Genomic DNA, 114,036 nt, shown 5'->3' on the forward strand with positions numbered 1-114,036 from the left:
GCAGGCAGCAATCAGCGGCACCAGCATATGTGTGTTGCCGGTCAGTTCGACGGCGAAGAACGTGGCGGTCAGCGGCGCACGCATCGTGCCGCCCATCGTGGCGGCCATCGCCAGCAGCGCCCAGAAACCGGGATCCGCGGCAGGCAGAACGCCGGCGAGCACAGCGCCCATAGCCCCACCCACGATCAACAGCGGCGCCAGCACACCTCCCGACGTTCCCGAGCCGAGCGCTACCGACCAGATGATCGCCTTGACCACCAGCAGCAGAAGGGCCGCTGTCGCGACGGTGCGGCCATCCAGCATGTCGGTGATGTTGTCATAGCCGACGCCGAGCGCGTGCGGCTCGATCAGCCCACCGATGCCGACCACCAGGCCGCCAAGCATCGGCCACCACATCCAGTGGATCGGCAGTTTCTGAAAACCGTCCTCGCAGGCATAGACCATCTGCGTCAGCAGCCCCGACAAAAGTCCTGCACAAACGCCGATCGCCACCCAGCCGGCAAGGCCGGCAAAGGACACCTCCATGCCGCCCTGAAACGGAAAGATCGGTCCAGGCAGATGCAGCATGGTGCGCTCGACCTCGGCGATAACAGCCGCGACCGCCACCGGGATGAAGCTGCGCGGGGTCCATTCGAAAAGCAGCAGTTCGACCGCAAGCATGATGGCGGCGATCGGTGTTCCGAACACCGTGGTCATGCCTGCTGCCGCACCAGCCACCAACAGCGTCTTGCGCTCGTTGTCGCTGACCGGCAGCATCTGCGCGATCAGCGAGCCGATCGCGCCGCCTGTCATGATGATCGGGCCTTCGGCGCCGAACGGTCCGCCGGAGCCGATCGAGATCGCCGACGACAGCGGCTTCAGGATCGCCACCTTGGCGTCGAGTTTTGAGCGCCCGAGCAGGATCGCCTCGATGGCCTCGGGAATGCCATGGCCGCGGATCTTCTCGCTGCCGAAGCGCGCCATCAGGCCGATGATCAGCGCACCGATCACCGGGACGATGACGGCGGTAAGCCCAAGCGGTGTGTCCTCAAGCTTCAGGTCGGCAAGCGAGAACTGGCCGAAATAGGCGATGTTGGTGGCCAGCCGGATCAGCTTCAAAAGCGCGATGCCGGCAACCAGTCCGGCTGTCGCCACCACCACGGCAATGGCCGCGACGAGCAGCACCCTGGCGTCCGTGGTGAAATCACGCAGATGCTCCGGGTTCGAGTGAGGGGTCTTCATGGCGGGCTTTGCTTCCTGGCGGCGGGCCGAATGTGGATATGCGGCACGGTCGAAGCGGCCAGCCGGACTTGTCGGTGGCTATCTATCGTAACACGATATAAATATTCAAGTCGGTTTCGCCCGAAATCCGTTTGAGCTTTCGCCGGAAAACGAACACATGTCTGATATGTCGCAGCCACAAAAACCACGCCCCGCCATCAGCCAGGCCGATTACCAGCGGCTGTCGGAGTTTCGCTATCTGATCCGCCGCTTCCTCGAATTCAGCCAGGTCCAGGCGGAAGACGCCGGCCTGACCCCGCGCCAGCATCAGGCGCTGCTGGCGATCAAGGGTTTCCCCGGCGGTGGCCCGGTGACGGTTGGCGATCTCGCGGAACGCCTGCGCATCCGCCACCACAGCGCCGTCGAACTGGTCAACCGCCTCGGCGAAGGGGGGCTGGTCACAAGGGATCAGGACAAGGACGACCACCGCCGCGTGCTGCTGCAACTGACCGAGCGCGCCGACGATTGCCTGGCCGAACTGTCGGCGGTGCATCTCGACGAACTGTCGCGTATCGAACCGATGCTGCGGCGTCTGCTCGATCGCGAGTGAGGCGCTCCGGCGTCTTGGGGGCAACACGAATTATTTTTCGGCGCCCGAATCCTTTCGCCCAACGACAACGTCTCAAGGATGAGCACTCCCACAGGCGCAGGGCAACCAAGAGGAACAACTGCGATGAAACGCCACCTGATACGCTACAAGACGAAACCGGAACGGGCCGATGAGAATGAGCGGCTGGTTAAGGCCGTGTTCCAGGAGCTGCGGGAAAAATCGCCGGACGGCGTTCGCTACATGACATGGCGGTCCGACGACGGGACCTTTGTCCATCTGGTCGAGACGGAAACCGAAGCCCATGCCGACATCATCACCGGGCTGGCGGCATTCGAGGCCTTTCAGAACGGCATCAGGGATCGCTTGATCGAGCGTCCGCAGCGCGAGGAAATGACCGTGGTGGGCCACTACCGGATGCTGGACCAATAACGGCGAACAGAGGAGCATGACTATCCCCGGCGAGATCCGCGAACCTTTTGCCCGCCTGTTCGGAGAAATGCGTCCAAAACTGCATCGCTATTGCGCCCGCATGACCGGCTCGGCCATCGACGGCGAGGACGTGCTGCAGGAAGCCCTGGCCAAGGCGTTCGAGGCGCTGCCGGATGCCGGCCCGATCGCCAATCCGGAGGGCTGGCTGTTCCGCATAGCCCACAATGCGGCGCTCGATTTTCTGCGCCGGCGAGCCCGCGAAAGGGCTTTTTCCGATGAGGACCCGGACATGATCGTCGACCCAGCCAATCCCACCGCCGATCGTCAAGCCGCGGCGGCCAGCCTGCACACCTTCATGCGCCTTCCCGTCGCGCAGCGAAGCAGCGTGATCATGATGGACGTTCTAGGCTATTCGCTGCAGGAGATCAGCGACATGCTCGACACCAGCATCCCTGCCATCAAGGCGGCGCTGCATCGCGGTCGCGGCCGGCTCCGCCATCTTGCTGACGAACCGGACGACCGTCCTGTTCCGAAACTGAGTGCCGCGGAGCGCCTGCTGCTCAACGCTTATATCGACCGCTTCAACGCACGCGATTTCGATGCGGTGCGCGACATGCTGGCCGAAGAAGTACGACTGGAACTGGTTGCCCGGACACAGCTGAACGGCCGCAAGGAAGTGGGTACCTATTTCGGCAACTATTCCCGGGTGCAGGACTGGCGCTTCGTGCCCGGCTTCGCCGAAGACAGGCCGGCAATCCTCGTTCGCGATCCCAATGATCCGAAGGCGCCCCCTGCCTATTTCATCCTGCTGGCGTGGCAGGATGGCAAACTCTTGACCATCCGGGATTTCCGCCATGCCCGCTATGCGGCAGAGAGCGCGCAACTGCTCGTCCTCTGAATCTGCGGATCGCCGATCAGGAAGGCGTTTGGCCTACTGCAGTGACTTCAGCAGATTGTCGATCGTGAACGGATTGGACTTCGGCTTGGCCGGCGGCGGATTGTCGTTGGCTTCCGGCAGCGGCGCACGCTCCACTTTCGGAGGCTGCTGCGCGGCCTTGCGTTCGGCCTCAAGCCTTGCCTTTTCCTGCGCCGCGATGCGCACCGCCTCTTCCGCCTTCTGCCGCTCCTGCTTGTCGACCTGCGCCTTGGCCGCCTCGTCGGCGGCTTGCTGTTCGGCAGCGGCCTTGGCGTCGGCGTCCGCCTTGGCTTTGGCATCGGCGTCCGCCTTTGCTTTCGCCTCCGCGTCGGCCTGAGCCTTGGCATCGGCATCGGCTTTCGCCTGGGCATCCGCTTCGGCCTTGGCCTTGGCGTCAGCCTCGGCTTTCAGCCGTGCTGCTTCCTCCTGCTTGCGCAATTCCTCGGCGGCCTTATCCCGTTCGGTCTTCAACGCCGCGTAGTAGCGCACCTCGCGCCGAAGCCGCTGCTTTTCGAGCAGCGCGGCCTGCATCGCCTCGACGCGCTGCTGCTCTTTCTCCAGCGCGCGCTGGGTCAGGAACTGCGCCAGCGGCTCACTGTCGAATGCTCGTTTGACCGCGCCGAACGGCCCCTCGGCGGTGAAATTCACGACCGGCTCGGAGCCGACCAGTGCCTCGTCGCCAGGCCGATAGGTGATCGCACCCTTGGCCGACACCGTGGCCGCGTTGAGATCCGCCGTGACGTCGGCGGACAAGGTCGCCGCCGGATTTTCCAGGCTGACCGGTGGCGCCCGCAGCGTGCCGCCGGCAACCGTGAAAGCTATGTCGGCATCGCCAGCGGCAAAGCTGCCGTCAGCGGCGATGTCGGGCGCAAAGCCGGCGGTCTTGGCCGTATCGATATCGCGCCCGATCGCATCCGCCTTGGCGAGGAATGCACTGAACGCATCTGGATTGACGCCAGCAACTTTCACGCCCTTCAACGCCGCCGTGCCGGAGCCGGACAAGGCGGCCACCATCCCTTCGACCGATTTGCCGCTGCTTGACAGCGCCGTCGAGAAATCGCCGATGCCGCTGATGCCGGCATCCGGCAGCACGGTCGCCAGATCGGCGCCCGCCAGTTTCATCTGGCCAGAGAACAGGCCGGTGCCGTCATTGTTCTTCAGTTCGAACAGGCCGGTGAGCGCCCCGCCCAGCAATTTCGCCTTCAAATCCGAAACTCGGATGCCTTCCTGGTCGAGCCTGAGCGAAAAGGCGGCATCATAGGCGGTGGCGAACCGACCGGCGGCGAGCGCTGCCGTCGTCAGGTCTAGGTCGGCGGTGAACGGCAGGTTGGATTTCTGGCTGAACGGTGTCGCCGGCCACACGCCACCCTTGTTGGTTTCTTCCTTGTCGGCAAGAAAGGCGGAATCGCCGAACAGCGCCACCGCCATCGGATCGAGGTCGAGTTCGTCGAGCATCAGCGCCCCGGCCAGATGCGGCACGCCGGCCTTGCCGTCGACCCCCTCCTTTACATCGATATTGACGTCACCGGACACCGCCGCTTCGTTGATGGCGCCGTTGAGTTCGTCCAGCACCAGCAGGCCATTGCCATAGTCGCCCTGTGCCGAAAACGACGTCGACATGCCCGCCCCCATGCCCGGCAGGCCGATACCTGTCGTCATCAGCCATGGCTCGATGTCGGCGGCATCGAGGCTGAGCTTGCCCTTGGCGGCGAAGCCTTGCGGCGTATCGGCGATCGTCCCCTCGAAACCCGCCTTGAAGTCGTTGCCGGCAAGGCTGAAATTCGTCGTCAGGCCGCCACCAAGCGTTCCCTTGGCCTGAATGTCGGTGCTTGCCTCGCCCAGCATGCCGAGCGGCAGTGCCGGCAGGCCGTAGAGGGCCAGCAGCGTGGTGGCATCAGGGTTTTTGGCATTGAAGGTAAGCGCCACCGGCGCTTCGAGAAGCTTGTCCACCGCCCCCTTTCCCGACAGCGATGCGGAAAAGGCCGAGCCGCCGGCCTTGCCTTGTCCGCTCACCGCCAGGCCCGTGGTGCCGTCGCCATTGTCGGCCGCACTCGCCACGAGGTCGACACGCGCATCCTGGAACAGCTCGGGATAGGCTGCGGCACGGCTCGCCAGTCCCTTGAGCACGGCGCTGTCGGGATAATGCCGGGCGGCGACGTCGATCAGCGGCTTCAGATCGACGGCAACCACCGATGCATCGAGCTTGCCGGTCGGGCTCGCCGGGAAATCCTTGATCCTGCCGGTGGCGCTGATCGAGGCGCCGGCCAGCCCGCCCACCGACAGCCGGTCGATTTCGAGCAGTCCGTCGCGCAGCCTGAGCGCCGTGTCGACGGTATCCGCGGTCAACCCGCCAGCGTTGACCGGCCCTGCCTTGATCTGGAAATCGAGGTCGCGGTCGGCAAAGCGATTGGCGCCCTTGTCGCTGACGAAGATCGAGGCGAAGGCCGCCAGCCCGTCGACATCGAGGTCGCCCCCTTCGAGACGCATCAGCACTGAGGGCTTGGCATCGTCGGGCTGGCTGGAATCGATGCGGCCGGAAAACTTCGCCTTGCCCAGGATCAATTCGAGATCGCTGAAGGCCTGGCGCTTCTGCGAGAGGTCGACCTTGGCCTTGAAGCCGGCGGCAGGGAGACGGCGGATCGCCTCGTCGACATCCTTCGACAGCCAGGCGGCAAAGCCGGAGGGTTGCGCCACGGCCAGCAGCAGCGAACCGTTGAAGCCGAAATGACCCTCCAAATTGAGCACGAGCATGCCATCGGCTTCCAGCTTGGTGCGGCCGGGCAAGGTCGCGGCAAGCGATTTCACCGACCAGCCGCCATCGACCGGCTCGGCGGAAAGATGCACGTCGCGCACCGTGGTGTCGCCGACCACCACCGCCGGCAGCTTGACCTCGACAGTGCCGGGAATGGTCGGCCTCGGCATGTCGAGCAGCGCCTGCTCAAACGCCGCGATGCGCTGATCCAGCGTCAGACCGGCGCCGGCTTCGGCGCCCACCGCCTCGTCGAACTGCACCTGCGCGCCATTGGCCTCGATGGCGAAACTCGGCTTCAGCCCGAGATCGACAGAAGCCTTGCCGTCGGCGGTGTAGGGGTTGTCGAGCGGCCCGGTCTCGAAGCGGAATTCGTCGACGCCGAGTTTCTGGTGGTCGAGCGAAAATTTGCCGTTCAGCCGAAAGCCCGGATCGGGCTTGCCGGCGGAAACCCTCACCGTCTCGCCATCGGTGCCGCGCAGCTCGGCGCTGTTCTTGTCGGCACCGGAGATCTTGAACTGGCCGGAATAGGCGGCAGCGCCATTGACGATGCCGGCATTGCCGTCGGTTTCGATGACCAGCGGATAGGCGTCCGGATCGGCCTTCAGCCGAAGCCGCATCTGCCCGTTGCCTTCGGCCTTGCCGGTGGAGGCAGTGACCGTGGTGCGAAGACCGTCGAGCCGCAGCGTGCCGTCCATGCGCCATGGCCCGGCCAGAGACTTGGCCGAGATGGTCGAATTGATCTCGGAAAACAGGTGGCTGCGCCCGCCGGCGGCATGGCGCAGTTCGATCTGCCCTTCCGTCACCGTCAGCTTCTCGATCGAGATCTGATTGAGGTCGAAGGGAGAGGACGGCCGCATCGCCCAGTCGACGGTGCCGTCATTGGCGATATCGATGGTCGCTTTCGGCCGCACCAGCCGCATATCGAAGATCAGCACTTCGCCGCGCAGGAAGGGCGCCAGTTCCGCATCCATCGAAAACGTCTCGACGGTCATGGCCGGCTGGCCATTGGGGCCGCCGGCGACCGCGACGTTCGAGAAGGTCACCGAGGGAAACGGCAACAGCCTTGCCGTGGCGTCGCCCTGCACGGTCACCTTGCGGCCGAGGATGGCGCTGGCCTCGCGCTCGAATTGGGCGCGGTAGCCGGTCCAGTCGATAAAATACGGCACCACCAGCGCCGCACACAGCACCAGCACAAAAAGGCCACCGAAGATCACGAACAGGCGAGCGAGCATCAGCTCCGAATGGGTTGATTGAAATTCTGCCGCACTCTACCCGCATCCGCGTGTCGATAAAGAGGCAATTCATCCAGTGTTGCGCGATGTCTCATCCGCAGTTGCGTGATATCGGGCGATCTGAAACAAATCCCGGCGAAGCGGAGAATTCGGATGTCTGGAAAGAACTGGGATCGCGTGCCGATCGATGCGCAAAGTGTCGACGCCCCGCTGTCGCTTTCGGCGGTCTTTCTTGTCGTCACCGTCGCCAGCGGTCAGACCGCGCTCGCCAAGATAGCCTCCGTGCTCGGCGGCCTCGATGATCTCGTCAAAACCGTCGGGTTCCGCGATCTTTCCGGGCGGCTTTCGTGCATTGCCGGCATCGGCCGCGATCTCTGGGATCGTCTTTCCCCAGATCGGCGACCGCTGGAACTGAAACCGTTTGCGCCGATCAAGGGTGCCGTTCATTCGGCGCCTTCGACCGCCGGCGATCTTCTCTTCCACATCCGCTCCGAGCGGCCCGATATGTGCTTCGAGTTCGAGCGCATTCTGCTCGACAATCTCGGTGATGCCGTGAACGTCGTCGACGAGGTTTCCGGCTTTCGGTACTTCGATGCGCGTGACCTGCTCGGCTTCGTCGACGGCACGGCCAACCCGACCGGGCTGGACCTTCCGGCCTCGGCACTCGTCGGTGATGAGGACGCCGACTTCGCCGGCGGCAGCTATGTCGTCGTCCAGAAATACCTGCACGATCTCCAGGCCTGGGCGCGCATTCCGACGCCCGAGCAGGAAGCGATCATCGGCCGCACCAAGATCGACAACATCGAAATCGATGATGACGACGCACCGCGCAAATCGCACAAGTCGCTGGCCACCATCGAGGATGCCGATGGCAACGAGTACGACATTTTGCGCGACAACATGCCGTTCGGCAGGCCGGGGCAAAAGGAGTTCGGCACCTATTTTATCGGCTACAGCAGGTATCTCTGGGTGATCGAGAAGATGCTGCAGCGAATGTACATCGGTGAGCCGCCGGGCGCTTACGACCGGCTGCTCGATTTCTCGACGCCGCACACCGGCACGACGTTCTTCGCCCCAACCCGCCCCATGCTGCAAACCCTTGTTGAGGGCGCATAGAAGACGCCTGCGACCGCACGTCAGGCCGGCGTCCCAACGATTTCACCCGGCGATTGTCAGAACCCTCAGCGTGCGTCGCGCTTTGCTTGCGCCACTTTGGCCGCCTTGCGCTGCCGGCCAAGCTCCATCGGTCGGACGAGGTCTTGCGCCCTCTGGTTTGCCACCGACCGCATCCCCTTGCGCGCGGTGCGCGAATTGAAAGCAGGGCCTTCCGGCGTCGCCCCTTGCTTCATGACAAATACCTTGCGCGCGTTTTCGATCAGCGAAACGCTGGCCGCCAGCTGCCGGCGCCGCTCGGCCTCGCCATTCAGCCGCCGCATGGTCATGGCCAGCACCGCAAGCTTTGTCTGCGAACCGCCATCGGACTTTGAGGGCGCGGCGCCTTTCGGCGCTCCCTTGCCGCGTATCTCACGCCGGCGGCGGTGTGCTTGGGTCTGCGCCTTGTCGCGCCGCTCCCGCAACAGCTTGACCAGGCCGGCAAGATCGGCGTCGGAAAGCTCCTGCACCGCCGGGTGGTGCGACTTCTCCACCAGTTCCTGTTCGTCAGCGCTCAGCGCACGCGCCGCTTCCTTGCGTGAAATCGCCATGAAGTCGTTCCTCCGTTGGTGGAGCTTGCCTCTTCCGCTCGTCCCAGGCCGAAGTCTGCGTCCAAACGACGGTTCGATCAAGGTACAGGGAAATCCCGGTGATCAACCACGCCCCAAAAGCCGTGAGAAAAATCCCGTTGGCTTGACACGGCGCGTGGGAACAGCATGACAGACACTTTCCATCAGCGCCGGCAGTACCGCCCCCTGATGAAGGCTGGCCGAAAAGTTCTCGGTGATGAATTCCAGCGTCGAATCGTGGAACGTGAGTACAAAGTGCTGATAACCGGAAAACAGCTCCGGTGTATGGGACGTATGAACCCGATTTACCTTTTCGAAGGAGGAGATCCAGGTAGAATTGAGAACTTCGAACGCGGAATAAGGCTGCAGCCCAAGTCCATAGAGACGGTGCCCGCTGATGGCTTCGTCGTTCGACGGGCCGAATTGCAACGCCAGATAGGGTTCTGCCGTTAGGATTACGATCGATTGATCGCCGGTCACAGACGAGATCGAGCGTGGATTCGTGCCGTCGAATTTTGGATCCGGTCTGTGGGCGACGTAAGCAACGAGCAGCCTGCGCTCATCGGCGAAGACATGAGGCAAAGGCGCGCCGGCGGACGATGGCGGCACGTCGATCGGCAGCAGTGTCTCGCTTGAGGCCACTCCTCTATTTCCCCGCCGTCGGCAAGATCTTGCCAGGGTTCATGATATCAAGCGGATCCAGCGCGTGCTTGATGGTGCGCATGATGTCGACGCCGTGGCCTAGCTCATGGCGCAGGAAACCGATCTTGCCCTGGCCGATGCCGTGCTCGCCGGTGCAGGTGCCGTCCATGGCGATCGCCCGCATGTTGAGCCGCGCGACGAACTTTTCCGACAACGCGATCTCCCTGGGATCGTTGACATCCATCAGCACCAGCACGTGAAAATTGCCGTCGCCGGCGTGGCCGACGATCGGCGCGATCAGACCCATCTCTTCTATGTCGGCTTCGGTTTCCATGACGCATTCGGCAAAGCGCGAGATCGGCACGCAGACATCGGTCGACAGCCCCTTGGCGCCCGGCCGCAGTGTCAGCGACGACCAGTAGGCGTCATGCCTGGCCTTCCACAGTTTGGTGCGCTCCTCGGCGACGCTGGTCCACAGGAACGGCCCGCCGCCATTCTCTTCCGCGATCATGCCAAAGGTCTCGGCCTGTTCGGCAACACCGGCATCGCTACCATGAAACTCGACGAACAGGCACGGGCTCTCGGGATAGTCGAGCTTGGAATAATTCTTCATCGCCCGCATCTGCAGCGCGTTGACCAGTTCGATGCGCGCCACCGGGATGCCCATCTGGATCGTCGCGATGACAGCGTTGCAGGCCGCCTCGACGCTCGGAAACGGGCAGACGCCGCCGGAGATCGCCTGCGGGATGCCTTGCAGCTTCAAGGTCAGCGAGGTGATGATGCCGAGCGTGCCTTCCGAGCCGACCAGCAGCCGCGTCAGATCATAGCCGGCCGAGCTCTTTTTCGCCCGCTTGCCGGTCGTCACCGTCTCGCCGTCGGCCATGACGGCGGTCAGCGCCAGCACGTTCTCGCGCATCGTGCCGTAGCGCACCGCATTGGTGCCGGAGGCCCGCGTCGCGGCCATGCCGCCCAGCGAGGCATTGGCGCCGGGGTCGATCGGAAAGAACAGTCCGGTGTCGCGCAGATGCCGGTTCAAATCCTCGCGGGTGACGCCGGGTTCGACCGTGCAGTCGAGATCCTGCGGATTGACCGCCAGGATACGGTTCATGCGCGACGTGTCGACCGATATGCCGCCGCCCGGCGCGTTGGTATGGCCTTCCAGCGAAGAGCCGACGCCGAAGGCGATCACCGGCACGCGGTGCGCGGCGCAGGCGCGCACGATCTCCTGCACCTCGGCCGTCGTCTCGGGAAAGGCGACGCCGTCAGGCGCCTGCGTCGGAATATAGGTGGTGGTGTGCGCATGCTGCGAGCGGATCGCCTGGCCGGTCTGGAATCGCTCGCCAAGCTGTTGCTTGAGGATGCCGAGCACCGCTGCGATGCCTTCCTCGTTGCGTTCGACCGGGTTGAGGTCGCTCAGAGCCATGAATTCCTCCGCGAATGGACCAGCGTCCACGCTTGTTATGCGATTATGGATGCGTAGTCTTACCCGCCACGCTCTGTCCAGCGCCAGAACAAGGAAGTTTCGATGCCCATCCCCACTCCCTTCGTCTCGAAACCCATGGACATCGAGAAGGACTGGATTGACTATAACGGCCATCTCAACATGGCCTATTACAACGTGCTGTTCGACCGCTGCTCGGACGATGCCTTCGAGGCAATGGGCATGGGACCGAACTATGCCAGGGATCGTCGCCTCACCATCTACACGGCCGAAGTCCATGTCTGCTACGTGCAGGAACTGCACCTCGAGCACAAGGTCACGGTCTCCTTCCAGCTCATCGACCACGACGACAAGCGGCTAAGGGCCTATCAGGAAATCCGCCATGTCGACGGCTGGCTGGCCGCGACGTCCGAATCGCTGTCGCTGCATGTCGACATGTCCGGGCCGAAGGTGGCGCCCTTCCCCGCCGATGTGCTGGCCAGGGTCGAAGCCATGCGCGCCGCCCATTCGGCACTGCCGATGCCGGAACGGGCCGGCCGTTCGATCGGCATCAAACGCAAATAGGGCAAAGCCCACACCTTCTCGTTCCCGGCTTCAAAGCCACACCCGCAATCTAAAATCGCGGAACCCTCCCATTGGCCGGCGGCGGCGCTTGAAGCGGCACGGCGCCCTCGTTAACCTTACCAAGGTTTTAACGGGAACAAGCCATCTGAGCCGTTGCGCGACTCAGCGGGTCGGTCGAAAACGATCCGCATCGAGGTAGCGACACGGGCGGCGCGGCGCCGGTTCGAGGAAAGTGCATGAAAACCGACATCAAGGTCGAGGTGGACAGGCTGGCTGCCGATCCGCGCATCACCGACTACGATTTCTGGCGCTCACTCAAGAACGTCAACAACGAGATCTTCCACATCGCCAACAACAACGAGCCGATCCCTTTCGACATGATCCGGTGGCGTGCCATCCTGAAGCAGGCGCGCATGAAGCGCGGCCACGCATAGGTTCCTCTCCCGTAGGTCAAGCCTGGCGCCTCAACGCTCCCAGCGCCGAGCGCGCCACCACCGGCGACGACTGGATGATCGCCGTATTGGTCATCGCATAAGGAATGATGCGGTCGATCACCCGCTCGAGTTCGGCCACCGAGCCGACATGCGCCAGCGCGACGAAACAATCCTCTCCGGTCACCCGGTCGCATTGCACGATCTCCGGCAGTTCGCGGATGATCTCGGCCACGAGGGCCAGTTGCCCCGGCACCGGCCGGATGCGCAGCCACGCCGACAGCGGCAGGCCGAGTGTCGCCGGGTTGATCCTGACCGAATAGGCCTCGATGACGCCGCTTTCCTGCAGCCGCTTGATGCGCTCGGCCACGCTCGGCGCCGACAGGCCGACCGAGCGTGCCAGTTCCGCCGTGCTGGTGCGCGCGTCCTTTTCCAGCAGACGCAGGATCTTCATATCCGCGGCATCCAGGTCGACACTTTCAGTTCGAAGGCGCTTCATGGGAAATTCCTTGCTTCCGAGAGAAATCTCGCCAGACGAGCCCATCATCACTCATATAAACCGGCAAATATGCCTGCGATACTGATCCGGTGGATGATCAAACGCAAGCTCTTACGGCAGATCCTGCCCCCGGCAACCCCACCCTGGCCAGGCTGACGGAAAAACTGCCGCCGCATGTCTGGTTCGGCATCAGCGCGGTCTTCCACTATCTCGGGCCGGCTTTCGCCGTGCTGCTTTTCCCGCATGTCGGCGTGCTCGGCATGGCATGGCTGCGCATCGCCACGGCAGCACTCATCTTCGCGCCGCTGACCCGCCCATGGCGAAGCTTCGCCCGCGCCGATCGCTCGACGCGGCTGCTGTTGCTGGCCTTCGGCGCCTGCCTGGCGGTGATGAACTGTTCGTTCTACCTGGCGCTCGACCGCCTGCCGATCTCGCTGGTGGCGATCGAATTCGTCGGCACCATCGGCGTCGCGGCGATCGGCCTCAGAAGCCCGCGCAATCTTGCCGCACTTGCCGTCGCCGTCGCCGGCACCTTGCTGCTCATCGATGTCAGATGGTCCGATGACCCCATCGGGCTGTTCTGGGCCTTCCTCAACGGCGCGCTGTTTGTCGGCTACATCGTGCTCGGCCACCGCGTCGCCGCTTCGGGCGCCGGCGGCGGCATTGCCGGCCTGGGTGCCGCCATGGCGATCGCCTTCATCGTCGTGCTGCCGATCGGCCTCACCGATGCGCTGCCGGCCTTTTTCTCACTGCCGCTGCTGTTCGCCGCCATCGGCGTCGGCATCTGCTCCTCTGTCATTCCCTACATCTGCGACCAGCTCGCCATGTCGCGGCTGCCACGCGCCAGCTTCGCGCTGATGCTGTCGCTGCTGCCCGTCACCGCGACGCTGATCGGCGTCGTCGTGCTGCGCCAGATGCCAAGTTTTACCGATTGCCTCGGCATTGCGCTGGTGGTCGCCGGCGTCGCCTTCCACAAGCCGGCGAACACGGATTAGACGAACGCCCCTATGCCAGTTTCTGCTTGAGGAAGGCGATCGTTCTGCCCCAGGCGAGGTCCGCCGCCTTCTTGTCGTAGCGCGCTGCCGACGTGTCATTGTTGAAGGCGTGGTTGGCGCCTTCATAGACATAGACCGTGTATTCGACATGCGCCGCGTCGAGTTCCTTCTTGAAGGCGTCGATGCCGGCATTGATGCGCTCGTCCAGTCCGCCATAGTGCAGCAGCAAGGCCGCCTTGATCCTGGATACATCGGCGGCCTTCGGCTGCATGCCGTAATAGGCAACGCCGGCACTGAGGTCGGGCGCGTTGATGGCCAGCATGTTGACCGTGCCGCCACCCCAGCAGAAGCCGATGGCGCCGACCTTGCCGTTGCCGTCCTTGTCGCTCTTGAGGAAAGCGACGGTCGCGACACCGTTGGCGATGGTCTGCGCCGGATCGAGCTTGGCGAACATGTCGCGCGCCTTGTCTTCATCGGTTGGCGTTCCGCCGAGCGGCGACAGGAAATCCGGCGCCAGCGCCACGAACCCCTCCAGCGCCACGCGTCGCGTCACATCGCGGATATGCGGGTTGAGCCCCCTGTTCTCATGCACGACGATCACCGTCCCAAGCTTGCCCGCCTTGTCCGCCGGCTTGACCAGGTAGCCCTTCATCTCGCCGCTGCTGCCGGGATAGCTGATGTCCTCGCCCTTCACCCGCGGATCGTTGTCGGCGACAACAGCCGCTTGCGCCGAATTTGCCGCCAGAAGCGGCGCGATCGCGGCGGCCGCCGCACCCGATCCGGCAAGCCGGGTCAACTGCTCCATGAACCGGCGGCGATCGAGCGTCAGATGCGTATATTCGTCATAGGCGTCGATCATCGCCTGGGTGATGGCGGGCTTGGCGTCGGGTTTCGTCATGGATGGGGTCCTCTGCTTCGGGCTTTAGTTCCCAGCTACATAGGGACCAAGCCGGCATGATCCAGTCGAGCACTCATGGCGGCCGCCAATTGCCTCAGGGCGCAGGGCGCCGGCCGCGCCCGAGCAGTAAAGCCGGCGCCATGCGCGGCCATGTCATCACTTTTTGGTCATTGGCGATAAATCCTGCTGGCGCTGCCACAATCGTGAGGGAAGGTGGCTACCGACCAGTATCTTGGCCGTGTGCCCACACGTCAGACCCAGAAGGAAGCGATGACCATGACCATGCCTTCCCCGATCCTCGCCAGCGCGCTCGTCCTTGCGGCGACCGCCGCTTTGGCCCTGTGCTCGATGGTTCTGAACGTGGGCAGACGATCGTTGATCAGGGTCCGCACTGAGCGGAACCGCAACACGAAAACCCAGGGCTGAGTGACGCCATGAACGTCCAGGACATCGTCAACACCGTTTCGCAGAAGGCGGGCCTCGACCAGGCGACGACGGAGAAAGTCGTCGGCACCATCTTCTCGGTGCTCGAACACGAGGCGGAAGGCACCAGCGCCTCGGCGTTCTTCGCCAGGATCCCCGGCGCCGACGACCTCGCCCATCAATATGACGTCATGGCTGCCGCTCCGGCCGGCGGTGGCGGTTTTCTGTCGTCGTTGCAGGGCGCGCTTGGCGGCGTTCTCGGCGAGAAGGCCGGCGCGCTGATCAACGGCGTCGCCGCGCTCAAGGCATCCGGGCTCGACATGGCGCAGATCCAGAAGGCCGGCGCGACGCTGATCCAGCAGGCCGAAGCCGCCGCCGGCCCCGACCTGACCAACAAGGTGCTCGGCTCGGTGCCCAGCCTGAAGGGCCATCTGGGGATTGGCTGATCGACAATCGGGCCGATCGGAAGATTTGCCGCCCCTCATCGCCCAGTCGGGCACTTTTCCCCGTCACTATGCGGGGAAAAGATACCGGCACAGATGATGGGCGGCGCGACCTCTGAGAGATCGCGCCCCCCTGCGCCCCTACTTCGGCAGCGCGTAGGCGATCACATAGTCCCCGGGCTTGGTGCCGACCGAACCGTGGCCGCCGGCGACGATGACCACGAACTGGCGGCCGTCGGCCACCGTATAGGTCATCGGCGTCGATTGCCCGCCGGCCGGCAGCCGCGCCTGCCACAGCTGCTTGCCCGATGTCAGGTCGTAGGCGCGCAGATAGTCGTCGACCGCCGCCCCCAGGAAGGCGACGCCGCCAGCGGTGATCATCGGCCCGCCAATGCCCGGCACCCCGACCTTCAGCGGCAGCGGCAGCGGCGTCATATCGTAGACGGTGCCGTTGCGGTGCATGTAGGCGATCTTGCCGGTCCTGAGATCGGCGCCGGCGACATAGCCCCAGGGCGGCGCCTGGCAAGGAATGCCGAGCGGCGACAGGAACGGTCCCATCACCACCGCATAGGGCGCGCCCTCGTTGCGGTTCAGCCCCTGCTCGCTGCCGCGCCCCTCGTCCGGTGGCGGCACCTGATCGCGCGGAATGAGCTCCGACTTGAACGCCAGATAGGTCGGCATGCCGAACAGCACCTGCCGGACCGGGTCAACGGCGACGCCACCCCAGTTGAAGGTGCCGAAATTGCCGGGATAGATCAGCGAGCCCTGGACGGAAGGCGGCGTATAGCGACCCTCATAGCGCAGGCCCTGGAATTCGATCCGGCAGGCCAACTGGTCGAACATGGTTAGGCCCCACATGTCGGCGCCGGTGAGCGGCTTCGGCATGAAGGTAAGGTCGGAGACCGGCTGCGTTGGCGATGTGTGGTCACCTTCGATCGCGCCGCCGGGCGCCGGCACTTCGTTGACCACAATGACCGGCTCGCCGGTGCGGCGGTCGAGCACATAGAGGTCGCCCTGCTTGGTCGGCCCGACCAGCGCCGGCACCACCGTGCCGTCGGGTTTGGTGATGTCGATCAGGCTCGGCTGCGCCGGCACGTCCATGTCCCAGAGATCGTGGTGCACGGTCTGCCGCACCCATCGCACCTGCCCGGTGTTGAGGTCGAGCGCGGTGATCGACGACGAGAACTTCTCGACATTGGCGCTGCGCCCGGCGCCGAGCTGGTCCGGCGTCTGGTTGCCGAGCGGCACGTAGAGCAGGCCGAGTTTCTCGTCGGCGCTCGGCGTCGACCACATGTTGGGCGAGTTGGCGGTATAGGTCTGGCCGGCCGGCAGCGGCGTTGTCTGGTCCGGATTGCCGGAATCCCAGTTCCACACCAGCGCGCCGGTGGCAGCGTCGTAGGCGCGGATGACGCCGGATGGCTCCTGCGTCGAATAATTGTCGTTGACCGCGCCGCCGACGATGATCTTGCCGCCTGAGATCAGCGGGGCCGAGGTCGAGTAATAATAGCCCGACTTCGGATAGGGCATGTTGGTCAGAAGGTTCAGCGTGCCGCCCTCGGCGAAAGCCGGGCAGATCTGCCCGTTGGCGGCATCGAGCGCGATCAGCCGCGCATCCGAGGTCGGCAGATAGACGCGGGTCGCACAGGGCTGCCCGGCGGCGCCGGCGGCATCGGCGTAATAGGCCACGCCGCGGCAGGTCTGGTGCTGGCGGTCCTTGTCGAGCTTGACCTTGGGATCGAAGCGCCATTTCTCCTTTCCGCTCGCGGCATCGATGGCGATGGCGAAATTATGCGGCGTGCAGATGTAGAGTGTGTCGCCGATCTTCAGCGGCGTCACCTGATAGGTGGTCTCGCCGACATCGTCGGGACCCTTCACATCGCCGGTCTGGTAGGTCCAGGCAGGCTGCAGCTTGGCGACATTGTCCGGTGTGATCTGGTCGAGCGGCGAATAGCGCTGGCCGAACTGCGTGCGGCCGTAATAGTGCCATTCGCCGGCCGGCACATCATTGCCGAGATTGGCGTTGGCGACCACCTTGTCGGTGCCGAGTTCGCCGGCAATATCCTTCGGATCCGAAGTCATCGAATAACCGGCGACGGCCAATGATGCCAGCACGGCAAGGATCAGCGGCGCGCGCCCGTCAGGGCCGACGAGACCCCGCCTCGCCCACGGCGTCAGCAGCCAAAAAGCGAGAAGCACGATGATGCCGCCGCGAGGCCCGAGTTCCCACCAGTCGAAGCCGGTTTCCCAGACCGCCCAGGCCAACGTGCCGAGCACGATCACCGCGTAGAGCCACAAAGCAGTCGACCTGCGCCGGTAAAGCAGCCAGGCGGCGATCAGGAAGGCAAGGCCGGCAACGACATAGTACCAGCTGCCGCCCAGCATCGCCAGGCGGATGCCGCCGCCGCCGAGTGCCAGGCCGATGAGGAAAAGAATGAGGGAGGTGATGGTGACAGCCAAGATGATACTCCTTCGACTGTTGCGCTTCGCGGCGCTGCCATGGCAACCCGGCATTGCGTCGCTGCCCGAAGCACAACTTTCTCCCGACGGTCCCGCCTGTCAAGCATGGGCCTCAAGCGCAGGCGGTAATGGTCCATCGCAATTGGGATAACATCGACCGCACTGGGAGCGTGGGCAGCAATCGGGCACTTTAGCGGAACAAAACGTAGACAGTTCTGGTCTTTCCCCACCGAATCACTACATTCGGGGCGATGTCCGGCTTTTCCGAAGACATGCCCTTTTTCGACGAACCCAACGCGCGGCCCCCGGCCCCGTCGGGCATCGCCGCGCGCGCCATGGCTGCCCGCAGCGGACACAACAACGCACCCGACTACCTGAAGGGCCTCAACCCGGAGCAGCGGCTAGCGGTGGAAACCACCGAAGGCCCGGTTCTGGTGCTGGCCGGAGCCGGCACCGGCAAGACCCGCGTGCTCACCACCCGCATCGCTCACATCCTCGCCACCGGCAAGGCGTTCCCGTCGCAGATCCTCGCGGTGACCTTCACCAACAAAGCCGCGCGCGAGATGAAGATCCGCATTGGCGTGCTGATCGGCGAAGGCAATGTCGAGGGCATGCCATGGCTCGGCACCTTCCACTCGATTGGCGTGAAGCTGCTTCGCAGACATGCCGAACTCGCCGGTTTGCGCTCCGACTTCACCATCCTCGACACCGACGACGTCGTGCGGCTGATCAAGCAGCTGATCCAGGCCGAAGGTCTGGACGACAAGCGCTGGCCGGCCAAGCAGTTCGCCCAGATGATCGACGGCTGGAAGAACAAGGGGCAAGGCCCGTCCGACATCGCCGAGGGCGACGCCCGCGCCTTCGCCAACGGCAAGGGCCGCGAACTCTACAAGGCCTATCAGGAGCGGCTGAAGACGCTGAACGCCTGCGATTTCGGCGACCTGCTGTGCCACCCGATCCGCATCTTCCGCGCCAATCCGGACGTGCTCAAGGAATACCACAAGCGCTTCAAATACATCCTCGTCGACGAGTACCAGGACACCAACACCGCCCAGTACATGTGGCTGCGCCTCCTGGCGCAGCGGCCTCAAGGCAAGCCGATCTCCCCCCTTGAGGGGGAGATGTCCGGCAGGACAGAGGGGGGCGCCTCGCGCCGACAGGCTGGAGGGACAGCGCCCCCCTCTGTCGCCTCCGGCGACATCTCCCCCTCTAGGGGGGAGATCGGGCGCTCTTCGACTGACACCCGCGCCACCGTAAACATCTGCTGCGTCGGCGACGACGATCAGTCGATCTATGGCTGGCGCGGCGCCGAAATCGACAACATCCTGCGCTTCGACAAGGATTTTCCCGGCGCCACCATCATCCGGCTGGAGCGCAACTACCGCTCGACCGCGCACATCCTTGGCGCCGCCTCCCACCTCATCGCCCACAATGAGGGCCGCTTCGGCAAGACGCTGTTCACGGACCGCAACGATCCCGAGGACGGCAAGGTGCATGTCCATGCCGCCTGGGATTCCGAGGAGGAAGCCCGCGCCGTCGGCGAGACCATCGAGACCTACCAGCGGCAAAAGCACAATCTCAACGACATGGCGATCCTGGTCCGCGCCTCCTTCCAGATGCGGGAGTTCGAGGATCGCTTCGTCACGCTCGGCCTCAACTACCGCGTCATCGGCGGCCCGCGCTTCTACGAGCGCATGGAAATCCGCGATGCGCTGGCCTTCTTCCGCGTCGTCGCCCAAGGCGCCGACGACCTCGCTTTCGAGCGCATCGTCAATGTGCCCAAGCGCGGCCTGGGCGAAGCCACCATCCGCCAGATCCACGACACCGCGCGTGCGCTGCGCATCCCGATGCTGGAGGCCGCCGCCAAGCTGGCCGAAAGCGACGAGTTGAAGCCGAAGCCGCGCGCCGCACTTCGTGAAGTGGCGGCCAATTTCGAGCGCTGGCAAAAGGCGCTGGAAACCACGCCGCACACCGAACTCGCCGAGTCCATTCTCGAAGAGAGCGGTTACACCGACATGTGGAAAAACGACCGCTCGGTCGAAGCGCCCGGCCGGTTGGAAAACCTGAAAGAGCTGATCCGCTCGATGGAAGAGTACGAATCGCTGCGCTCCTTCCTCGAACATGTCGCACTGGTCATGGATGCCGAGCAGAATGCCGGGCTCGACGCCGTCTCGATCATGACGCTGCATTCGGCCAAGGGCCTCGAATTCGAGACCGTCTTCCTGCCCGGCTGGGAGGAAGGCCTGTTCCCGCACCAGCGTGCGCTGGATGAAGGCGGCCGCTCCGGGCTGGAGGAAGAGCGCCGCCTTGCCTATGTCGGCCTGACTCGTGCCAAGAAGAACCTGCATCTTTGGTTCGTCTCCAACCGCCGCATCCACGGCCTGTGGCAGTCGACCATCCCGTCACGCTTCCTCGACGAACTGCCGGAAGCCCATGTCGAAGTCGCCGAAAGCGGCAACAGCTATGGCGGTTATGGCAATTCCTACGGTGGCGGTTCTTTTGCCTCCGGCCGTGGCGGCCAGGGCGCAGGACGGCAGAACCCCTATGGCGCCTCGCGCTTCGACACTGTCGGCGCCGACGCCGAAAAATCCGGCGCCTTCTCCAACACCTATGCGACACCGGGCTGGCAGCGCGCGCAGGCCAACCGCACCGAGGCGACCGACCGCAACTGGGGCTCGCGCTCCGGCCACCAGGTCGAGCGCATCGGCTATGGCGAGACGGACAGCGGCTACGGCGCCGGCCGCACCTCGGTCAAGGGCCGCACCATCGACGGCGAACTGGTCGCCAAATCCGTCGCCGACAAGCCCTCCCCCTTCAGCGTCGGCGACCGCGTCTTCCACCAGAAATTCGGCAACGGCAACATTTCGGCCATCGAGGGCAACAAGCTGACCATCGACTTCGACAAGGCCGGCCAGAAACGCGTGCTGGACGGGTTTGTGGCGGCGGTGTGAAGATGGCGTTTTCCCGCGGACAGCTCCCACCTTCGTCATCCACGGGCGGAGCAGGAGCGAAGCGACGTCGCGGAGACCCGAGGATCCATGCCGTGACCTTGGCCGTGGAGTGCAGCTGAGCAGAATTCTCCACCGTAGTGACGCGTTGAAGTCGCGGCATGGATCCTCGGGTCTGCGCTGCGTCGCTACGCTCCTTGCTTCGCCCGTGGATGACGAAAACGATGAGCGTCTCCGCCAATCGTCAAGGCATGCGATCCGCCAACGAAACCCTCACCTGTACCTTGCCTGGTTCCATTTATGCCCCAGCAGCGACAGGATGATGATCAGGCCGTTGAAGAACTGCACGTAGAAGCCGCTCAATCCCGCCGCCACGACGCCGGTCTGGATGAAGGACACGGTGACCGCACCGATGGCGCCGCCGACGACCGTGCCGATGCCGCCCCAGGTCGGCGTGCCGCCGACGAACACCGAGGCCAGCACCGGCAGGAGGTAGCCGTCGCCGGCGGTCGGCCACCAGGTGAAGTTGATCATCACCGAGAAGGTGCCGGCGAGCGCAGCCCCGATGCCGACGAAGACGAACACTTTCACCCGCACGCGCTTGACGTCGATGCCCATCTGCTGGGCGCTGTCGGGATTGTCACCGACCACCCTCACCTGCGCGCCGAAGCGGTGGCGGTTGTAGAGCATCGCCGACAGCACGACGAAGCCGATGGCCCAGAAGATCTGCACCGGAATGCCCAGGAGCTGGCTGGAGAAGATCGTATAGGCCCAGCTGTCGCTGAGGCTGGTCAGCGCCATCGACTTGCCTTCGTTGATGATCTGGATCAGGCCGCGCAGCAGGAAATTCATGCCGAGCGTGGCGATCAGCGACGACAGCCCGCCATAGACCACCAGCGACCCGACCAGGAAGCCGAGCAGCATGCCGGTGACGAGTGCGGCGGCGATGCCGAGGAACGGATCGTAGCCGGCCTGCACGACCAGCGCGAAAACCCATGAGGCAAAACCCATCGTCGCCGGAAACGACAGGTCGATCTCACCGCAGGTGACGACGAAGACCAGCGGCACCACCACGAACAGCGCAACGGGGAGCGTCGTCAGCACCGAGCGGTAGAGATACCAGGTGGTGAAGACGGTCGGGTTGGCGATCATGAACACCGTCATCATGACGATGAACACGGCGAGCGTGCCGAGCGCGGCACGGTTGTCGAGGATGAAGCCGCGCATCCAGTGATCGGAAGGGTGTTTCCACTCTTTCTGGGCACTGGGGCGGGCAATGCCGGAGGACGGCTCGTGCAGATCTGGCTCCATGGTCTTGCTCATCGTGCTCTCTGCTCCGCGTCGCCGGCATCGTGCAGTCCGGCCAATCCGCCGGGATGCGCGACCTCTTCCATGAAGTTGATGAGATCTTCGGCCGACTTGACCTCGCTGCGGTCGGTCGTCAGTGCGACCTTGCCGCGATCCAGCACGACGAAGCGATCGGCGATGTCGAAGACATGATGGATGTTGTGGCCGATGAACAGGATCGAGCGGCCGCTCGCCCGCACCTGGCGCACGAAATGGAACACCTTGGCGGTTTCGGTCAGCGACAGCGCCGTCGTCGGCTCGTCGAGGACGATCAGCTCGGCCTGCTTGTAGATGGCGCGGGCGATCGCCACGCCCTGGCGTTCGCCGCCCGAAAGCTGGCCGACGATCGACTGCGGCGTGAACACTTTCGAGGTGAAGCCGATCTCGCGCATCAGCCGGCTCGCTTCCTCGATCTCCTTGTTGACCCTGAGAAAGCCCATGAAGCCGGTCAGCTCGCGGCCCATGAAGATGTTGCGAACGATGGTCTGCTGCACGGCCAGCGCCCGGTCCTGGAACACCGTCTCGATGCCGGCCTCGCGCGAACGCGCCGCACTCCACCCGGTCACCGGCTTGCCGCGCACGAGGATTTCGCCGCTGGTCGGCTTGACCACGCCGGACAGGATCTTGATCAGCGTCGACTTGCCGGCGCCATTGTCGCCGAGCAGGCCGACGACCTCGCCGCGGTCGACGCTGAGATTGACCCCGCCCAGCGCATAGACCTGGCCATAGGACTTGCTGATGTCGCGCAGTTCGATGAGGCGTTCTGCCATCGGATCCTCGCTTGATTGTCTGTTGCCGGCTTTGTCGCCAGCGGTCCCGCCGGCCGGGGCCTGAGATCCCGGCCGGCGGCTTGGGAGGTCAGCGCAGCGCCTGCTTGGCGAGCTCAGCGACGATCTCGTAATTTTCGGGCGTGACGAAACCGGCGCCGGTGTCGACATTCATCGGCGCCAGCCCCAGAACAACCTGCTGGCAGAGGCTGAGGATCGGCAGATAGCCCTGCAGGAACGGCTGCTGGTCGGCGGTCAATTGCACCCAGCCGCCCTTGAAGCCCTCGACGATCTGCGGGCTGGTGTCGAAGCCGAAATTGAATATCTCGCCCGCCTTGCGTCCGGCCGCCTGCATGTAGGTCGATACATTGCCGAGCATCTGCCCGCCGGGATAGCCGACCGCCTTGACGTCGGGATTGTTGAGCAGCGCCGCGGTAATCACCGGAATGGCCAGATTGGGATCGGACGCCCATTCGCCGCTCGGCGGAGAGGACAACTGGATGACCTCGACGCCAGCGTCCTTGAGCGCGGCCACCGTCCCGCGCTCGCGCGCGCCGCGGCTTTCGTTTTCGAACGGACCGATCATGATCGCCTTGTCGCCGGCCTTCAGCTTGCCCAGCTTGAACGCCTCGGCGCCGAGCGCGCGGCCCTGCTGCTCCTGCTGGGCGCCGACATAGCCGCCGCCGAACGCTTCCACCACCTTCGGCACCGGCACGTTCTGGTACATCATCTTGATGCCGTCCTTGTGTGCCTGTTCGGCCAGCGGCATGATCGACGCGTCGCCCGGGTGGCCCATCATGGCGATGCCGTTGGGCTTGACCGCGACGGCCTCACGCAGTTGCTGCACCATCTTTTCGATGTCCCACTGGGAGAAGATGTAGTCGACCTTCGGCCCGAGATCGGCCTCTGCCTGCTTGGCACCATTGTAGACGATGGTGCCGAAAGCGTCGCCCTCGGCGCCACCGACGAAGAAGCGGATGTGGACGTCCTTGCACCATTTGGCGTCGAGCGCCCGCGCGGGCAAGGTGGAGATCGCAGCGGCAAGCATCGTGGCGGCGGCCACGACGGTCGAGCGCAGAACTGTCCTTCTCATCGTCATGCTCATGCACTTATCCTCCCTTTTTGTCCTCGCAAGCGAGGGGTTCGACATTCGCTTCGGCAATGTGCGTTGCAGACATCCCGGCCGGCTCCTCCCGCCGGCCGATCCTCACATCGGGTTCGGCAGGTAGCTGGCCCCTCCCCGGCATTGCTTGAGATATTCAAGCGCCCGCACCTGGCCGGTGATCTCGAGGTCGCCGCGATAGACCGGGTCGTGCCAGCCTTCGATATCGATGGCCCCCTTGTAGCCGGCCAGCCGCAATTCGCTGATCACCCGCGTCCAGTCGCTGTCGCCGAAACCGGGCGTGCGCATCTGCACGAAGGGCAGCCGGCCGAACACGCCATGCTCGCGGATGACATCCCAGCGCACCGTCGCGTCCTTGCCGTGGACATGGAAGATACGGGGCGCCCATTTGCGGATCTGGGGTATCGGATCGATCAGGTAGACGAGTTGATGGCAGGGCTCCCATTCCAGCCCGAGATTGTCATCGGGCACTTCGTTGAACATCAGCTCCCAGGCGTCCGGATTGTGGGCGATGTTCCAGTCACCGGCGGCCCAGTTGCCGTCCATGGCGCAGTTTTCGAAGGCGATGCGCACCCCCCTGTCGGCGGCACGCCTGGCTAACGCCCCCCAGACCTCCCTGAAGCGCGGCAGGCTGTCGGTCAGCTTCTTGCCGCGCAGGCGGCCGGTGAAGCCGCTGACCATCGAGGTGCCGAACAGATGCGCATTGTCGATGACCGTTTCCCAGGCCGCGAGCACGCCGCGATCGACCTCGCCGTCTTCCAGCGGATTGCCGAAAACGCCGAGCGAGGACACGGTGACGTCGGCATCGCCGATCGCCTCGCGGATCTGGCCGGCGAGAAGCGGCAGGTCCTTGCCGCCAAGCGTTTGCCAGAAGAAGGGCTGGATGCTCTCGAAGCCGTGCGGCAGGATCTGTTTGACGTAAGCCGCCGGGTCGTCGAGATTGGCCCGCACCATGGTGCCGATCCGGATGTCGAGAAGCGGGTTCGGCGTCATTGTGTGTCCTCTGCGATTGTCACGCGGCGGCCGGTCTCGGCGCTTTCGATGGCGCCGAAAACCATGGCCAGGCTCTTGATGTTGTCGGCGCCGCGCGTTTCCGGCTCGGTGCCGGTCTCGATGGCGTGCACGAAATCCTGGAGAATGCCGAGATGGCCGCCGACGCGATCGGACGCATCGAGCGGCGGCACCGCGATCGGCTGGGTTTTGTCGAACATTCCGTCGCGGCCCGGCATCACTGCTTCTGCCCTCAGCTCGTCATTGCCGTCCCAGAGCAGGCTGCCGCGCTCGGCGACGATGCGCCATGTACTTTCCCAACTGGTGCGGAAGCCGGCGGCGCACCAGCTCCCGGCATAGGTGAAGACCTTGCCGCGGCCGAGATCGAAGACGGCGCTGGCCGACGATCCCTGCCGGTACCAGGAATTGGCCGGCTCCCATTCCTGGCAATAGACGCCGGCCGGCTCGCCGGCGACCATATAGCGGGCGGCGTCGAATGTGTGGATCGCCATGTCGAGCAACAGCACATGCGCCATCTCCTCGCGAAAGCCGCCGAAATGCGGCGCGACGAAGAAGTCGGCGTGGATGCTGGTCGGCGTACCAATGGCGCCGGAATCCAGGAACCTGCGGATGCGCCTGACATTGGCGACATAGCGGCGGTTCTGCACGACGGCGTGAATGCGCCCGGCGCGGCGAGCGGCCTCGACGATGGCGCGCGCATTTTCCGGACTGTCGGCGAGCGGCTTTTCCGTCAGCAGATGGCAATTGTGGGCAAAAGCGGAAAAAGCGACTTCGCGCCGGGCGGCTGGAACCACCACGTCGAACACCGCTTGCGGTTTGGTCTGGTCGAGCACGGCGTCGAGATTGCTGCCGATGACGGCATTGGTGAGGTCGTATTCGCGCGCCCTCGCCCGTGCCCTGTCGGCATCGAGATCCACGAGGCCGATAAGGGTGAGCCCGTGGATCTGCCTGATGGCATCGAGCCAGGCCTTGCTCATCGCTCCGCAGCCGACCAGGACGACATCGATCATCCAGCGCTCCTCCTCCGCTCGGTCCCTCCAGACCGATCGTCACGGCATCCACGGCAGGACCGTAAACGTTTTTCCGTAAACGTTTACGAGAACACACCCGAAGGCGTAGAATGTCAATCGGCCCTTGGCGAAATTCGTCTTACCGCCTTGGCCTGAGCGGCTACCGGTGCTAGCCAAGCAAGGGGGAGAACAGTCTCTTGGCGTCCAGCATTCACGACCTTGCCCGTCACTTGAACATATCGATCGGCACGGTGTCGCGGGCGCTGAACGGCCGCGCCGACGTCAATGCCGACACGCGCCAGCGCGTGCTCGAGGCGGCCAGGACGCTGAACTATTCGCCGAACCAGTCCGGCCGCAGCCTGAGGCAAGGCGCCACCCGTTCGATCGCCTTCATGCTGCAGCCGCATCCCGGCGACCAGCAATATGGCGAGCCGTTCTTCATTCCGTTTCTGATCGGGCTGCAGGCCAGGCTTGCCGAAAGCGGGCTCGACCTGACCGTGGTCATGGGCGCGCCGGGCGACTACCAGCAGGAGCGCCTGCGCCGTGTCGTCGAGACGCGCCGCGCCGATGCCGTGCTGCTGGCCTGGACGCGGCGCGAGGACGAGCGCATCGACTATCTCACGCAAGCCGGCTTTCCGTTCGCCACGCTCGGCCGCAGTCGCTCCGGGGCCAAGTCCTATCCTTCCCTCGACCTCGATTTCGAGAAGGCCGGCGCCGACGCCGTCGACCGCCTTGTGGCGCGCGGTCACCGCCGTATCGCCGCTATCCGCCCGTCGCTCGACCTCAATTTCGGCTATCTGTTCCTCGCCGGCTACCGCAAGGCCTTGCGGCGGCACGGCATCGAGGTCGACCCGGAGCTGATCGCGTCCGGCTTCATCAACGAGGCCGGCGGCTACAAGGTGACGCCCCAGGTCATGCGCTCCAAGGCCCCGCCGACCGCCATCATCTTCAACAATGATGCAATGGCGCTGGGCGGCTGCAAGTCGCTGGCCGAGATGGGCATCAGGCCGGGCCAGGACATGGCGGTAACCGTCATCGTCGACACGCCGCTCTGCCGCTATTTTTCCCCGGCGTTGACCGCCTTCCGCCCGGCGCTGGAGCCAATGGGACAACGGCTTGCTGAAATGCTGCTGGCGTCGCTTCCCGCCTTCGCCGGCCCGGAGGGGCCGCGGATCATCCGCGAAGTCTGGCCGCTGGAACTGGTGGCGCGCGACAGCGATTGATGGTGGCAGCAGGGCCGCCGATGTCGTCTCCCCTCAAACAGCACACCGGTGCCGCAGTGCACCGGCCGCAACCTTGAATGCGCGGGAGGCGCTGCAGGTTCCGGATCGCGCCACAACCAGGGCGATCAGCGAGAGCCGGCCTTAAGACACTGGCGCCGCTCCGCCCTCTGCCGTGCGCCGTGCGATAAACTCATCCAGCACGCCTGATGTGGCGGCAGCCGTTGCCGGCGGCGCGAAATCGGCAAGCACCCGCCTCCAGACACCGGTGGCGCGCTCGCTCGCTGTCTTCGAGCCGCTTTGCGTCCAGTTGCCGAAATTCGACCAGTCGGCCACCAGCGGTTCGTAGAAGGCGGTGCGGTAGCGCGCCATGGTGTGACCGGCCGAGAAGAAGTGGCCGCCCGGCTGCACCTCGGCGATCGCCTCGAAGCCGATCGTATCGGTGTCGCCGGGCGTCGCGGCACAAAGTTCAGCCACCGTCTGCAGCGCCTCGATGTCGGTGATCAGCTTCTCGAAGGAGACACTGAGGCCGCCCTCCAGCCAGCCGGCGGCATGGATGCACATCGTCGCTCCGGCCAGCACCGAGCCCCACAGCGCGAACTGCGTCTCGTGCGCGGCCTGCGCGTCTGAGATGTTGGCCGCACTGCCGCCGCCGGAACGCCACGGCAGTCCGGTGAAGCGCGCCAGCTGACCGGCGCCCAGCGTCGCCTTGACATGCTCGGGCGTACCGAAGGCTGGCGCGCCGGATTTCATGTCGACATTGGAAGAGAACGAGCCGTAGACGACCGGTGCGCCGGGCCGCACGATCTGCGCCAGCGTCAGCCCGGCCAGCGCTTCGGCATGCTGCAGCGTCAGCGCGCCGGCGACCGTGATCGGCGCCATGGCGCCCGCCAGGCAGAACGGCGTGATCACGGAGATTTGGCCCGCGCGGGCGAAATCGATGATGCCTTGCGCCATCGGGATGTCGAGCTGGCGCGGCGAGTTGGTGTTGATGACGGTGTAGCAATATGCATTTGCCAGAAACTCGTCCTGCGACAGGCCGCGCGCCAGACGAATCATCTCGAACCCGTCCTCGACTTGCGGGGTGCCGCGCGCGAAGACGAACGGGAGCTTGTCCGACAGCGTCAGCTGCGCGCGGTTGACGGCATAGTGGCGAAAGCGGTTGTCGACATCCTGCGGTTCGATGCAGGGTCCGAGCATATGCAGCACGTCGAAATGCTGCACCAGCCGCATGAGATCCTCGAAATCCGCCAGTGTTCCCGGCCGCCGGCCGCGCTCGAGATCCGTGACGTTCGGCGCCCCGCATCCGGCGAGGAAGGTCATCGAGCCGAGCTCCAGCGTCAGATCGCGGGCGCGCGAACCGGCGTGAGCGTGGATCGATCTCGGCGCCGAGGCGAGTGCCGCCGTCACCATGTCGCGGCCGATGCGCACCATGTCGGTGTCCGGATCGACCAGCGCGCCGGCGCTGGCGAAGTGCTCACGCGCCTGCGGCAGCAGCACCTTGATGCCGAGCTCTTCCAGCACCCGCAGCGCCGTGTCGTGAATCGCGGCCACTTGATCGTCCGAAAAGATCGGCTGCGGCAGGAACGGGTTCTTCAGCGAATGGTAGTTGGGACGGCGGCTGCTTTCGCTGCCGGCCTCGCCCGTGCGTCCACGCCGGCGTTCGCGCCTGCCGTCCCGTGCCGCGTCATCGACCATCGGAAATCCTCCTCATTGCCGCATTGCCTTGCCCTCGGGATCGTAGGGCGAGGCCGCGACGACACGCGCCGGCCGTTCCTCACCCACGACATGCACGGAGAGCGCGGTGCCCTCGCCTGCGAAATCGCGGTCGACCAGCGCCAGCGCCAGGCTCTTGCCGACCGTATAACCGTAACCGCCCGAGGTGACGAAGCCGACGCGCCGGCCCTGATGCCAGACCGGCTCGAAGCCACCGGCATCGGCGTCGAGCGCATCGATTTCCAGCGTCACCAGGCATTGGCCGCTGCCGGCCTCCCGCTGCTTCAACGCTGCTTCGCGGCCGATGAAGCCGCTCTTGCCGAAAGCGATGAAGCGGTCGAGACCGGTCTGGCCCGGCGTGTAGCCTTGCGTGAATTCGCGCGACCAGATGCCAAAGCTCTTCTCCAGCCGCAGTGCATTGAGCGCGTAATAGCCGATTTCGGCAAGGCCGAGATCCTCGCCCGCCGCCAGCAGCGTTTCGCGCAGAGTGGCATGCATGGTCACGGGGCAACTGATTTCGAAGCCGAGCTCGCCTGATATAGACAGCCGCGCTACACGGGCCTGCACCATGCCGATGTCGAATGTGCCGCAGGCCATGAACGGCAGCGCTGCGCCGGACACATCCTGATGCGTCGTTCGCTCCAGTATTTTGCGCGCATTCGGCCCCGTCAGCAGGAAGCCGCTCATCGTGTCGGAGAGGTCGTCGACGGTGACGCCTTCAGCCGCATGGCTCTCGAACCAGCGCATGTGGAATTCCCGGAGATAGTAGGAGCCCATCAGCCAATAGCTGCCGCCGCCCCAGTTGAAGACGGTGAGGTCGCCCTTCAGCCGTCCGTCACGACCGAGCATCGGCGCCAGGCCGGCCCGCCCCGGCTTCGGCAGCCTGCAGGCGAGCAGCCGGTCGAGCCAGGCTTCCGCACCTGGCCCCGCCACCGCATAGCGCGAATAGGCCGAGATATCGACGAGACCGGCGGCGCGCCGCACCTGCAGCGCCTCGTCGCCGACGATGTCGAAGGCGTTGGAGCGCCGCAGCGTCGTGTTCTCGGCAAATTCCATCGGCGCGAAATAGGCCGGGATTTCCAGTCCCCAGGAAGCCGTCCATTCGCATCCCGCGGCCGTCATGCCGTCATAGGCGCCGGGGCGTTTCAGCGGCCGGCCGGCGGGCAGCCGTTCATTGGGAAAGGTCATGACGAAGCGGCGCGAATAGAACTGGCGCGTCGTCTGCCTGAGATATTCCCGGTTGGCGGCGAAGGCGCCGTAGCGAGCGATGTCCATGCCGAAGATGTCGGCCTGCGGTTCGCCGAAAATCATCCACTCGGCCAGCGACTTGCCGACGCCGCCGCCCTGGCTGAAGCCGGCCATGACGCCGCAGGCAACCCAGTAGTTCCTCAGCCCGCGCACCGGCCCGACAATCGGATTGCCGTCCGGCGTGAAGGTGAAGGCGCCGTTGATCCATTTGCGGATGCCGGCCGTCGCCAGGCAAGGAAAGCGCTCATGCGCCTTGGCGAGTTCGGGGCTGATGCGACCGATGTCTTCCGGGATCAGCTCGATGCCGTAGTCCCACGGCGCGCCATCCATGTTCCAGTGCTTCGGGTTCTGCTCATAGACGCCAAGCAGCACGCCCTTGCGCTCCTGCCGCAGGTAGGAGAAGCCGTCGAGATCGACCGCGATGCCGATTTCCCGGTCAAGTGCTGCGATCTCGGGAATGTCTTCGGTGATGAAATAATGGTGCTCCATCGGCGTCACCGGCAGGTCGATGCCGGCCATGCGGCCGAGCTGCTTTGCCCACAGCCCGCCGGCATTGACGACATGCTCGGCGATGATGGTGCCCTGCTCCGTGACGACATCCCAGCGACCGTCGGCGCGCGGCTTCAACTCGACCACCCGGTTGCGCAGGATGATGTCGGCGCCGCGCTTTTTTGCAGCGCCGGCATAGGCGTGCGTCGTGCCGTACGGGTCGAGATGGCCTTCGTTGGAATCATGCAGGCCGCCAAGCACGCCGGTGACGTCGACGATCGGGCAGATCGCCTTGATCTCGTCGGGCGTGACAAGGCGCGCGGTCTCGATGCCAACCGACTGGAACACCGCCCAGGCCGATTTCAGCCACTCCCAGCGCGCGGGATCGCTGGCGATGTTGACGCCGCCGGTCATGTGCAGGCCGATATCCCAGCCGGATTCGGCCTCGATCTCGCGGTAGAGATTGATGGTGTAGTCCTGCAGCGCCGCCACGTTGGGGTCGGCGTTGAGCGCATGGAAGCCTGCCGCCGCGTGCCAGGTCGAACCGGCCGTCAGTTCGGCGCGCTCGATCAGCGCCACATCGCTCCAGCCAAATCGCGTCAGATGATAAAGGACGGAGGCCCCGACCACGCCACCCCCGATGACGACTGCGCGGTAGTGCGACTTCAAGGCTTCCCCTCCACGGTTAGTCCGAAGGCTGGAGCATATATGCACTGGACATAAGTGTCTAGTGCCGCCCGCGCGCATCGTTTTTCGTCGACCGCCGGCATGCACTGCGCGCTGTCACGCAAGCATCATGTTCGCGCCGTAGACCGCGTTTCGGGGAGGCTTGCGCGGCATCATCGATGTCGCACCTCTTTCAGTTTTTCGTCCCGCGGCCGCTCCGGCACATCCGTCACAAAGAGGATTATCCATGAAACACCTATATCGAACCGCGTCGCTCGGCGTCGCGCTGGCCTTGTTCACCGCCTTGACGCCGGCGCTCGCCGACAGCACCGCGACCGTCGGCGGCACGAGCTTTGTCAACAAAGGGCTGGTCGGCGTCGGCCGCATCCCGGCCGCTCAGCGCGACAAGTTCGGCGAGACGTTTGGTTCGGGCTCGGGCATGTCGATCGACACATCAGGCTGGACGCATGAGGCCGCCGGCTACAAAGGTTCGCTCTGGCTGCTGCCGGATCGCGGCTACAATGTCGTCGGCACCACCGACTACCGGCCGCGCCTCAACACCGTCGCCATCGAGTTTACCCCGGTGGCACCAGGTGCGGCACCTGCTGCCGGCCAGCAGCAGACCGGCGTCAAGGCAACGCTCGCCGACACCATGCTTCTCACCGACGACAAGGGGGCTGATGCCACAGGCCTCGATCCGCTCAACGGCGTGCGCGCGGCAAGCGGCGACATGCCGATCCTGCCGCAAGCCGACAATGGCAAGCTGGCGCTCGACAACGAGGCGATCGTGCGGCTGCCCGATGGTTCGATGTTCATCTCCGACGAATACGGCCCGAACATCTATCGGTTTTCCGCCGACGGGCATCTGCTGTCGGCAACCCAGCCACCGGCTGCGCTGGTGCCGATGCGCCACGGCACGCCGAACTTCGCCTCGGACAATCCGGGACCCGGTGCCGCCGAGCCCGATCCGAAGGATCCCGACACCGGCCGCCAGAACAATCAAGGCCTCGAAGGCATGGCGATGACGCCCGACGGCAAGTTCCTGATCGCCGTGCTGCAGTCGGCGGCCAGGCAGGACGGCGGCGATTCCGGCTCGACCCGCCAGAACACCAGGGCGCTGGTCTATGACGCGTCCGACCTCGCCCACCTCAAATTGGCGCACGAATATGTCGTGCCGCTGCCGGTGTTTAGGGATGCCAAGGGCAAGACCAAGGTCGCCGCGCAGAGTGAGATCGTGGCGCTCTCCGACAAGACCTTCCTGATGCTGGCGCGCGACAGCGGCAACGGCCAGGGCCTGAAGGGCGATGCCTCGCTCTATCGCCAGGTCAACGTCGTCGACCTATCCACCGCGACCGACATCGCCGGCGGCGCCTTCGACGCCGCTGACAAGCCGGTCGCCCCCAAGGGCATCGTCGACCCATCGGTGACACCGGCCAAGCTGACGCCATTCATCGACATCAACGACAGTGCCGAGCTCGGCCGCTTCGGCCTGCACAATGGCGCGCCCAACGACCAGGACAACCTTTCCGAGAAGTGGGAGGCGATGTCGGTGGTCAGCGTGCTCGATGCGAAGCTGCCCGACGACTACTTCCTGTTCGTCGCCAACGACAACGACTTCCTCGCCCAGGACGGTTTTCAGGTCGGCGCGCCCTACAAGGCCGAAGACGGCGCCAATGTCGACACCATGTTCCTGGTCTATCAGGTCACGCTGCCGGGTCTAGCCAAGAAGTAACGACCACTGCACGGACGGGCGCGCTTGGCGCGTCCGCCCGGAGCACTATTGCTGGTGTTTTTCCAGGCAGATTGATTGAGAAGGCTTACTTCAAGAACTCCGCGTCCTTCGGGACGCCCGCATCTATCGGCTCGGCGGTTCTGCTCGACACGGCCATGATCTTGCCGGCGGCCAACAGGTTGGGACGCACGAAGACCTGAGCGGGGCCGTTGACGCGGCTGTAGAGGTCGATGATGTCCTGGTTCATGAAGCGCACGCAGCCCGACGAAGCGTTCTTACCGATGGAATCCCACTCCGGCGTGCCGTGCAGCCGGTACATCGTGTCCTTGCCGTCGCGGAACAGATACAGCGCGCGGGCGCCCAACGGGCTCTGCGGGCCGGGCGGCATGCCGTCCTTGTATTTCGCCAGTTCCGGCCGGCGCTGGATCATCTCCGGCGGCGGCGTCCAGACCGGCCACTTCTTCCTCGCCTGGACCACGGCGCTGCCGGTCCATCCGAAACCGGCTTTGCCAAGGCTGACGCCATAGCGAATAGCTGTGCCGCCGTCGCGCACCAGATAAAGGAAGTGCTCAGACGCATCGAGGATCAATATCCCATTCCGGAAGCTTTGAGAACATGATTAGATCACGGCATGACCTGTCCCGTTGAATCGGCAATCATCGCGCACGCGACTTGAAACAAACCTTCGCCGAGCTGCCCGCCATGGACGAAAAAAATCCCCCGCGCCGGCGCACCGGCGACCTGACCAGCGGCCCGATCCCGCGCACGCTTCTGCTGTTTGCCCTGCCGGTGCTCGGCTCCAACGTGCTGCAGTCGCTCAACGGTTCGATCAACGCCGTCTGGGTCGGCCGTTTCCTCGGCGAATCCGCACTGACCGCCACCTCCAACGCCAACCTCGTCCTGTTCCTGATCCTCGGCACTGTGTTCGGCATCGGCATGGCGGCCACCATCCTGGTGGCCCAGTCGGTCGGCGCCCGCGACCTGCCCGAGGCGCGCCGCATCGTCGGCACCAGCGCGACGTTCTTCTTCCTCGTCTCGGTTATCTTCGCGGTCTGCGGCTGGATCTGGGTCGACGCCATTCTCAACACGCTCGGCACACCGGCCGATGCCTTGCCGCTCGCGCGCTCCTATCTGCGCATCATCTTCGTCGCCGTGCCGATGATGAACCTTCTGTCCTTCGTCATGACCGTGCTGCGCGGTGCCGGCGATTCACGCACGCCCTTCTTCTTCATGGCTCTGGCCGTCGTCCTCGACATCGTGCTCAACCCATTGCTCATCCGCGGCATCGGACCGTTTCCCGAACTCGGCATCGCGGGCTCCGCCACGTCCACGCTGATCGGCCAGACGGTAAGCGTGATCGCCATCCTGATCGTGCTCTATGTGCGCAAGCATCCGCTGCGGCTGGCCGGCGCCAACCTCGCCCTGCTGCGGCCCGATCCCACCTTGCTTCGCATCGTCGTCGTCAAGGGCGTGCCGATGGGTCTGCAGATGATCGTCATTTCGGCGGCGGCACTGACGGTGATGGGCATCGTCAATTCCTACGGCTCACAGGTCGCCGCCGCCTACGGCATCGCTGCCCAGCTGTGGACCTATATCCAGATGCCGGCGCTCGCCATCGGCGCCGCGGTGTCCTCGATGGCGGCGCAAAATGTCGGCGCCGGGCGCTGGGACCGGATCGGCCGCATCGCCGCCTCCGGTGTCGGCTTCAACCTGGTCCTGACCGGCGCACTGGTTGCAGTGCTGTCGGTTTTCGACCGTTCGGTGCTGAGCCTGTTCCTGAGCAGCGACAGCGCGGCGATCGACATCGCCGTCCACATTAACAATGTCGCCTCGTGGTCGTTCATTCTGTTCGGCATAACCATCGTGCTGTTTGCCACCGTACGAGCCACGGGTGCCGTGATGCCGCCGTTGATCATCCTGGTCATTTCGGTGCTGGTCGTGCGCACCGGCTTCGCCTATTTCATGCGTGGCGTGATCGGCGAGGAAGCGCTGTGGTGGAGTTTCCCGGTGGGTTCGATCAGCTCGCTTGTACTGGCGGCGGCCTACTACCGTTTCGGCCGCTGGCGCACCACGCACATGATCGAGAACAGACCGGCAGCCGGCGAGCCGCCGGACACCGGTCTTGGCGTGCCACGCGGACGCGCGCATCTTTCGCCTGAAACACCGAACGGCTGAAGTACCCGTCAGGCCATGGACATGGCGGCAGGGCCGCAATTGATTGCCGCCCTGCCCGTCACGCCAGACCCGGCGCAAATGAACCTATTTGCAGGAGAAGCCGGGCGCGATCTTGCACTTGCCGGGACGTGGCCTGTGCGGCCGATGGTGCGGAGGACGGTGCGGCTTGTGCCAGTGTGGCGGCCGATGCGGCGGACGCACGATGATGATTGGAGGGCGAACGATTTGGGAGCGTTCGAGATAACCGGAGCTGGCCCAGCCACTCACGCCGCCGCCATGAATTCTGCACCAGCCCGGCTGGCAGCCGGTGACATTGACCCTGAAGCCGCCGGGCAGCGTTCCGACCCTGGCATATCCCGCTCCCGGCCCGCTACGGACATTGAGATTGGTCGTGGTGTGGGCGCTGTAAGCGAAGGCTGCGGCGGACGTCCCGAAGACCGCAGCCATTATGGTTGCGAACACAAGCAGAAAACGAAATCTCATCAGTCCCCTCCATTCGAATCCTGGCCGTTCATCTGCTTCGGCCAAGACTGCCCTGCAAGAGGAGCGGCCAAGCCAAGAAAAGTCAACAGGTGAGCGGCCGTGCCCGTCCTGGCCAGCGGGACTGATGCCGGATTTTTCTTGGACATGGTTGAGGAATTTCCCGGTTGCCGCTTATTGGCTCTTCAACACCGCTGACATTTACTGTCTTTCGACAATTCACCGCGGGCAAAGGTGGATCCATGGGCAAAGGCAGGGTCGAGGCATTCACCGACGGCGCATCGCTTTCAGTTTTTCCGCCACCGATGCGGCAAGGTCGGCATAGCGCTCCTCCAGCCGTTCCGCGGCCTTGATGATCGAGAAATCATGGCCGAACTTTTCCAGCGCCATACGCAGCTTCTCGACGAACTCGGCTTGTTTCTCCAGGGCGGAAAAGAGCGTCTTCACCTGCGTTTCGCTGATGTCGGGGTTGGCCAGCATCTGCGGCACCTCGCGGCCCATCTGGTCGCCAATGGCGGTCTGTTCTTTCAGGATTGCAACCCAGTCCGTCAATCAGGAAATCTCCGTTTGTCCCCAGGCTGAAGTTTGTTTTGTCCCCAGGGCAAAATCTCTTTTGCGGAGGCAAAGGGCAACATGCGCAGCCTCGACCGAACTGGTCAACCCGACAAGGCGGGCAGAGGCTTGCGCCGGCCGGTTCCGGCGCTAAGTTCGGCGCCATCGAACAAGGAACCCATCGCCCATGATCACCGACGCCGAGATCCAGACCGCCCTGCCCGCGCTTGCCCCAGGCAATGCCGCCGTTATCACCGGCGCCGCCAGCGGCATCGGTCTGGCGGCCGCCAAGCGGCTTGCACTGATGGGCATGAAGATCGTGCTGGCCGATATTGGCGGCGCGCGGCTGGACGACGCCTCGCGCGCCGTTTCCGCGATTGCCGGCGACGATGCCGTGCTTGCCGTCGCCGCCGACGTTTCGAAGGCGGATGAGGTACACCGCCTCGCCGAAAGGGCGTTCGGCGCCTTCGGCGGCGTGTCGCTGCTGATGAACAATGCCGGTATCGGCGACAATCCCGGAAAGCCATGGGAAAACGGCGATGCCTGGAAGCGGCTGCTGGACATCAATTTCTGGGGCGTCGTGCATGGCGTCGAGGCCTTCGCGCCGCGCATGCTGGCCTCGGCCAGCCCGGGTTTGATCGTCAACACCGGCTCCAAGCAAGGCATCACCACGCCGCCCGGCAATCTTGCCTACAATGTCTCCAAGGCTGGGGTGAAAACCTTCACCGAGGGCCTGTCGCATGCGTTGCGCAACGAACCCGGCGCCCATGTCGCTGCCCATCTTCTGATCCCCGGCTTCACCTTTACCGGCCTGACCGAGGGCGCGACGGAAAAACCGGCCGCCGCCTGGACCGGCGAACAGGTTGTGGATTTCATGCTGGAATCCCTGACCAGAGGCGATTTCTACATCCTGTGCCCGGACAATGAGGCGGCCCGCCCGCTGGATGAAAAGCGCATGGCCTGGGCGATCGGCGATATCATCGAGAACCGCCCAGCCCTGTCGCGCTGGCACCCGGACCACAAGGACAGTTTCGCGGCGTTCATGAAAGGCTGATTTTCAGGCCGCCTGCTTTTTCGACCCGCGCTTCCTCGCCACAGCCTTCTTCGCCGCCGTGTCGGCGATCTGTTCGTCATGCCGCTTTGCCGCACGCTCGCATTTGGCGCGGATTTCCTCGACTTCGGATTCGGTCAGATGTTCGATGCCGATGAAGTGGTTGTGGCCCTTGCCGACCCGGATCAGTTCGTCGAGCTTGGCCTGGATTGCCGCGCCATCGCGGTTCTGAGTGTTCTGGATCAGGAAGACCATCAGGAAGGTGATGATGGTCGTGCCCGTGTTGATGACGAGTTGCCAGGTGTCCGAAAAACCGAAGAACGGACCGCTCACCGCCCAGACGGTTACGATCAGGCAACAGACGGCGAATGTCGGCGGCAGGCCGGCTATGCGGGCGACCCAGTTGGCAACCTTGGTGAAATGCTTTTCCATCTATCGAATCCCTCGACGCTGCGGCGCGATGAGAAACAACCAGCGACCGTTTCAGGTTCCCGATGCAAACAAATACCTCGCGCGCAATTGAATACACTCATAAAGTGCATAGGGCGAAAAACACACTTTATGGGTTGAATGTCACAGTAACCGTGCAGGCAAGAGTGCCTGTTCCTTCCGCTTCACAGCGGTTTGCCTCCAGCCCCTTCCGCCGCGCCACCCCCGCATGGCGGAAGGGGTTTCAATCCGACATGTTTGCGCAAGCTCAGACGGCGTCGTTTTCCCAGCGATCGAGGAACGTTTCGATCGGCATGGCCTGCATGTCGGGAACCGCTCTGGCCAGCTTTTCGACCGGCCAGTCCCACCAGGCGAGAGCTTCGATCCGCGCCGCGATATCCGGAGTGAAGCGTGGCCGGAGAGCCTTCGCCGGCACGCCGGCGACGATCGCATAGGACGGCACGTCACGCGTCACCACGGCGTTGGCGCCGATGACGGCACCGTTGCCGATGGCGATCCCAGGCATGATCACCGCGCCGTGGCCGATCCAGACATCATGGCCGATGGTCACGGCTTTCGCCTGCCGCCGCTCGCGGAAGGCGGCATCGACGCCCAGCCAGCGAAAATACTCGTTCGGCCGGTAGCTGAGCTTGTGCTGGGTCAGCCGCTCTATGGGATGCTCCAGCGCATTGATACGGCTGTTGGCGGCGATCGAGCAGAATTTCCCGATCGTCGTGTAGATCGCTTCACAGTGGCGCTCAAAATAAGAGAAGTCGCCGACATTCACCTCGCGCAGCACCACCCGCTCGCCGATCGAGGCATAGCGGCCGAGCTTGCACGCCTTCAGCTCCGCGGTCGGATGGATACGCGGCTCGGGGTCTTTCGGGACGAGGTTTTCGGAACGCTCCATGCCGGCGGCTTTACGCCTAGGCGATTGGTCCCGCAAGCGGGACCAATCGTCCCTCAGATCGTCTCCCAGCAAGGATTCGCCGAGCGAATGGTCCCGCAGCGGGACCATTCGTCCGTCCGGCTCCCGAAGAAACTAAGCAGCTTATTGCGGCTTGCCTTTGCTCCACACCACGCTCTGGCCGTAGAGCGGCACGGTGGTGACCGACATTTTGGCCGAGCCGTTCTGCACCTGGCGCGAATGCGAGAGATAGATCAGCGTCTCATTGGGCTTGTCGTAGATGCGGTTCACCACCTGCTTCTTCCAGATCAGGCTGATGCCTTGCTTGAACACCTCCTCGCCGCCCTCGCTCATGTCGATGTCGCCGATCGTGATCGGGCCGGTCTGGCGGCAGGAGATGGAGGAATCGGACGGATCCTCGAACCAGTTGCCCTTGTGCAGGCGATCGATGATGCCGCGGTCGAAATAGGAGACGTGGCAGGTCACGCCTTCCACTTTCGGATCCTTGATCGCTTCGACGATGATGTCGTTGCCGAGCCAGTCGACGCCGACCTTGCCGACTTCCTCGGCGACCGCGGCACCGGCGCCAACGACAACACACGCGGCCAACGCGCCGCCGATCAGTTTTCGCCCAATCAGTCCGTGCCCAATCAGTCGTGGCAAGGGAGCCTCCTGCGGTTCGAGTTGCCGGTCACAGGTGGGGCGAGCAGCCCGGCTTTGCAAGCAGATAGGTCGACACCACTGCGGTTGCGGCAACGCGGCACTTTGCCTGTGCGAGGCCGAACCGCTAAGACTGTCGCACAGGCGCGGCATTGAGCCGGCGCGGCGATTTCTGCAGACGGACTTTTCTGATGATGCGTTCTATCCTGGTCGGCATTCTCGTCCTGATGGCCGCCGGTATCGGCTGGCTGACCTTCGACTGGTACCGCGGCCATTATGGCGGCGAGCCCTTCGGCGCTGCCTTCACCCTGGTCGACCAGAAAGGCGCGCCGATCACCGAGGCTGCCTTCAGGGGTCAGCCCAGCGTCGTCTTCTTCGGCTTCACCCATTGCCCCGAGGTCTGCCCGACCACGCTGTTCGAACTGGCCGGCTGGCTGAAGACGCTCGGCGACGACGGCAAGAACCTGCACGCCTATTTCGTATCGGTCGATCCCGAGCGCGACACGCCGGAAGTGATGAACGCCTATGTCAGCAATTTCTCCGACCGCATCGTCGGCATCACGGGCGCTCCCGACAAGGTCCATGCCATGGCCAAGTCGTTCGGCATCTACTGGAAGAAGGTCGACACCGGCGACGGCGACTACACGATGGACCACACCGCCTCGGTGCTGCTGCTCAACGCCAATGGCGACTTTGCCGGCACCATCGCCTACGGTGAAAGCGCCGATACGGCCATCGCCAAGCTGAAGCGGCTGGCGGCGAAAGGCTAGAGCTTGATCCCGAAAAGTGGGAACCGGTTTTCGGGCAAGATCATGCTCAAAAAGAAACAGATTTCATGACCCAGACGCGCCTTTACTTCACCACCGGAAAGACCGAGTCCGTCAGCATTTTCGCGGCGCTTGAGGCAGCCTTCGAGGAAGAAGGGCTGCCGATCGCCGTCCTGGAGGTCGACGAGGACAAGGACATCCACGAAGTGTCGCTCTATGCCGATGGCGACGTCGATGCGGTCGAGACCCGCTTGAACGACATCCTTGCCGGCCTTTCCCTGTCGAAGCCGATCGAGCGCGAGGCCCTGCCCGACATCGACTGGGTGGCGCATTCGCTGGAAGAGCTGAAGCCGGTGCGTGCCGGACGTTTCTTCGTCCACGGCGCGCATGACCGCCGCAAGCGCCACAGCGGCGAGATCGCCATCGAGATCGAGGCCGGCCTCGCCTTCGGCACCGGCCACCACGGCACGACCGCCGGCTGCCTGGAAATGCTTGAAAGAGTGGTCCGGCGCGAGCATCCGCGCAATGCGCTCGACCTCGGCACCGGCAGCGCGGTGCTGGCGATCGCCGTCGCCAAGCTGGCGCATATTCCTGTGCTGGCCACCGACATCGATCCGGTGGCGGTGCGGGTGGCTGCCGCCAATGCGCGGCTCAACCACGTCAAGGCACTGGTGGAAACGGTGACCGCGCCGGGCTTTCACCACCCGGTCTTCGGCAAGCGCGCGCCCTTCGATCTCATCGTCGCCAACATATTGGCACGGCCGCTGATGCGGCTGGCGCCGCAAATGGCCGGTCACATCGCGCTCGGCGGCTCGATCGTGCTGTCAGGCATCCTCGACCGCCAGCGCGACGCCGTCATCTCGGCCTATGTCGGCCAGAATTTTCGCCACGTCAGAACCTTGCACCGCGAGGGCTGGGTGACGATCCACCTCAAGCATTGAGCCCGGGACCGACCGAGCTTGGACCAAGTTCCCCCGGTTGTCAGTCCAGCGATGCTGTAGCAGGTTGCGCGCAGCCGGAAATCGATTCCGATTTCCCGGTCCATAGGCTACGGTCCCGCCGATATCAGGATGCCCACAATGTTCCAGACCTTCGATTCCGCCGGCGACCCGGCCGTCGGCAAACCGCGCGTGGCGCTCCTGCGCCAATGGCTTGAAGCCAACGGGCTGGACGGCTTCATCGTGCCGCGTGCCGACGAGCATCAGGGCGAGTATGTCGCCGACCGCTCGGCGCGGCTGAAATGGCTGACCGGCTTCAGCGGCTCGGCCGGCGCCGCCATCGTCCTGCGCGACCGCGCCTTCGTCTTTGTCGACGGGCGCTACACGCTGCAGGTGCGCAGCGAGGTCGACCTGGACGTCTTTTCGATCGAAAGCCTGGTCGACAATCCGCCGGCTGTCTGGCTGAAAGACAATCTTGGCAAGGGCGCACGGCTCGGCTTCGATCCATGGCTGCACACGATCAGCGAGGTCAAGGCGCTGCAGGCCTCGGCCGACAAATCAGGCGCCGTGCTGGTGCCGCTCGACAAGAACCCGATCGACATCATCTGGAAGGATCAGCCCGACGCGCCGGTGGCCCCGGTCGAACTTCACCCGATCGGCTTTGCCGGCGAGCTCGCCAAGGACAAGCTCGCGCGGTTGGCGGCGGCGATCGCAAAGGACGGCGCCAGCCATGCGGTGCTGACCGACCCCTCCTCCATCGCCTGGGCCTTCAACATCCGCGGCGGCGACGTGCCGCACACGCCGCTGGCGCTCGGCTTCGCCATTCTTGCCGCCGATGGGTCGCACCAGCTTTTCATGGATAAGCGCAAATTCTCGCGCCAGGTCGCGGCCTATCTCACCCAACTCGCCGAGCCGCATGGGCCCGGCGAATTCCAAGCCGCGATCGTCGCCCTTGCCAAGAGTGGCGCGAAAATCGCGCTCGACCCGGTGCTGGCGGCCGACCGGCTGCGCATGCTGGTCGAGGCCAATGGCGGCACGGTGATTGCGGCAGCCGACCCCGCCCGCATCCCGCGCGCCACCAAGAACCAGGCCGAGATCAACGGCTCGCGCGCCGCGCATCGGCGTGACGGTGCGGCCGTGGCGAAGCTTCTGTGCTGGCTGGAGCGGCAAAAACCCGGATCGCTCGATGAGATATCGGTGGTCACCCGGCTGGAGGAGACGCGGCGGCAGACCGGCGAGGAAACGCAGATGCCGCTGCGCGATGTCTCCTTCGACACCATTTCGGGCGCCGGTCCGAACGGTGCCATCATGCATTACCGCGTGTCGCGCGCCACCAGCCGCAAGCTGCAGGCCGGCGAGTTGTTCCTGCTCGACTCCGGTGCGCAGTATCAGGACGGCACCACCGACATCACGCGCACCGTGCCGATCGGCCAGCCGACGCAGGAGATGCGCGAACGCTTCACGCTGGTGCTGAAAGGCATGATCGGCATTTCCACGCTGCGCTTTCCCGCCGGCACGCGCGGTTCGGAAATCGATGCCGTCGCGCGCATGGCGCTGTGGAAGCACGGCTGCGACTTCGCCCACGGCACCGGCCATGGCGTCGGCTCGTATCTGGCCGTGCATGAAGGCCCGCAGCGCATCGCCCGCACCGGCACCGAAAAGCTGCTCGAAGGCATGATGCTGTCCAACGAGCCGGGCTACTACAAGGAAGGCGCCTACGGCATCCGCATCGAGAACCTGATCCTGGTGACCCCGGCGCAAGAGATCGAGGGCGGCGACATCGCCATGCACGGCTTCGAGACGCTGACGCTGGCGCCGATCGATACCAGGCTGGTGCAGTCGGACCTCCTGACGCGCGACGAGTTGCACTGGCTGGACTCGTACCATACGCGCGTGCTGGCCGAGATCGGCCCGATGCTCGACGGCGAAACGCTTGCCTGGCTGGAAAAAGCCACCGCGCCATTGCCGCACGACGCGAAGATTTGAGGTGAGCTTTCTTTCTCCCCGTTCACGGGGAGAAATGCCCGGCAGGGCAATGAGGGGCAGCGCCTCCGTTCGAGGTAATTGCTGCGGCAGAGCCTTATCCGACGAACTGCCGCGCCAAAATCAGAACCGCAGCCCCCGCCAGAAACATCGACATCAGTCCGCCGCGCAGCGAAACCACAGCCGTAACCACCAGAGCCGCCCATTCCGCCGGCCCGGCATTCAACAGTTCCGGCGCCACCAGCGTCGTCAGCACCGCCGCCGGCACGGCGTTGAGACCGGCCTCAACGCGCGGATGGATGGTTTCGAAGCGGGAGATGACCAGATGCCCGCCGATGCGCGTCAGATAGGTCGCGATTGCGCCGGCGATGATGATCCAGAAGGTCGTGCTCATGGCCGCGCCTTTACGCCGCTGTGATGGGGAGGCAGGATGACCGCCAGCAGCACACCGGCAACAGCGCCGATCGAGACATGCCAGGGCGAGCCCACGGTCTTATAGGCGATGATCGAGGCGGCGGCGCTGGCGATGACCACCGGCAGCCACAGCGGCCGCTTGCGGAAGCCCAGCACGAGACCGAGGAAATAGATCGGCAGCAGGAAATCGATGCCGAGCGCATGCGTGTCGGGGATCAGCTTGCCGAACATCGCGCCAAGCGCGCTTTCGACGATCCAGAACAGATAGACCGGCAGGCCAAGTCCCAGATACCAGGCAAAGCCGACCGTCCGGCCCGATTGCGCCCGCGCTTCGGCTACCGCGAATTGCGGATCGGTGAGGATGAAATAACCAAGTGCCTGCTGGATGACAGGCCAGTGCGCGATGCGCCGGCCGATGCCTGCGGAATAGAGCACGTGGCGGAAATTGACGGCGAAGATCGACAGCACGATCAGCCACGGCGCCCCATGCTGGCCGAACAGCTGGATGCCGACCATCTGGCTGGCGCCGCCATAGACCAGCGCGCTCATCAGGAAGGCTTCCAGGACCGAGAAACCATTGTCGACGGCGAGCGCACCGAACAGCACCGCAAACGGCGCCGACGCCACCACGACAGGCATCGACAGCCGCACGCCCTGCCAGAAATCGCTTCTATCGCCGCTCTCGGAAATTGCTTGCGCCGACATGGCCTCTCCTTGATCAGGGCCTGATGTAGGAAGCGCTGCCTGCCTTGTCACACGAATTCGCTTGAGCCAAACGATCAGCGGAAATGATCGTCGGGTTGCCGGAGCCGGAGACTAGTCAAGCGAACCCTTGCCCTCGATCGCCCTGCCCCAGTCGAGCAGCGGCTTGGCGCGCAAGGTGAAATCGACGAGTTCATCGACCAGATCAGCCGTATGGATTCCGGCCGGATCGATGACATGCTGGACATAGAAATGCCGGTGGCGGATGGCGGCGACCAGATCGGGATCGCTGATTTCCTCGAAGCCGCGTGGCGTACGCTTCATACGGCCTTCGGTCTCGAATTCAAGCCGGTTCTTCTTCAACGCCGCCACCAGGCCGCGAAAATTGTCCGGCTTGGTCGCGATGGCTTTGCGCATCGCCAGCAGCAGCGCCGGTTCCGGCTGCCACCAGGCAATGTCGGCAAAACAGCGCTCAAGCCCGATATGCACGTAGAACACACCCTGCTCCATCTTGGTGCCGTCGGGCGACAGGATGGCCGATAAATGCCTGTTGTAGGGTCGCTTGTCTTTGGCGAAGCGCACGTCGCGATTGATGCGGAACAGCGACTTCTTGCGGTCGCCGCGCAGGCCGAGGCCTGCCTTTGCGAAGCGCTCGGTCAGCGTGTCGACGAGATCACTGAGCGGATCGCGCAGCTCCTTTTCGAACAGGTCGCGGTTTTCTAAAAACCACTCCCGGCTCTGGTGGAAATCCAGCGCCTTCAGGAACGGAATGGCTTTCGGGCCGAAACCCTTGAATGCGCCTTCCATCACGCCTTGCCGATCCGTACCAGCCAGCCATCCTCGTCGATCACCTCGATGCCGAGTTCGCTGGCAAGCTTGAGCTTGGAGCCGGCACCCGGCCCGGCGACCACCAGATCCGTCTTTGCCGAAACCGAGCCCGCGACCTTGGCGCCCAGGCGCTCCGCCATCGCCTTGGCTTCGGAGCGTGTCATCTTCTCCAGCGAGCCCGTGAACACGACCGTCTTGCCGGCGACCTCGCTGTCGGCCGAGACGTTGACGATATACGGCTTCGGCTTGACTTGGCGGAGCAACGCGTCAAGCACGTCGTCATTGCGCTCATTGCCGAAGAAGTCGCGCAACGCATCGATCACGGTATCGCCGATGCCGTTGACCGAGGGGAAAACCGTGTGTGGATCCTCCGCTGCCGCTGTCTCCTTGCCGACCCGGATCATCTCCTCGATGGTCGAGAAGGTGCGGGCAAGCACGGCGGCCGTCGTTTCGCCGATATGGCGGATGCCGAGCGCGAAGATGAAACGGTCGAGCTCCGGCTCGCGGCGCGAGTCGATGGCGGCGAACAGCTTGTCGAGGCCCTCATAGTTGCGATCCTCGACGCTGCGCACATTCTTGCGCGTCTTGCCCGATGCGGCCTCGCGCTGCCTTGCCTGCTCCTCGCGGCGTTCGGCCAGCGCCCTGGTGACGGCCGGACGGCGATTCCTGAGCGTGAAGATATCGGCGGCGGTCTTGATCAATCCCGCATTGAAGAACGTGTCTATGTTCTCCGCGCCGAGGCCTTCGATGTCCAGGGCGCCGCGTGACACGAAGTGGCGCAATCCTTCCACCGCCTGCGCCGGGCAGATCAGTTCGCCGGTGCAGCGCCGGCGGGAATCTTCCTTGCCGGTCTTTTCGTTGATCTCGCGCGTCGCCGGCGAGCCGCAGATCGGGCAAGTGTGAGGGAACTCGTAAGGCACCGCATCAGCAGGCCGCTTGTCGATGACGACGCTGACGATCTGCGGAATGACATCGCCTGCCCGCTGGATCACGACCGTATCGCCGATGCGCACGTCGATGCCATCTCGGATCGGCTCGCCGGTCGAGTCCAGGCCCTTGATGTAGTCCTCATTGTGCAGCGTGACGTTCTCGACCACGACGCCGCCGACAGTGACCGGCGCCAGCCGCGCAACCGGCGCCAGCGTACCGGTACGGCCGACCTGGATGTCGATCTTCTGCACGGTCGTCATCGCCTGTTCGGCCGGAAATTTATGCGCGACCGCCCAGCGCGGTTCGCCGGTTACAAAACCCCAGCGGCGCTGCAACTCCAGCTGGTCGACCTTGTAGACGACGCCGTCGATATCGTAGCCGAGCGCCGAGCGCTGCTCCTCGATCCGATGATAATGCGCGATCAGCTCCTCGGCCGATTTCGCCCGCACCATCAGCGGACTGATCTTGAACCCCCACTCGGCGAATTTCTGCACCGAATCATATTGGGTCGGAGCGGGATCCGCCGTCGTGTAACCCCAGGCATAGGCGAAGAATTTGAGGTTGCGGCTGGCGGTGACGGATGGATCCTTCTGTCGCAGCGATCCGGCCGCCGTATTGCGCGGATTGACGTAGTCCTGGCCGCCGGCCGCAGCCGATCGCTGCTTCAGCGCCTCGAATTCCGCATAGGTCATGTAGACCTCACCGCGGATCTCGATGATTTCAGGCCAGCCCGAGCCTTTCAGCTTCGCTGGAATATCGGCAATCGTCTTCAAATTGGCGGTGATGTCTTCGCCGACGGCGCCGTTGCCACGCGTCGCGCCCTGCACGAACACACCGTTTTCGTAACGCAGCGAAGCCGACAGCCCGTCGATCTTCGGTTCGGCTGTGAAGGCGATGTCGAGCTCCTTGTCGCGATCGAAGAACCGCCGCCCGCGTTCGATGAAATCCGTGACGTCATCGTCGGTATAGGCCTTGGCAAGGCTGAGCATCGGCACGGCATGGCGCACCTTGGTAAAGCCTTCCGCCGGAGCGGCTCCGACCCTGAGCGATGGCGAATCCTCGCGCACCAGCGCCGGAAAGCGCTCCTCGATGGCAAGGTTGCGCCGTGCCAGCGCATCATACTCCGCATCGGTGATAACAGGCGCATCTTCGGTATGGTAGCGCCGGTCGTGCTCGGCGATCTCTTCCGCCAGCCGCTTCAGCTCGGCTTCGGCCTCGCTTTCGGTCAGGGCATCAACGGGTTTTTCGGACATGCTTTCTTCCCCGAACGGTGGCGCTACACAATAGATCAGGATTTTAGGAAAATCATTCCTGAACAGCAGGATGGAGCCATATCCTGACTCGATCCCTGACATCAGCCGTTCTTATGCAGCTGTGGTGTTCTCGCGCAGCAACCGTTCGGCGGCCGCGCGCGCTTCATCGGTGATGGTGGCGCCGGCCAGCATGCGAGCGATCTCTTCCTGCCGCGCCGGCCGGTCCATCTCGGCGATGCCTGTGGCGACACGGTCGGTGGTGCCTGATTTGGAGATCAGGAAATGCGTCGCCGCGCGTGCCGCCACCTGCGGTGCGTGCGTCACCGACAGCACCTGGACGCGCTTCGACAGTCGCGCCAGCCGCTGGCCGATGGCGTCGGCGACAGCGCCGCCCACACCGGTGTCGATTTCATCGAACACCAGCGTCGGCGCCGAACCGCGGTCGGCCAGCGCCACCTTCAGCGCCAGAAGGAAGCGCGAAAGCTCGCCGCCGGAGGCCACTTTCATCATCGGCCCGGGCCGCGTGCCTGGATTGGTGCGCACCCAGAATTCGATCTGGTCGATCCCCTCTTCCATACGGCTCTCGGCCTCGCTCTTCATTTCCACGATAAAGGCGGCGCGTTCGAGCTTCAGGGCCGGCAGTTCGGCCATCACGGCCTTGGTCAGGCCTACCGCCGCCGCATGACGCAGCGAGGACAGCTGCGCGGCGGCAATGTCGTAGGTCTCGCGCGCGGCGGTGGCTTGCTTTTCCAGCCCGTGCAGGCGCTCCTCGCCGGCATCGAGATCGGCGAGATCGGCCGACATCGTGTCGCGCAGCTGCGCCAGATCGTCTACCGCGACGCTGTGCTTGCGCGAGGCCGCGCGCAGCGAAAACAGCCGCTCCTCCGCTTTCTCCAGTCGCTGCGGATCATATTCGGTGGCGCGCAATGCTGCCTCGACGCCCGATTGCGCCGCGTCGAGCGACAGCATCGCCTCATCGAGCGATTTGACGACATCGTCGAGCAGTCCGGGCGCCTCCGTCACCTTGCGCTGCAGCCGCCGCAACAGGCTGGCCAGTTGCGGCAGGGGCGAAGATGGGCCCGACAGCACATCCTGCGCGTCATGGATTTCGGAAGCGATCTTTTCGGCCCGCATCATAGACGCGCGCAATTCGGCAAGGTCGGTCTCCTCGCCCGGCTGCGGATCGAGCTTGGTCAATTCCGCCACCGCCGCGCGCAGATAGTCGGCCTCGCGCGCGGCCGCCGCCACCTTGGCGCGGTGGCGCGACAGCTCCTGCTCGCAGGCGCGCCAGTGCCGCCATGCCCCGCCGGTCGAGCGGACGGCGCCGAGATGGCCACCGAAAGCGTCGAGCACCTCGCGGTGCGCGCCGGGATCGACCAGCGCACGCTCGTCATGCTGGCCGTGGATCTCGACCAGCGCGCGCCCGACATCGCGCATCAGGGTGACGCTTGAAGGTTGATCGTTGACGAAAACACGGGTGCGGCCGTCCGCCGTCTGCAGGCGGCGCAGGATGATGTCGCCATCATCCTCGATCGCATTGTCGGCAAGCAGCGTACGGGCCGGATGATTGCGCGGCACGTCGAAGACGGCGATGACCTGGCCCTGTGCCGCGCCATGGCGCACCAGCGACGCGTCGCCGCGCGCTCCGAGCGCCAGCGACAGGGCATCGAGCAGGATGGATTTGCCGGCACCGGTTTCGCCGGTCAGCACCGAAAGACCCGGCTGGAAGTCGATATCCAGCTTCTCGATCAGGACGATATCGCGGATCGACAGTCTGGAAAGCATCAGAACCCGAATCTAGAACGGCACGCGACCATTTGCAGTCGCAGCGCCGCACTATCTTTTTGTTTGAGCACCGGATCAATCCGAAAAGCGCTGTGGCGCTTCAGTCGATGCTCATACGTCAGGCGCCGGTGATCATCTTCCCGGCTTTGGATATCCACGACCCGGCATTCTCGCGCGGTGCAAGCCCATTGCTCTGCAAGAGCTTGTAGGAATCCTTGTACCATGGGCTGTCGGGGTAGTTGGTGCCGAGCACGGCGGCGGCGGTTTGTGCCTCCGAGGTCAGACCCATCGCGTAATAGCTTTCGGTCAAGCGGGCGAGCGCCTCCTCGACATGGCGGGTGTTGGAATAGTTCTCGACCACGGTGCGGAAGCGCTTCACGGCAGCGATGTATTCACGCCGCTCAAGATAGTAGCGGCCGATCTGCATTTCCTTGCCGGCCAACTGGTCGTTGGCGAAGCGGATCTTTTCCTTGGCGTCTTCGACATATTCCGATGTTGGCCAGCGCGTGACCAGATCCTGCATCGTCTGGACGGTCTGGCGCGCTTCCTTCTGGTCCTGCGTCACGTCCTTGATCTGACGGTAGTAGCTCAAGCCGATGATGTACTGCGCATAGGCGGCGTCATCGGTCGACGGGTAAAGCGTGAGATAGCGCTTGGCCGAGCCGATCGCCTCATCGTAATTGCCCTGGCGATAGTCGGCGAAAGCGCCCATCACCATCGATTTGCGGGCCCATTCCGAATAGGGATGCTGACGGTCGACGGCGTCGAACTTGCGGCTCGCCTCCTGCAGGCGCCCGGCATTGAGATTGGCAAGGCCCTGATTGTAGAGAACATCGGCCGGCTCGGTCTGCTCGACATAGGTCGACAGGTCGATATCTTTCTCCGACGACATGCAGGCCGACAGAAAGAGCGATGGAACAACTACTGAAAGCGCCAGGAAAACAGCCCTCTGCGGTGCTTTCAATTGACCAACTCGCTTGAAGAACATGATTGGATCTCGCCCTTTCGGCGCTATTTCAATGCCAGTTGCATGCCATTGTTTCAAAACTGGTCCCCACTTTTGAACGACATGCATTAATCGACGGCAGCAGCCATAAACCATAACCGCCTTGCCCGGCAACGCTATCTCCGGCCAATCGCGCATTTTTGTGGCGGCCGGACGCCACTTGGACATCAATGCAATTTCACTGGCGGGTGGTGCATTCCTGCAACATTCGCTATCACCCATGGAACCCGAAAAAACTCTGGGAAATCAGATCATCCAGGGTGCGTAGAGTGGCGCATTGACGGCGTTCATCTCGGCGCTGCGGCCACGCTCACGGCGCGTCGTCTCGACGATCTCGAACGCCGTGCGGTCCGACAGCAGGCGGCGCAGGGCCGCGGCATTCATCCTGTGGCCGCCGCGATAGGAGCGGAAGCAGCCGATGAAGCGGGCGCCGGCCAGCGCCAGGTCGCCCATGGCGTCCAGCGTCTTATGTCGCACGAATTCGTTGGGGTAGCGCAGGCCGCCCATATTGATGACGCGGTTGTCGTCGCCGATGACCAGCGAGTTCTCCAGCGAGGAACCGAGCGCGTAGCCTGCGGCCCACAGCCGCTCGACATCCTTCATGAAGCCAAAGGTGCGGGCGCGCGCGATGTCACGACGGAAAATATCGGCATTGAGGTCGGAGGCAAACAGCTGACGACCGATCGCCGGGCTTTCGAAGTCGATCTCAATCTCGAAACGGGTCCCGTCATAGGGCCGAAACTCCGCCCACGAGGCGCCGTTCTCGATGCGGACCGGCTTGATGACCCTGATATAGCGCCGCTTGACCGAGAGCGTCTCGATACCCGCCTGATCGATGGCTTCGACGAACGCCATGGCGCTGCCATCGAAGATCGGAACCTCGGAACCATCGATCTCGACAGCGACATTATCGATGCCGAGCCCAAACAGCGCCGCCATGATGTGCTCGACCGTGGCGATATGCTCGCCGGCGGGATCACCAAGCATGGTGCACAGGTCGGTAGCGCCGACTTCCGAAACCAGGGCACGAAACTCGCGGCCCTGCTCCGCACCGTTGAAAAGCTGGAAAACGATGCCGGTGTCGGCATCCGCGGGCACGAAGCTGATGGACACTTCCTTGCCGCTGTGGACGCCGGTGCCGGTAAGCGACGCGCGCGTCTTCAATGTCGTCTGATAGTCGTGCAAGACAATCCCCATAAGCCCGTAATGCCTAGGTCCGCTTCTCCAGCCCGAGGGCGCGGCTCTTGTGTGAATCGGCTGGCAGGGTGACTTCCCCCGAAATCCCGGCAAACCGATGATGGTAGGCAGCGAAGATAATGTCCCGTCAGGGAGACTCCAAATCACGGTTTCTTACTCTGTGTAACCGCAAAATGGAATGAGTGCGACTTGGTAAGTCGTTGAAATCACATCATTTAAAACATTAACAGGCAAGCGATTCCTCGCTTGCCTGTTAACAAATGTTACAGTCCGTTTACCAATCAGTTGGCCTGGCGGCGCAGGAACGCCGGAATCTCCAGCTGATCGTCTTCCTGAGTCGTCCTCACCTGCGGCGTCAGGCGGCCCTGATCATCGAGCTGGCCGCGGCGCGGCGCATAGAGCTGCGCATCCTGGCTGGCGAGACGGCGCACTTCGGGCGCGGCCTGGCGCAGCTTGGGCTCGCGCGGCTGCGCCGGCTGCAGCCGTGCGGGTTCTTCCTCGCGGCGGGTCAGGCCATTGGTCAGGCGCTTCAGCAGGCCCATCGGTCCGCTGTTGTTCTCGTGGTCGACCGGGCGGCTCTTGGCATCCACCTCGGCCTTGACGACCGGCGGAAAGTCCTCGACGCGCGGCATGCGCTGCGGCGCCATGGCAACCGGCTGCGGCGCCTCGCGCTGCAGCATCTCGCGCGGCTGCGGGGCCGGCTGCATCTGCTGGACCACCGGCTGCGGCATCGGCTGGGCGGGCGGCGCCTGGAAGATCTTGCTCTGCGGGCGGAAATCTTCAGCGTGGGCGACCGGGGCCGGGCGCGCCTGCGCCATGGCCGCGGCATTGGCTTCGGCCAGATGGATGGCTTCCGCGACCGGGTCGATAGCGCGTGGCTCGTATGCCGCCTGCTGGACAGGCGCCGGACGAACCTCCGCGATCTGAGCCGCCGGGCGGCTGGCCGGCTTCGGAGGCGCCGTGCGGATCGAGATCGGTGCGGCGGCGATTTCAGCCGCCGACTTGTCGATGCCGGTGGCAACCACCGAGACGCGGATGACGCCTTCGAGTTCCTCGTCGAAAGTGGCGCCCAGGATGATGTTGGCGTCCTGGTCGACTTCCTCGCGGATACGGGTCGCGGCTTCGTCGACTTCGAACAGCGTCAGGTCGCGGCCGCCGGTGATCGAGATCAGCAGGCCCTTGGCGCCCTTCATCGAGGTCTCGTCGAGCAGCGGGTTGGCGATCGCCGCTTCGGCGGCGGCCATCGCGCGGCCCTCGCCGGAAGCCTCGCCGGTGCCCATCATCGCCTTGCCCATCTCGCGCATGACGGAACGGACGTCGGCGAAGTCGAGATTGATCAGGCCTTCCTTGACCATCAGGTCGGTGATGCAGGCGACACCGGAATAGAGCACCTGGTCGGCCATGGCGAAGGCGTCGGCGAAGGTGGTCTTGTCATTGGCCAGCCGGAACAGGTTCTGGTTGGGGATGACGATCAGCGTATCGACGCATTTCTGCAATTCCTCGATGCCGAAATCCGCGGTCTTCATGCGGCGCTGGCCTTCGAAGTGGAACGGCTTGGTGACGACGCCGACGGTGAGGATGCCCTTTTCGCGCGCTGCGCGGGCAACGACGGGAGCAGCACCCGTACCGGTGCCGCCGCCCATGCCGGCGGTGACGAAGCACATATGGGTGTTGGTCAGGTGATCGAGGATTTCATCGATGCACTCTTCCGCCGCCGCACGGCCGACTTCCGGCTGCGAGCCGGCGCCAAGGCCCTCGGTGACATGCGCGCCGAGCTGGATCAGGCGGCCGGCCTTCGACATGGTCAGCGCCTGCGCGTCGGTATTGGCCACCACGAACTCGACACCGCGCAGACCGGCGGTGATCATGTTGTTGACGGCATTGCCGCCGCCGCCGCCGACACCGAACACGGTGATGCGCGGCTTAAGCTCGGTGATGTCCGGCTTCTGCAGATTGATGGTCATTGTCTCCGTCCTTTGCCTTTCACGCCGCTTCGCCGCCGCGGCCGCCTATGGGGCTGTCCCCGTCAATTTTAGAAACTGTCTCTCAACCACTGACTCATGCGATGCAGTTTTCCGCCCGTTCCGGTCATTTTGAGACCGGAAATTCCTTTCGCCGGATGGCTCTCGAAGCTCGCCATCTGCGGATAGATCAGAAGCCCCACCGCAGCCGAGAAGGCCGGCCCCTTCGCCGCTTCCGGCAGACCGGCCACGCCGAGCGGGCGGCCGATGCGCACATTGCGTCCCAGGATGCGGCGCGCCGCCTCCGGCAGGCCGGCAAGCTGGCTGGCGCCACCGGTAAGAACCACACGCTTGCCCACTGCATTGCCATAGCCGGACTTGTTCAGCCGGTCGCGCAGCAGTTCGAGCGTCTCGTCGATGCGGGCGCGCACGATGCGCGTCATCACCGAGCGCGGGATCTGCAAGGGCACGTCGCCATCGTCGCCGATCGGCTGGATCGAGACCAGGTCGCGGTCGTCCGCGCTGCCCGGCAGCGCCGAACCATGCATCACCTTCAGCCGTTCGGCGGCATCGAGCGAGGTCGACAGCCCCTTGGCCATGTCCAGCGTGACATGGTTGCCGCCAATGGCGATGGCGTCGCCATGGACGAACCTGCCTTCCGAAAACACCGAGATCGTCGTCGTGCCGCCGCCCATGTCGATGCAGGCCGCGCCCATTTCCAGCTCGTCGTCGACCAGGGCCGCCAGGCCGCTGGCATAGGGCGTCGCCACCATGCGCTCGACCGACAGATGCGAACGGTTGATGGAAAGCTCCAGATTGCGCATCGGCGCGGCGTCGCCGGTCAGCACATGCATGTCGACGCCGAGGGCGTCGCCGACCATGCCGCGCGGATCGCGCACGCCGCGTTCGGCATCCAGCGAGAAACCGACGGGAAGCGAATGGATCACCTCGCGCTCGGCCTTCAGCGCCTGCTTGGCGCCGGCGCCGAGAACGCGCTTGATGTCGGCCTCGTCGGCCTCGTGGCCGCCTAGATTGATGGTGGCGGAGAAGGCTTCGCTCTTCAGCCGGCCGGCCGTCATGTTGACGATCAGCGAATCGACCGTCAGCCCGGCCATGCGCTCGGCCGCGTCGACGGAAAGGCGGATGGCATGTTCCGCCCTATCGAGGTCAACCACGACACCCGACTTCACGCCTTGCGATTTCTGATGGCCGATGCCGATCACCTGGATCCGGTGCGAGCGGCCGCGCAGCAGCTTGCCGTCATCGCATGGCTTCAGCTTGGCCACCATGCAGCAGACCTTGCTCGAACCGACATCCAGCACCGTCAGGGTGCCGGACCGGCGCGACGCGGCATCGCCAGGACCGCCAAGCCAGCTCATATCTTCGTCTCCGGCTTGCGCTTCAGGCTCTTGGGTTTCTCGTTGAGGGCGGCTTCGCGCTGCGTCGCCGCTTCCGCCGTCAACTGCACGACCAGCCGGTCCGTCAGGCGCATGTCGACGGCGGCGATGTCGCGCGACAGCAAGCCGTTGTCATGATCCATCTTGACGAGTTCGGCGAGCGCCTGTTCCTCGCCATCCTCGGGAAGCTTGATGGTGATGCCATTGTCCAGCTTCAGGTCCCAGCGCCGTTCGCCGACGCGGATATAACCTTTGATCCGGCTCGCGAGTTCGGGATATTTTTCGACCTTGGCCAGGAAATCGGGCGCGCTCGCCGGCGCGCCGGTGCCGATCAGCAGCGGCAGGAGCACCTGCTTGCCGCCCGAGAACGGCGCGATCATGGCGCCATTCCTCTCGATGACCGAAAGCGCGTCACCCTGCTGCCAGAGCGCGAAAGCCTCACGCTCCTCGACGCGCACTTCCAGAGTATGCGGGTAGACCTTGCGGACGGCCGCAACCTCGATCCACGGCAATGTCGCAATTCGTTCCCGCGCGGCCTCGGCATTAAAGCCGATCAGCGACGTCCAACCGTCGAGTTCAAGCCTGTCGAGTATGTCGATTTCCGAGGTCTGGCGATTGCCGACCACCTTGACCTGATCGACGGCAAAGCCGGTACGGGCGGTGATGCTCTGCACGATACCCTCGACATGACCGCCGAGATAGGCGCCATAGGCACTGCTCGAGAAAATCAGCACGGCCGACATCATGGCCGCAGAAAAGCGCGGCGCCTGGAATTCCCCGACGCCCAGGCGCGCCAGAATGCGCACCGGGCGGCGCAGCATCCGCGGCAGCACGAAATGGCCCGACGACAATGGCAGGCCGAACAGCGCCGGCCCCGCCGCGCCCCTCTCCCAACCCTGTCTCCATTTCAACGCAGGCACGAAGCGTCCTCCACCATCCAACTCAACAAATCGCCAAACGAGTGCCCGGCCTGGGCGGCGATTTCAGGCACCAAGGACGTCGGCGTCATACCCGGCTGGGTGTTGACCTCGAGCCAGACAATCTCGCCGTTTTCGGAATGACGATCGTCATAACGGAAGTCCGAACGGGAAACGCCGCGACAGCCGATCGCTTGGTGAGCCTTGAGCGCCAGTGTTTGTATTTTTTGGTAAATATTCGGTGAAACTTTTGCGGGGCATTCGTGCTTTGATCCCCCGGCGACATATTTTGAATCATAGTCATAGAAGGAATGGCCGGTCGGGATGATCTCGCAGACCCCCAGCGCCACATCGCCCATCACCGCGCAGGTCAGCTCCCTGCCGTGGATGTAGCGCTCAACCATGATGGTATCGCCATATTTCCACTCGGACGAGCCGATCACCTGCGGCGGATGCGACTGGCCTTCATGTACGATGACGACACCGAAGCTCGAACCCTCATTGACCGGCTTGACCACATAGGGCGGCTTCATCGGATGCTTGCTCTGGATGGCGAAGCGGCTGGCGACCTTCGATTCGGCGACCACGATGCCGACCGACTTGGCAACCCGCTTGGCCTGCTCCTTGTTCATGGCCAGAGCCGAGGCGAGCACGCCGGAATGGGTGTAGGGAATGCCGAGATATTCAAGGATGCCCTGAATGGTGCCGTCCTCGCCAAAAGGGCCGTGCAGCGCATTGAAGGCAACATCGGGCTTGAGCTCGGCAAGCACGGAGCCGACATCGCGCCCGACATCGACACGGGTGACCTGGTAGCCTTCCTTCTCGAGTTCATCGGCACAAGCCTTTCCCGACGATAGAGACACGGGCCGCTCGGACGAAAAACCACCCAGCAGGACGGCCACATGCTTGTTTTTCATTCCCCGGCATCCCCTCTCTCACGGCGGACCAAAACCAGATTTTCCGCAACATTGAGTCAGAGTCTCCCGGCAGGTTGCCCCCCAGACGGAAAACGCTGAAAACGCGTCGAACGACTCAAATCAGGAAACGCTTTCGAGCAGAGAATCAGAGAGTTGATTCACTGGCAAGTGCTTACGATTCCGAGAGATTCACTTTCTGAGAAAATGGATGCGAAAAGCGTGTCGTTGAGTCTTTGCGGCAACGGTCGCGGACCGTGTCGGCCGTGTTAAAGTTCATGCATCACATGAACTTCAACACGCGCCACGCTGCGCTTTAAAGAAGCTGTCCCAAAAACTCCTGAACCGCATGTCCCGGCCGGAAATTGCCGATGCGCTTGATTTCCCATTGCAGCCGGATACCGGAATTCTCCAGCACCCGCGTGCGCACCGTCTCGCCGAGATATTCTAGGTCGTAGCCGGTCGCGGTTCCCGTGTTGATCATGAAGTTGCAATGCATCGGCGACATCTGGGCGCCGCCGATCATCAGGCCGCGGCAGCCCGCTCTGTCGATCTCCTTCCAGGCCGACGTGCCTTCCGGATTCTTGAAGGTCGAGCCGCCGGTCTTCTCGCGGATCGGCTGCACGGTCTCGCGATGGTTCTGCACGGCCTCCATCGCCGCCTTGATCGCCGCTCTGTCCTCGGCAAAGCCCTCGAACACGGCCGAGGTGAAGATCAGCCCGGCAGGCGCCGCCGAATGGCGATAGGCGTAACCCATATCGGCATTGCTCAGCGTCTGCACATTGCCCTTGCGGTCGAGCGCTCGCACTTCGACGACCCGCTCGCGCGTCTCGACGCCGTTGGCGCCTGCGTTCATCCGCAGCGCACCGCCGATTGCACCCGGAATGCCGTGGTAGAAATGAAAGCCGCCAATGCCGGCCTCGAGCGCCACCGCTGCGACGCGCTTGTCGGGGGTCGCGGCTCCCGCCTTGATCCTGATCGGCGAAATCACCTCGGCCTCGCCGAAGCCCTTGGCCGAAAGGCGGATGACAAAGCCCTCGATGCCGCCATCGCGGACCAGAAGGTTCGAGCCGACGCCGACGACGGTCAGTGGTATCTCTTCGGGAACGGCTTTCAGGAATGCTGCAAGATCTTCCTCGTCGGCCGGCTGGAACAGCACCTCAGCCAGACCCCCTGCACGGAACCAGGTGATCTTGTCCATCTCGGCGTTCGGCGTCAGGCGGCCGCGCAGGCCGGCAAGCCGGTCGCCCAGTCTGTCGATCAGGGCCTGGCCGTGCATCATGAGACGGTCCCGCCAAGCTCCTTGGGCAATGCATAGGCCCATTGGGTGATGTTGCCGGCGCCCAGGAAGACGACGAAGTCACCCGGCTTTGCCAGATCACGGATGACGGGCGCGATCGCCGCCGGACCCTCGATGTAGCGTGCGTCGCGATGGCCGCCGGCGCGGATGCGCGACACCAGCGCGTCCGAGCTGACGCCGTCGATCGGCTCTTCGCCGGCCGCGTAGACCGGCGCCACCATCACTGTGTCGGCGTCGTTGAAGCAGGTGGAAAACTCGTTGAACAGATCATGCAGCCGGGTGAAGCGGTGCGGCTGGGCAATGGCGATGACGCGACCTTGGGTGGCGCTGCGCGCCGCCTTCAGCACCGCCGAGATCTCGACTGGATGGTGGCCGTAATCGTCGAATATTTCGACGCCGTCCCACGAACCGGTATGGGTGAAGCGGCGCTTGACGCCGGCGAAGGACGACAGGCCCTTCTTGATCGCCTCGGCCGACAGGCCGAGCTCATGCGCGACCGCGATTGCTGCCGTCGCGTTGGAGACGTTGTGGCGGCCGGGCATCGGCAGGCGCAGGCCTGCTATGACAGTCTGGCCGCCTGTCTTGCGGTCGCGGATCACCACGTCGAATTCCGAAATGGCACCTGCCATGCGGTGATTGGTAAAGCGCACGTCGGCCTGCGCATTCTCGCCATAGGTGATGACCCGGCGGTCCTCGATGCGGCTGACCAGTGCCTGCACCTCGGGGTGATCGGTGCACATCACGCCAAAACCATAGAACGGCACGTTCTCGACGAACTGGCGGAACGCCTCGCGCACCTTGTCGAAGCTGCCATAGTGATCGAGATGCTCGGGATCGATGTTGGTGACGACCGCGATCTCCGCCGGTAGTTTCAGGAAAGTGCCGTCGCTCTCGTCGGCCTCGACCACCATCCATTCGCCGTCGCCCATGCGCGCATTGGTGCCATAGGCATTGATGATGCCGCCATTGATGACGGTCGGATCGAGCCCGCCGGCATCGAGCAAGGTCGCCACCATCGAGGTCGTCGTCGTCTTGCCATGCGTGCCGCCGATCGCCACCGCCTGGCGAAAGCGCATCAGTTCGGCCAGCATTTCGGCCCGGCGCACGATCGGCAGCAGCTTTTCGCGCGCGGCCTTCAGCTCTGGATTGGATTTCTTGATCGCCGTCGAGACGACCACCACCTCGGCATCACCGAGATTTTCGGCCCTATGGCCGACGAAGCATTCGATGCCCTTGTCGCGCAGCCGCTGCACATTGGCGCTTTCGGCCTGGTCGGACCCTTGCACCTTGTAGCCGAGATTGTGCAGCACTTCGGCAATGCCGCTCATGCCGATGCCGCCAATGCCGATGAAATGCACAAGGCCGATGGTCTGCGGCATCTTCATGCTTGCGTCCCCTTCCTGAAATCCGAAACGGTTTTTTTGGACGCAATAGCCTCTGTAAGATCAGCGAGCAACCGTGCCGCGTCCGGCCTCCCGGCCGATTTCGCACCCGCCGCCATCACCGTCAGCCGATCGGGGTCTTCCATCAGCTCGCCGATGAGCGCTGCGATGCGTTCGGACGAGAGCGAGGATTGCGGATGCACTTCGCCGCCGCCGGCAGCGGCAAGGGCCGCCGCGTTCGCCGCCTGATCGTGGTCGAGCGCATAGGGGTAAGGCACCAGCAGCGCCGGCCGGCCGATGACGGCGATCTCCGAGACGGTCGAGGCGCCGGAGCGCGAGATCACCAGGTGCGCAGCCGCCATGCGCTGCGCCATGTCGGTGAAGAAGGGCGAGACCTCGACGGCGACGCCAAGCGCGGCATAGGCTGCCTTGACCCGCGCCACGTCATCCGCGCGCGCTTGTTGGGTGATCACCAGCCGCTTGCGCTGTGCGTCGGAAAGCAGCGCGATGGCTCCCGGCACGGCATCGGAAAAGAACTGGGCGCCCTGGCTGCCGCCGAACACCAGCAGGCGGAACGGCTGTTCCCCGGTCGATGCCGCATAATTCATCCTGGCCGCTTCCAGCACGGCCGGCCTGACCGGATTGCCTGTCGTCACCGTCTTCACACCGGCAGCACTGGTGTCCTGCGGCAGGAAGCCGCCGGCGATGGCGTCGACACGGCCGGCCAGCGCCCGGTTGGCGCGCCCCATCACCGCGTTCTGCTCATGGATCAGCGTCGGCACCTTGCGCCGTGTCGCCGCGTAGAGCGGCGGCAAGGTTGGATAGCCGCCGAAGCCGACGACGGCATCCGGCTTGATCCTGCCGATGACGGCGGAAGCCTGGCGCACGCCGCGCCAGATTTTCCAGAAGGCACCAAGCAGGGCAAAAGGGTTTTTCGAGCCCATCGTCGCCGACTGGATCGGGTGGACGGCGGCGGCCGGAAAATGGCCGGCGAAACGCTCCGCACGGTCGTCGGTTGCCAGATGCACCGACCAGCCGCGCTCGTTCAACTCATGCGCCAGCGCCTCGGCCGGGAAAAGATGCCCACCGGTGCCGCCTGCCGCGAGAAGGATGACGCCTCTGGCCATATCACTCCGCCGGCACGGCGCGTTGCGACAGGCCAAAGCCCACCTGCTTGCGCTTTTCCGGCCGCTTGCGTGTCAGCGCCAGCACCATGCCCATCGAGATGGCGATGGCGATCTGCGAGGAGCCGCCATAGGAGATGAACGGCAGCGTCATGCCCTTGGCCGGCACAAGCTGGAGGTTGACGCACATGTTGATGACAGCCTGCAGGCCGAACACGGTGACGAGGCCGCCGACCGCATAGCGGGTGAAATCGTCATGCTCCTTCAGCGCCGTGTTGAGGCCGCGCAGCACGATGAAGGCGAAGATCGACATGATGAAGAAGCACATGATCAGCCCGAACTCTTCGCCCGCGACCGAGAAGACGAAGTCGGCATGGCTGTCGGGGATGACGCGCTTGACGGTGCCCTCGCCCGGTCCGACTCCGAACCAACCGCCATTGATCAGCGCTTCGCGCCCCATGTCGACCTGGAACGTGTCGCCCTCGCCGGTGAGGAATTTGTCGATGCGCAGGGCAACGTGCGGGAACACCGTATAGGCGGCAAAGACGCCGCCGACGCCGGCCGCACCCAGCGCGACGATCCACAGCCAGGGCAGCCCGGCCATAAAGAACATGATGCCCCAGGTGCCGGTCGTCAGCATGGTCTGGCCGAGGTCCGGTTGCGCCACCAGCAGCGACACGACCAGCACCAGCAGCAGCATGGCGAACAGATTGCCCGGAATATCGGGCTGGCGCTTGTGCTCGGCGAAAAGCCACGCGCACATGATGACGAAGGCCGGCTTCAGGAATTCCGACGGCTGGATCGACAGGCCGGCAAGCGACACCCAGCGGCGCGCACCCTTCACCTCGACGCCGATGTAGAGCACCGCCACCATCAGCACCAGCATCAGGCACAGGATGACCAGCGCCATGCGCCGGATCTGCCTGGAATCGAGGAAGGAAACTGCCAGCATCACACCGAGCGCCGGCACGGTGAAGATGATCTGCCTGGTGGCAAAGTGGAAACTGTCGAGGCCGATGCGTTCGGCCACCGCCGGACTGGCGGCGAAGGACAAGACGATGCCGAGCCCCATCAGCGACAGGAACGCCGCCAGGAACCAGCGATCGATCGTCCACCACCAGGTTGCCACCGGGCTTTTGTCGAGACGGCTTTGCATTATCGTGCCCCTCCGATGGGTTTCACACCCTCGATAGCATTCGCAGCTTGCCTGAAGGCTTCGCCGCGGACTTCGAAATTCTTGAACTGGTCGAAACTGGCGCAGGCCGGCGACAGCAGCACCACCGCCTCGCCGCTGTCGTCCTTAGCGGCATCATGCGCGGCGTGCTCGACCGCGGCGGCCAGCGTGCCTGAGATCTCGTAGGGAACTGCCTCGCCCAGCGTCGCCGAAAAGGCCGGCGCCGCCTCGCCAATCAGATAGGCCTTGGCGATGCGCGGAAAGAAGCCGCGCAACGGCTCAATGCCGCCTTCCTTGGGCAGGCCGCCGGCGATCCAGTAGATGCGCGTAAAGCTGGATAGCGCGGGTGCTGCCGCATCGGCATTGGTCGCCTTGGAATCGTTGATGAACAGCACATGGTCCTTGCGACCGACTTGCTCCATGCGATGCGCGAGGCCGGGAAAGCTTTCCAGCCCGGACTGGATTTCGCCAAGCTCAAGCCCGACCTTGAGGCAAGCGGCGACCGCCGCCAGAGCGTTCTGGGCATTGTGCTGGCCGCGCAGCGAGCCGATGCCTTCGAGGAAGGCGACGCGGCTGTAACGGCCGTGCACGGCTGCCATCAGATTGCCGCCATCGGCGAAATAGCCATCGGTCAGCGGCAGGCGCTTGGAAATGCGGATGACAGGCCGGCCCGCCCGCTCCAGCCGCTCGGCGATCTGCGCGCACCAGGAATCGTCGATGCCGACGATCGCCGTCTCGCTGCCGGCTACCAGCCGCTCCTTGATCGCGGCGTAGTGCTGCATGGTGCCGTGGCGGTCGAGATGATCGGGCGTCAGGTTAAGCAGGATGCCCGCCGTCGGATTGATCGAAGGCGCGAGATCGATCTGGTAAGACGAGCATTCGACCACATAGTGCCGATCGGGCTCGGGCGGATCGAGCGTCATCACCGCGCGGCCGATATTGCCGCCCATCTGGGTGTCGCGTCCCGCGGCCTTGAGGATATGCGCGGTCAGCGCGGTCGTCGTCGACTTGCCGTTGGTGCCGGTGATGGCGATGAAGGGCGACGTCGGCGCGCTCAGCATCCGCTCGCGGCAGAAAAGCTCGACGTCGCCGATGATCTCGACGCCTGAACCGCGCGCCAGCTCCACCGTCCAATGCGGCTTGGGATGCGTCAGCGGGACGCCCGGCGACAGCACGAAAGCCGAGAATTTCGCCCAGTCGGCGCCGCGCAAATCAGCAGTCGCGATACCGGCACCGGCGGCCTTGGCCACGCTGTCGGGATTGTCGTCCCAGGCCAGCACGTCCGCGCCGCCCTCTATCAGCGCGCGCGCCGTCGCGATCCCCGAGCCACCGAGCCCGAAGAGCGAAACGCGCTTGCCTGAAAAGGATGCGGCGGGGATCAAAGGGCTTCCTATCTCAGCTTGAGGGTCGACAGGCCGACCAGCGCCAGGATGACGGCGATGATCCAGAAGCGGATCACCACCTGGCTTTCGGTCCAGCCGAGCTTTTCGAAATGATGGTGGATCGGCGCCATCAGGAACACCCGCTTGCCGGTCATCTTGAAGTAGCCGACCTGGATGATGACTGACAGGATTTCCACGACGAACAATCCGCCGACGATGACCAGCACGATCTCGTGCTTGGTGGCGACCGCGACGGTGCCGATCAGGCCACCCATGGCCAGCGAGCCGGTATCGCCCATGAAGATCGCCGCAGGCGGCGCGTTGAACCAGAGGAAGCCGAGGCCGGCGCCGATGACAGCGCCGAGCACGACCGCCAGTTCACCGGTGCCGGGCACGAAATGGATCTGTAGATATTCAGCGAATACCGCATTGCCCGAGAGATAGGCGATGACGCCGAAGGAGGCCGCCGCGATCATGATCGGCACGATCGCCAGCCCGTCCAGACCGTCGGTGAGGTTCACAGCATTGCCTGCTCCGACGATGACGAAGCAGGAGAACGGAATGAAGAACCAGCCGAGATTGACGATGAATTCCTTGGCGAAGGGAAACGTCAGCGACGAAGAGAACGGCGCCTGGCCATTGTGCATGATCACCCAGGCGGCGATGCCGGCGATGACGAATTCAAGCGCCAGCCTTGCCTTGCCGGAAAAGCCGAGATGCGACTGCTTGGTCACCTTCAGATAGTCGTCGTAGAAGCCGATCGAGCCGAAGCCCAGCGTCACCAGCAGCACCACCCAGACATAGATGCTCGACAGGTTGGCCCACAAAAGCGACGAGCCGATAATGCCCGACAGGATCATCAGTCCGCCCATGGTCGGCGTGCCGGCCTTCTTGAAATGCGTCTGCGGTCCGTCGGCGCGGATCGGCTGGCCCTTGCCTTGCCGCAGCCGCAGCGAATTGATGATGGTCGGCCCGAAGATGAAGACGATCAGCGCCGACGTGATCAGCGCCCCGCCGGTGCGGAAGGTGATGTAGCGGAAGACATTGAAGACCGAGACCTTGTCCGCAAAATCGACGAGCAGTGTAAACATGCGCTTTTCGTCCCCCGACCTAGGTCTGTTTTCTGGCTGTCGATTCAGCCGGGAATTTGCCCAGCAGCGCATCGACCAGTTTTGCAAAGCCGATGCCCTTCGACGATTTGATCATCACCACATCGCCCGGCCTCAGCGCGGCAAGCAGCACCGGCTTCAGCTCCTCGACACCGGCGCGGTATTCCGTCTTGATCTCAGCCGGCAGCGCTTCGGCCAGCGCCCGCATTTCCGGGCCGCCGAGAAAGACGGTCCGCGTGCCCGTGCCGACGATGAGATCGGCAAGGGCTGCATGCAGCTTGGCCGAATGGTCGCCGAGTTCGAGCATGTCGCCGAGCACGGCGATGCGGCGGCCCTCGCCCGTCACAGGCGTCGCGTTGAGCAATGCCATGGCAGCAGCCATCGATGCCGGATTGGCGTTGTAGCTTTCGTCGATCAGCGTGATCAGTCCACCTGGGTAGCTCGAAGTCGAGCCACCTGGGTGGCTCGAAGTCGAGCCACCGGGATGGCGCAGCACATGGCGCTTGCCGCGCCCGCGTTCGGCAGAGAGATCGGCCAGTGCTGAAGCCACCTTGTCGAGATCGGCGCCGACCAGATGCGCAGCACCCAGCACCGCCAGCACGTTCTGCACCATATGGCGGCCGGGCGCGCCGATCCGCGCCGCCACTTCGTGGCCGCCGATCCTGGCGATGATGTCGGAATGATCCGCATGCAGTTCGCATTTGGTGAGCTTGAAGGTAGAGCGCGCATTCTCGCCGAAGCCGTAGACGTGCTCGACACCGGCGGCATGGGCCATCTTGTCGAGCAGCTTGAAGCGCGCATCGTCGCGGTTGAGGATGGCGGCCCCCTCGGGCTCCAGCCCTTCGAAAATCTCGGCCTTGGCCTTGGCAATCTCGTCGAGATTGCGGAAAAAGCCGAGATGCGCCGCCGCGATCATGGTGACGATGGCGACATGCGGCCTCACCATTTTTACCAGCGGCCGGATTTCGTCGGGATGGTTCATGCCGATCTCGAATACGGCATAGTCGCAATCATCAGGCATGCGCGCCAAGGTCAGCGGCACGCCCCAGTGATTGTTGAAGGACTGCGCCGAGGCGTGCACCTTGCCGACGGCTTGCAGCGCATGGCGCAGCGCTTCCTTGGTGGTGGTCTTGCCGGCCGAACCGGTCACAGCGATGATTTTCGCGCTCGAGCGGGCGCGCGACGCAACTCCAAGCTTTTCCAGTGCGACCAGCACGTCCTCGACGACGATAATCGGCGCCGTCAGCCGCCCGAGCGACGGCAGCTTGCCTTCGGCCACCACCAGCACGCCGGCGCCGGCCTTGATGGCGGCGGTGGCGAAGTCATGGCCGTCCATCGCCTCGCCCTTGATGGCGAAGAAGGCGTCGCCCGGCTGCAGGCTGCGGCTGTCGATCGAAATGCCGGAAATGCCTTCCGGCATCGGCCCCAACGGCCGCCCGTCCATGGCGGCAACCAGCGCCTCGCAGGTCCACAGCAAGCTCATGCGGCACGCTCCGTAAGCGCCGCGCGAACTTCCTCATGATCGGAGAAATGCAAGGTTTCGGAGCCGATCGTCTGGCCTTCCTCGTGGCCCTTGCCGGCCACGATCAGCGTGTCGCCGGCATGCAGCATGGCGACCGCCTCGTGGATCGCCTGGCGCCGGTCGCCGATCTCGATGGCGCCGGGGGCGGCGGCCAAAATAGCGGCGCGGATCGTTTCCGGCACTTCGGAGCGCGGATTGTCGTCGGTGACGATGACAACATCTGCAAGCCGCGTCGCAATCTCGCCCATGATCGGTCTTTTTCCCCGGTCCCGGTCGCCGCCGCAGCCGAACACGACGATGACGCGGCCGGTCGTGAATGGGCGCACCGAGGCCAGCACGTTTTCGAGCGCGTCGGGCTTGTGGGCATAATCGACATAGACCGGCGCGCCATTGCCGGTGGTGCCGACGAGGTCGAGCCGGCCCGGGGCGCCCTTCAATTTCTCCAACGCCAACAATGCCTTGGCTACAGGTGTTCCCGTGGAAATGGCAAGACCCGCCGAAACCAGCGCATTCGAAATCTGGAAATCACCGGCCAGCGGCAGGTCGATCTCGTAGAGCACGCCATCGGCCTCGACCTCGGCCCGCTGGCGATGGCGTTCATGCTCGACCCGCTTCAGCCTGAGGAAATCGCCATGGCGGCCAACCGTCAGCACTTCGAGCCCCGCGGCCCGCGCCGCCTGAATCGTCGGTGCCGACCATGGATCGTCGGCGAAGATGACGGCCGGTGCGCCTTTCGGCAGCAGCGCGTCGAACAGACGCAGTTTGGCGCGGTGATAGTCCTCGATGGTCGGATGATAGTCCATATGGTCGCGGCCGAGATTGGTGAAGCCGCCGGCCGCCAGTTTCACACCGTCCAGACGGCGCTGGTCGAGCCCATGGCTGGAGGCCTCCATCGAAGCGTGGGTAACGCCGGCATCCGCCAATTCCCGCAGCAATTGATGCAGGGCGACCGGATCGGGCGTCGTCAGCGAGCCATAATCGTTGCGCCCAGGCGCCACCACGCCGGTGGTGCCGATCGAAGCGGTGGCATAACCGGACTGCTCCCAGATCTGCCTGGTGAAAGCCGCGACCGAAGTCTTGCCGCTGGTGCCGGTCACCGCGACCATGATCTCAGGCTGCTTGCCGAAATAGCGTGCCGCACTCAGCGCCAGCGCCAGGCGCGGATCGTCGACCGCCAGCACCGGTACAGGGATCCCGGCAAAGGTGCTGCCCTTGCCCGCCACGATCGCGGCCGCACCGCGCGCGGCGGCGTCGGCGGCATAAACGGCACCGTCGGCCTTGGTTCCCGCGAGCGCAAAGAAGACAACACCCGCTTTTACCTGGCGGGAATCCGAAGAAATCCCTGTAACCTCCAGATCGACGGAAGCTATTCCCTCGACGGGCAGGATACCGGCTAGATCTCTGAGCTTCATCGAGTCCCGTTCACCGCAACAAAATAGCGCGCTGTTGCCGGCGCGCCCTAAGAATCACTGATAGGAAACCAGCGTTGCACCATTTTCATGGCTGAAATCTGGCTTCACGCCAAGCATGGCAGCTGAACGCCTGATGATATTGCCGGCCATGACCCCCGCATTTGCGGCCGCGACATCCGTCATGCCGGGCTTTTCAGGGTGCGGAGCATCGGCAATGGTAAACACCAGATACTGCGGATCGTCCATCGGGAAGGCGGCGACGAAAGTGTTGAAATTCAAGTCCTTGGAGTAGCGGCCATTGACGACCTTCTCGGCCGTTCCGGTCTTGCCACCAACGCGGTAGCCGGGGACTCTGGCGTTTCGGGCAGAGCCCTTCTCGGCATTGAGCGAATAGAGGTAGCGCATGCCTTCGACGGTCTTTTCGCTCACCACTTTCTTGGCGGTGGCCATCGCTTCCGCCTGCGTGCGCACCAAAAAGGTAGGGTTCATCAGGAAGCCGCCATTCATCAACGCCGCGCAGCCCACAGCCGCTTGCAGCGGCGTCGTCGACACGCCATGGCCGAAGGCGATGGTGAATGAATTGACCTGTTTCCAGACCTTCGGTTCAGTCGGACGGGCAGTCTCCGGCAATTCGGTCTGCATCCTGTCCAGAAGGCCAAGGCGATGCAGGAATTCGCGATGGCCCTCGATGCCGACCATCTCGGCTTCCCTGGCCGACCCGATGTTGGACGAATAGAGGAACACCTCCGGCAACGACAGCACACGGTTCTTGCCGTGGAAATCGTGAATGGCCTGATGGCCGACCCGGATTGGATGCGAAGCATCGAAGCGGCTCGCCATCGTCGCCTTGCCGGAATCGAGCGCCATGGCTGAGGTGAAGCTCTTGAAGGTCGAGCCCATCTCGTAGAGGCCCGCCGACATGCGATTCAGCCGGTCCTTGTCCTGTGCATTGTAGGGATTGTTAGGATCGAAATCCGGCACCGAGGCCATGGCCACCACTTCGCCGGTCTTGACGTTGAGCACGACAGCGCCGGCGCCCATGGCACGATAGCGCTCCAGGCCGGCGGCGATCTCGTCGCGCACCACATGCTGCACGCGCAGATCGATCGAAAGCTTTACCGGCTTGAGATCCTTGGCGATGGCAAGGCCCGATGCCTGCAGATCGCTCAAGCCTTGCTCGTCGACATATTTCTCCATTCCGGAGATGCCCTGGTTGTCGATGTTGGTGAGGCCGACAATGTAGGACGAGGTCTCGCCGCTCGGATAGAAGCGGCGCTTTTCGGTACGGAAGCCGAAACCGGGAATGCCGAGCTGCATGATGTCGGACTGTTGCTTGGGCGTCAGCTGCCGCTGCAGCCAGACGAAACCGGCGCCGCTCTTCAGCTTGTGGTAGGTCTGCTCATAGTCGATGTCCGGAAGCACCGTCGACAGCTTCTCGATCGCCTCATCGGCGTCGACAATGCGGCGCGGTTCTGCAAACAGCGACGCCGTCTTGATATCCGTGGCCAGCACTTCGCCGTTGCGGTCGACGATGTCGGGCCGCGATGCCGTCACCCGGCTCTGCGGACCGCCCGACATGTCGGGGGTCTGGAAGCCGAGATAGACCAGCCGCCCTGATATGGTCGAGAAGATACCGAAGAACACCGCCATGGTCATGACGATGCGCGTCCTGCCCTTGCCGCCGGTCGCCTTGCGGGCGCCCTCGACCACGATCGATCCATCTTCACTCGTCCTGGCGCGACGCTTCAGCAGTTTGCCGATCATTGGGCGATGCCTCCGGTCACGACGGGATCCTTACTGTCCGAAGGCGCTTGGTCGGAATTGTCGGCCATGCCGCCCTGGCGTCCCGACAGGATGTCCTGGATGTCAAGGGATTTGGCCGGCAGGTCGCCGATGCCGCCGATCTGGCGAGCGCTGACCGGCTCGAGTTCGAGCTGCGACTTGTAGAGTTCGGCGAGCTTCTGCAGCCGCGACGGCTGGGTAAGCAGGCTCCAGTCGGCCTTGAGCAGGTCGATCGTGTCCTCCTCATAGCGTATCTGCGCATGGATCTTCTGCACCGCGGCCAATTGTTCCTCGGCCTCGCGCTTGGCCTTGTAGGTAAGGGCCGCGACCGCAACCATGACGGCGATCAGGACAATGTCGCTGGTACGAAACACTTAGCTACCTCTCCCCCGGCCGGCCTGTGCCAGGAAGTGTTGGGCCGGGAAGCTTTGGAAGGCCGAAAATCGAAAAATCGCTGCTGCGCGCTGGCGCATCCGTGCGGATTGCCGCGCGCAGCCTGGCCGAACGGGCGCGCGGATTGGCCGCCACCTCGGCGTCGCCGGCAGTCACGCCGCCACCCGCCTTGCGGAACGTCGCGGTGCGGGCATGCGCCTCGGGCAAATGCCGCGAGCCGGTCGCGACGTCGGCCCGGTCGGCGATGAAACGCTTGACGATGCGGTCTTCCAGCGAATGGAAGGTGACCACGGCGAGCCGTCCGCCCGGCTTCAGCGCGCGTTCGGCCGCGAACAGGGCCTTGGCCAGTTCACCAAGCTCGTCATTGACGAAGATGCGCAGCGCCTGGAAGACGCGCGTCGCCGGATGGATCTTGTCCTTCGGCGCACGGCCGATATGCGTCTCGATGGCGTCGGCCAGTTCCAGCGTGCGCTCGAACGGGCGCTTTTCGCGGCGAGCCTCGATCATGCGGGCGATGCGCCCGGCATGACGCTCCTCGCCGAGGAAGCCGAAGATGCGGGCAAGATCGCCCGGCTTGAAGGAATTGACGACGTCGGCGGCGCTGAGGCCCGATTGCGCCATGCGCATGTCGAGTGGCCCGTCGGCGCGGAACGAAAACCCGCGCTCCGCCTGGTCGAGCTGCATCGAGGACACACCGATGTCGAGCACGATCCCGTCGGCGCTCTCGACATGTTCGTCCAGCGTCGAGAACGGCGCCTGCACCAGCCGCAGCCGGCCGCCCGACTGCACTTCCAGATCGCGCCCGGCCGCAATGGCATCCGGATCGCGGTCGATCGCCACCACGGAAGCGCCCGTCGCCAGAATGGCCCTGGTGTAGCCGCCGGCGCCGAACGTGCCGTCGATGATGAGGTCGCCCTGCGCCGGCGCCAGTGCTTCAAGCACTTCGGCAAGGAGGACCGGAATGTGGCGGGCCGATCCGCCAACGGCGTGCCCATCGACGGCGTGAGGAAGGTCATCGCCGTGGCCTGCCGTCATTCCGGCCGCTCCCCAGGCTTCGTCCCCTGCCGAAGCTGCAAAAGCCGTGCCCGCGCCTGCGCCCCATAGGCGGCAAGCCGTCCCGGCTCCCAAATCTGAAAGAAATTGCCGCGCCCGACAAAGGCCACTTCCGCCGAAATGCCGGTGTGTTCGCGAAGGAAATCGCTCATCGTGATGCGGCCGTCCTGGTCGAGTTTCAAGAAGGTTCCGTCGCCATGGCAGAAGAACGACATATCGTCCGCCGTCTGCAGGAAAGGATCCTCGAGCGCGATGCGCTGCTCGTAGCGGTCGAGCAGATCGAGCCCGCCGACATCCATCGCCGGCAGATCCAGGCAGCGCAGCGCATAAAGTTCCGAATAGCCGCGCTTCTGCACGACCGCACGGAAATGCGCGGGAACGGACACCCGTCCCTTCGCATCGATCCTGCTCACCGTGTTTGACAGAAACCGGTCCATTAAACGCTACAGCCGCTTGCGCCGCCGCACCCCTCTCCATCTTGTGGCCCGCGCCGCCGCGGCGCGTTCCCTGCCCCGTATCAGCCTCGTCCGCACGGGCAAAAACCGGCAAACGCGCAGCCGCCGCGGCTGCCCGATTGGCGTACGCTTTACCCTGACACGGAACGAAGGCTTTGATGTCTAGATGGGATATCATGGGGCACTATGGGCGTCAACGGGATTAGGCTTCACAAACACGCGCGCCGCGACCAATGAGAGCAGCCTCGCCGACACGTCTCGTCTTTATGGTCTATTAAGCCTAACGAACCGTTTAGAGCCGCCTGGCCCAACCGGACGCGCCTTGCCGAGCGCCGTTGCCGGGCATAGCGTCTCGCCACATCTCGTCGGTCGCAAACAGGGTTGGAAATTCGATGTCCGAAACTGCAAAGTCACGCGCTGCAGCGCTTCCTCACCTGCGTCGCAGCGGGCTTGCCATGGGCGATTCCATTCCCCTGCCACTGACCATGGCCGCCATCTTTCATGCGCCCGGCGACGCCACCGGTTTCAACCAGTACGGGCGATTCAGCAACCCGACCTGGGACGCGGTCGAACATATGCTGGCCCATCTGGAGGACGCGCCTTGCGTCGCCTTCCCTTCAGGAATGGCGGCAATCTCGGCGGCGTTTTTTGCCGTGCTCACGACTGGCGACCGTATCCTGCTGCCATCGGACGGCTACCACACGACAAGAGCGCTGGCCGATCGCTTCCTCAAGCCGCTCGGCATCACCTACGACGTCAGGCCGACCTCGACCTTCCTCGATGGCGGCTTCGATGGCTATCGCCTCGCCTTTGTCGAAACCCCTGCCAATCCGGGGCTGGATATCTGCGATATCGCCGCCGTTGCCGATGCTGTTCACAAAGCCGGCGCGATCCTTGTCGTCGACAACACGACCATGACACCCTTCGGCCAGCGGCCGCTCGACCATGGCGCCGATATCGTCGTTGCCGCCGACACCAAGGCACCCAACGGCCATTCAGATGTGCTGTTCGGCCATGTCGCCAGCCGCAATGCCGAGATCATCGCCGCCGTGACCGGCTGGCGCGAAGTTTCCGGCAGCATTCCCGGACCATTCGAAGCCTGGCTGGTGCATCGCGGCCTGGAGACACTGGATGTGCGCTTCGATCGCATGTGTTCCTCGGCGGAAGTCATCGCGCGGCGGCTGCAGGGCCACCGGGCAATCAGCGACCTGCGTTATCCCGGACTGGAAGGCGATCCGTCGCACAACCTTGCCCGTGCCCAGATGGAGCGCTTCGGTTTTCTGATCTCTTTCGAACTCGCCTCGGAGGACAAGGCCGAGGATTTCATCAACAATTGCGCCTTGATGCAGGCCGCGACATCCTTCGGCGGCGTCCACACCTCCGCCGAGCGGCGCTTGAAGCGAGGCGATGCCGTTGCCGCCGGCTTCGTTCGCCTCTCGGTCGGCTGCGAGCCGGTGGAAGAGCTCTGGAAGGCAATCGAGACGTCGCTGGACAAGATCGGCGCCTGACCGGACCGATCACGGGCCGAGATCGTCGGCTTCTATGTTGTGATAGCCGTGCAGTACACGAATGATCTCGATCGCGTCGTCACCTACACGATACAAGGTGAGATAGTCGCCAACGAGCAGATGACGGACGCCGGGCGCGATGTCATCGCGCGGCGGCCGGAGAAGGGATAGGTCTCCAGTTGCTGCCACCGTGCCTCGATGCGATCGAGCAACCTATCCGCTGCGACCTCGCTATCGCGTGCAACATGAAGCCAGATCGCGATCAAATCGTCTTCTGCGCGCGCGTTCCGGACGATGAATAGCGAATTCATGCTGCGTCGTCAGATCGCAAGCGCCTCCGCGCCTCGGCCTTGATTTCATCCATCGACGCAAATCGTCCCGGCCCGCTGTCTATCCCTTCCTGCACCAGCTTGCGCAACTCATCGAGCGTATAGCCGAAGAGATCGCGCCGATCCTTCCATTGCCGCAGCGCATCTCGGATCACTTCGCTGGCGGAGGCATATTCGCCGGCGGCGACGACATCATCCACCGCCTGCGCCAGTTCCGGCGACAGCGTGATGCTGCGTTTGTCGACCTGTCCCATGAGAAGCTCCCGGTACCATTCCCGATCATGGTACGATTTAATCGCACCGGTTTCAAGCAATGGCCGACTCTCGCTCGCACGGATGAACGGCCGGGCAGGCTTGAATCAACAGGCGCGCCCGAGGGCGCAACCTGCTGAATTCAAGAGACTTCTCTTGATATCGGGGGAGAGAGTTGCCAGCTGGCCTGTAAGCCGGGTTCTGTATGGCCCTCGCCCCTTGCGGGGCGAGAACGTGGCGACCATTCATCTTGGGCGCATGTTGCCATGCGCCTCACGCAACCTACCCGGACGGTGAGCCGGAAACAGCCCTCGAGGGTTTCCCCTCGCACCGTCCCTATTCGGTCTTGCTCCCGGTGGGGTTTACCGTGCCGCTCCTGTTGCCAGTCGCGCGGTGGGCTCTTACCCCACCCTTTCACCCTTACCCAGAATCCGGCAAGCCGGATCGTGGCGGTTTGCTTTCTGTGGCACTTTCCCTGGGGTCGCCCCCGCCGGCCATTAACCGGCACCGTGTTTCCATGGAGCCCGGACTTTCCTCACCCACGACCTTTCGGCGTTTGCGGGTGCGGCCGCCCAGCCAGCTGGCAGAGCGTATAAAGGGGTTCGCGCCCGAAAACGCAAACGAAAAAGCAGACTTATGCGGGCGATCCCAGCGCAGCCATCTGCACCTTGACCTTGCCGCAATAGGCGGCCGACACCGGGTTCATCCGCGTTGCGGCGTGGCCGGCATTGTATTTCAGAATGGTGCCGCAGGTCGTGCCGCCGCCGAGGCTCCGCGCCATGGCAAGGTATTTCATGCCGTATTTGATGTTGGTGTCGGGATCGAACAGGCCCTTGGCGGAGCCGCTATAGCCCATCATCCGAGCCGTGGCCGGCTTGATCTGCATCAAGCCGATCTCGCCGGCGCCGCCAACGATGTTGGGCCGGTAGTTGCTTTCGATCTGGATAACCGCCGAGGCGAGCGATACCGGAACGCCTTCGATCGCCGCATAGCGGGCAACGATAGCGGAATACTGACCGCTGCTGGCCACCGCGGCCGCCGAGGCTGCCGCGTTCCGGACACCGATCGACGCCGTTGCCGTCATGTCGACGGTTTTTCGGCCACGCTTCGTCTGCTTTCTGGCGGACTTCTTCGGCTTGGACCAGCTTGCTTTTTCCATTTTCGCGGAAGCCCGCTTCGTCGCCTTGGCGTCGTGGCCTGCCTTGCCGCTTCTGGCCTGTGGGGCCTTGCCGCTTTTCGCGGATGCCACGACAGGCCCTTGATCGGCTCGCGGGCTGAGGGGCGCGGCATCTGCGGCACTGAAGGCAAAAGTCATTACGCCGGCAGCAAGAGCTGCCGTTAAAACGGTAAATTTCTGCATGTGATCCTGTTCTGTCTGAACCGCGCGAAGATGTTCACGCAGCAACGCCTAACCAACGTCGGAACAACCCGGGGGGCTTGGGGTCCGACATCTACACGTCAGCCGTTTGACGCCCGAATTGGTGTCAAACAAGGCCAGGCAAGTCACTTTGAGTGACAGCTTGTAACTTAAGGATTGGAAAGAATTGCTTGGGAGAGGCTCTCCCGGGGGTCAGCGCCTCACGGAAGCAAGCAGCCTTTGCAGCGTCCGCAGCGTCGAGCCGTCGGCAACGCCGTCCACCTTGCGCGGCCGGAAATGGCGCTGGAAGGCCTCGACCACCGCCTCCGTCTGCCGGTCGAAAACGCCGGATATTTCAACGCCATAGCCGTAGAGGGCCAGCATCGACTGCAACGCTTCGACGTCGCCGCCGGTATCGCCGGTTGTCAGAGTGGCGCCTCGCCTGACGGGCGCGGCCGCCACGAGATGGCCAACACCGGCCTCGAACAGCGTCCGCCACGGAAACTTCTCGCCGGGATCGATCTTGCGCCCCGGCGCAACATCAGAATGCGCGAGTACCCGCTCGGCGGCGATCGAATGCCGACCGGCGATCCCACGGCACAGCGCGATCACCGCATCGATCTGCCGCCGGGGAAAACCGGGATAGCCCAGCGAATGCCCTGGATTGACGATCTCGATGCCGACCGAACAGGAATTGATGTCGGCCCGTCCGAACCACGAACTCTTGCCGGCATGCCAGGCGCGGTCGCTTTCCCTGACCATCTGCACGATATGGCCATTCTCGTGGACGAGATAATGTGACGAGACCTCGCTGGCCGGGTCGCAAAGCCAGGCCTCGGCCCCGGCGCCGGTCGCCATACCGGTGTAGTGCAGCACGATCATGTCAGGCCTGGGCGTCTCGCGCCGCGGGCCGAAATTCGGCGATACCCTGACTTCGGCACGTGGCTCGTCGGGCAGAAAGCCGCTCATGCGTGGCGCAGGCCCCGCTCGATCATCTCGTAGGCAACGTTGATCGCCGCCACCCTGGTGGTCGCGATCTTGATGAATTCCTGAGGCAGGCCGCGCGCGATCAGCCGGTCCGGATGATTGTCGGAAACCAGCTTGCGATAGCGCTTCCTGACCTCTTCGAACGGCTTGCCGCGCTCGATGCCAAGCACGACATAAGGATCCCCGGCGCCCAGGTTGACATGTCGCGCCATGATGGTCTCGTAATGCGCTTCGTCGATGCGGAAAATCTCGGCGATGCGGTGCAGGAAATGGCCTTCGCGCTCGTGCACCAGCCCGTCGGCCTTGGCGATGTGGAACAGACCGTCGAGTATGTCTTCCAGCATCACACAATTGGAATGCCCGGAACCGCACATCTGCGCCATCCGCTCGGCATAGGTCTCGAAACCGGCCACGTCGCGCTGGGCGAGATCGAACAGACGCGCCACATTGCGCGTCTCCTTCGGCGGCACTTCGAATATTTCCTGGAAGGCGCGCACCTCGTCCTGGGTGACGATACCATCGGCCTTGGCCATCTTGGCCGACAGCGCGATCATCGCCACCGAAAAGGCGACACGCCGGCGCAAATCCGCATCGCCGGCGAAAACCGTGCGCACGGCCTCGACCACGTCGGCGACACCCGACGAGGCTGAGGATGAAACGCGGGTGATGAATTCGCCGAGGCGATCCCAAATGGACATGGCCTGCTTCTTAGAGCCACCGCCCGCTCCTATCAAGCCGGGACAGTGCCGCAGGCTTTGCGCGACAAATCGATCGGACTCGAACGCCACGGCGCTCGGACAATATGAAAAAGGCCAGCGCGAGCCGGCCTTTCTCATTCATCACACGAAGTACTGCTTGCTCACTACTGCGCGGGCGCAGGAGCTGGTGTTGCCGGAGCCGGCTCGGCAGGCTTCTCGGGTGTGATGCTCTTCGTGGTCGAATTATCCGTTGCCGGAGGCGTCGCGGCCGGCGGCGTGGCTTCCGGGGTAGCCGGCTTCATCGGTTCCTCGGCGGCCGGCGGATTGGTGCTCTGGGTGGTGGTATTGTCCGTACCGCTGTCACTGCAGGCGGCGACGCCAAGCAAGGCCAGAGCGGAAACGGACGCGAGAATGAGCTTTTTCATTTGTCTCTCCTTCAACACACGCTCACGTTGCCGTGAGCGGTCGAAGGACAAATGCGCCAGACGGCCATGAGTTTCGTAACGTTGCGTTTCGACATGTAACATCGTCTGGTCCATTTGCGATTGCCGCTCAGGCCGTGGCGAACTAACAGAATGTGCCGAATCACCGATCGAACGGAAAAGCGCCGGGGGCTGTCATGACCGCAAAATGGGATTTCTGGATCGACCGCGGCGGCACATTCACCGATGTGATCGGCCGAGATCCGGAAGGCGGGCTGCACCCGCGCAAGCTTCTCTCCGAAAACCCCGAAGCCTATAACGATGCTGCCATCCAGGGCATTCGCGACCTTCTTGGCTTGTCGTCCGGAGACACGATCCCAAGCGGCCTGATCGGCGACATCAAGATGGGCACCACAGTCGCCACCAATGCGCTGCTGGAGCGCAAGGGTGACCGCGTGCTTTTGCTCATCACCAAGGGCTTTCGCGACGCGCTGAAGATCGCGTATCAGGCGCGTCCGGACATCTTCGCCAAGGAGATCATCCTTCCCGAACAGCTCTACGAGCGCGTCATCGAAATCAACGAGCGCGTGCGCGCCGATGGCCGCGTCGAACAATTGCTCGACATCGCCGCCTGCCGGCCGGCGATCGAACAGGCCAGGGCCGATGGCATCGATGCGGTCGCCATCGTCTTCATGCACGCCTGGAAATACCCCGACCACGAGAAGGCGGTGGCAAAAGTCTGCCGGAAGCTTGGTTTCAGCCAGGTCTCGGTCAGCCATGAAGTCTCGCCACTGATCAAGCTGGTCGGCCGCGGCGACACCGCGGTGGTCGATGCCTACCTGTCGCCGATCCTGTCCCGCTATGTGCAAAGGGTTGGCCAAGAGCTCGGCGTCCTCTCCCCCCTCGAGGGGGGTGAGGAACGATGGGCCGAAGGCCGAGAAAAAGCCAACGATTTGGCTCTTTCAGCGACGAACGCCCTCTCAGAAGGCACCGCCACGACGTCGAGCCCGGTCGATCCGACCCCACCCGGCGGCTTTGCCGCCACCCTCCCCTCGAGGGGGAGGGAAAGCCCTCGCCTCATGTTCATGATGTCGTCGGGCGGTCTCACCGCCGCCGACATGTTCCAGGGCAAGGATGCGCTGCTGTCAGGACCGGCCGGCGGCGTCGTCGGCATGGTCGAGACAGCCAGGCTCGCCGGCTTCGATAAGGTCATCGGCTTCGATATGGGCGGCACCTCCACCGACGTCGCCCACTATGACGGCGAATACGAACGCGCCTTCGACACCGAGGTCGCCGGCGTGCGCATCCGCGCGCCGATGATGCGCATCCATACCGTCGCCGCCGGCGGCGGCTCGATCCTGCATTACGAGGCCGGTCGCTTCCGGGCCGGACCGGATTCGGCTGGCGCCAATCCCGGCCCGGCAGCCTACCGGCGCGGCGGCCCGCTCGCCGTCACCGACGCCAACGTCATGCTTGGCAAGCTGCAGCCCGATTTCTTCCCGGCGATTTTTGGACCCGGCCAGGACGAGCCGCTCGACGTCGAGACGGTGCGAGCAAAATTTGCGGCACTCGCCGCCGAAATCGGCGATGGGCGGTCGCCCGAGACTGTCGCCGAAGGGTTCGTCACCATCGCCGTGGAGAACATGGCCAATGCCATCAAGAAGATCTCTGTGCAGCGCGGCTACGACGTCACCGAGTATCTCCTGAACTGCTTCGGTGGTGCCGGCGGCCAGCACGCTTGCCTGGTCGCCGACGCGCTCGGCATGGAGGCGGTGCTGATCCATCCCTTCTCTGGCCTGCTGTCGGCCTATGGCATCGGTCTATCCTCGGTCTTTGCCTCGCGCCAGCAGGCGCTGCTGAAACCGCTTGCCGAAGAGTCCAGAACGGAGATCGGCAACCTCATTGCCATTTTGAGAAAAGCCGTTGTCGCCGAACTCGCGGCGCAAGGCATCGGCGAGGATACGGTCGCCACGAAGCCGGTGCTGCACATTCGCTATGACGGCACCGACACGACACTCCCGGTGAATTTCGAGGCGGATTCGATTTTCCAAGCCAGGCGCGATTTTGAAATCGCCCACAAGGCGCAGTTCGGTTTCGTCTATGACGACAAGCCGATGATCGTCGAGACCGTCGGTGTCGAAGGCACCGACACCGGCGGCACCGGGCGCGACGAAACTGAATCGCGAACCGAAGACCTTGCCGTAAGCCCTTCGCAAACCCGCGAAATCTTCACCGAGGGAGAGTGGCGCACTTCACCCATCTTCCGCCGCGAAGCGCTGAAGCCGGGAAACAGGGTTGCCGGACCTGCCTTGATTATCGAGCCGAACCAGACGATCGTCATCGAGCCGGGCTGGCTGGCCGAAATCACCGCCAGGAACCATGTGCTCCTGCGCCGTGTCGAGAAAAAGCGCCGGCAGGCAGCGCTCGGCACGGAGGCCGATCCGGTCATGCTGGAGGTCTTCAACAACCTCTTCATGTCGATCGCCGAGCAGATGGGCGTGACGCTGCAGAACACCGCCTATTCCGTCAACATCAAGGAAAGGCTGGATTTTTCCTGCGCCGTCTTCGATCGCCATGGCGCGCTGGTCGCCAATGCGCCGCACATGCCGGTGCATCTGGGCTCGATGGACCGCTCGGTCGAAACCATCATCCGGCTGAATTCCGGCGACATCCACCCCGGCGACGTCTTTGCCCTCAACGCGCCCTACAACGGCGGCACGCATCTGCCCGACATCACCGTGGTGACGCCGGTGTTTTCCCTCCCCCTCGAGGGGAGGGTGGCCGCGCAGCGGCCGGGTGGGGTCCTCTCAGAAGGCACCGCAAGAGCGTCGAACCCGGTCGATCCGACCCCCTCCGGCGGCTTCGCCGCCACCTCCCCCTCGAGTGGGGAGGAAATCCTGTTCTGGGCCGCCTCGCGCGGCCATCATGCCGATATCGGCGGCACGGCACCCGGCTCGATGACGCCGCTCGCCACCACGGTCGACGAGGAAGGCGTGCTGTTCGACAATTTCCGCATCGTCGACCGCGGAAAATTCCGCGAGAAGGAGCTGGAAACGCTGCTCACCGACCACCGCTATCCAGCCCGCAATCCGCACCAGAACATCGCCGACCTCAAGGCGCAGATCGCCGCCAACGAAAAGGGCGTCGCGGAACTGCGCAAGATGGTCGCGCATTTCGGCCTCGATGTCGTCGAGGCCTATATGGGCCATGTCCAGGACAATGCGGCCGAAAGCGTGCGCCGCGTGCTGGAGCGGCTGCCCGACAGTTCGCAGTACGAATACCCGACCGACACCGGCCAAATCATCAAGGTGAAGATCACGGTCGACCGGCAAAAGCGCGAGGCGACCGTCGACTTCACCGGCACCTCGCCGGTGATGAAGAACAATTTCAACGCGCCGGAACCCGTCGCCCGCGCCGCCGTGCTCTATGCCTTCCGCGTCATGGTCGAGGACATGATCCCGATGAATGCCGGGTGCCTGCGGCCCATCAACATCATCATTCCCGACGGCTGCATGCTGAAACCCGCCTACCCCGCCGCCGTCGTCGCCGGCAATGTCGAGACCTCGCAGCACGTCACCAACGCGCTGTTCGGCGCCATGGGCGCCATGGCCAACGCGCAAGGCACGATGAACAACCTGACCTTCGGCAACAAGACCTACCAATATTACGAGACGATCTGCTCCGGCTCGCCGGCCGGCCAGATGAATTCCGGCCGCGGCTTTGCCGGCACCTCCGGTGTCCACACCCACATGACCAATTCGCGCCTCACCGATCCCGAAGTGCTGGAGCTGCGCTTTCCCGTTCTGCTCGAGGATTTCCACATTCGGGAAGGATCCGGCGGCAAAGGCAAATGGAGCGCCGGCGACGGCACCAGGCGCACCATCCGCTTCCTCGAAAAGATGGAATGCGCGATCCTGTCCTCGCATCGCAACCGGCCGCCGCAAGGGCTGGATGGGGGCGGCGATGGCGAGGTCGGCTCGACCAAAGTCCGCCGCAAGGACGGCACAATCGACGTGCTGAAAGCCTGCGACCAGACCGTGCTGCAGGCCGGCGACGCCGTCATCCTGACGACGCCGACACCGGGGGGATTCGGGCGGCGGTGAAGGATGCTTGCCGGGCGCGGACATGGCGAGCCAGAGGCAGGCGCATGTCCGCAACATTCTGAGGAGAAGTCGCCATGTCCATCGTGAAGAACATTCCTGCCTACCCGAGCAAGACCTTCAACGACGGCTATCTTGAGGGATACCAGTCACTCAAGCCCGGGATCGTCCCGTCAATGCCATCCTACAGCAAGGTGCCGATCGGCCTCACTCCGTATCAATGGGGCTTCACACTTGGAGAGGATGACGCGCGCGCAACTGGTTTGCGGTAAGAGGCGTGTTCGTGGCGGTCTCATGGGCTTCGACAGCGCAAGTTGGTGCCGGATGCGGAGGTATCAACTGATTTTACGCGCTACCGTTGTAAGGAGGCGTCAACAGGCTGTCACCGGCCTGTCATGACCCTGGGCTACCCGCTTGCGGCAAAGCAAATGGGGAATCATCTTGCCATGACGGACGTTTCCGCAGATCTGGTTTTTCGCCGCGGCAAGGAAGTTGGAAAGGCCGTCTACCAGAACCGCCCGCTGTCGAAGGCCGGCATTTCGGAGCGGTTGTTCGCCTTCCTGTTCTCCGGCCTCGTCTATCCGCAGATCTGGGAAGACCCCGAGGTCGACATGGAGGCGATGCAGCTTGGCCAGGGCCACCGCGTCGTCACCATCGCCTCCGGCGGCTGCAACATTCTGGCTTACCTCACCCGCTCGCCGGCCCGGGTCGACGCCGTCGACCTCAACACCGCGCACATCGCGCTGAACCGCATGAAGCTGGAGGCGGTGCGCCATTTGCCATCGCAGGGCGACCTGTTCCGCTTCTTCGGCGCCGCCGACACCAGCCACAATTCGAAAGCGTATGATCGTTTCATCGCGCCGCATCTCGATCCTGTCAGCCGTCACTACTGGGAGCGCCGCAACTGGCGCGGCATCAGGCGCATCACTGTGTTCGACCGCAATTTCTACCAGACCGGCCTGCTCGGCCTGTTCATCGCCATGGGCCACCGCACGGGAAAATTCTTCGGCGTCGACCCTGCCGGCATCATGCAGGCCAAGAACATCGGCGAGCAGCGCCGCTTCTTCAACGAGGAGCTGGCGCCGGTCTTCGACAAGAAGCTTTTGAAATGGGCGACATCGCGCAAGGCTTCGCTGTTCGGCCTCGGCATCCCGCCGGCGCAGTACGATTCGCTGATCACTTCTGGCGACGGCACCATGGCCAGCGTGCTGAAAGCCCGGCTGGAAAAGCTCGCTTGCGATTTTCCGCTGGAGAACAACTACTTCGCCTGGCAGGCCTTCGCCCGGCGCTATCCGAACCCCGGCGAGGCCGCCCTGCCCGCCTATCTCGAAAAACAGAATTACGAGACCATCCGCGGCAATGTCGACCGCGTCGCCATCCACCACGCCAATCTGATCGAGTTCCTCGCCGGCAAGGATGCAGGCTCCGTCGACTGCTTCGTCCTGCTCGACGCGCAGGACTGGATGACCGACGGCCAGCTCAACGCGCTGTGGGCGGAAATCACCCGCACCGCCTCAGTCGGCGCCCGCGTCATCTTCCGCACCGCCGCCGAACCCAGCCTGTTGCCGGGCCGTGTCTCCAGCTCGCTGCTTGACCAGTGGGATTATCAGGACCAGGCTTCGCGCGAATTTTCGGCCCGCGATCGCTCGGCCATCTATGGCGGCTTCCATCTCTACGTGAAGTGCGCCGCATGAGCACCAGCGAGTTGCCGGCCAGCCCCGAATTCAAGGCCAACCATGCCGAACTGATGGACGGCGTCTACCGCTGGCAGCGCCACATCTACGACCTGACACGCAAATACTATCTTCTCGGCCGCGACCGGCTGATCGCGGGGCTCGATGTGCCCGCCGGCGGTACCGTGCTGGAACTCGGCTGCGGCACCGGCCGCAACATCATCCTGGCCGCGCGTCGCTATCCCGACGCGCGTTTCTTCGGCCTCGACATTTCGGCCGAGATGCTGGAGACGGCCAGCGCGGCGATTGCCCGCGAGGGCCTGCTCGATCGTGTCACGCTTGCCCAGGGCGACGCCACGGCATTCGATGCCAGGGCGCTGTTCGGACGCAATAGCTTCGACCGTGTCTTCGTGTCCTATTCACTGTCGATGATCCCCGGCTGGGAAAAAACTGTGTCGGCAGCGCTTGCCGCCCTGTCGCCGAACGGTTCGCTGCACATCATCGATTTCGGCCAGCAGGAAGGCCTGCCCGGCTGGTTCCGGACCTTGCTGCGCGGCTGGCTGAAAAAATTCCACGTCGCGCCGCGTGAATCGTTGCGCGAAGTGCTGGAATCGGAATCTCGGCGAACCAGCGCAAGCTTCCGTTTCCGCACGCTTTATCGCGGCTATGCCTGGCTGGCGGTTATCAAGATCACTTCCTGAATATTGCCGTGGGAAAGGCACATAAAGGCGAAGCAGCCACGATCCGTTGGATCAACGTTGCCTTATGACCCCGAGAGCGGTACACTATCTCACATGAATGGAAGCATGTGGTGATCATCGGCTTCAGGGATGAATGGCTGCGAGCCTTCTTCGTGGAAGACACCCATTCTCGCAACATTCCGTCCGATCTCGAAAGCCGTTTGTTCCGCAAGCTCCAGATGATTGACGACGCGATGATCGATCAGGATTTGCGTGTGCCGCCCAGCAATCATTTCGAGAAGCTGCGCGGCATTCTCGAAGGCTTCCATTCAATACGCGTCAACAAGCAATGGCGGCTGATCTTCCGCTGGGACGGCGGCCGCGGTGAGGCGTCGGACATCTATCTCGACGACCACAGCTATAGATGAGGTGAGAACATGTTGATGACCGCACGCAAGCCGGCAACGGTTGGCGAAATTCTCACGGAAGAATTCATGCAGCCGCTTGGCCTGACGCAGGCGGCTTTGGCCGAGGCGATGGGGGTCCAGCGCAAGCATGTGAACGAATTGTGCAACGACCGCCGCAACGTGACGGCGGCGACCGCGCTTATTCTGGCGCGGGTGTTCGGCAACAGCCCGGACTTCTGGTTGAACGTCCAGCGCCGCAGCGATCTTTGGCAGGTCATGAACTCGCCCGACGAGCGGGCGCGAGTTGACCGCGCCAAGCCATTGGCGACAGCTGCATAGCAAAGAGTTTGCGCCGCGCTAATGCAGCGCCTTGATCAGCGCCCCCACCATCGTCTGCGGCCGGTAGCCGAACTTGGCAGGCGTCAGCCCTAGCCGCACCACCACCAACTGCTCCGAAGGGATGATGGCGACCGTCTGCCCGTCATGGCCTTCCATCCAATACGTGTCCTTGGGCAGGCCTGCCGCGACGCCGGCGCCGGGGTTTTCCTCATCGCCCGGGGCCTCGATCCACAACTGACCCTTGCCGTAGACCTTCGAGGCGGATGCCGGCTCGCGCATCCAGTCGACGAAACCGGTTGGCAGGATCTGGTTGCCGTTCCACACCCCGCCCTGCAGCAGGAACTGGCCGAAGCGCGCCCAGTCATGCGCGGTCGCGTAAAGATAGGACGAGCCGACGAAGGTGCCCTGCTCGTCCGTCTCGAGCACCGCGCTATGCATGCCAAGCGGCTCGAACAGGGCGGTGCGCGGCCATGTCAGCGCCTTGGCCTTGTCGCCGACCGCGTCCTGCCAGAGGCGCGACAGCATCACCGCCGTACCGCTCGAATAGGAAAACACTTTGCCGACCTCGGCCGCCAGCGGCTTTGATTCGGCAAAGCTCGCCATGTCAGGTTCGAGATAGAGCATGCGCGTGACGTCGGCGACGTCGCCATAATCCTCGTTGAACTCCAGCCCGCTCGACATCGCCATCATCTCGGCAAGGCTGATGGCGGCGCGGCCGTCCGCCTTCCACGGCGCGAACAGGTTTTTGTCGTCGAAAGCCATGTTGCCGTCCTTGACCAACGTACCGACGATGGCGGCGTTCACCGTCTTCGTCATCGACCAGCCGAGCAGCGGCGTCTTGGCGGAAAAGCCGTCGCCATAGCGCTCGGCGACGATGCGGCCATTCTTGACCACCACCACCGCCCGCATGCCGGTGCCGGTCAGCGCCGCATCGTCAAGCAGTTTGGCAACAATCGGATCCTGTGATGCCTCGACCCGCTCGCCTTCCGGCCACAGGTCGCCCCTGGTGGCTGCTGACGGCTCGGCCTGGATCGCGGTCCGCCGCGCCTTGCCGACATCGCCGTCCGGAACCGAAGCGCAGCCAAGCCCGTCGCGGGCTACGGCGACGCTCTTGCCGAGGAAACCGAACAGGCCGGCAGACACCGTTCCCCTGTTCTTGTCCACCGAGACCCGCATTAGCCGCAGCAGGGGATGCCCGGGCGCCTGCACGTCGACGGCGAGCACCTCATTGGGATCGCGGCCGGCAATGAAGACGTTCGAACAGACGATCTTGGCCGAGTAGCCCGAGCCGACCCTGATCAACTCCGGCGGCGCGATATAAAGCCAGGCAAAAAGCGCGGCGACCGCCAGAACGATCAGGCCAAGCAGCCATTTGACGATCTTGACCACGATCCGCATTTATTTCCCTCCGGCTCTGCGCGACCCTTATGTCATCGATTTGCCGCCATTGCTTCCGCAAATCACAAAGCTTGTCGAGCGCCATCAACGGATTATCAACCATGATCGGCGATCACAGGATATGCTGAGCGATGCTGTGGGGCGATCGCTCGGAGGGGGCCCAATCACAAGCTGGCCATCAGGTATAGACCCATCAGCGACCGGCTGAATCCGGCTCGGGAATTGCGATGCGCCGTCTTGCGGGCCTCATTCTGCTAGCGCTGCTTGGCGCTTGCTCGACGGTGGACGATCTCTCGCCGCTGTCGCCGTCGGCGTCGAGCAGCCCGACGGTCACTGTCCGGGCGCCGCGCTTTGCCGATTCCAAGCCGCATGAATGGGAAAGCGGCGCGCCGTGGAACTATGCCGTCCACGGCACCGATGTTTCCAAATACCAGACCTCGGTCGACTGGCCGGCGGCCAAGTCCAGCGGCATCTCCTTCGCCTTCATCAAGGCGACCGAGGGCGGCGATCGCTTCGATGAATACTTCAACGAGCATTGGACCCGGACCAAAGCTACGGGCGTTCCCCGCGCCGCCTATCACTTCTACTATTTCTGCACCCCGGCTGCCGTGCAGGCGCGCTGGTTCATCCGCAACGTCCCCGTCGATCGCTCGGCGATGCCGCCGGTCCTCGACATGGAATGGAACCCACAATCGCCGACCTGCAGGCTGCGTCCCGACGCCGCCACGGTGCGCGCGGAGATGACCACCTTCCTCGAGATCGTCGAACGCCACTACGGCAAGAAGCCGATCATCTACACCTCGGTCGACTTCTTCGACGACAACGGCCTGGCGGGGTTTCGCGGCTATCCGTACTGGCTGCGTTCTGTCGCCGGCCATCCACGTGAGAAATACGGCAGCCACCCCTTCACATTCTGGCAGTACACAGGAACCGGGATCATTCCGGGCATGACCGGCAAGGCCGACATCAACGTCTTCAACGGCAGTGAAGCCACCTGGAACAAGTGGCTGCGGCAGAACACCCGTTGACACCGGTTCAACGGCAGCACCGCCATGGATCAAATCACTCCAGCAGAGCTTCCGTTGAACCGGTTCAACGGCAGCACCGCCCTGGATCAATCACTCCAGCAGAGCTTCCGTTGAACCGGCGCAACGGCAGCGAGCCCGTCCGAGATAAGAAGCTCCGCAGAACACTGTTGACACCGGTGCAACGGCAGAGAAGCCGGCGGAATAAGGGGCTGCGGCACAAGAACCGTTGACACCGGGCCTGCCGCCTGCTTTTCGACACAGCCAGCGGTGAAAAGTGCAACCGCCGGCAATTCAGGGCGTTGGGCCTCCGGGGGGAGCACAACAACTGCCCGCTATTCGTTTCGAGAGGAAGCTGATGCGACTGCGTTCCAAAGTCCTCGCGGCTGCGCTGACCCTGTGTGCCACGGCCTTGCCGGCGATGGCGCAGGAATGCGGCGGCGACTTCGAGACGTGGAAGCAGGGCGTCGCCGCGGAAGCCAAGGCGGCCGGCGTCGGCACTGCCGGTCTCGACGCCCTTGAAGCGGCAACCTTCGACGACAAGGTGTTGGCACGCGACCGCGCCCAGGGCGTCTTCACCCAAACCTTTGTCGAGTTTTCCAACCGCATGATCTCGGCCTATCGCCTGAAGCAAGGTGCGGCGAACATGAAGAAATACGCGGATGTCTTCGCCCGCGCCGACCAGCAGTTCGGCGTTCAGGCGCCGATCATCGCCGCCTTCTGGGCGCTGGAGACCGATTTCGGCGCCGTGCAGGGCGACTTCCACACGCTGAGCGCCCTGGTGACGCTGTCGCATGATTGCCGCCGCCCGCAACTGTTTCGGCCTCAGTTGATACCGCTTCTGCAATTGATCGATCGCGGCGTGCTGCCGGCCGATGTCAGGGGCGCCTGGGCCGGCGAGATCGGCCAGACGCAGATCCTGCCCTCAGATTATCTGGCACGCGGCGTCGACGGCGACGGCGACGGCAAGATCGACCTGCGCGGCAGCGTGCCCGATGTGATCATGACCACCGCCAACAAAGTGCTGTCGCGCGGCTGGAAACGCGACCAGCCCTGGATCCAGGAAGTCCGCGTGCCCGAAGACATGCCGTGGGACCAGACCGGTCGCACCAACAAGCTGCCGCTGTCGCAGTGGGCGCAATGGGGCGTCACCTACCCCAGCGGCGCGCCGCTGGTCGACAACGGCCTCAAGGCAGGCTTGGCGCTGCCCATGGGCCGTAAGGGGCCCGCCTTCCTCGCTTATGACAATTTCGACGTCTATCTCGAGTGGAACCAGTCCTTCACCTATGCGCTGACCGCGGCCAACCTCGCCGCCAGGTTGGCGGGAGAAAAACAGTTCGATCCGCGCAATCCCGAGACCGGCCTCAACAACGAGCAGATGAAGGCGCTGCAGACCAAGCTGGAGGCCAGGGGCTACGATGTCGGCACTGTCGACGGCATTTTGGGTACCAACACCCGCGAGGCGATCCGCAAGGAGCAGATGCGGCTAGGCCTGCCGGTGGATGGCTGGCCGACGCCGGAGCTGCTGGGGAAATTGTAGGCAGTAGGCAGTAGGCAGTAGAAAATTACTCCGAAGCAGTGCCTATTCCCTATTCCCTATTCCCTATTCCCTATTCCCTATTCCCTATTCCCTATTCCCTATTCCCTATTCCCTAATCCGCCATCGTCTCCAAACTGGCAAACCCCTGTGGCGCGTCGCCCTCGTCGAACGGCGTCGTCACCTCGACGAAGGTGTCGGGGTAAAAGCCGTTGAAGCGGGTCCGCAGCGAGAGCGAATAGGCGCCGATATGGCCGATCTCGATCCAGTCGCCGGTATCGACCGTTTCCGGCAGCCAGAACGGCCGCGACAGGATGTCGACGGAATCGCAGGTCGCGCCGCAGACCTTGAACGGCACGATGTTCTTCTCCTCGCCATTGCGCGAGCGGATCGCCGGATCAGGAATGAAGCGGGCCGGCAGCGTGATCTTTCCGGTCCATGAATCCGACAGCGACGCCCAGATGCCGTCATTGATGTAGAGCCGCTTGCCCTTGCGCAGCAGCACCCGCACGATCAGCGACAGGCAGCGCGCCACGATCACGCGGCCCGGCTCGGCCACCAGCGGCATCTGGTCGAACTGATACTCTTTCAGATCGCCCGAAAGCCGCGACATGATCTGGCCGAGCGACGGCATCTCGATCTGCTTGCGGTTGGGGTCATGGCCGTATTCGGCGGGGAAACCGCCGCCGACGTCGAGCCCGGCAATATCGAAGGTCAGCCGGTTGCGCACCCAATCGGCGGAGGCCAGCGCCCGCTCATAGGTGTCGGGATCCTCGATCTGACTGCCCACATGAAAACACAGGCCAACCTTGTAGCCGGTACGGTTCAGCCGCTCGGCAAGTTCGACGGCGTAGGCCGGCCCGGCGCCGAACTTCTTCGACAGCTCGTAAGCGGCATGGCCCTTGGTCTGCACCCGCACGAACACGCTGATCGCGCCCGGATCGATGTCGAGCGCCCGCACCACTCGCGTCAGCTTGGTGATCTCGTCCTCGTGATCCAGCGAAATCACGCGGATGGCGTATTTCTCCAGCGCCAGCTTGATGTCCGACTGCGCCTTGACCGGATGCATGTAGAGCATCTCGGCATCGGGAGAGACGGCACGCACGGCAGCGAACTCGCCCGGCGAAGCGACGTCGAAAGCCTTGACGCCGGCTTCGACCAGCGTCTTCAGCACGATCTGCTCGCCATTGGTCTTGACCGCATAGGCGGTCTTGCCCGGGAACATGCCCATGAATTGCCTGGCATCCGCCATCAGCACCTGCGGGCGGAAGCAATAGACGGGATCGTCCGGGCGAAGCGCCAGTGCCGCCTCGCGGGCATTCTCGAATCGCTGCATCGACGAATCCTTGATCTAGCCTGCGCACAATTAATCCAAGCTAGCGGCTAATGAAAACAATTCTGTGTCTCGTACGGCTGACGCTGGGGCGCTAGGTCTTGGCGGCAGGCGTTTGCCTCAATCACGTTTCGGGTGGCCCTTGTCTCCGAACCGGATATGGCTTCTGCCTGACTGGCATACGTCTGGGAGGGCGACTCACATGGCAATGGCCGCGACATCCGCACCACGCGGGCCGATGGTGCTCAAGGATTGGGGGCAACTCCTGTTGCTCGGCGCGATCTGGGGCGGCTCGTTCTTCTTCGCGCGCATCGCGGTGGCGGAACTCCCCCCGCTGGTGCTGGTGCTGTTTCGCGTCGCCATTGCCGCGATTGCGCTGCAGATCTATCTCGGTCTGCGTGGCCCGTCCTTTCGCCTCGCGCTTCCGCATGCCGGCCTGTTCTTCCTGCTGGCGCTCACCAACAATGTCGTGCCCTTCTCGCTGATCTTCGCCGGCCAGACGGAGCTCGGAGCCGGCATCGCCTCGGTGCTCAACGCGACAACGCCGTTCTGGACGTTGATCCTCGCCAACGCGCTGACATCGGACGAAAAGCTGTCCTGGAACAAGCTCGCCGGCATTGCGCTCGGCATCGCCGGCACGGCTGTCATGATCGGCCCCGGCCTGCTTGCCGGGCTCGGCGGCCCGGTCTGGGCCAAATTCGCGCTGATCGGGGCTTCGCTGTCCTATGCCGTCGCGCTGATGGTTGCCCGCCGCTTCAGGGGCGTGCCCTCGCCGATCATCGCCACCGGACAGTTGACGGCATCGACCATCATCATGATCCCGATCGTGCTCTTCACCCACGGTCCATCCGGCCTGTTCTCGGCCTCGCCGCCGGTCTGGGCGGCGGTGCTGGCACTGGCGCTGCTGTCGACCGCCTTCGCCTACATCCTCTATTTCAACCTCGTCGCCTCGGCCGGCGCGACCAACGCCTCGCTGGTCACGCTTGTCGTGCCGGCCAGCGCGATGCTGCTCGGCTTCCTGTTCCTTGGCGAGCGGCTGGAACTGTTCGAAATCGGCGGCGTGGTGCTGATCGCGCTCGGCCTCGTCACCATTGACGGGCGGTTGTTCGGCCGACGTTAGAGCGCCGCGCGTCCACTGGACGCGCAAAGGATGCTCTAACCACCCAATTGCCCCCCGCATCGCGAAAGTTGAATTCGGCTTCCGCAGCGGTAGCGCTGCCATGACACGGCAGCGACACGAGTCGGCCACATTTTATTCACAGGCCTGAAGCCGGTTTTTGCTTAGGAGTTTCAAAGCCTAACGGCAAAAGACATGTCGCGGATTTCACAATCACGTCGCAATGCAGCACATTTTCCGCTTGCCTGTGGCACAAATGAACCTAGACTCCGTGACATAGCTCTTTAAGAGGAGGCTATGTCATGGGACTTACGAGGCCTATCAACGCATTGATGATCTGTGCTGCGTTCGCCTTTATCGGAGCCCTTATTATGGGCTTCCTTCCCTGACCGCCAAAGCGGGGAAGACCAGCACCCAAATAGTCCAACCAATTCAAAAGGCCGGGTTTTTCCCGGCCTTTTGTCGTTCAACCCACTCTCATGCCGCAGCTGATCCGGCGGCCGCCGCCTCGTGCGAGCGGATGCCGATCATATGACAGATGGCAAAGACCAGATCGGCGCGGTTCATGGTGTAGAAGTGGAAATCGCCGACACCGCGCTCGACAAGGTCCATCACCTGTTCGGCCGCCACCGCCGACGCCACCAGCGCATGCGTCTGCGGGTCCCGGTCGAGGCCTTCGAAACGCTCCGCCAGCCAGCCGGGCACATGCGCGCCCGCCCTCGCGGAAAAGTTCGCGACCTGCTTGAAACTGTGAACCGGCTGGATACCCGGCACGATCGGGATGTAGATGCCGGCGCGGCGGACGCGCTCGACATAGCGCTCGTAGAGATCGTTGTCGAAAAAGAACTGAGTGATGGCACGCGTCGCGCCATTGTCGACTTTGCGCTTCAGCATCTCGATGTCGGTGGCGAAATCGGGGCTTTGCGGATGTTTTTCCGGATAGGCCGCGACGGAGATGTCGAAATCAGCAATCGCCTTGAGCCCGGCGACCAGTTCCGCGCCGTTCTCGTAGCCACCGGGATGCGGCCGATACGGTCCGCCGACGCCGGAGGCCGGGTCGCCGCGCAGCGCCACGAACCGGTTGATACCGATCGATTTGTAATCCTGGATGACCGCGTCGACCTCGTCGCGCGTTGCCCCGACACAGGTCAGATGCGCCGCTGCAGGAATACCGGTTTCCGTCAGGATGCGCTTTACAGTGCGCGCGGTGCGCTCTCGCGTCGAGCCGCCGGCGCCGTAGGTCACCGAGACGAATTTCGGCTTCAGCGGCTCCAGCCTTGTCACCGTCTCCCACAGCCTCGCTTCCATCTCGTCGGTCTTCGGCGGGAAGAATTCGAAGGAAACCCTGACCTTGTCGCCAATGTCGGGGCGGCGGGAAAAGCGGAACTGGTTCATCAGGCGGTTTCCCTTATCTGCCTTGTGTCGTTGGAAGGGTCGGCGATCAAGAGGCGCCGGTCGCGGCCAAGCCAGAGTTTGACGGTGAGCCTGGCCTCGTTGCCGCCACGCGGCTCGAATTCCTGACTGTCTTCAAGATCGAGGCCGGCTTCCGAAAACCAGTCGGCGATCTGCCGGTCGGAAAAGCCGAGCCGCATATGCGCGTGCTCCTCACGCAGGAATTCCAGCGCATGCGGCGCGAAATCGACGATGACCAGGCGCCCTGCCGGACGCAAAAGCCGCGCCGCCTCGTGGATGGCGCGGGCGGGATCGTCGAGATAGTGCAGCACCTGATGGATGGTGACGAGATCGAAGGCATCGCGCTCGACCGGCGGTGCGAAGATGTCGCCCTGCCGAACCTGCGCGTTCGAAACGCCTGCCTTGTCCAGATTGGCGCGCGCCACGGTCAGCATCTCGCGCGACATGTCGATGCCGACACCACGCCGATAAAGCGGCGAGAAGATTTCAAGCAGCCGCCCGGTGCCGGTGCCGAGATCGAGCATCGACTGGAACGGCCGCTTGCCGACCAGTTTCAGCATTGCGGCTTCGACGGCGCGGTCCGGCACATGCAGCGATCGGATATGGTCCCAGCTTGCCGCATTCACCGAAAAATACGCGACCGCCCGGTCCTGCCGCTTGCGCTTGACCGAGGCCAGACGCTCAAGATCGCGCTCGACCTGCGGATCGGCGCCGCGAATGCCGGAAACCAGCCCCATGACGAAGTCCCGCGCGGAATCCGCATCCGACAGGCGGAAGAAGGCCCACGACCCTTCCTGGTAGCGGCCGATCAGTCCGGCCTCCAGAAGCAGCTTCAGGTGCCGCGAAACGCGCGGCTGCGACTGGCCGAGAATTTCGGTAAGATCGGAAACCGTGAGGTCACCGCGCGACAGAAGTGCCAGTATGCGCAATCGGCTGGATTCGGCCGCCGCCTTTAACGTATCCACCATAGTGTCGAGCGAGACATGCATCAGCGTATTCTCTTTGAAAAGATATAAACATATGTTTATGTCGATTTTAGCGACCTTGCAAGCGCTATGTCGCTTCCGGACAAGAAAATGCCGCTTGTGTGGCGTTTTAAGAGACGTGGACCATGACTGAAACGCGTGAGATGTTCGAGGCGCGCGAAGGCGAGCAGAGGCTGGAGAACGATCCGGCCTTGATGCCGCCTGATGGCGGGATCGTCTTCATCGGCCGCATTGCCTCGCCATGGACGACGCGCGAAACCTGCCCGAAGAACATGCGCGCCGCGCGCGAGACCGGGCAGAAGGCGGTGCTGACCATCGACACAGCCTACCGAAGTGGCCTGCAGGGGCTGGAGCGCGCCAGCCACGTCATCATCCTATCCTGGCTGCATCATGCGCCGCGGGACCTGATTGTGCAGAAACCGCGCCATGCCGCTGAAGCGAAAGGTGTATTTTCGCTGCGCTCCCCTGCCCGCCCCAACCCCATCGGGCTGCATGTGGTCCGGCTCGTCGCGCTCGACCAACGCACCGGCCGCATCGATCTCGACGCCATCGATGTGCTCGACGGCACGCCGGTCATCGACATCAAACCTTATTTCGCCTCGACCGACGCTATTGCCGAGGCGACCATCGAAGGGCGCGACGAGCCCGATCGGACCCGGCGGTGACAGCGCCGACCGGCCGCCGCCGCGCCATCGCCAAGGCGCTGACCGCTCTTCTGCCGCTGGCTCCCTATGCCGACATGGAGAAGATCCGCACCGACGCCGGCGCGGTCCACATGAAGACCTTGCCGCCGGGCATCGCCGTATGGCTGGCGACGATTGCCCATATCCGCCACATGCACACCGATTACGAAAAACTGCTGAGCGAAGGCTATGACCGCGACTCGGCGCGTTTCTTCGTCATCGAGCAGACCAACATCGTGCTCACCCGCTGGCGCGCAACCCGCCTGCTCGACGCCGACGACGAGGAGGAATGACCACGGCTACTTCCGCTTCAGCACGGCGACCGCATTGTAGGGCTGGCCATCGGCGTGGCCGACCCAAATCCAGGACAGATTGCCCTTGTAAAACCTGACGGTGATGTTGCCTCCGTCGATGCATTTGTCCTGACCGTAGGTGATGTTCTCGTGGTATTCCGCCGAAATGTCGTCCCTTGACGTCTGTGACAGCGATCCGCCGCAGCCGAGCGACGGATAATCGATCGACGCGCTGCCATCGTTGATGGTCATGACGATCGCCCAGTCGGCGCCGGCTTCACCGGCCGGGCTCTGGTGGCCATTGCCTACCCAGGTGCCGCTCAGCGACGGCACGTTCACCGCGCAAGGCACATTCTGGAAGGTCGCCGTCAATTCGCCGCCGGTTTTCTCGCAGCGATAGGTCTGGCCGCTCTGGCACAATTCCTCGCCTTCGCGCGCGCACTGGGCGCGGGCGTCGCCCGCAGCGGCGAACATCATCATTGCCGCTGTGACGGCCCCAAACCTACCCATTTTCCCCTCCCGTTCAGACCCGGAACGATAGGGCAATCGCGATCGAATGTATCGGCCAGATCGTCATGGAGGCCGAACAGCGCCGGGCGGGTGGCTCTATGCCTTCTGCCCGGCGCCGCTAGCCTCTCGCCTGCGTGACAGGAGGCCCCGATGAGCCGGACGATGGCAACACAGGACGAGAAGCGACCGCCCGTGGTTGGCGACCGCCATGTCGACCCGCACTCCTATCCCGAGGGCGTCGCCTTCCTCGACGGCCAATACCTGCCGATGTCGCAGGCCAAGATCTCGGTGCTGGACTGGGGTTTTCTGCATTCCGACGCAACCTACGACACCGTGCATGTCTGGAACGGCCGCTTCTTCCGCCTCGATTTGCATCTCGACCGCTTCTTCGGCGGGCTGGAAAAGCTGCGCATGACCATCCCCTTCGATCGCGACGGCGTGACCGAAATCCTGCACAATTGCGTGGCGCTGTCGGGTCATCGCGCCGCCTATGTCGAAATGCTGTGCACGCGCGGCGCCTCGCCGACTTTCAGCCGCGACCCGCGCCAGGCGGTCAACCGCTTCATGGCGTTTGCCGTGCCGTTCGGCTCGGTCGCCAATGCCGAGCAGTTGCAGCGCGGCCTGCGTGTCGCCATCAGCGACAAGATGCGCATTCCGCCGGCCTCGATCGACCCGGCGATCAAGAACTACCACTGGCTCGATCTGGTGCGCGGTCTCTACGACGCCTATGACCGCGGCGCCGAGACCGCGTTGATCCTCGACTTCAACGGCAATGTCGCCGAAGGCCCGGGCTTCAACGTCTTCTGCGTCAGGGACGGCAAGCTGTCGACGCCTTCCATTGGCGTGCTGCCGGGCATAACCCGCCGCACCGTCTTCGATCTCTGCGCCGAACAAGGTCTTGCCGCCACCGCGGCCGATGTCAGCGTCACGGCATTGCGCGAGGCCGACGAGGTCTTCATCACCTCGACCGCGGGCGGCATCATGCCGGTGACCGAGATCGACGGCGCGGCAATCGCCAACGGCAAGGTCGGACCGATCACCAGCCGGCTGATGGCGCTCTATTGGGAGAAGCACGAGGATCCGGCCTGGTCGTCTCAGGTGAATTATCCCTGACCGTCAGCAAGGCCTCGAGAAAAACCGCAAGGATTGAGCCCGCCACTTTTGCTTGGGCAGCGCAGCCTGCCCTCAGGCTTGATAGATCCACTGCTCCGGAACGCGCACCGAGATTTCTTCGCTGGCCCTGACCGTTCCCGGCTTCTCGACCCAGGCGACGACGCCGCGCAGCCGCTTCGCCATTTTTGGGAACAACAGCGCGCCGGCTTCGACGTCGGCCATTCCGGCGTTCTCGGCGATCGACCGGCCGGCGATGCGGCACGGTCCGTTCTGTGCGTCGACCTTAAGGGTCACACCGCCCTTGAAGAACAGCAGCGTGCCGGCCGGCAGCATGGAGAGGTTCGGCACCCCTTCGATCACAAGATTGGCGCCGATCCACTCCGGCCTGATCTCGGCCAGGCCCATGCGTTGGGCAACAACCGCCAGTTCGTCCGCTGCCACTATGGACAATTGCCGTTCGTTGCGCATTTCGGTGCCGCGCGGATACCAGGGCTCGCGCCCGCCCGCGCGGCGTGTCGGTCCGGCATGAAAATCGCCTGCTATGCCATCGAAATCCAGCAGCAATTCGTCCACCGGGCGCGTCTGAAAATGATCCGCCGGCGCCACGTAAAGCGCTGCCGCCTTGGCGGCAAGCTTTCGCGCGGGGATGATTTCGATCGGCTTTTCAGCCTCGGGGAAGAGATCCAGCATGGCGTTCTTTTCTCTCGTCATCCAGCGAATTAGCCGGGCGGACTTCGCGGCGTCCAGTCGAAAGTGCTGATCGTCCGATCAACGTCACCGATGGGATGGCGATCGCCAGGCGAGTGCCGATGCTGGTGCCGTTCGCACTAGCCTGACGCAACAAGACGTATTGCGCGCCAAGGTGTGTTGAGAGTCAGGTCAGGCTGAGCCGGGGAAGCGCAGGAAGCTGCCATTCGCCGGGCGGCCTCACCTGAATATCGACATAGCTAGAGCATCCTCAGCAGCGCACCGCCTATCGAATACCCCGCGCCAAAGGCGCAGATCAGGCCGAAATCGCCGGGCTTCATGTCGGCGTGGTTTTCCGACAGCGCGACGATGGCGCCGGCGCCCGCCGTGTTGCCAAGCCGCTCCAGCACCATCGGCGCGCGGTCGTGGTCGACCTCGTGGCCGAACGACAGTTTCAGGATCATCGCATTCATGCGTGCATTGGCCTGATGCAGCCAGAAGCGCCTGATCGCCTGCGGCGTCAGCCCGTGCTCGGCCAGGAATTCGACGATGAATTTCTGCCCGGCAACGGTGACTTCCTTGAACACCTTGTTGCCGACCTGCTTGATCAGATTGCCTTCCAGATTGATCATGTAGGGATCATCCTGGGCGGTGCGGGTGTGATAGCCCAGATTGGTGCGGATGTTGTTCGACATCTGCGTCCAGACGCGCGTGTCGAGCACTTCGAAGCGCCCCGGCCGCTTGTCGCCCTTGGCCAGCCCTTCGACCACCATCGACACCGAAGCGTCGCCGAAGATGAAATGCGTCTGCCGGTCGCGAAAATTGAGATGGCCGGTGATGATCTCGGGCGTCGTCACCAGGATGCGTTTGTGCGCGCCCGACCGCACCAAATTGACGGCGACGTGCAATGCGGCCGCGGCCGAGGAACAGCCAAGCCCCATGTCGAAGCCGGCGCCCTTCGTCCCCAACGCCTCCTGCATTTCGATGGCGATCGCCGGATAGGGCCGCTGGTGATGCGAGGCCGAGCAGATCACCAGGTCGATATCCGACGGCTGCAGCCCGGCGTGGTCGAGGGCCTTCTTCGCCGAGGCGATTCCGAACTCCGCCTCCAGCGACAGCGCATCGTCGGGCCGCGCCGGAATGCGCGGCGCCATCCGGGTCGGGTCGAGGATGCCCTCGCGCTCGATCACATGACGGGTGCGCACGCCCGAGGCGTGGACGATGAAGTCGCTGTCCGATTTCGGCAGCGGCGGCTCGCCAGTATCCTGGCGACGCGCGTTTTCCAGGTCGACCCAGGCATTGAAGCTGGCGACCAGTTCTTCATTGGTGATTGTGGGTTCGGGGATTTCAACGCCGATGCCGCTGATGATGACGCGATGCATGTCCAGTCCGTCCCATCCGCAGGCGCTGCGGCTTCATGTGGGCGCCGGAACGCTCCGGCGCAACAGTTTTCTCACCGAGGCGGTTTACGCCGGCTTAAACCAAAGATCTGGGCCGACTGAAGCCGATCCCTCGACATGGCCACAGCCAAAGCCAAGCGGCCCTAAGGCGCCGCGCGACATGGATAATCAAGCTCGTTTTGCGACAATGAAAATGCGCGGAAAGCGCAAGAGCACCTTGCCATCAGCCGTCTTCGGATAGGCCTTGGCGATCTTGGCCGTGTAACATTCGAGGAACATCGCCCTCTCCTCGGCGTCCAACGGATCGAGGAACGGCTTCAGGCCCGTCGATTTCACCCATTCGACGATCGCCTGCGCGTCGGCAAGCGGATGGTTGTAGATGGTGTGCCAGATATCAAGCCGGTCGCTGAGCGGCGACAGCAGGTCATAGTAGAACGACACCGGCGGCAACGGCCCGCGTGCCGCGCCCTTGAGCTTTTCGGCAAATGGCATTTCGGCGGCGGTCTCGCGCATCAGGCGGTGGGAGTCCTCGCCCAGATTGTCGGGCATCTGGACGGCAAGCGCACCGCCTGGGGCGAGGAAGCCCATCAGCCGCTGGAACACCGCCGGATGGGTAGGCAGCCATTGGAACACAGCATTGGCGAAGATCACGTCGACCGGCTCCGCCGGCTGCCATTCGGAGGCATCGGCGAGATCAAAGGTGACCTCGGGCAGGCGCGCCCGCGCCTTCTCGATCATGTCGGGCGAAGTGTCGAGGCCGCTCACCTGGGCATCCGGCCAGCGCTCGACAAGCAGTTCGGTCGAGTTGCCAGGCCCGCAGCCGATGTCGACGACCCGGCGCGGGAAGTCCACCGGCACCTGCGCGACCAAATCCCGCGCGGGCCGCGTGCGCTCGTCTTCAAATTTCAGATATTGGGCGGCGGACCAATCAGCCATTTGAGCTCCTCATGCTGGTTGAGATCGCCGCCCTAAAACCCCTTACCGCGTCAGCCTCTTGTAGGTCATGCGGTGCGGGTTGACGGCATCCGGCCCGAGGCGGCGGATCTTGTCCTGCTCGTAATCCTCGAAATTGCCTTCGAACCATTCGACATGGCTGTCGCCCTCGAAGGCGAGGATGTGCGTCGCCAGGCGATCGAGGAACATACGATCGTGCGAGATGATGACGGCGCAGCCGCCGAAGTTTTCCAGCGCGTCTTCGAGTGCGGCCAGCGTTTCCGTATCGAGATCGTTGGTCGGTTCGTCGAGCAGCAGCACATTGCCGCCGGTCTTCAGCATCTTGGCCAGATGCACGCGGTTGCGCTGACCGCCGGACAGATTGCCGACCTTCTGCTGCTGGTCGCCGCCACGGAAGTTGAACGACGCGCAATAGGCACGCGTGTTGGCTTCGAACTTGCCGAGCTTGACCACTTCGGCGCCGCCGGAAATCTCTTCCCACACCGTCTTTGACGGATCGAGCGCATCGCGGCTCTGGTCGACATAGCCGAGCTTGACCGTTTCGCCGACGCGCACAGAACCCGCATCCGGCTTTTCCTGGCCGGTGATCATGCGAAACAGCGTCGTCTTGCCGGCGCCGTTCGGGCCGATGACGCCGACGATGCCGCCGGGCGGCAGCTTGAATTCCAGGCCGTCGATGAGCAGCGTGTCGCCAAAGCCCTTCGACAGGCCTTCCGCCTCGATCACCACATTGCCGAGCCGCTCGCCATGCGGAATGACGATCTGCGTATCGCTCGGACGCCGCTTGTCGGCTGCATCCAAAAGATCCTGGAACGCCTGGATACGCGCCTTGGACTTGGTCTGGCGAGCCTTTGGGCTCGACTGGATCCATTCGCGCTCGCGGCCGATGGCGCGCTGGCGGGCATCGTCCTCGCGGCCTTCCTGCTTGAGCCGCTTGGCCTTGGCTTCGAGGTATTTGGTGTAGTTGCCCTCATAAGGAATGCCGCGGCCGCGATCGAGTTCGAGGATCCAGCCGGTGACATTGTCGAGGAAGTAGCGGTCGTGGGTGATGATCATCACGGCGCCCGGATAGGCACGCAGATGCTTTTCCAGCCACGCCGTGGTCTCGGCGTCGAGATGGTTGGTCGGTTCGTCGAGCAGCAGAAGGTCGGGCTGGCGCAGCAGAAGCTGGCAAAGTGCGACGCGGCGGCGTTCGCCGCCCGAAAGCTTGGTGACTTCCGAATCCTTGGGCGGGCAGCCCAGCGCTTCCATCGCCATCTCGACCTGCTGTTCGAGATCCCAAAGGTTGAGCCGGTCCATTTCGTCCTGGAGCTTGGCTGACTCGTCGGCCGTCTCGTCGGAATAGTTCATCATCAATTCGTTATAGCGTTCGATGACGGCAGTCTTGGCGGCGACACCTTCCATGATATTTTCGAACACGGTCTTGTCCGGATCGAGCGCAGGCTCCTGCGCCAGGTAGCCGACAGTGGCGCCTTCGGCCAGCCAGGCTTCGCCGTTCCACTCCTTGTCGAGCCCGGCCATGATCTTGAGGATCGTCGACTTGCCCGAACCGTTGGGGCCGAGGATGCCGATCTTGGCGTCGGGATAGAAGGAGAGATGGACATTCTCGAGCACCTTCTTGGTGCCATAGGCCTTGTTGAGGCCGGCCATGTGATAGATGAACTGGCGTGCCACGCGCGCTTTCCCTGAAAAACTGACTGGCCCAGAAAACTGACTGGATCTGTCGAATTGAGTGGAGGTTGGCCGCTATGTAGGCGATGCGGCGGCGAACGGCAATCGCTTTTGCCATATCTGCCCGGTCACACGCGGAAGTGTCCGCCAATCGCCGAAGTTTTCCACCAGCACGAAGCGTGCTGAAATCTCCGGTTAACTCTTCGGCGTCAAAACAGGGTCGGAGTGGAATCGCTCACTATTCGCGATTTCGAGAAAGAGATCGGGTCGACGGCATTGCTGAACAGTTTCCTGCTCCTTGCCGAAGCGGTCGTCTACTTCAGCGTCATGGTGACGCTTTTCCGCTTCAGACGGCGTATCGGCCTCGGCGTATTCGTCTGCGCGCTCGGTGTCATGCACTTCCTCGAGACCTATCTCGCCAGCGTCTTTTACGTCGCTCTGCCGTTCGGCATGGTCTCGCCTGGCTCGGCGGTGCTGTTTTCCGGCAAGCTGGTCATGCTTTTGCTGCTCTATATGAAGGAGGACGCTGCAACCGTGCGTCAGCCGATCTACGGCCTGCTGCTCGGCAATGCGCTGATGATCGGGCTGGTGCTGCTGCTGCGCCTGCACGTCATCGCGGCACTTCCCGACGGCAGGCTTCCAGACATCGGCTTCATCGACCAGATGGGTTGGCTGATGGTGTGGGGCACGACGCTGCTGTTCGTCGATGCCATCCTGATCATCCTGCTCTACGAAAAGCTTGGTCGGTATCTTCGCAAGGCGCCGTTCGCGCGCATCCTGATTTCGGTCGCTTGCGTGCTGACCTTCGACCAGGCCGGTTTTTTCACCGCCCTGCATTTCGTTGCCGGCGCGCCGATAGCCGTCTTTTTCGGCGGCTGGTTCGCCAAGATGGCGGCGGCGGTGACCTTCAGCACCATGCTCGTTGCCTATCTCAAATGGTTTGAGGAGCGCCAGGTCACTGCGCCGCGCGGATTGACCGATATCTTCGATACGTTGACCTATCGCGAACGCTACGAGGCGCTGGTCGAACATGTCGGCCGTGACGGGCTGACCGGCCTGCTGCACCGCGGGCGCTTCGACGCCGACGGTGAAGCCGCCGTCCAGGTCAGCCTGCGCACCGCCAGGCCGCTCAGCCTGCTGATCATCGATGTCGATCATTTCAAATCGATCAACGACCGTTTCGGCCATGCCGAAGGCGACAAGGTGTTGAAGGCCGTTGCCGCGCTGCTGCGCGAGGTCGCCAGTCCCGAGGACCAGGTGTTCCGCATCGGCGGTGAGGAATTCGCCATACTCAGTTCTTGTCCGCACTCGGTCGCCAGGCTGCTTGGCGAAAGCATTCGCCATGCGATCAAGGCTTCAGCGGCCACCAGTCGATTCGAGTTCACCGTCAGCACCGGCGTTTCCAGCGTCAGCGAAACCACGCGCTGCCTTGCCGACCTGTTCGCGCTTGCCGACCAGCGTCTCTACAAGGCGAAGTCGACCGGCCGCGACCGCGTCGTCGGCGAGCCGGGCGGCCACGAAGCCGACACGGCCGCTGCATGGACAAAGTCCGCGCGGATTTAGGTCTGCTCCAGGATTTCTTCCGCCTACGAACGCCGGCGGCGCAGTCCGGTTGTTTGCGTCCCGCCAGCGCTTACCTGCCCCGCACTTACTGGAAGCCGATCGCGTCGACATTGCCTGTCGGGCAACCGGCCTTGTTGGTCGGCACCGAAGCCAGCAGCAGATCCTTGAGCGAGCTGTTCGGGCCGATCGGACCGGCGAGGCCGAGCGTCAGTTCGCCGATCAGCCGCCTGCCGCTCGACGGATCGATGACACAGGACACACGCACCCGGTCGCCTGCCCCCGTCCCGAAGGCGCTGTCGAAAGCGCCGCGGATCTGGTCCGCCGTCAGCTTTCCACCGATGTTCTTGGCAAAGAGATCGCGCACCGGCGAGCTGTTCACCGCACGCATCAGGTTGAGCGCGTCGGAGAAATAGTCCTGCTGGCTCTTGCCGTAGCAGGTGCCGTGCTTGATCCATTCATGCCGCTCGAGGTGGGAGGCCGTTCCAGGCATCACCTGATCGAGCTCCGTGCGGGTGTTGGCGTCCAGATTGACCGGCGGCAGGTCTTTCCGGTGGGCCGGATTGTCGTTGGCCTTGTCGCTCGCCGTCGCCTGGCAATAGAAATTGCCGTTCGGCTGCGGCCACAACCCATGCAAGGTGAAATGCGTCGCGTCGAAATCACCGGCGTTCTGCGTCTTGCATTCGGTCTTGTTCGACTTTGTCTCGCAAAACGCCGGCTGCCAGCTCAGCGCGAAGACGTATTCGGGTTTTCCCGACGCCGCCGGCTTGCCTTGGTCGTCAGGTGCGGCCGGCACGGTCGCCGCGCTGCTGCCGGAAACGTGGCCGCAACTGACCTTCACCCAGCGGCGCTCCGGATCGGCGCCCGGAACCAGGATAAGGTAGTGCGTCGGCGCATCCTTGTTGCCGGCAAGCAGCTGGTAGCTCTTCCCGGCATCGGTCGAGACATTGCCGGGGTTCTTGCCGTTCTTGATGGCTTGCGTTGCCGGACAGGCAGCGTCGGCGACAAAGCTGCCGCTCATCTTGACGTCGGCACGCGCCGCCCCGGCCAGCGACGCCGCCAGCATGGCCAATCCGAAAATGACAGCACTACGCATGGAAAATCCCCAGCTGGACAAGTGGGCGACAGACTGAAGCTGTCTCCATGTCAGAATTGCGATATTTTGCTGGCCAAACGCAAGAAACATCGTCGCGAAAAGCGGGTTTGCCGGATTGACGCATAATGTGGGCCGGCGCAAACAAAGCCAACGACGATAATGCAAGGGCGGGACCAGGCGGCATGTCATTCAGCCAGCAGCGCGTGGTTGCCTCGCCGACCGGTGCCGATCTCAATCTTTTCGTCAGGCAGGCCGATGGCCGGGCACGCGCCGTCGTCCAGATCAATCACGGGCTGGCCGAGCACGCAGCGCGCTATGCCCGCTTTGCCGATTATCTTGGCTCCCGCGGCTTCCACGTCTATGTCCACGATCATCGCGGCCATGGGGCGACCAAGGCGCCCAACACGCCGCTCGGCAGGTTCGCCGACAGGGACGGCCCGGCCAAGGTGATCGCCGACGTCGGCGCCATCCATGACCTCATCGCCAGCGAACAGCCAAACAGACCGGTCATCCTGTTTGGTCATTCGATGGGCGCATCCGTGGCGTTGAATTTCCTTTTAAGTCATTCGCCACGCGTCCATGCCGCCGCGATCTGGAACGGCAATTTCTCCCAAGGCCTGCTCGGGCAGGTGGCGCTGGGCGTCCTTGCCTGGGAGAGAATGCGGCTCGGCTCCGACGTGCCATCGCGTCTGTTGCCGAAGCTCACCTTCCAGGCCTGGGGCAAAGCGGTGCCCAATCACCGCACATTGTTCGACTGGCTGTCGCGAGATGAGGCGGAAGTGGCGAAATACATTGCCGATCCGCTCTGCGGCTGGGATGCCTCGGTATCGATGTGGCGCGACGTCGTCGGCATGGCGCTGAACGGCGGCAAGGATGCCGGCTTTGCCGGTATCCGACGCGACCTGCCCGTCAGCATCGTCGGTGGCGAAAAGGATCCCGCCTCGGATTATGGCAAAGGGATCACGCATCTTGCCAGCCGCATGCGCGCCATGGGCTTTTCGAATCTGGTTTCAAAGGTTTACGCCGACACCCGCCACGAAAGCCTGAACGAGGTGAATCGCGACATCATCATGGATGATTTCGCCATTTGGGCCGACGAAGTCCTCAAAGCGTGACGGATTGGCCCATTGCAAGAGCCGTGACAGCCGTTGTAGGGCTTGATAGAGGCTCTGGTTTCGCAGCAATCACGGTGATTGCGGCAATCACGGTGATTCATGGCTGAGCCCCCGCTGAAAGGCGTCCGCGTCGTCGAACTCGCCCGCATCCTTGCCGGGCCATGGGCCGGGCAGTTGCTTGCCGATCTCGGCGCCGATGTCATCAAGGTCGAGAGCCCCGATGGCGGCGACGACACCCGCAAATGGGGGCCACCCTTCGTCATGGGCAAGGACGGCGAGAACCTGTCGGCCGCCTATTATCATTCCTGCAATCGCGGCAAGCGCTCCATCGCCATCGATTTCTCGACGCCGGAAGGCGCGGAGACCGTGCGCCGGCTGGTCGCCACCTCGGACGTGCTGATCGAGAACTTCAAGCTCGGCGGCCTGAAGAAATACGGCCTCGACTATGACAGCCTGCGCCAGATCAACCCGCGCCTCGTCTATTGCTCGATCACCGGCTTCGGTCAGGACGGACCCTATGCGCCGCGCGCCGGCTACGACTTCATCATCCAGGCCATGGCCGGCATGATGTCGATCACCGGCGAGGTCGGCCGCGAGCCGCAAAAAGCGGGCGTCGCCATCTCCGACATCTTCACCGGTCTTTATTCGGTCATCGCCATCCAGGCAGCATTGCGCCATGCCGAGCAGACCGGCGAAGGCCAGCACGTCGACATGGCGCTTTTCGACACCCAGATCTCGGCGCTCGGCAACCAGAATTTGAACTATCTCGTCTCCGGCCAATCGCCGGTGCAGATGGGCAATGCACACATGAACATCGCCCCGTATGAGGTGGTGCCGGTCCGGGACGGGCACATCATCCTGGCGGTCGGCAATGACGGCCAGTTCGCCAAATTCTGCGCCGCTGTCGGACTGGACGACCTGCCTGCCAATCCCGACTTCGCCACCAATCCTGCCCGGGTCGCCAACCGGGTCAAGCTGCGCGAGCGCATGATCGAGGCGCTGAAGATTTTTGACCGCGATCCGCTGCTGGCCAAGTTGGAAGCGGCCGGCGTGCCGGCGAGCCCGATCAACACGATCGGCCAGATGTTTGCCGATCCGCAGACGATCGCGCGCGGCATGCGGCTCGATCTCGACGACGGCCATGGCAATCTTCTGCCTTCGGTGCGTGCGCCGATGGTGATGTCCGGCACGCCGCTGGTCTATGAGCGCCCCTCGCCGCGCCTGGGCGAGCACACGCAAGAAATCCTTGCCGAACTGGAGAAGTCTGGACAATGAAGACCGGCGGACAACTCATCGTCGACGCGCTCGAAGCCAACGGCACCGACCGCATCTATTGCGTGCCCGGTGAATCCTATCTGGCGGTCCTCGACGCGCTGCACGACTCTGCGATCCGCACCATCGTCTGCCGCCAGGAAGGCGGTGCCGCGATGATGGCCGATTGCCACGGCCGCCTGACCGGCAAGCCCGGCATCTGCTTCGTCACCCGCGGCCCCGGCGCCACCAACGCCTCGGCTGGCATCCACATCGCCATGCAGGATTCGATACCAGTCATCCTGTTCATCGGCCAGGTCGCCAGCCACGCCAAGGAGCGCGAAGCGTTCCAGGAGGTGGACTACAAGAGGTTCTTTGGCGACATCGCCAAATGGGTGGTCGAGATCGACGACGCCTCGCGCATCCCCGAATTCGTCACCCGCGCTTTCGCTGTGGCGACGTCAGGCCGCCCCGGCCCGGTGGTGATCTCGCTCCCGGAAGACATGCTGACCAGCATCGTCGAGGCGCCCATCGCCTTGCCGCACACGCCGGTGGAAACACGGGCCGGCGAAGCGGAGCTCGATGCGCTGGAAAAGCTGCTGGCTAAGGCCAAGCGGCCGTTCGTCATCCTCGGCGGCACGCGCTGGGACGCCGAGGCGGTTGCACAAATGCGCACGATCGCCGAGGCCTGGTCACTGCCGGTCGGCTGCTCCTTCCGCCGCCAGATGCTGTTCGATCATCTGCATCCGAACTATGCCGGCGATGTCGGCATCGGCATCAACCCGAAGCTGGCCACAGCGATCAAGCAGGCCGATCTCGTGCTGCTGATCGGCGGCCGCATGGGCGAAATGCCCTCGTCCGACTACACGCTGCTGAAAAGCCCCTATCCCGACCAGACGCTGGTGCATGTCCATGCCGACGCCGGCGAGCTCGGCCGCGTCTACCGCCCGACACTGGCGATCAACGCCTCGCCTTCTGCCTTCATAGACGCTTTCGCCAGGCGCAAGCCCGCCTCCGCACCCGTCTGGGCAACCGAGACGCCAAAGCTGCATGCCGCCTATCTGGACTGGTCGACGCCACCGGAAGGCGGCCCCGGCTCGGTCCAGATGGGGCCGATCATGAACTACCTGGAAAAGATGTTGCCCGACGACGCCATCCTTACCAACGGCGCCGGCAATTACGCCACCTGGGTGCATCGTTTCCACCGCTTCCGCCGCTTCGCCACTCAAGGTGCGCCGACGTCAGGCTCGATGGGCTATGGCACGCCTGCGGCCGTCGCCGCCAAGGAGCTGTTCCCGGAGCGCACCGTGGTCGCCTTCGCCGGCGACGGCTGTTTCCTGATGAACGGGCAGGAATTCGCCACCGCCGTGCAGTATGACCTGCCTATCATTGTGGTCGTCGTCAACAACGGCATCTACGGCACCATCCGCATGCATCAGGAGCGCGAATATCCCGGCCGCGTCGTCGCCACCGATCTCAAGAACCCCGACTTCGCGGCTCTCGCCCGCGCCTATGGCGGCCATGGCGAAACGGTCGACAAGACCGCCGATTTCGCTCCCGCCTTCGAACGTGCCCGCGCCAGCGGCAAGCCGGCGATCGTGGAAATCCGCCTCGACCCCGAAGCGATCACGCCGACCAAGACGATGACGCAGATACGCGACAAGGCGTAGTCCAAACAAAAAAAAGAGGCGGTCGCCCGCCCCTTTTTGTCATGCGGCTTGCGCTACTTGGCGGTCTCGATCTGTCCGCGGATTTCGCCGTCCTTGTTGGCTGCCGTGTGCACGTTGACATAGTCCTTGCCGGCCATCAGGTCGGCGGCCTGCGCGTCGGTCAGCACGACCGACCCTTTGATCGGGCTCTTGAGCTTGTCCTTGAACGGGATCGCCACCCCGGCGTTTTCACCCATCGCGGCTGGGCCGTGAATATGCCCGGCGGTCGCCGGCCCGCTGAGGCCGGAATACTTGACGTTCCAGCTGAGTTTCTTCGTGGCCGTGTCGAAGGTAAGAGCTGCGGTGCCCTTGCCTTTCGTGGTCACCGGCGGGTTCTGCTGGGCGCCGTCGAGCGTCGCTTTCAGCTTCACCGTCTCCGCCAGGGCCGGCGCTGCCGTAAGGAAAGACACCGAGATGGCCAGTGCCGAAAGCATCGGCGCCAAGGATTGGATACGCATGAGAATCTCCGTTTGCTGATGACATCCAGCCACGGCTCCCCGGCGCGCGGATGTATCGGCACAAGGCTTATAAGAGCGAATGGCTGCGCGCGAGTAACACTTACGTGCAGACTAATGGACCGCGCGATACCGGCGGCGTCAGACGGCTGCCAGCGCCTGCGTCAGGTCGGCGATCAGATCATCCGGGTGCTCCACGCCGATCGACAACCTGACCGTGGTCTCCAGCACGCCGATGCGTTCGCGCACCTCGAAGGGTATGCCCGAATGGGTCATGGCCGCGGGGTGGCTGGCCAAGGATTCCGTTCCGCCCAGGCTCACCGCCAGCTTGAAGATCTGCAGGTTGTTGAGAAAGGCGAAAGCCGCCTTCTCGCCGCCCTTGATATCGAAGGAGAAGGTCGAGCCGGCACCAGTGCATTGCGCCCTGTAGGTGCGGCCAGCCGGCGTTTCCTCGCCCAGGAACGGAAGGTAATGCACCTTCTCGACCTTGGCATGGTCGCGCAGGAATTCGGCGACCAGGCGCGCATTGTCGTTGGCCCGCTCCATGCGGATCGACAGCGTCTCCAGCGAGCGGCCAAGCATCCAGCAGGAATGCGGGTCGAGCTGCGTGCCGATCGCGCCGCGCAGCGCCTTGATCGGCTTGGTGACCGCCTTGCTGCCCATGGCGGCGCCCGCGATGAGATCGGAATGGCCGCCGACATATTTGGTCAGCGAATAGACGGACACGTCGGCGCCATGTTCGATGGGCCGCTGGAAAACCGGGCCGAGCAGCGTGTTGTCGCACACGACGATCGGCGTCGACCCTTGGCTAGCGCCGATCTCGTCGGCGATCTTCCGCATCAGCGCGATATCGACCAGGCTGTTGGTCGGGTTTGACGGCGTTTCGATCAGGATGACCGACACGCGGCCCTTCGCGACGGCGGCGTCGGAGGCCGTGCGCACCGCCGTCTCGTCGACGCCATCCGCGAAACCGACCGCGCCGATACCGAAGCCGGAGAGCGTGCGCGTCAACAGCGTCTCGGTGCCGCCGTAAAGCGGCTGCGAATGAAGGATGACGTCGCCCGGCCTGATATAGGCGAGCAGCGTGGTGGCGATCGCCGACATGCCGGATGAAAACAGGATGCAGGCATCCGCCCCCTCATAGATCGCCAGCCGGTCCTCGACGATCTCGCTGTTGGGATGGTTGAAGCGCGAATAGACCAGGCCCGACGCCGTGCCGCTCGGCGGCTCCTTGCGGCCGGAGGTGTAGTCGAAGAAGTCGCGTCCTTCTTCCGCCGACTTGAACACGAAGGTCGAGGTCAGGAACACCGGCGGCTTGACCGCACCCTCCGAAAGCTGCGGATCGAAGCCATAGCTCAGCATCAGCGTCTCCGGGTGGAGCTTGTGGTTGCCGATATGGGTTTTCGACGGGCGTGGCGCGGTCATGAGCTTTCCTGCCTGTTCGAGTGACATAGTGAACGGCAATTTATGCGATCCCGTTCCGCCAGTCCTTGCTATTTTTGGGCTCTCATGGCTGCATTCCCGCAACAAATTGCCCGGAGAGACGGAAAGTGCAGCAGAAGATAGCCGATGATTTCGACCTGAAAATCCTGCGTGAACTGCAGGCCGACGCCCGCATCACCAACAATGAGCTTGCCGAGCGGATCGGCCTGTCGCCATCGCCCTGCCTGAGGCGGGTGCGGCGGCTGGAGGAGACCGGCGTCATCAGAGGCTACACCACGCTGGTCGATCCCTCAGCCTTCGGCTGGAACATGGTCGCCATCGCCACCATCCGGCTCAGCCGCCAGAACGAAGACGAGATCGTCATGTTCGAGGACGCGATCCGCGGCTGGGAAGAGGTGCTGGAATGTCACCTCGTCACCGGCTCGCGCGACTATGTGCTGAAAGTGGTGACGGGAAGCCTTGAGCAGTACGAGCGCTTCATCAAGGAAAAGATCGCGCGGCTGAAATGCGTCGCCTCGATCGAGACCAGCTTCGTCATGAACACCATAAAGGAACGGCGCCTCTGACATTTCTGCCGGAGGCGCCGCGTCTCGAGATCATGCGCAGTAGGCTTACTTGACCGCCTTGTCGGTGATGGCGGTGGTGTAGGCGCCAGTCGGCTCCTTGGTGATGATCTTCTGGTCGAGCAGCGCCTTGGCGGTGCGCTCGTAGGTCGCCGGGTCGAGCTTGCCGTCGGCATTGTCGATCAGCTTGGCGACTTCGCTCATCATGCGCTTCTGGTGGTTCTCGTCCTGGCCACCGCCGTCCATGACGATGCCAGCGGCTTCGTCATTGTTGTCAATGGCGTATTTCCAGCCCTTCATCGAGGCGCGCACGAAACGCACCATCTTGTCTTCGAAGGCCGGGTCCTTGAGCTTGTCTTCGGACGCATAGAGCCCGTCCTCAAGCAGGTCGTTGCCCATGGCCGAGTAGTTGAACACGGTTAGCTGTTCGGGCTTGTAGCCGGCGTCGATCAACTGCCAGTACTCGTTGTAGGTCATGACCGAGATACAATCCGCCTGCTTCTGGATCAGGGGCTGCACGTCGAAGCTCTGCTTCAAGACGGTGACGCCGTCCGGGCCGCCGTCTGTCTTGAGGCCGAGCTTGTTCATCCAGGCGTAGAACGGATACTCGTTGCCGAAGAACCAGACGCCTAGTGTGTGACCCTTGAAGTCGGCTTCGGTCTTGATCGGGCCGTCCTTCGGGCAGACCAGCTCCATGCCTGCCTTCTTGAACGGCTGGGCGATGTTGACCAGCGGCACACCCTTTTCGCGGGCGGCCAGCGCACCGCCCATCCAGTCGACGATGACATCGGCGCCGCCACCGGCGATCACCTGCTCGGGCGCGATATCGGGACCGCCCGGCTTGATGTCGACGTCGAGACCTTCGGCCTCATAGAAACCCTTGGCCTTGGCGACATAGTAGCCGGCAAACTGGGCCTGCGTGACCCATTTCAGCTGCAACGTCACCTTGTCGGCGGCCATTGCCTGGAAAGCGGCGAGCGACATCGCGCCGGCCAGAACGGGAATAATCAGTCTTTTCATTTTTTTACCCTCTGAAGTTAGTGCCCTAAACCCACCGCCCCTATCCACCACGGACAGAGGGATGCCAAAACGTGACGGCTCTTTCGACAAGAGCGACCACGCCATAAAAGACCGAACCCGCAAGTGCTGCAACTGCGATTTCGGCCCAGACCATGTCGATGTTCATCCGCCCGACCTCGGTCGAGATGCGGAAGCCCATGCCGACGACGGGCGTGCCGAAGAACTCGGCGACGATGGCCCCGATCAGCGCCAGCGTCGAGTTGATCTTCAGCGCGTTGAAGATGAAGGGAGCGGCGGCCGGCAGCCTGAGCTTCAGCAGCGTCGGCCAGTAGCCCGACGCATAGGTGCGCATCAGGTCGCGCTCCATATGGCCGGAGGCGGCCAGACCGGCGACCGTGTTCACCAGCATCGGGAAGAAAGTCATGATGATGACAACAGCCGCCTTGGACTGCCAGTCGAAGCCGAACCACATCACCATGATCGGGGCGACGCCGATGATCGGCAGCGCCGAGACCATGTTGCCGATAGGCAAGAGCCCGCGCCGCAGGAACGGCACACGGTCGGCGAGGATTGCGGTGATGAAGCCGGCGCCGCTGCCCACCACATAGCCGAAGATCACCGCCTTGAAGATGGTCTGCCGGACATCCGCGCCGAGCACCGGCAGCGAACCGGCGATGCGCGCGCCGATTGCGCTTGGCGGCGGCAACAGGATGAAGGGAATGCCGGCCCCGCGCGTCACCGCTTCCCAGATGATCAGTATCCAGGCGCCGAAGATGGCCGGGATGATCAGGCGCAACGCGGTCCGCGCCCAGCTTGCCATCGGGCGAAGGCCCGACAGGACGGCGACGCAGCGCCAGCCAAGCAGCCAGGCACCCGTGAGCAGCAGGAAATAGGGCGCCCGTGCCAGGCCCTCGAAACCGGTGATGCCGCCAATCAGCAGCCAGGCGGCCAGATGCGCGCCGATGAAAAGCACAACCGCTTCGACGACGGACGGTATTCTGGTCATCGAGATCAAAGCGGCGAGAAGCAGCACGCCGAAGATCAGCCAAGTCGTCGCCACATAGGGATATATCAACGTCCCTGCAGGCTGCGCCAGCGCATCGACTTTCGGCGCGGCGATCGGGCCGAGCGCGACCGCGATCAGGCACAGCACGATCGCCGACACCGCCTGCCAGGAGGGTTTCAGCCAGTTCATGCCGGCCTCCCGCCCATGGCGCGGTCGACGAGGCGCCCGGCAATGCCGACAACCATGACCAGAAGTGCTGCCACCACAGACCCAGCAACCAACGCCGACCAGATGTCGATGGACTGGCTGTAATAGGCGCCGGCGAGCAGCTTGGCGCCGATGCCGGCGACCGCACCGGTCGGCAGTTCGCCGACGATGGCGCCGACCAGGCTTGCCGCCACCGCCACCTTCATCGAGGTGAACAGGAACGGCACCGAGGCCGGCACGCGCAATCTCCAGAAGGTTTGCGCACGACTGGCATTGTAGGTGTGCATCAGGTCGAGATGCATGATCTCGGGTGAGCGCAGCCCCTTCACCATGCCGACGGTCACCGGGAAGAATGACAGATAGGTCGAGATCATCGCCTTCGGGATCAGGCCGCTGATGCCGATCGCCCCCAGCACGACGATGATCATCGGCGCCACCGCCAGGATGGGAATGGTCTGCGAGGCGATGATCCACGGCATCAGGCTGCGGTCGAGCGTCGCCACATGGACAATGCCGACCGCAATAATGATGCCGAGCGCGGTGCCGAAGGCAAAGCCGAGCAGCGTCGACGACAGCGTCACCCAGGCATTGTAGACCAGGCTGCGGTTCGAGGTGATAGGCCGCAGGAAGGTGTTCTCGAAGAAATTCACCGCCACCTGATGCGGCGCCGGCAATGTCGGCTTCGGCTGCGACAGCGTCTTGCCGATGAGTTCGCTGAACGTGGAGGTCTCACCGGCGCGACGGTCGAGATCGCGCTGGAACGGCGCGTTGAGGATGACAGCGAAGACATACCAGAGCACGACCACCCCAGCGAGGATCGAGGTGACGGGGATGAGTTTGTCGCGGAAGGTGTCCATTAGGTGCGCTCCCCTTTGCCCAACGGCAAAGAGCGGCCATACCCATTCTTCGTCATCCTAGGGCGAAGCAAGGAGCGAAGCGACGCGGCGCAGACCCTAGGATCCATGCCGTTACCTCTGTGCTCCACAACGGTGCGGAACAAGGCTCCCTGTGCCTCGCCCTGCTTGGCCTGTTTTCTCAACCGTTTTCGCCTTTCGGCCGGCGTCACGGCATGGATCCTAGGGTCTGCGCAGGCCGCTGCGCGCCTGCTCTGCCCTAGGATGACGAAGGGGTGGTTGACCGCTCCCTTTACGAACGCCGCCTCGCGGTGCCCTGGGATGACGAAGGCGCGGTGGGCCGCCCCCTCACCCGACCTCCGCTTCGCTCCGGCCACCCTCTCCCCGTTGGGGAGAGGAGGGAGCCCGTCGATTGCTCCCTCAATCATCATAGCTGTGTCCTGCCCGCAGCCCGTCGCGCACGCGCGCCGCGATCGTCAGAAACTCCGGCGTCTCGCGGATGTCGAGCGGCCGCTCTCTCGGCAGTGTCGATTCGATGATGTCGCTGACGCGGCCCGGCCGCGGTGACATGACGACGATACGCGTCGACAGATAGACGGCTTCCGGAATGGAGTGGGTGACGAAGCAGATCGTCTTGTTGGTGCGTCCCCACAATTCCAGCAATTGCTCGTTGAGATGGTCGCGCACGATCTCGTCCAGCGCACCGAACGGCTCGTCCATCAGCAGCAGGTCGGCGTCGAAGGCCAGCGCACGCGCGATCGAGGCACGCTGCTGCATGCCGCCCGAGAGCTGCCAGGGATATTTCTTCTCGAAGCCTGAGAGGTTGACGAGATCGAGCGTGCGCTTGATCCGCTCGCCCTGCTCCGCCCTGGACAGGCCCATGATCTCGAGTGGCAACCCGACATTGCGCTCGATGGTGCGCCACGGAAACAGGGCGGCGGCCTGAAAGACATAGCCATAGGCTCGTTTCTCGCGCGCCTGCTCTGCTGTCATGCCATTGACCGAAATCGTCCCCGAGGTCGGCTTCTCCAGATCGGCGATGACGCGCAGCAACGTGGTCTTGCCGCAGCCCGAAGGGCCGATGAAGGAGACGAACTCCCCCTTGCCGATGGTGAGATCGACGTTTGACAGCGCCTGCACCGGCCCGTCATTGGTCTGGAAGGTCAGTCCGAGTTTGCTTGCCGCGACGACGGCTGGCGAAGTCCCCGTCATCGGCTGCCGCCTGCCTGTTTCCGTCCCTGCGGCGGCTGGAATCCGATTGCTTTTATCGCGATGTTGTTTTCCACTTATCCTGTCCCATTTGGCCCTGTCCCACTGACCTTGTCCCACTCGATCGACGCCCGGAGTTTCCCCGATGTCGCCCAAACCCACCTGTCATCTTATCCGCCCTGAAAGCACTTATGAAGGCAAGCAGGGATTGACCTATTTCGCCGGCATCGCCGCCGAGACCGTCGGCGCCTCCGGCATCTGCATGCACATGCTCACCATGCCGCCCGGCGCACGCGCCAAGGCGCATATGCATGAGAGCCACGAGACGGCGATCTACGTGCTCTCCGGCGAAGTCCACACCTGGTACGGCGACCGGCTCGAGCATCATATCGTCGTCAAGGCCGGCGACCTCTTCTACATTCCGGCCGGCGTGCCGCATCTGCCGGCCAATCTGAGCAGCGCCCCGTCTTCGGCCGTCATTGCCCGCACCGATCCCAACGAACAGGAAAGCGTCGTCCTGCTGCCGGAACTGGATGCACTGGTCGCCTGAAGCCGGTATCGACGGGCTAGGATCCCACCGGTCAATTGCCCGAGGTTTGCGCTGCCCCTCATCGCCCTGCCGGGCACTTCTCCCCGTATAGTGACGGGGAGAAGGACGATTTCGCCAATCTCCGACGTTACAAAAAAGGGGGGCGAGGTTGCGTTCATCTCCCTTCTCCCCCTCACTATACGGGGAGAAGGTGCCGGCAGGCGGATGAGGGGCGGCGCCGAGTTCGGCAATTATCGGCACTGCGACACATCCCCAAAGGCGGCGCCGTGTTTGTCGGCAATCATCCGTTTCTTGGCGTTCTTCGAGCCGCGCAAGCTCAAACCCCGGTCGCCGGGATGCCGGTGCGTTCCACCTTGCGCGGCGCGGAGATTTCCTTCCACGTCGACAGCGCCCGGTTGACCGCCGCATTCGGCTCGCGGCCAACGAACTCGCCATGACCGGGCTTGGCCTTGACCTCGGCCTCCTGGATCGACAGTTCGCCACGCGAGAACACGAACCGCGGCAGACCGGTCACCTCGAACCCTTCGAACACGTTGTAGTCGATGACAGATTGCTGCTTCTTCGAGGTGATCTTCTTCTTGCGCTGGGGATCCCAGACGACGATGTCGGCGTCGGCGCCCTCTACGATGGCGCCCTTCTTCGGATACATGTTGAGGATCTTGGCGATGTTGGTCGAGGTCACCGCGACGAATTCGTTCATCGTCAGCCGACCGGTGTTGACGCCGGTGGTCCACAGCACCGGCATGCGGTCTTCAAGCCCGCCGGTGCCGTTCGGGATCTTGGTGAAATCGCCGACGCCGTTGCGCTTCTGCTTGGTGGTGAAAGCGCAATGATCGGTCGCCACCACCTGCAGCGAGCCCGC

Annotated in this window: 101 protein-coding genes, 1 other RNA gene and 2 pseudogenes (2 of these 104 running past the window's edge); 36 read left to right on the forward strand and 68 right to left on the reverse strand. The window is 63.8% G+C overall.

The window, feature by feature from the left end:
* Positions 1-1,221, reverse strand: the 5' portion of a protein-coding gene (locus tag AC0L3E_RS13665) for a chloride channel protein (RefSeq protein ID WP_473604957.1). It extends 582 nt beyond the left edge of the window; 1,221 of the gene's 1,803 nt are visible here — the first part of the coding sequence; it begins with the start codon at positions 1,219-1,221; the stop codon falls past the left edge of the window.
* Between the two features lie 157 nt (positions 1,222-1,378).
* On the opposite strand from AC0L3E_RS13665, the gene AC0L3E_RS13670 reads away from it, so the two are divergent.
* The 3 genes from AC0L3E_RS13670 (at position 1,379) to AC0L3E_RS13680 (ending at position 3,137) form a co-directional block, all read left to right on the forward strand.
* Positions 1,379-1,810: a MarR family winged helix-turn-helix transcriptional regulator gene (locus AC0L3E_RS13670; protein WP_473604958.1), complete on the forward strand. Its 432-nt coding sequence runs from the start codon at positions 1,379-1,381 to the stop codon at positions 1,808-1,810.
* A gap of 123 nt (positions 1,811-1,933) precedes the next feature.
* A complete protein-coding gene (locus AC0L3E_RS13675) occupies positions 1,934-2,239 on the forward strand; it encodes a hypothetical protein (protein ID WP_292337803.1) in 306 nt (101 codons plus the stop codon).
* A gap of 16 nt (positions 2,240-2,255) precedes the next feature.
* Entirely contained in the window at positions 2,256-3,137 is an 882-nt protein-coding gene (locus AC0L3E_RS13680) for a sigma-70 family RNA polymerase sigma factor (protein WP_473604959.1), read from the forward strand.
* A 33-nt stretch (positions 3,138-3,170) separates the two neighbouring features.
* Here AC0L3E_RS13680 and AC0L3E_RS13685 read toward each other — a convergent pair whose 3' ends face one another.
* Positions 3,171-7,139 carry an AsmA family protein gene (locus tag AC0L3E_RS13685; protein WP_473604960.1) on the reverse strand — a complete coding sequence of 1,323 codons (3,969 nt, stop codon included), beginning with the start codon at positions 7,137-7,139 and terminating at the stop codon, positions 3,171-3,173.
* 153 nt (positions 7,140-7,292) lie between these two features.
* Here AC0L3E_RS13685 and AC0L3E_RS13690 point away from each other — a divergent pair, with 153 nt between their 5' ends.
* A complete protein-coding gene (locus AC0L3E_RS13690) occupies positions 7,293-8,255 on the forward strand; it encodes a Dyp-type peroxidase (protein ID WP_127328903.1) in 963 nt (320 codons plus the stop codon).
* A 65-nt stretch (positions 8,256-8,320) separates the two neighbouring features.
* Here AC0L3E_RS13690 and AC0L3E_RS13695 read toward each other — a convergent pair whose 3' ends face one another.
* The 3 genes from AC0L3E_RS13695 to AC0L3E_RS13705 form a co-directional block, all read right to left on the reverse strand.
* A complete protein-coding gene (locus AC0L3E_RS13695) occupies positions 8,321-8,842 on the reverse strand; it encodes a hypothetical protein (protein ID WP_128309009.1) in 522 nt (173 codons plus the stop codon).
* 102 nt (positions 8,843-8,944) lie between these two features.
* A complete protein-coding gene (locus AC0L3E_RS13700) occupies positions 8,945-9,502 on the reverse strand; it encodes a hypothetical protein (protein WP_128309010.1) in 558 nt (185 codons plus the stop codon).
* Positions 9,503-9,506: 4 nt separating this feature from the next.
* On the reverse strand, positions 9,507-10,925 hold the full coding sequence (locus AC0L3E_RS13705; protein ID WP_128309011.1) for an FAD-binding oxidoreductase: 1,419 nt from the start codon (positions 10,923-10,925) through the stop codon (positions 9,507-9,509).
* Positions 10,926-11,027: 102 nt separating this feature from the next.
* On the opposite strand from AC0L3E_RS13705, the gene AC0L3E_RS13710 reads away from it, so the two are divergent.
* Both AC0L3E_RS13710 and AC0L3E_RS13715 read left to right on the forward strand, forming a co-directional pair.
* Positions 11,028-11,507, forward strand: coding sequence for a thioesterase family protein (locus AC0L3E_RS13710; protein ID WP_023813101.1), 480 nt, complete (start codon positions 11,028-11,030; stop codon positions 11,505-11,507).
* A gap of 236 nt (positions 11,508-11,743) precedes the next feature.
* Positions 11,744-11,941 (forward strand): hypothetical protein, encoded by a 198-nt coding sequence (locus AC0L3E_RS13715; protein WP_013531006.1) that lies wholly within the window; start codon positions 11,744-11,746, stop codon positions 11,939-11,941.
* A 16-nt stretch (positions 11,942-11,957) separates the two neighbouring features.
* Here AC0L3E_RS13715 and AC0L3E_RS13720 read toward each other — a convergent pair whose 3' ends face one another.
* On the reverse strand, positions 11,958-12,437 hold the full coding sequence (locus tag AC0L3E_RS13720; RefSeq protein ID WP_128309012.1) for an Lrp/AsnC family transcriptional regulator: 480 nt from the start codon (positions 12,435-12,437) through the stop codon (positions 11,958-11,960).
* An 89-nt stretch (positions 12,438-12,526) separates the two neighbouring features.
* Here AC0L3E_RS13720 and AC0L3E_RS13725 point away from each other — a divergent pair, with 89 nt between their 5' ends.
* On the forward strand, positions 12,527-13,432 hold the full coding sequence (locus AC0L3E_RS13725) for an EamA family transporter (protein WP_473604961.1): 906 nt from the start codon (positions 12,527-12,529) through the stop codon (positions 13,430-13,432).
* Positions 13,433-13,442: 10 nt separating this feature from the next.
* On the opposite strand, the gene AC0L3E_RS13730 is transcribed toward AC0L3E_RS13725, so the two are convergent.
* Positions 13,443-14,330 carry a dienelactone hydrolase family protein gene (locus AC0L3E_RS13730; RefSeq protein WP_292696589.1) on the reverse strand — a complete coding sequence of 296 codons (888 nt, stop codon included), beginning with the start codon at positions 14,328-14,330 and terminating at the stop codon, positions 13,443-13,445.
* Between the two features lie 270 nt (positions 14,331-14,600).
* Between AC0L3E_RS13730 and AC0L3E_RS13735 the strand changes: the two genes are divergently transcribed.
* Both AC0L3E_RS13735 and AC0L3E_RS13740 read left to right on the forward strand, forming a co-directional pair.
* Positions 14,601-14,756: a hypothetical protein gene (locus AC0L3E_RS13735; protein ID WP_473604962.1), complete on the forward strand. Its 156-nt coding sequence runs from the start codon at positions 14,601-14,603 to the stop codon at positions 14,754-14,756.
* Positions 14,757-14,764: 8 nt separating this feature from the next.
* Positions 14,765-15,199 carry a hypothetical protein gene (locus AC0L3E_RS13740; protein ID WP_352761651.1) on the forward strand — a complete coding sequence of 145 codons (435 nt, stop codon included), beginning with the start codon at positions 14,765-14,767 and terminating at the stop codon, positions 15,197-15,199.
* 138 nt (positions 15,200-15,337) lie between these two features.
* Here the strand turns inward: AC0L3E_RS13740 and AC0L3E_RS13745 are convergent, their stop codons facing one another.
* A complete protein-coding gene (locus AC0L3E_RS13745; RefSeq protein ID WP_473604963.1) occupies positions 15,338-17,653 on the reverse strand; it encodes a glucose/quinate/shikimate family membrane-bound PQQ-dependent dehydrogenase in 2,316 nt (771 codons plus the stop codon).
* Between the two features lie 251 nt (positions 17,654-17,904).
* Here AC0L3E_RS13745 and AC0L3E_RS13750 point away from each other — a divergent pair, with 251 nt between their 5' ends.
* The gene (locus AC0L3E_RS13750; RefSeq protein WP_473604964.1) at positions 17,905-20,604 is read left to right on the forward strand and encodes an ATP-dependent helicase; all 2,700 of its coding nucleotides are present in this window, start codon (positions 17,905-17,907) and stop codon (positions 20,602-20,604) included.
* A gap of 270 nt (positions 20,605-20,874) precedes the next feature.
* Here the strand turns inward: AC0L3E_RS13750 and AC0L3E_RS13755 are convergent, their stop codons facing one another.
* The 5 genes from AC0L3E_RS13755 to AC0L3E_RS13775 form a co-directional block, all read right to left on the reverse strand.
* Complete coding sequence (locus tag AC0L3E_RS13755; protein ID WP_473604965.1) at positions 20,875-21,924, reverse strand: ABC transporter permease; 1,050 nt, start codon at positions 21,922-21,924, stop codon at positions 20,875-20,877.
* The gene (locus AC0L3E_RS13760) at positions 21,921-22,718 is read right to left on the reverse strand and encodes an ATP-binding cassette domain-containing protein (protein WP_013530993.1); all 798 of its coding nucleotides are present in this window, start codon (positions 22,716-22,718) and stop codon (positions 21,921-21,923) included. Before AC0L3E_RS13760 ends, AC0L3E_RS13755 begins: the two co-directional genes overlap by 4 nt.
* Before the next feature lie 88 nt (positions 22,719-22,806).
* Positions 22,807-23,820, reverse strand: coding sequence for a substrate-binding domain-containing protein (locus AC0L3E_RS13765; protein WP_127269007.1), 1,014 nt, complete (start codon positions 23,818-23,820; stop codon positions 22,807-22,809).
* A gap of 102 nt (positions 23,821-23,922) precedes the next feature.
* Positions 23,923-24,831 carry a sugar phosphate isomerase/epimerase family protein gene (locus tag AC0L3E_RS13770; protein WP_128309803.1) on the reverse strand — a complete coding sequence of 303 codons (909 nt, stop codon included), beginning with the start codon at positions 24,829-24,831 and terminating at the stop codon, positions 23,923-23,925.
* Positions 24,828-25,859 (reverse strand): Gfo/Idh/MocA family protein, encoded by a 1,032-nt coding sequence (locus AC0L3E_RS13775; protein WP_128309802.1) that lies wholly within the window; start codon positions 25,857-25,859, stop codon positions 24,828-24,830. The genes AC0L3E_RS13770 and AC0L3E_RS13775 overlap by 4 nt, the downstream gene beginning before the upstream one ends.
* 197 nt (positions 25,860-26,056) lie before the next feature.
* Between AC0L3E_RS13775 and AC0L3E_RS13780 the strand changes: the two genes are divergently transcribed.
* A complete protein-coding gene (locus tag AC0L3E_RS13780; protein ID WP_127270067.1) occupies positions 26,057-27,082 on the forward strand; it encodes a LacI family DNA-binding transcriptional regulator in 1,026 nt (341 codons plus the stop codon).
* Between the two features lie 141 nt (positions 27,083-27,223).
* Here AC0L3E_RS13780 and AC0L3E_RS13785 read toward each other — a convergent pair whose 3' ends face one another.
* Positions 27,224-28,777, reverse strand: a complete 1,554-nt coding sequence (locus AC0L3E_RS13785) for a trimethylamine methyltransferase family protein (protein WP_473604967.1) — start codon at positions 28,775-28,777, stop codon at positions 27,224-27,226.
* A gap of 12 nt (positions 28,778-28,789) precedes the next feature.
* Complete coding sequence (locus tag AC0L3E_RS13790; RefSeq protein ID WP_473604969.1) at positions 28,790-31,201, reverse strand: GcvT family protein; 2,412 nt, start codon at positions 31,199-31,201, stop codon at positions 28,790-28,792.
* A 244-nt stretch (positions 31,202-31,445) separates the two neighbouring features.
* Here AC0L3E_RS13790 and AC0L3E_RS13795 point away from each other — a divergent pair, with 244 nt between their 5' ends.
* Positions 31,446-32,930 (forward strand): esterase-like activity of phytase family protein, encoded by a 1,485-nt coding sequence (locus AC0L3E_RS13795; RefSeq protein WP_473604970.1) that lies wholly within the window; start codon positions 31,446-31,448, stop codon positions 32,928-32,930.
* 85 nt (positions 32,931-33,015) lie between these two features.
* Here the strand turns inward: AC0L3E_RS13795 and AC0L3E_RS13800 are convergent.
* Positions 33,016-33,510: pseudogene (locus tag AC0L3E_RS13800) on the reverse strand (L,D-transpeptidase); the annotation flags it as partial.
* 122 nt (positions 33,511-33,632) lie between these two features.
* On the opposite strand from AC0L3E_RS13800, the gene AC0L3E_RS13805 reads away from it, so the two are divergent.
* Entirely contained in the window at positions 33,633-35,105 is a 1,473-nt protein-coding gene (locus AC0L3E_RS13805) for an MATE family efflux transporter (protein WP_473604971.1), read from the forward strand.
* An 84-nt stretch (positions 35,106-35,189) separates the two neighbouring features.
* Here AC0L3E_RS13805 and AC0L3E_RS13810 read toward each other — a convergent pair whose 3' ends face one another.
* Both AC0L3E_RS13810 and AC0L3E_RS13815 read right to left on the reverse strand, forming a co-directional pair.
* Positions 35,190-35,588, reverse strand: a complete 399-nt coding sequence (locus AC0L3E_RS13810) for an SH3 domain-containing protein (protein WP_127382106.1) — start codon at positions 35,586-35,588, stop codon at positions 35,190-35,192.
* Between the two features lie 264 nt (positions 35,589-35,852).
* The gene (locus AC0L3E_RS13815; RefSeq protein WP_127320440.1) at positions 35,853-36,137 is read right to left on the reverse strand and encodes a hypothetical protein; all 285 of its coding nucleotides are present in this window, start codon (positions 36,135-36,137) and stop codon (positions 35,853-35,855) included.
* A gap of 187 nt (positions 36,138-36,324) precedes the next feature.
* Between AC0L3E_RS13815 and AC0L3E_RS13820 the strand changes: the two genes are divergently transcribed.
* Entirely contained in the window at positions 36,325-37,191 is an 867-nt protein-coding gene (locus tag AC0L3E_RS13820; RefSeq protein ID WP_127269257.1) for an SDR family NAD(P)-dependent oxidoreductase, read from the forward strand.
* 3 nt (positions 37,192-37,194) lie between these two features.
* Here the strand turns inward: AC0L3E_RS13820 and AC0L3E_RS13825 are convergent, their stop codons facing one another.
* From AC0L3E_RS13825 to AC0L3E_RS13835, 3 genes are all read right to left on the reverse strand, one after another.
* Positions 37,195-37,620, reverse strand: coding sequence for a low affinity iron permease family protein (locus tag AC0L3E_RS13825; RefSeq protein WP_128309939.1), 426 nt, complete (start codon positions 37,618-37,620; stop codon positions 37,195-37,197).
* A gap of 265 nt (positions 37,621-37,885) precedes the next feature.
* Positions 37,886-38,527, reverse strand: a complete 642-nt coding sequence (locus AC0L3E_RS13830; protein WP_128310082.1) for a transferase hexapeptide repeat family protein — start codon at positions 38,525-38,527, stop codon at positions 37,886-37,888.
* Between the two features lie 141 nt (positions 38,528-38,668).
* On the reverse strand, positions 38,669-39,187 hold the full coding sequence (locus AC0L3E_RS13835; protein ID WP_473604972.1) for a CreA family protein: 519 nt from the start codon (positions 39,185-39,187) through the stop codon (positions 38,669-38,671).
* Between the two features lie 188 nt (positions 39,188-39,375).
* On the opposite strand from AC0L3E_RS13835, the gene AC0L3E_RS13840 reads away from it, so the two are divergent.
* From AC0L3E_RS13840 to AC0L3E_RS13850, 3 genes are all read left to right on the forward strand, one after another.
* Positions 39,376-39,954, forward strand: a complete 579-nt coding sequence (locus AC0L3E_RS13840) for an SCO family protein (protein WP_127328885.1) — start codon at positions 39,376-39,378, stop codon at positions 39,952-39,954.
* Between the two features lie 65 nt (positions 39,955-40,019).
* Positions 40,020-40,892: a 50S ribosomal protein L11 methyltransferase gene (locus AC0L3E_RS13845; RefSeq protein WP_127269252.1), complete on the forward strand. Its 873-nt coding sequence runs from the start codon at positions 40,020-40,022 to the stop codon at positions 40,890-40,892.
* Between the two features lie 138 nt (positions 40,893-41,030).
* Positions 41,031-42,875: an aminopeptidase P family protein gene (locus tag AC0L3E_RS13850; protein ID WP_128309641.1), complete on the forward strand. Its 1,845-nt coding sequence runs from the start codon at positions 41,031-41,033 to the stop codon at positions 42,873-42,875.
* Between the two features lie 94 nt (positions 42,876-42,969).
* On the opposite strand, the gene AC0L3E_RS13855 is transcribed toward AC0L3E_RS13850, so the two are convergent.
* From AC0L3E_RS13855 to mraZ, 23 genes are all read right to left on the reverse strand, one after another.
* The gene (locus AC0L3E_RS13855) at positions 42,970-43,266 is read right to left on the reverse strand and encodes an AzlD family protein (protein ID WP_127320663.1); all 297 of its coding nucleotides are present in this window, start codon (positions 43,264-43,266) and stop codon (positions 42,970-42,972) included.
* Positions 43,263-43,991 (reverse strand): AzlC family ABC transporter permease, encoded by a 729-nt coding sequence (locus AC0L3E_RS13860; protein WP_473604974.1) that lies wholly within the window; start codon positions 43,989-43,991, stop codon positions 43,263-43,265. Before AC0L3E_RS13860 ends, AC0L3E_RS13855 begins: the two co-directional genes overlap by 4 nt.
* A gap of 111 nt (positions 43,992-44,102) precedes the next feature.
* On the reverse strand, positions 44,103-44,795 hold the full coding sequence (locus AC0L3E_RS13865) for a DUF2461 domain-containing protein (protein WP_128309643.1): 693 nt from the start codon (positions 44,793-44,795) through the stop codon (positions 44,103-44,105).
* Complete coding sequence (gene ligA / locus AC0L3E_RS13870; protein ID WP_473604975.1) at positions 44,795-46,999, reverse strand: NAD-dependent DNA ligase LigA; 2,205 nt, start codon at positions 46,997-46,999, stop codon at positions 44,795-44,797. Before ligA ends, AC0L3E_RS13865 begins: the two co-directional genes overlap by 1 nt.
* A 111-nt stretch (positions 47,000-47,110) precedes the next feature.
* Positions 47,111-48,784 (reverse strand): DNA repair protein RecN, encoded by a 1,674-nt coding sequence (gene recN, locus AC0L3E_RS13875; RefSeq protein ID WP_128308277.1) that lies wholly within the window; start codon positions 48,782-48,784, stop codon positions 47,111-47,113.
* 118 nt (positions 48,785-48,902) lie between these two features.
* Entirely contained in the window at positions 48,903-49,772 is an 870-nt protein-coding gene (locus AC0L3E_RS13880) for an outer membrane protein assembly factor BamD (RefSeq protein WP_127269547.1), read from the reverse strand.
* 264 nt (positions 49,773-50,036) lie between these two features.
* Positions 50,037-50,987 carry a UDP-3-O-acyl-N-acetylglucosamine deacetylase gene (lpxC, locus tag AC0L3E_RS13885; RefSeq protein ID WP_023813134.1) on the reverse strand — a complete coding sequence of 317 codons (951 nt, stop codon included), beginning with the start codon at positions 50,985-50,987 and terminating at the stop codon, positions 50,037-50,039.
* A 281-nt stretch (positions 50,988-51,268) separates the two neighbouring features.
* On the reverse strand, positions 51,269-52,951 hold the full coding sequence (gene ftsZ, locus AC0L3E_RS13890) for a cell division protein FtsZ (RefSeq protein WP_127273569.1): 1,683 nt from the start codon (positions 52,949-52,951) through the stop codon (positions 51,269-51,271).
* A gap of 68 nt (positions 52,952-53,019) precedes the next feature.
* Positions 53,020-54,327 carry a cell division protein FtsA gene (ftsA, locus tag AC0L3E_RS13895; RefSeq protein WP_127328878.1) on the reverse strand — a complete coding sequence of 436 codons (1,308 nt, stop codon included), beginning with the start codon at positions 54,325-54,327 and terminating at the stop codon, positions 53,020-53,022.
* Positions 54,324-55,265: a cell division protein FtsQ/DivIB gene (locus AC0L3E_RS13900; RefSeq protein WP_473604977.1), complete on the reverse strand. Its 942-nt coding sequence runs from the start codon at positions 55,263-55,265 to the stop codon at positions 54,324-54,326. The genes ftsA and AC0L3E_RS13900 overlap by 4 nt, the downstream gene beginning before the upstream one ends.
* Positions 55,253-56,179, reverse strand: coding sequence for a D-alanine--D-alanine ligase (locus tag AC0L3E_RS13905; RefSeq protein ID WP_473604978.1), 927 nt, complete (start codon positions 56,177-56,179; stop codon positions 55,253-55,255). The genes AC0L3E_RS13900 and AC0L3E_RS13905 overlap by 13 nt, the downstream gene beginning before the upstream one ends.
* Before the next feature lie 313 nt (positions 56,180-56,492).
* Positions 56,493-57,458, reverse strand: a complete 966-nt coding sequence (gene murB, locus AC0L3E_RS13910; protein WP_027034937.1) for a UDP-N-acetylmuramate dehydrogenase — start codon at positions 57,456-57,458, stop codon at positions 56,493-56,495.
* Positions 57,455-58,861, reverse strand: coding sequence for a UDP-N-acetylmuramate--L-alanine ligase (gene murC, locus AC0L3E_RS13915; RefSeq protein ID WP_023813140.1), 1,407 nt, complete (start codon positions 58,859-58,861; stop codon positions 57,455-57,457). The genes murB and murC overlap by 4 nt, the downstream gene beginning before the upstream one ends.
* Complete coding sequence (gene murG, locus AC0L3E_RS13920; RefSeq protein ID WP_128308279.1) at positions 58,858-59,985, reverse strand: undecaprenyldiphospho-muramoylpentapeptide beta-N-acetylglucosaminyltransferase; 1,128 nt, start codon at positions 59,983-59,985, stop codon at positions 58,858-58,860. Before murG ends, murC begins: the two co-directional genes overlap by 4 nt.
* A gap of 1 nt (position 59,986) precedes the next feature.
* A complete protein-coding gene (ftsW, locus tag AC0L3E_RS13925) occupies positions 59,987-61,138 on the reverse strand; it encodes a putative lipid II flippase FtsW (protein ID WP_127270939.1) in 1,152 nt (383 codons plus the stop codon).
* The gene (gene murD, locus AC0L3E_RS13930; RefSeq protein ID WP_473604979.1) at positions 61,138-62,538 is read right to left on the reverse strand and encodes a UDP-N-acetylmuramoyl-L-alanine--D-glutamate ligase; all 1,401 of its coding nucleotides are present in this window, start codon (positions 62,536-62,538) and stop codon (positions 61,138-61,140) included. The genes ftsW and murD overlap by 1 nt, the downstream gene beginning before the upstream one ends.
* 8 nt (positions 62,539-62,546) lie before the next feature.
* The gene (mraY, locus tag AC0L3E_RS13935; protein WP_013530954.1) at positions 62,547-63,629 is read right to left on the reverse strand and encodes a phospho-N-acetylmuramoyl-pentapeptide-transferase; all 1,083 of its coding nucleotides are present in this window, start codon (positions 63,627-63,629) and stop codon (positions 62,547-62,549) included.
* Positions 63,630-63,648: 19 nt separating this feature from the next.
* Positions 63,649-65,130, reverse strand: coding sequence for a UDP-N-acetylmuramoylalanyl-D-glutamyl-2,6-diaminopimelate--D-alanyl-D-alanine ligase (locus AC0L3E_RS13940; RefSeq protein ID WP_473604980.1), 1,482 nt, complete (start codon positions 65,128-65,130; stop codon positions 63,649-63,651).
* On the reverse strand, positions 65,127-66,581 hold the full coding sequence (locus AC0L3E_RS13945; protein ID WP_473604981.1) for a UDP-N-acetylmuramoyl-L-alanyl-D-glutamate--2,6-diaminopimelate ligase: 1,455 nt from the start codon (positions 66,579-66,581) through the stop codon (positions 65,127-65,129). The genes AC0L3E_RS13940 and AC0L3E_RS13945 overlap by 4 nt, the downstream gene beginning before the upstream one ends.
* 54 nt (positions 66,582-66,635) lie before the next feature.
* Complete coding sequence (locus AC0L3E_RS13950) at positions 66,636-68,345, reverse strand: peptidoglycan D,D-transpeptidase FtsI family protein (protein WP_027034944.1); 1,710 nt, start codon at positions 68,343-68,345, stop codon at positions 66,636-66,638.
* Complete coding sequence (gene ftsL / locus AC0L3E_RS13955) at positions 68,342-68,737, reverse strand: cell division protein FtsL (protein WP_127271473.1); 396 nt, start codon at positions 68,735-68,737, stop codon at positions 68,342-68,344. The genes AC0L3E_RS13950 and ftsL overlap by 4 nt, the downstream gene beginning before the upstream one ends.
* A 4-nt stretch (positions 68,738-68,741) precedes the next feature.
* Entirely contained in the window at positions 68,742-69,791 is a 1,050-nt protein-coding gene (gene rsmH / locus AC0L3E_RS13960) for a 16S rRNA (cytosine(1402)-N(4))-methyltransferase RsmH (RefSeq protein ID WP_473604983.1), read from the reverse strand.
* Positions 69,788-70,246, reverse strand: a complete 459-nt coding sequence (mraZ, locus tag AC0L3E_RS13965; RefSeq protein ID WP_013530948.1) for a division/cell wall cluster transcriptional repressor MraZ — start codon at positions 70,244-70,246, stop codon at positions 69,788-69,790. The genes rsmH and mraZ overlap by 4 nt, the downstream gene beginning before the upstream one ends.
* 410 nt (positions 70,247-70,656) lie before the next feature.
* On the opposite strand from mraZ, the gene AC0L3E_RS13970 reads away from it, so the two are divergent.
* Positions 70,657-71,772 carry a cystathionine gamma-lyase gene (locus AC0L3E_RS13970; RefSeq protein WP_473604984.1) on the forward strand — a complete coding sequence of 372 codons (1,116 nt, stop codon included), beginning with the start codon at positions 70,657-70,659 and terminating at the stop codon, positions 71,770-71,772.
* Positions 71,773-71,781: 9 nt separating this feature from the next.
* Here the strand turns inward: AC0L3E_RS13970 and AC0L3E_RS13975 are convergent.
* The 7 genes and pseudogenes from AC0L3E_RS13975 to AC0L3E_RS14005 form a co-directional block, all read right to left on the reverse strand.
* Positions 71,782-72,083: pseudogene (locus tag AC0L3E_RS13975) on the reverse strand (type II toxin-antitoxin system RelE/ParE family toxin).
* The gene (locus AC0L3E_RS13980; RefSeq protein ID WP_027034949.1) at positions 72,080-72,355 is read right to left on the reverse strand and encodes a type II toxin-antitoxin system ParD family antitoxin; all 276 of its coding nucleotides are present in this window, start codon (positions 72,353-72,355) and stop codon (positions 72,080-72,082) included. The pseudogene AC0L3E_RS13975 and the gene AC0L3E_RS13980 overlap by 4 nt, the downstream one beginning before the upstream one ends.
* 172 nt (positions 72,356-72,527) lie before the next feature.
* An RNA gene (rnpB, locus tag AC0L3E_RS13985) (RNase P RNA component class A) lies at positions 72,528-72,937 on the reverse strand.
* Positions 72,938-72,987: 50 nt separating this feature from the next.
* A complete protein-coding gene (locus AC0L3E_RS13990) occupies positions 72,988-73,713 on the reverse strand; it encodes a lytic transglycosylase domain-containing protein (protein ID WP_127268666.1) in 726 nt (241 codons plus the stop codon).
* Positions 73,714-73,923: 210 nt separating this feature from the next.
* A complete protein-coding gene (locus tag AC0L3E_RS13995; RefSeq protein ID WP_128288473.1) occupies positions 73,924-74,679 on the reverse strand; it encodes an N-acetylmuramoyl-L-alanine amidase in 756 nt (251 codons plus the stop codon).
* Positions 74,676-75,395, reverse strand: a complete 720-nt coding sequence (locus tag AC0L3E_RS14000) for a J domain-containing protein (RefSeq protein WP_127268668.1) — start codon at positions 75,393-75,395, stop codon at positions 74,676-74,678. The genes AC0L3E_RS13995 and AC0L3E_RS14000 overlap by 4 nt, the downstream gene beginning before the upstream one ends.
* Before the next feature lie 164 nt (positions 75,396-75,559).
* On the reverse strand, positions 75,560-75,820 hold the full coding sequence (locus AC0L3E_RS14005) for a hypothetical protein (protein ID WP_081734943.1): 261 nt from the start codon (positions 75,818-75,820) through the stop codon (positions 75,560-75,562).
* 194 nt (positions 75,821-76,014) lie between these two features.
* Between AC0L3E_RS14005 and AC0L3E_RS14010 the strand changes: the two genes are divergently transcribed.
* The 6 genes from AC0L3E_RS14010 to AC0L3E_RS14035 all read left to right on the forward strand — a co-directional run bounded on the left by AC0L3E_RS14010 (position 76,015) and on the right by AC0L3E_RS14035 (position 83,016).
* Complete coding sequence (locus AC0L3E_RS14010) at positions 76,015-79,920, forward strand: hydantoinase B/oxoprolinase family protein (protein ID WP_473604986.1); 3,906 nt, start codon at positions 76,015-76,017, stop codon at positions 79,918-79,920.
* 74 nt (positions 79,921-79,994) lie between these two features.
* Positions 79,995-80,189 (forward strand): hypothetical protein, encoded by a 195-nt coding sequence (locus AC0L3E_RS14015; protein ID WP_128308743.1) that lies wholly within the window; start codon positions 79,995-79,997, stop codon positions 80,187-80,189.
* 123 nt (positions 80,190-80,312) lie between these two features.
* Complete coding sequence (locus AC0L3E_RS14020; protein ID WP_473604988.1) at positions 80,313-81,611, forward strand: BtaA family protein; 1,299 nt, start codon at positions 80,313-80,315, stop codon at positions 81,609-81,611.
* A complete protein-coding gene (locus AC0L3E_RS14025; RefSeq protein ID WP_128308745.1) occupies positions 81,608-82,291 on the forward strand; it encodes a class I SAM-dependent methyltransferase in 684 nt (227 codons plus the stop codon). The genes AC0L3E_RS14020 and AC0L3E_RS14025 overlap by 4 nt, the downstream gene beginning before the upstream one ends.
* 110 nt (positions 82,292-82,401) lie before the next feature.
* On the forward strand, positions 82,402-82,698 hold the full coding sequence (locus tag AC0L3E_RS14030) for a type II toxin-antitoxin system RelE/ParE family toxin (RefSeq protein ID WP_127267190.1): 297 nt from the start codon (positions 82,402-82,404) through the stop codon (positions 82,696-82,698).
* 9 nt (positions 82,699-82,707) lie between these two features.
* Positions 82,708-83,016 carry a HigA family addiction module antitoxin gene (locus AC0L3E_RS14035; protein ID WP_023813159.1) on the forward strand — a complete coding sequence of 103 codons (309 nt, stop codon included), beginning with the start codon at positions 82,708-82,710 and terminating at the stop codon, positions 83,014-83,016.
* 18 nt (positions 83,017-83,034) lie between these two features.
* Here AC0L3E_RS14035 and AC0L3E_RS14040 read toward each other — a convergent pair whose 3' ends face one another.
* Complete coding sequence (locus AC0L3E_RS14040; protein ID WP_473604989.1) at positions 83,035-84,414, reverse strand: serine hydrolase domain-containing protein; 1,380 nt, start codon at positions 84,412-84,414, stop codon at positions 83,035-83,037.
* 227 nt (positions 84,415-84,641) lie between these two features.
* Here AC0L3E_RS14040 and AC0L3E_RS14045 point away from each other — a divergent pair, with 227 nt between their 5' ends.
* Together AC0L3E_RS14045 and AC0L3E_RS14050 are read left to right on the forward strand one after the other, a co-directional pair.
* Positions 84,642-85,442 carry a glycoside hydrolase family 25 protein gene (locus tag AC0L3E_RS14045; protein WP_473604990.1) on the forward strand — a complete coding sequence of 267 codons (801 nt, stop codon included), beginning with the start codon at positions 84,642-84,644 and terminating at the stop codon, positions 85,440-85,442.
* 355 nt (positions 85,443-85,797) lie between these two features.
* Positions 85,798-86,979 carry a lytic murein transglycosylase gene (locus AC0L3E_RS14050; RefSeq protein WP_023813162.1) on the forward strand — a complete coding sequence of 394 codons (1,182 nt, stop codon included), beginning with the start codon at positions 85,798-85,800 and terminating at the stop codon, positions 86,977-86,979.
* 112 nt (positions 86,980-87,091) lie between these two features.
* Here AC0L3E_RS14050 and AC0L3E_RS14055 read toward each other — a convergent pair whose 3' ends face one another.
* Complete coding sequence (locus AC0L3E_RS14055) at positions 87,092-88,312, reverse strand: alanine racemase (RefSeq protein ID WP_023813163.1); 1,221 nt, start codon at positions 88,310-88,312, stop codon at positions 87,092-87,094.
* Positions 88,313-88,511: 199 nt separating this feature from the next.
* On the opposite strand from AC0L3E_RS14055, the gene AC0L3E_RS14060 reads away from it, so the two are divergent.
* Positions 88,512-89,429, forward strand: coding sequence for a DMT family transporter (locus tag AC0L3E_RS14060; protein WP_473604991.1), 918 nt, complete (start codon positions 88,512-88,514; stop codon positions 89,427-89,429).
* 474 nt (positions 89,430-89,903) lie between these two features.
* On the opposite strand, the gene metF is transcribed toward AC0L3E_RS14060, so the two are convergent.
* Both metF and AC0L3E_RS14070 read right to left on the reverse strand, forming a co-directional pair.
* Positions 89,904-90,821: a methylenetetrahydrofolate reductase [NAD(P)H] gene (metF, locus tag AC0L3E_RS14065; RefSeq protein WP_023813165.1), complete on the reverse strand. Its 918-nt coding sequence runs from the start codon at positions 90,819-90,821 to the stop codon at positions 89,904-89,906.
* The gene (locus AC0L3E_RS14070) at positions 90,821-91,828 is read right to left on the reverse strand and encodes an ArsR/SmtB family transcription factor (RefSeq protein ID WP_023813166.1); all 1,008 of its coding nucleotides are present in this window, start codon (positions 91,826-91,828) and stop codon (positions 90,821-90,823) included. The genes metF and AC0L3E_RS14070 overlap by 1 nt, the downstream gene beginning before the upstream one ends.
* Before the next feature lie 122 nt (positions 91,829-91,950).
* Between AC0L3E_RS14070 and tsaA the strand changes: the two genes are divergently transcribed.
* Together tsaA and AC0L3E_RS14080 are read left to right on the forward strand one after the other, a co-directional pair.
* Positions 91,951-92,490 carry a tRNA (N6-threonylcarbamoyladenosine(37)-N6)-methyltransferase TrmO gene (tsaA, locus tag AC0L3E_RS14075; protein ID WP_023813167.1) on the forward strand — a complete coding sequence of 180 codons (540 nt, stop codon included), beginning with the start codon at positions 91,951-91,953 and terminating at the stop codon, positions 92,488-92,490.
* Entirely contained in the window at positions 92,487-92,801 is a 315-nt protein-coding gene (locus tag AC0L3E_RS14080; RefSeq protein ID WP_127260329.1) for a DUF2293 domain-containing protein, read from the forward strand. Before tsaA ends, AC0L3E_RS14080 begins: the two co-directional genes overlap by 4 nt.
* Before the next feature lie 6 nt (positions 92,802-92,807).
* On the opposite strand, the gene AC0L3E_RS14085 is transcribed toward AC0L3E_RS14080, so the two are convergent.
* Positions 92,808-93,311 carry a hypothetical protein gene (locus AC0L3E_RS14085; RefSeq protein WP_128308467.1) on the reverse strand — a complete coding sequence of 168 codons (504 nt, stop codon included), beginning with the start codon at positions 93,309-93,311 and terminating at the stop codon, positions 92,808-92,810.
* 150 nt (positions 93,312-93,461) lie between these two features.
* Here AC0L3E_RS14085 and AC0L3E_RS14090 point away from each other — a divergent pair, with 150 nt between their 5' ends.
* Entirely contained in the window at positions 93,462-94,424 is a 963-nt protein-coding gene (locus tag AC0L3E_RS14090; protein ID WP_128308468.1) for a D-amino acid aminotransferase, read from the forward strand.
* Positions 94,425-94,496: 72 nt separating this feature from the next.
* Here the strand turns inward: AC0L3E_RS14090 and AC0L3E_RS14095 are convergent, their stop codons facing one another.
* From AC0L3E_RS14095 to ettA, 4 genes are all read right to left on the reverse strand, one after another.
* A complete protein-coding gene (locus AC0L3E_RS14095; RefSeq protein ID WP_128308473.1) occupies positions 94,497-95,114 on the reverse strand; it encodes an MOSC domain-containing protein in 618 nt (205 codons plus the stop codon).
* 257 nt (positions 95,115-95,371) lie between these two features.
* On the reverse strand, positions 95,372-96,493 hold the full coding sequence (locus AC0L3E_RS14100) for a beta-ketoacyl-ACP synthase III (protein ID WP_352733791.1): 1,122 nt from the start codon (positions 96,491-96,493) through the stop codon (positions 95,372-95,374).
* 186 nt (positions 96,494-96,679) lie between these two features.
* On the reverse strand, positions 96,680-97,447 hold the full coding sequence (gene tam, locus AC0L3E_RS14105) for a trans-aconitate 2-methyltransferase (RefSeq protein WP_128308469.1): 768 nt from the start codon (positions 97,445-97,447) through the stop codon (positions 96,680-96,682).
* 42 nt (positions 97,448-97,489) lie between these two features.
* Entirely contained in the window at positions 97,490-99,139 is a 1,650-nt protein-coding gene (gene ettA, locus AC0L3E_RS14110; protein WP_027034974.1) for an energy-dependent translational throttle protein EttA, read from the reverse strand.
* 273 nt (positions 99,140-99,412) lie between these two features.
* On the opposite strand from ettA, the gene AC0L3E_RS14115 reads away from it, so the two are divergent.
* Positions 99,413-100,699 carry a GGDEF domain-containing protein gene (locus AC0L3E_RS14115; RefSeq protein ID WP_256747051.1) on the forward strand — a complete coding sequence of 429 codons (1,287 nt, stop codon included), beginning with the start codon at positions 99,413-99,415 and terminating at the stop codon, positions 100,697-100,699.
* Positions 100,700-100,784: 85 nt separating this feature from the next.
* Here the strand turns inward: AC0L3E_RS14115 and AC0L3E_RS14120 are convergent, their stop codons facing one another.
* Positions 100,785-101,792, reverse strand: coding sequence for a ribonuclease T2 family protein (locus tag AC0L3E_RS14120; RefSeq protein ID WP_473604992.1), 1,008 nt, complete (start codon positions 101,790-101,792; stop codon positions 100,785-100,787).
* 182 nt (positions 101,793-101,974) lie between these two features.
* On the opposite strand from AC0L3E_RS14120, the gene AC0L3E_RS14125 reads away from it, so the two are divergent.
* The 3 genes from AC0L3E_RS14125 to AC0L3E_RS14135 all read left to right on the forward strand — a co-directional run bounded on the left by AC0L3E_RS14125 (position 101,975) and on the right by AC0L3E_RS14135 (position 105,828).
* Entirely contained in the window at positions 101,975-102,907 is a 933-nt protein-coding gene (locus AC0L3E_RS14125; RefSeq protein WP_127809971.1) for an alpha/beta fold hydrolase, read from the forward strand.
* 99 nt (positions 102,908-103,006) lie between these two features.
* Positions 103,007-104,182, forward strand: a complete 1,176-nt coding sequence (locus AC0L3E_RS14130) for a CaiB/BaiF CoA transferase family protein (protein WP_127272545.1) — start codon at positions 103,007-103,009, stop codon at positions 104,180-104,182.
* Positions 104,179-105,828, forward strand: a complete 1,650-nt coding sequence (locus AC0L3E_RS14135; protein ID WP_473604993.1) for a thiamine pyrophosphate-binding protein — start codon at positions 104,179-104,181, stop codon at positions 105,826-105,828. Before AC0L3E_RS14130 ends, AC0L3E_RS14135 begins: the two co-directional genes overlap by 4 nt.
* A 53-nt stretch (positions 105,829-105,881) precedes the next feature.
* Here the strand turns inward: AC0L3E_RS14135 and AC0L3E_RS14140 are convergent, their stop codons facing one another.
* Together AC0L3E_RS14140 and AC0L3E_RS14145 are read right to left on the reverse strand one after the other, a co-directional pair.
* Positions 105,882-106,325, reverse strand: a complete 444-nt coding sequence (locus tag AC0L3E_RS14140; RefSeq protein WP_473604994.1) for a CHRD domain-containing protein — start codon at positions 106,323-106,325, stop codon at positions 105,882-105,884.
* A gap of 138 nt (positions 106,326-106,463) precedes the next feature.
* The gene (locus AC0L3E_RS14145) at positions 106,464-107,747 is read right to left on the reverse strand and encodes a cystathionine gamma-synthase family protein (RefSeq protein ID WP_473604995.1); all 1,284 of its coding nucleotides are present in this window, start codon (positions 107,745-107,747) and stop codon (positions 106,464-106,466) included.
* A 125-nt stretch (positions 107,748-107,872) separates the two neighbouring features.
* Between AC0L3E_RS14145 and AC0L3E_RS14150 the strand changes: the two genes are divergently transcribed.
* Positions 107,873-108,331 carry an Lrp/AsnC family transcriptional regulator gene (locus AC0L3E_RS14150; protein WP_127322679.1) on the forward strand — a complete coding sequence of 153 codons (459 nt, stop codon included), beginning with the start codon at positions 107,873-107,875 and terminating at the stop codon, positions 108,329-108,331.
* 45 nt (positions 108,332-108,376) lie between these two features.
* Here the strand turns inward: AC0L3E_RS14150 and AC0L3E_RS14155 are convergent, their stop codons facing one another.
* The 4 genes from AC0L3E_RS14155 to AC0L3E_RS14170 form a co-directional block, all read right to left on the reverse strand.
* A complete protein-coding gene (locus AC0L3E_RS14155; protein ID WP_013894623.1) occupies positions 108,377-109,348 on the reverse strand; it encodes an ABC transporter substrate-binding protein in 972 nt (323 codons plus the stop codon).
* 40 nt (positions 109,349-109,388) lie between these two features.
* Positions 109,389-110,543 carry an ABC transporter permease gene (locus tag AC0L3E_RS14160; RefSeq protein ID WP_128309542.1) on the reverse strand — a complete coding sequence of 385 codons (1,155 nt, stop codon included), beginning with the start codon at positions 110,541-110,543 and terminating at the stop codon, positions 109,389-109,391.
* On the reverse strand, positions 110,540-111,418 hold the full coding sequence (locus AC0L3E_RS14165; RefSeq protein WP_127272550.1) for an ABC transporter permease: 879 nt from the start codon (positions 111,416-111,418) through the stop codon (positions 110,540-110,542). Before AC0L3E_RS14165 ends, AC0L3E_RS14160 begins: the two co-directional genes overlap by 4 nt.
* Before the next feature lie 417 nt (positions 111,419-111,835).
* Positions 111,836-112,627 carry an ABC transporter ATP-binding protein gene (locus AC0L3E_RS14170; protein WP_256746957.1) on the reverse strand — a complete coding sequence of 264 codons (792 nt, stop codon included), beginning with the start codon at positions 112,625-112,627 and terminating at the stop codon, positions 111,836-111,838.
* Positions 112,628-112,769: 142 nt separating this feature from the next.
* Here AC0L3E_RS14170 and AC0L3E_RS14175 point away from each other — a divergent pair, with 142 nt between their 5' ends.
* Positions 112,770-113,174, forward strand: coding sequence for a cupin domain-containing protein (locus AC0L3E_RS14175; protein WP_127270638.1), 405 nt, complete (start codon positions 112,770-112,772; stop codon positions 113,172-113,174).
* A 316-nt stretch (positions 113,175-113,490) separates the two neighbouring features.
* Here the strand turns inward: AC0L3E_RS14175 and hydA are convergent, their stop codons facing one another.
* Positions 113,491-114,036, reverse strand: partial view of a dihydropyrimidinase gene (gene hydA, locus AC0L3E_RS14180; RefSeq protein WP_128309932.1) — the final stretch only. 906 nt of this gene lie beyond the right edge of the window; 546 of the gene's 1,452 nt are visible here — the last part of the coding sequence; its start codon lies off the right edge, out of view; its stop codon occupies positions 113,491-113,493.

It is taken from the genome of Mesorhizobium sp. WSM4822 (assembly GCF_055811155.1).

Bases quoted from the DNA above. Each gene is read 5' to 3' on its own strand.
- AC0L3E_RS13670 (WP_473604958.1), top strand. From the start codon at position 1,379: ATGTCTGATATGTCGCAGCCACAAAAACCACGCCCCGCCATCAGCCAG.
- AC0L3E_RS13675 (WP_292337803.1), top strand. From the start codon at position 1,934: ATGAAACGCCACCTGATACGCTACAAGACGAAACCGGAACGGGCCGAT.
- AC0L3E_RS13680 (WP_473604959.1), top strand. From the start codon at position 2,256: ATGACTATCCCCGGCGAGATCCGCGAACCTTTTGCCCGCCTGTTCGGA.
- AC0L3E_RS13685 (WP_473604960.1), bottom strand. From the start codon at position 7,139: ATGCTCGCTCGCCTGTTCGTGATCTTCGGTGGCCTTTTTGTGCTGGTG.
- AC0L3E_RS13690 (WP_127328903.1), top strand. From the start codon at position 7,293: ATGTCTGGAAAGAACTGGGATCGCGTGCCGATCGATGCGCAAAGTGTC.
- AC0L3E_RS13695 (WP_128309009.1), bottom strand. From the start codon at position 8,842: ATGGCGATTTCACGCAAGGAAGCGGCGCGTGCGCTGAGCGCTGACGAA.
- AC0L3E_RS13705 (WP_128309011.1), bottom strand. From the start codon at position 10,925: ATGGCTCTGAGCGACCTCAACCCGGTCGAACGCAACGAGGAAGGCATC.
- AC0L3E_RS13710 (WP_023813101.1), top strand. From the start codon at position 11,028: ATGCCCATCCCCACTCCCTTCGTCTCGAAACCCATGGACATCGAGAAG.
- AC0L3E_RS13715 (WP_013531006.1), top strand. From the start codon at position 11,744: ATGAAAACCGACATCAAGGTCGAGGTGGACAGGCTGGCTGCCGATCCG.
- AC0L3E_RS13720 (WP_128309012.1), bottom strand. From the start codon at position 12,437: ATGAAGCGCCTTCGAACTGAAAGTGTCGACCTGGATGCCGCGGATATG.
- AC0L3E_RS13730 (WP_292696589.1), bottom strand. From the start codon at position 14,330: ATGACGAAACCCGACGCCAAGCCCGCCATCACCCAGGCGATGATCGAC.
- AC0L3E_RS13735 (WP_473604962.1), top strand. From the start codon at position 14,601: ATGACCATGACCATGCCTTCCCCGATCCTCGCCAGCGCGCTCGTCCTT.
- AC0L3E_RS13740 (WP_352761651.1), top strand. From the start codon at position 14,765: ATGAACGTCCAGGACATCGTCAACACCGTTTCGCAGAAGGCGGGCCTC.
- AC0L3E_RS13750 (WP_473604964.1), top strand. From the start codon at position 17,905: ATGTCCGGCTTTTCCGAAGACATGCCCTTTTTCGACGAACCCAACGCG.
- AC0L3E_RS13755 (WP_473604965.1), bottom strand. From the start codon at position 21,924: ATGAGCAAGACCATGGAGCCAGATCTGCACGAGCCGTCCTCCGGCATT.
- AC0L3E_RS13760 (WP_013530993.1), bottom strand. From the start codon at position 22,718: ATGGCAGAACGCCTCATCGAACTGCGCGACATCAGCAAGTCCTATGGC.
- AC0L3E_RS13765 (WP_127269007.1), bottom strand. From the start codon at position 23,820: ATGAGCATGACGATGAGAAGGACAGTTCTGCGCTCGACCGTCGTGGCC.
- AC0L3E_RS13770 (WP_128309803.1), bottom strand. From the start codon at position 24,831: ATGACGCCGAACCCGCTTCTCGACATCCGGATCGGCACCATGGTGCGG.
- AC0L3E_RS13775 (WP_128309802.1), bottom strand. From the start codon at position 25,859: ATGATCGATGTCGTCCTGGTCGGCTGCGGAGCGATGAGCAAGGCCTGG.
- AC0L3E_RS13785 (WP_473604967.1), bottom strand. From the start codon at position 28,777: ATGGTCGATGACGCGGCACGGGACGGCAGGCGCGAACGCCGGCGTGGA.
- AC0L3E_RS13795 (WP_473604970.1), top strand. From the start codon at position 31,446: ATGAAACACCTATATCGAACCGCGTCGCTCGGCGTCGCGCTGGCCTTG.
- AC0L3E_RS13805 (WP_473604971.1), top strand. From the start codon at position 33,633: ATGGACGAAAAAAATCCCCCGCGCCGGCGCACCGGCGACCTGACCAGC.
- AC0L3E_RS13810 (WP_127382106.1), bottom strand. From the start codon at position 35,588: ATGAGATTTCGTTTTCTGCTTGTGTTCGCAACCATAATGGCTGCGGTC.
- AC0L3E_RS13820 (WP_127269257.1), top strand. From the start codon at position 36,325: ATGATCACCGACGCCGAGATCCAGACCGCCCTGCCCGCGCTTGCCCCA.
- AC0L3E_RS13825 (WP_128309939.1), bottom strand. From the start codon at position 37,620: ATGGAAAAGCATTTCACCAAGGTTGCCAACTGGGTCGCCCGCATAGCC.
- AC0L3E_RS13830 (WP_128310082.1), bottom strand. From the start codon at position 38,527: ATGGAGCGTTCCGAAAACCTCGTCCCGAAAGACCCCGAGCCGCGTATC.
- AC0L3E_RS13840 (WP_127328885.1), top strand. From the start codon at position 39,376: ATGATGCGTTCTATCCTGGTCGGCATTCTCGTCCTGATGGCCGCCGGT.
- AC0L3E_RS13845 (WP_127269252.1), top strand. From the start codon at position 40,020: ATGACCCAGACGCGCCTTTACTTCACCACCGGAAAGACCGAGTCCGTC.
- AC0L3E_RS13850 (WP_128309641.1), top strand. From the start codon at position 41,031: ATGTTCCAGACCTTCGATTCCGCCGGCGACCCGGCCGTCGGCAAACCG.
- AC0L3E_RS13855 (WP_127320663.1), bottom strand. From the start codon at position 43,266: ATGAGCACGACCTTCTGGATCATCATCGCCGGCGCAATCGCGACCTAT.
- AC0L3E_RS13860 (WP_473604974.1), bottom strand. From the start codon at position 43,991: ATGTCGGCGCAAGCAATTTCCGAGAGCGGCGATAGAAGCGATTTCTGG.
- AC0L3E_RS13865 (WP_128309643.1), bottom strand. From the start codon at position 44,795: ATGGAAGGCGCATTCAAGGGTTTCGGCCCGAAAGCCATTCCGTTCCTG.
- ligA (WP_473604975.1), bottom strand. From the start codon at position 46,999: ATGTCCGAAAAACCCGTTGATGCCCTGACCGAAAGCGAGGCCGAAGCC.
- recN (WP_128308277.1), bottom strand. From the start codon at position 48,784: ATGCTTTCCAGACTGTCGATCCGCGATATCGTCCTGATCGAGAAGCTG.
- AC0L3E_RS13880 (WP_127269547.1), bottom strand. From the start codon at position 49,772: ATGTTCTTCAAGCGAGTTGGTCAATTGAAAGCACCGCAGAGGGCTGTT.
- lpxC (WP_023813134.1), bottom strand. From the start codon at position 50,987: ATGGGGATTGTCTTGCACGACTATCAGACGACATTGAAGACGCGCGCG.
- ftsZ (WP_127273569.1), bottom strand. From the start codon at position 52,951: ATGACCATCAATCTGCAGAAGCCGGACATCACCGAGCTTAAGCCGCGC.
- ftsA (WP_127328878.1), bottom strand. From the start codon at position 54,327: ATGAGCTGGCTTGGCGGTCCTGGCGATGCCGCGTCGCGCCGGTCCGGC.
- AC0L3E_RS13905 (WP_473604978.1), bottom strand. From the start codon at position 56,179: ATGAAAAACAAGCATGTGGCCGTCCTGCTGGGTGGTTTTTCGTCCGAG.
- murB (WP_027034937.1), bottom strand. From the start codon at position 57,458: ATGATGCACGGCCAGGCCCTGATCGACAGACTGGGCGACCGGCTTGCC.
- murC (WP_023813140.1), bottom strand. From the start codon at position 58,861: ATGAAGATGCCGCAGACCATCGGCCTTGTGCATTTCATCGGCATTGGC.
- murG (WP_128308279.1), bottom strand. From the start codon at position 59,985: ATGGCCAGAGGCGTCATCCTTCTCGCGGCAGGCGGCACCGGTGGGCAT.
- ftsW (WP_127270939.1), bottom strand. From the start codon at position 61,138: ATGCAAAGCCGTCTCGACAAAAGCCCGGTGGCAACCTGGTGGTGGACG.
- mraY (WP_013530954.1), bottom strand. From the start codon at position 63,629: ATGTTTACACTGCTCGTCGATTTTGCGGACAAGGTCTCGGTCTTCAAT.
- AC0L3E_RS13940 (WP_473604980.1), bottom strand. From the start codon at position 65,130: ATGAGCTTGCTGTGGACCTGCGAGGCGCTGGTTGCCGCCATGGACGGG.
- AC0L3E_RS13945 (WP_473604981.1), bottom strand. From the start codon at position 66,581: ATGAAGCTCAGAGATCTAGCCGGTATCCTGCCCGTCGAGGGAATAGCT.
- AC0L3E_RS13950 (WP_027034944.1), bottom strand. From the start codon at position 68,345: ATGATCGGCAAACTGCTGAAGCGTCGCGCCAGGACGAGTGAAGATGGA.
- rsmH (WP_473604983.1), bottom strand. From the start codon at position 69,791: ATGACGGCAGGCCACGGCGATGACCTTCCTCACGCCGTCGATGGGCAC.
- mraZ (WP_013530948.1), bottom strand. From the start codon at position 70,246: ATGGACCGGTTTCTGTCAAACACGGTGAGCAGGATCGATGCGAAGGGA.
- AC0L3E_RS13970 (WP_473604984.1), top strand. From the start codon at position 70,657: ATGTCCGAAACTGCAAAGTCACGCGCTGCAGCGCTTCCTCACCTGCGT.
- AC0L3E_RS13980 (WP_027034949.1), bottom strand. From the start codon at position 72,355: ATGGGACAGGTCGACAAACGCAGCATCACGCTGTCGCCGGAACTGGCG.
- AC0L3E_RS13990 (WP_127268666.1), bottom strand. From the start codon at position 73,713: ATGCAGAAATTTACCGTTTTAACGGCAGCTCTTGCTGCCGGCGTAATG.
- AC0L3E_RS13995 (WP_128288473.1), bottom strand. From the start codon at position 74,679: ATGAGCGGCTTTCTGCCCGACGAGCCACGTGCCGAAGTCAGGGTATCG.
- AC0L3E_RS14000 (WP_127268668.1), bottom strand. From the start codon at position 75,395: ATGTCCATTTGGGATCGCCTCGGCGAATTCATCACCCGCGTTTCATCC.
- AC0L3E_RS14005 (WP_081734943.1), bottom strand. From the start codon at position 75,820: ATGAAAAAGCTCATTCTCGCGTCCGTTTCCGCTCTGGCCTTGCTTGGC.
- AC0L3E_RS14010 (WP_473604986.1), top strand. From the start codon at position 76,015: ATGACCGCAAAATGGGATTTCTGGATCGACCGCGGCGGCACATTCACC.
- AC0L3E_RS14015 (WP_128308743.1), top strand. From the start codon at position 79,995: ATGTCCATCGTGAAGAACATTCCTGCCTACCCGAGCAAGACCTTCAAC.
- AC0L3E_RS14020 (WP_473604988.1), top strand. From the start codon at position 80,313: ATGACCCTGGGCTACCCGCTTGCGGCAAAGCAAATGGGGAATCATCTT.
- AC0L3E_RS14025 (WP_128308745.1), top strand. From the start codon at position 81,608: ATGAGCACCAGCGAGTTGCCGGCCAGCCCCGAATTCAAGGCCAACCAT.
- AC0L3E_RS14035 (WP_023813159.1), top strand. From the start codon at position 82,708: ATGTTGATGACCGCACGCAAGCCGGCAACGGTTGGCGAAATTCTCACG.
- AC0L3E_RS14040 (WP_473604989.1), bottom strand. From the start codon at position 84,414: ATGCGGATCGTGGTCAAGATCGTCAAATGGCTGCTTGGCCTGATCGTT.
- AC0L3E_RS14045 (WP_473604990.1), top strand. From the start codon at position 84,642: ATGCGCCGTCTTGCGGGCCTCATTCTGCTAGCGCTGCTTGGCGCTTGC.
- AC0L3E_RS14050 (WP_023813162.1), top strand. From the start codon at position 85,798: ATGCGACTGCGTTCCAAAGTCCTCGCGGCTGCGCTGACCCTGTGTGCC.
- AC0L3E_RS14055 (WP_023813163.1), bottom strand. From the start codon at position 88,312: ATGCAGCGATTCGAGAATGCCCGCGAGGCGGCACTGGCGCTTCGCCCG.
- AC0L3E_RS14060 (WP_473604991.1), top strand. From the start codon at position 88,512: ATGGCAATGGCCGCGACATCCGCACCACGCGGGCCGATGGTGCTCAAG.
- metF (WP_023813165.1), bottom strand. From the start codon at position 90,821: ATGAACCAGTTCCGCTTTTCCCGCCGCCCCGACATTGGCGACAAGGTC.
- AC0L3E_RS14070 (WP_023813166.1), bottom strand. From the start codon at position 91,828: ATGCATGTCTCGCTCGACACTATGGTGGATACGTTAAAGGCGGCGGCC.
- tsaA (WP_023813167.1), top strand. From the start codon at position 91,951: ATGACTGAAACGCGTGAGATGTTCGAGGCGCGCGAAGGCGAGCAGAGG.
- AC0L3E_RS14085 (WP_128308467.1), bottom strand. From the start codon at position 93,311: ATGGGTAGGTTTGGGGCCGTCACAGCGGCAATGATGATGTTCGCCGCT.
- AC0L3E_RS14090 (WP_128308468.1), top strand. From the start codon at position 93,462: ATGAGCCGGACGATGGCAACACAGGACGAGAAGCGACCGCCCGTGGTT.
- AC0L3E_RS14095 (WP_128308473.1), bottom strand. From the start codon at position 95,114: ATGCTGGATCTCTTCCCCGAGGCTGAAAAGCCGATCGAAATCATCCCC.
- AC0L3E_RS14100 (WP_352733791.1), bottom strand. From the start codon at position 96,493: ATGCATCGCGTCATCATCAGCGGCATCGGCGTTGAAATCCCCGAACCC.
- tam (WP_128308469.1), bottom strand. From the start codon at position 97,447: ATGGCTGATTGGTCCGCCGCCCAATATCTGAAATTTGAAGACGAGCGC.
- AC0L3E_RS14120 (WP_473604992.1), bottom strand. From the start codon at position 101,792: ATGCGTAGTGCTGTCATTTTCGGATTGGCCATGCTGGCGGCGTCGCTG.
- AC0L3E_RS14125 (WP_127809971.1), top strand. From the start codon at position 101,975: ATGTCATTCAGCCAGCAGCGCGTGGTTGCCTCGCCGACCGGTGCCGAT.
- AC0L3E_RS14130 (WP_127272545.1), top strand. From the start codon at position 103,007: ATGGCTGAGCCCCCGCTGAAAGGCGTCCGCGTCGTCGAACTCGCCCGC.
- AC0L3E_RS14135 (WP_473604993.1), top strand. From the start codon at position 104,179: ATGAAGACCGGCGGACAACTCATCGTCGACGCGCTCGAAGCCAACGGC.
- AC0L3E_RS14140 (WP_473604994.1), bottom strand. From the start codon at position 106,325: ATGCGTATCCAATCCTTGGCGCCGATGCTTTCGGCACTGGCCATCTCG.
- AC0L3E_RS14145 (WP_473604995.1), bottom strand. From the start codon at position 107,747: ATGACCGCGCCACGCCCGTCGAAAACCCATATCGGCAACCACAAGCTC.
- AC0L3E_RS14155 (WP_013894623.1), bottom strand. From the start codon at position 109,348: ATGAAAAGACTGATTATTCCCGTTCTGGCCGGCGCGATGTCGCTCGCC.
- AC0L3E_RS14160 (WP_128309542.1), bottom strand. From the start codon at position 110,543: ATGAACTGGCTGAAACCCTCCTGGCAGGCGGTGTCGGCGATCGTGCTG.
- AC0L3E_RS14165 (WP_127272550.1), bottom strand. From the start codon at position 111,418: ATGGACACCTTCCGCGACAAACTCATCCCCGTCACCTCGATCCTCGCT.
- AC0L3E_RS14170 (WP_256746957.1), bottom strand. From the start codon at position 112,627: ATGACGGGGACTTCGCCAGCCGTCGTCGCGGCAAGCAAACTCGGACTG.
- AC0L3E_RS14175 (WP_127270638.1), top strand. From the start codon at position 112,770: ATGTCGCCCAAACCCACCTGTCATCTTATCCGCCCTGAAAGCACTTAT.